This is a genomic window from Variovorax sp. GW821-FHT09B01 (assembly GCF_059418345.1).
This window is the reverse complement of sequence record NZ_JBWKPQ010000021.1, coordinates 1-109,509: the sequence shown is the minus strand read 5'-3', so window position 1 is coordinate 109,509 and position 109,509 is coordinate 1. Positions and strand designations below refer to the sequence as shown.

106 protein-coding genes, 1 tRNA gene and 1 pseudogene (1 of these 108 only partly in view) are annotated in these 109,509 nt (G+C 69.5%); 50 read left to right on the top strand and 58 right to left on the bottom strand.

Annotated elements, in window-relative coordinates; translation table 11 throughout:
- A protein-coding gene (locus tag AC07RV_RS36165) for a methyltransferase domain-containing protein (protein ID WP_296788237.1) crosses the window boundary here: on the bottom strand, positions 1-5 show its 5' end (the start). Its footprint begins 913 nt before the window's first position; the window shows 5 of its 918 coding nt (coding positions 1-5); the start codon lies at positions 3-5; its stop codon lies beyond the left edge, outside the window.
- A gap of 23 nt (positions 6-28) precedes the next feature.
- Between AC07RV_RS36165 and AC07RV_RS36160 the strand changes: the two genes are divergently transcribed.
- From AC07RV_RS36160 to AC07RV_RS36150, 3 genes are all read left to right on the top strand, one after another.
- Entirely contained in the window at positions 29-745 is a 717-nt protein-coding gene (locus tag AC07RV_RS36160) for a ComF family protein (protein WP_296788234.1), read from the top strand.
- 20 nt (positions 746-765) lie between these two features.
- Positions 766-1,227, top strand: coding sequence for a tRNA (uridine(34)/cytosine(34)/5-carboxymethylaminomethyluridine(34)-2'-O)-methyltransferase TrmL (gene trmL, locus AC07RV_RS36155; RefSeq protein WP_203202772.1), 462 nt, complete (start codon positions 766-768; stop codon positions 1,225-1,227).
- Positions 1,228-1,358: 131 nt separating this feature from the next.
- Positions 1,359-1,652 carry a DUF4148 domain-containing protein gene (locus tag AC07RV_RS36150; protein ID WP_296788231.1) on the top strand — a complete coding sequence of 98 codons (294 nt, stop codon included), beginning with the start codon at positions 1,359-1,361 and terminating at the stop codon, positions 1,650-1,652.
- Positions 1,653-1,673: 21 nt separating this feature from the next.
- On the opposite strand, the gene AC07RV_RS36145 is transcribed toward AC07RV_RS36150, so the two are convergent.
- Both AC07RV_RS36145 and AC07RV_RS36140 read right to left on the bottom strand, forming a co-directional pair.
- Positions 1,674-2,135, bottom strand: coding sequence for a MaoC family dehydratase (locus AC07RV_RS36145; RefSeq protein WP_208512965.1), 462 nt, complete (start codon positions 2,133-2,135; stop codon positions 1,674-1,676).
- 94 nt (positions 2,136-2,229) lie between these two features.
- Positions 2,230-2,850, bottom strand: a complete 621-nt coding sequence (locus tag AC07RV_RS36140) for a nucleotide-binding protein (protein ID WP_296788228.1) — start codon at positions 2,848-2,850, stop codon at positions 2,230-2,232.
- A 79-nt stretch (positions 2,851-2,929) separates the two neighbouring features.
- Here AC07RV_RS36140 and kefF point away from each other — a divergent pair, with 79 nt between their 5' ends.
- Positions 2,930-3,646 carry a glutathione-regulated potassium-efflux system oxidoreductase KefF gene (gene kefF, locus AC07RV_RS36135; RefSeq protein WP_296788225.1) on the top strand — a complete coding sequence of 239 codons (717 nt, stop codon included), beginning with the start codon at positions 2,930-2,932 and terminating at the stop codon, positions 3,644-3,646.
- Entirely contained in the window at positions 3,647-5,497 is a 1,851-nt protein-coding gene (gene kefC / locus AC07RV_RS36130; RefSeq protein WP_296788220.1) for a glutathione-regulated potassium-efflux system protein KefC, read from the top strand.
- Here the strand turns inward: kefC and AC07RV_RS36125 are convergent.
- Both AC07RV_RS36125 and AC07RV_RS36120 read right to left on the bottom strand, forming a co-directional pair.
- Positions 5,494-6,444: a M14 family metallopeptidase gene (locus tag AC07RV_RS36125; protein WP_296788218.1), complete on the bottom strand. Its 951-nt coding sequence runs from the start codon at positions 6,442-6,444 to the stop codon at positions 5,494-5,496. The genes kefC and AC07RV_RS36125 overlap by 4 nt on opposite strands.
- Positions 6,441-7,436 (bottom strand): Bug family tripartite tricarboxylate transporter substrate binding protein, encoded by a 996-nt coding sequence (locus AC07RV_RS36120; RefSeq protein ID WP_296788217.1) that lies wholly within the window; start codon positions 7,434-7,436, stop codon positions 6,441-6,443. The genes AC07RV_RS36125 and AC07RV_RS36120 overlap by 4 nt, the downstream gene beginning before the upstream one ends.
- Before the next feature lie 134 nt (positions 7,437-7,570).
- Here AC07RV_RS36120 and AC07RV_RS36115 point away from each other — a divergent pair, with 134 nt between their 5' ends.
- Positions 7,571-8,458, top strand: a complete 888-nt coding sequence (locus AC07RV_RS36115; RefSeq protein WP_296788214.1) for a MurR/RpiR family transcriptional regulator — start codon at positions 7,571-7,573, stop codon at positions 8,456-8,458.
- On the opposite strand, the gene AC07RV_RS36110 is transcribed toward AC07RV_RS36115, so the two are convergent.
- Positions 8,459-9,337 carry an amidohydrolase family protein gene (locus AC07RV_RS36110; RefSeq protein ID WP_296788211.1) on the bottom strand — a complete coding sequence of 293 codons (879 nt, stop codon included), beginning with the start codon at positions 9,335-9,337 and terminating at the stop codon, positions 8,459-8,461.
- A 103-nt stretch (positions 9,338-9,440) separates the two neighbouring features.
- On the opposite strand from AC07RV_RS36110, the gene AC07RV_RS36105 reads away from it, so the two are divergent.
- The 5 genes from AC07RV_RS36105 to AC07RV_RS36085 all read left to right on the top strand — a co-directional run bounded on the left by AC07RV_RS36105 (position 9,441) and on the right by AC07RV_RS36085 (position 14,515).
- A complete protein-coding gene (locus AC07RV_RS36105) occupies positions 9,441-10,214 on the top strand; it encodes a crotonase/enoyl-CoA hydratase family protein (protein WP_296788208.1) in 774 nt (257 codons plus the stop codon).
- Positions 10,215-10,260: 46 nt separating this feature from the next.
- Positions 10,261-12,120, top strand: a complete 1,860-nt coding sequence (locus AC07RV_RS36100) for a feruloyl-CoA synthase (protein WP_296788205.1) — start codon at positions 10,261-10,263, stop codon at positions 12,118-12,120.
- A gap of 31 nt (positions 12,121-12,151) precedes the next feature.
- On the top strand, positions 12,152-12,916 hold the full coding sequence (locus AC07RV_RS36095; RefSeq protein ID WP_093347475.1) for an SDR family NAD(P)-dependent oxidoreductase: 765 nt from the start codon (positions 12,152-12,154) through the stop codon (positions 12,914-12,916).
- 29 nt (positions 12,917-12,945) lie between these two features.
- Positions 12,946-13,941, top strand: a complete 996-nt coding sequence (locus AC07RV_RS36090) for a Bug family tripartite tricarboxylate transporter substrate binding protein (RefSeq protein WP_093347478.1) — start codon at positions 12,946-12,948, stop codon at positions 13,939-13,941.
- A gap of 73 nt (positions 13,942-14,014) precedes the next feature.
- Positions 14,015-14,515 carry a MarR family winged helix-turn-helix transcriptional regulator gene (locus tag AC07RV_RS36085; protein WP_296788197.1) on the top strand — a complete coding sequence of 167 codons (501 nt, stop codon included), beginning with the start codon at positions 14,015-14,017 and terminating at the stop codon, positions 14,513-14,515.
- Positions 14,516-14,540: 25 nt separating this feature from the next.
- On the opposite strand, the gene AC07RV_RS36080 is transcribed toward AC07RV_RS36085, so the two are convergent.
- Positions 14,541-15,206, bottom strand: coding sequence for a TetR/AcrR family transcriptional regulator (locus AC07RV_RS36080; RefSeq protein ID WP_296788195.1), 666 nt, complete (start codon positions 15,204-15,206; stop codon positions 14,541-14,543).
- A gap of 160 nt (positions 15,207-15,366) precedes the next feature.
- Between AC07RV_RS36080 and AC07RV_RS36075 the strand changes: the two genes are divergently transcribed.
- From AC07RV_RS36075 to AC07RV_RS36055, 5 genes are all read left to right on the top strand, one after another.
- Complete coding sequence (locus tag AC07RV_RS36075) at positions 15,367-15,792, top strand: VOC family protein (protein WP_093347485.1); 426 nt, start codon at positions 15,367-15,369, stop codon at positions 15,790-15,792.
- A gap of 58 nt (positions 15,793-15,850) precedes the next feature.
- Positions 15,851-16,387 (top strand): SRPBCC family protein, encoded by a 537-nt coding sequence (locus AC07RV_RS36070; protein ID WP_093347488.1) that lies wholly within the window; start codon positions 15,851-15,853, stop codon positions 16,385-16,387.
- 48 nt (positions 16,388-16,435) lie between these two features.
- On the top strand, positions 16,436-16,855 hold the full coding sequence (locus AC07RV_RS36065) for a VOC family protein (protein ID WP_296788191.1): 420 nt from the start codon (positions 16,436-16,438) through the stop codon (positions 16,853-16,855).
- Between the two features lie 61 nt (positions 16,856-16,916).
- Positions 16,917-18,392, top strand: coding sequence for a DHA2 family efflux MFS transporter permease subunit (locus AC07RV_RS36060; protein ID WP_296788188.1), 1,476 nt, complete (start codon positions 16,917-16,919; stop codon positions 18,390-18,392).
- Between the two features lie 64 nt (positions 18,393-18,456).
- On the top strand, positions 18,457-18,816 hold the full coding sequence (locus tag AC07RV_RS36055; protein ID WP_093347496.1) for a DUF1428 domain-containing protein: 360 nt from the start codon (positions 18,457-18,459) through the stop codon (positions 18,814-18,816).
- An 18-nt stretch (positions 18,817-18,834) separates the two neighbouring features.
- On the opposite strand, the gene AC07RV_RS36050 is transcribed toward AC07RV_RS36055, so the two are convergent.
- From AC07RV_RS36050 to AC07RV_RS36040, 3 genes are all read right to left on the bottom strand, one after another.
- Complete coding sequence (locus AC07RV_RS36050; RefSeq protein WP_296788184.1) at positions 18,835-19,596, bottom strand: sulfite exporter TauE/SafE family protein; 762 nt, start codon at positions 19,594-19,596, stop codon at positions 18,835-18,837.
- Positions 19,597-19,696: 100 nt separating this feature from the next.
- Positions 19,697-20,302 carry a nuclear transport factor 2 family protein gene (locus AC07RV_RS36045; protein WP_203202791.1) on the bottom strand — a complete coding sequence of 202 codons (606 nt, stop codon included), beginning with the start codon at positions 20,300-20,302 and terminating at the stop codon, positions 19,697-19,699.
- Positions 20,303-20,342: 40 nt separating this feature from the next.
- On the bottom strand, positions 20,343-21,218 hold the full coding sequence (locus AC07RV_RS36040; protein ID WP_296788180.1) for an intradiol ring-cleavage dioxygenase: 876 nt from the start codon (positions 21,216-21,218) through the stop codon (positions 20,343-20,345).
- Positions 21,219-21,384: 166 nt separating this feature from the next.
- Between AC07RV_RS36040 and AC07RV_RS36035 the strand changes: the two genes are divergently transcribed.
- Both AC07RV_RS36035 and AC07RV_RS36030 read left to right on the top strand, forming a co-directional pair.
- A complete protein-coding gene (locus AC07RV_RS36035) occupies positions 21,385-22,317 on the top strand; it encodes a LysR family transcriptional regulator (protein WP_093347507.1) in 933 nt (310 codons plus the stop codon).
- Positions 22,318-22,462: 145 nt separating this feature from the next.
- Positions 22,463-22,933, top strand: a complete 471-nt coding sequence (locus AC07RV_RS36030) for a DoxX family protein (RefSeq protein ID WP_093347510.1) — start codon at positions 22,463-22,465, stop codon at positions 22,931-22,933.
- Positions 22,934-22,945: 12 nt separating this feature from the next.
- Here the strand turns inward: AC07RV_RS36030 and AC07RV_RS36025 are convergent, their stop codons facing one another.
- A complete protein-coding gene (locus AC07RV_RS36025) occupies positions 22,946-23,692 on the bottom strand; it encodes a Crp/Fnr family transcriptional regulator (protein ID WP_296788176.1) in 747 nt (248 codons plus the stop codon).
- Positions 23,693-23,745: 53 nt separating this feature from the next.
- Here AC07RV_RS36025 and AC07RV_RS36020 point away from each other — a divergent pair, with 53 nt between their 5' ends.
- Together AC07RV_RS36020 and AC07RV_RS36015 are read left to right on the top strand one after the other, a co-directional pair.
- The gene (locus AC07RV_RS36020) at positions 23,746-25,389 is read left to right on the top strand and encodes an adenylate/guanylate cyclase domain-containing protein (protein WP_296788173.1); all 1,644 of its coding nucleotides are present in this window, start codon (positions 23,746-23,748) and stop codon (positions 25,387-25,389) included.
- Positions 25,390-25,557: 168 nt separating this feature from the next.
- Positions 25,558-26,016 carry a hypothetical protein gene (locus AC07RV_RS36015; RefSeq protein ID WP_296788170.1) on the top strand — a complete coding sequence of 153 codons (459 nt, stop codon included), beginning with the start codon at positions 25,558-25,560 and terminating at the stop codon, positions 26,014-26,016.
- Between the two features lie 100 nt (positions 26,017-26,116).
- Here the strand turns inward: AC07RV_RS36015 and AC07RV_RS36010 are convergent, their stop codons facing one another.
- The 6 genes from AC07RV_RS36010 to AC07RV_RS35985 form a co-directional block, all read right to left on the bottom strand.
- Entirely contained in the window at positions 26,117-27,178 is a 1,062-nt protein-coding gene (locus AC07RV_RS36010) for a maleylacetate reductase (protein ID WP_296788167.1), read from the bottom strand.
- Positions 27,179-27,276: 98 nt separating this feature from the next.
- Positions 27,277-27,687: a DoxX family protein gene (locus AC07RV_RS36005; RefSeq protein ID WP_296788165.1), complete on the bottom strand. Its 411-nt coding sequence runs from the start codon at positions 27,685-27,687 to the stop codon at positions 27,277-27,279.
- On the bottom strand, positions 27,684-29,105 hold the full coding sequence (locus AC07RV_RS36000) for an MFS transporter (RefSeq protein WP_296788163.1): 1,422 nt from the start codon (positions 29,103-29,105) through the stop codon (positions 27,684-27,686). The genes AC07RV_RS36005 and AC07RV_RS36000 overlap by 4 nt, the downstream gene beginning before the upstream one ends.
- A complete protein-coding gene (locus AC07RV_RS35995) occupies positions 29,102-30,322 on the bottom strand; it encodes a 3-hydroxybenzoate 6-monooxygenase (protein ID WP_296788160.1) in 1,221 nt (406 codons plus the stop codon). Before AC07RV_RS35995 ends, AC07RV_RS36000 begins: the two co-directional genes overlap by 4 nt.
- Before the next feature lies 1 nt (position 30,323).
- A complete protein-coding gene (locus AC07RV_RS35990) occupies positions 30,324-31,295 on the bottom strand; it encodes an amidohydrolase family protein (RefSeq protein ID WP_261213441.1) in 972 nt (323 codons plus the stop codon).
- A gap of 7 nt (positions 31,296-31,302) precedes the next feature.
- Positions 31,303-32,289, bottom strand: coding sequence for a Bug family tripartite tricarboxylate transporter substrate binding protein (locus AC07RV_RS35985; protein ID WP_296788156.1), 987 nt, complete (start codon positions 32,287-32,289; stop codon positions 31,303-31,305).
- A 73-nt stretch (positions 32,290-32,362) separates the two neighbouring features.
- Here AC07RV_RS35985 and AC07RV_RS35980 point away from each other — a divergent pair, with 73 nt between their 5' ends.
- Positions 32,363-32,812, top strand: a complete 450-nt coding sequence (locus AC07RV_RS35980) for a MarR family winged helix-turn-helix transcriptional regulator (RefSeq protein ID WP_093347531.1) — start codon at positions 32,363-32,365, stop codon at positions 32,810-32,812.
- Positions 32,813-32,821: 9 nt separating this feature from the next.
- Here the strand turns inward: AC07RV_RS35980 and rtcA are convergent, their stop codons facing one another.
- The 7 genes from rtcA to AC07RV_RS35945 form a co-directional block, all read right to left on the bottom strand.
- The gene (gene rtcA, locus AC07RV_RS35975; RefSeq protein ID WP_296788152.1) at positions 32,822-33,910 is read right to left on the bottom strand and encodes an RNA 3'-terminal phosphate cyclase; all 1,089 of its coding nucleotides are present in this window, start codon (positions 33,908-33,910) and stop codon (positions 32,822-32,824) included.
- A 66-nt stretch (positions 33,911-33,976) separates the two neighbouring features.
- Positions 33,977-34,855 (bottom strand): nucleotidyltransferase domain-containing protein, encoded by an 879-nt coding sequence (locus AC07RV_RS35970; protein WP_296788150.1) that lies wholly within the window; start codon positions 34,853-34,855, stop codon positions 33,977-33,979.
- Positions 34,856-34,882: 27 nt separating this feature from the next.
- Positions 34,883-35,560 (bottom strand): hypothetical protein, encoded by a 678-nt coding sequence (locus AC07RV_RS35965; protein WP_296788148.1) that lies wholly within the window; start codon positions 35,558-35,560, stop codon positions 34,883-34,885.
- On the bottom strand, positions 35,557-36,474 hold the full coding sequence (locus AC07RV_RS35960) for a zinc-ribbon domain-containing protein (protein WP_296788145.1): 918 nt from the start codon (positions 36,472-36,474) through the stop codon (positions 35,557-35,559). The genes AC07RV_RS35965 and AC07RV_RS35960 overlap by 4 nt, the downstream gene beginning before the upstream one ends.
- A gap of 60 nt (positions 36,475-36,534) precedes the next feature.
- Positions 36,535-37,761, bottom strand: a complete 1,227-nt coding sequence (locus AC07RV_RS35955) for an RtcB family protein (RefSeq protein WP_296788143.1) — start codon at positions 37,759-37,761, stop codon at positions 36,535-36,537.
- A 267-nt stretch (positions 37,762-38,028) separates the two neighbouring features.
- Positions 38,029-38,140: transfer RNA gene (locus tag AC07RV_RS35950), tRNA-Lys, on the bottom strand.
- 192 nt (positions 38,141-38,332) lie between these two features.
- Positions 38,333-39,886, bottom strand: coding sequence for a vWA domain-containing protein (locus tag AC07RV_RS35945; RefSeq protein ID WP_296788140.1), 1,554 nt, complete (start codon positions 39,884-39,886; stop codon positions 38,333-38,335).
- A 218-nt stretch (positions 39,887-40,104) separates the two neighbouring features.
- Between AC07RV_RS35945 and rtcR the strand changes: the two genes are divergently transcribed.
- The 5 genes from rtcR to AC07RV_RS35920 all read left to right on the top strand — a co-directional run bounded on the left by rtcR (position 40,105) and on the right by AC07RV_RS35920 (position 44,566).
- Positions 40,105-41,718, top strand: a complete 1,614-nt coding sequence (rtcR, locus tag AC07RV_RS35940; RefSeq protein WP_296788137.1) for an RNA repair transcriptional activator RtcR — start codon at positions 40,105-40,107, stop codon at positions 41,716-41,718.
- A gap of 16 nt (positions 41,719-41,734) precedes the next feature.
- Positions 41,735-42,298: a 3'-5' exonuclease family protein gene (locus AC07RV_RS35935; RefSeq protein ID WP_296788134.1), complete on the top strand. Its 564-nt coding sequence runs from the start codon at positions 41,735-41,737 to the stop codon at positions 42,296-42,298.
- Positions 42,295-43,179: an alpha/beta hydrolase gene (locus AC07RV_RS35930; protein WP_296788131.1), complete on the top strand. Its 885-nt coding sequence runs from the start codon at positions 42,295-42,297 to the stop codon at positions 43,177-43,179. The genes AC07RV_RS35935 and AC07RV_RS35930 overlap by 4 nt, the downstream gene beginning before the upstream one ends.
- Positions 43,176-44,147 (top strand): bifunctional Delta(1)-pyrroline-2-carboxylate/Delta(1)-piperideine-2-carboxylate reductase, encoded by a 972-nt coding sequence (gene lhpI, locus AC07RV_RS35925; RefSeq protein WP_296788128.1) that lies wholly within the window; start codon positions 43,176-43,178, stop codon positions 44,145-44,147. The genes AC07RV_RS35930 and lhpI overlap by 4 nt, the downstream gene beginning before the upstream one ends.
- Before the next feature lie 134 nt (positions 44,148-44,281).
- A complete protein-coding gene (locus AC07RV_RS35920; RefSeq protein ID WP_296788126.1) occupies positions 44,282-44,566 on the top strand; it encodes a hypothetical protein in 285 nt (94 codons plus the stop codon).
- 38 nt (positions 44,567-44,604) lie between these two features.
- On the opposite strand, the gene AC07RV_RS35915 is transcribed toward AC07RV_RS35920, so the two are convergent.
- Positions 44,605-45,033 (bottom strand): hypothetical protein, encoded by a 429-nt coding sequence (locus AC07RV_RS35915; protein WP_296788123.1) that lies wholly within the window; start codon positions 45,031-45,033, stop codon positions 44,605-44,607.
- A gap of 233 nt (positions 45,034-45,266) precedes the next feature.
- On the opposite strand from AC07RV_RS35915, the gene AC07RV_RS35910 reads away from it, so the two are divergent.
- Positions 45,267-46,010, top strand: a complete 744-nt coding sequence (locus tag AC07RV_RS35910; protein WP_296788121.1) for a hypothetical protein — start codon at positions 45,267-45,269, stop codon at positions 46,008-46,010.
- 55 nt (positions 46,011-46,065) lie between these two features.
- On the opposite strand, the gene AC07RV_RS35905 is transcribed toward AC07RV_RS35910, so the two are convergent.
- From AC07RV_RS35905 to AC07RV_RS35885, 5 genes are all read right to left on the bottom strand, one after another.
- The gene (locus AC07RV_RS35905) at positions 46,066-47,139 is read right to left on the bottom strand and encodes a hypothetical protein (protein WP_296788118.1); all 1,074 of its coding nucleotides are present in this window, start codon (positions 47,137-47,139) and stop codon (positions 46,066-46,068) included.
- Between the two features lie 142 nt (positions 47,140-47,281).
- On the bottom strand, positions 47,282-47,518 hold the full coding sequence (locus AC07RV_RS35900; protein ID WP_296788116.1) for a hypothetical protein: 237 nt from the start codon (positions 47,516-47,518) through the stop codon (positions 47,282-47,284).
- 191 nt (positions 47,519-47,709) lie between these two features.
- Positions 47,710-48,486: a Crp/Fnr family transcriptional regulator gene (locus AC07RV_RS35895; RefSeq protein WP_444852598.1), complete on the bottom strand. Its 777-nt coding sequence runs from the start codon at positions 48,484-48,486 to the stop codon at positions 47,710-47,712.
- A gap of 150 nt (positions 48,487-48,636) precedes the next feature.
- Entirely contained in the window at positions 48,637-49,008 is a 372-nt protein-coding gene (locus tag AC07RV_RS35890) for a hypothetical protein (protein WP_296788113.1), read from the bottom strand.
- On the bottom strand, positions 49,005-50,474 hold the full coding sequence (locus AC07RV_RS35885) for an EAL domain-containing protein (RefSeq protein WP_492715566.1): 1,470 nt from the start codon (positions 50,472-50,474) through the stop codon (positions 49,005-49,007). The genes AC07RV_RS35890 and AC07RV_RS35885 overlap by 4 nt, the downstream gene beginning before the upstream one ends.
- 394 nt (positions 50,475-50,868) lie before the next feature.
- Between AC07RV_RS35885 and AC07RV_RS35880 the strand changes: the two genes are divergently transcribed.
- From AC07RV_RS35880 to AC07RV_RS35865, 4 genes are read left to right on the top strand one after another with little or no spacing between them, the layout of a single operon-like run.
- Positions 50,869-53,160, top strand: a complete 2,292-nt coding sequence (locus AC07RV_RS35880; RefSeq protein ID WP_296788107.1) for a xanthine dehydrogenase family protein molybdopterin-binding subunit — start codon at positions 50,869-50,871, stop codon at positions 53,158-53,160.
- A gap of 32 nt (positions 53,161-53,192) precedes the next feature.
- Entirely contained in the window at positions 53,193-53,654 is a 462-nt protein-coding gene (locus tag AC07RV_RS35875) for a (2Fe-2S)-binding protein (RefSeq protein WP_093347584.1), read from the top strand.
- Entirely contained in the window at positions 53,651-54,676 is a 1,026-nt protein-coding gene (locus tag AC07RV_RS35870; RefSeq protein ID WP_296788101.1) for an AraC family transcriptional regulator, read from the top strand. Before AC07RV_RS35875 ends, AC07RV_RS35870 begins: the two co-directional genes overlap by 4 nt.
- A gap of 12 nt (positions 54,677-54,688) precedes the next feature.
- A complete protein-coding gene (locus AC07RV_RS35865) occupies positions 54,689-55,417 on the top strand; it encodes a hypothetical protein (protein WP_296788098.1) in 729 nt (242 codons plus the stop codon).
- A 22-nt stretch (positions 55,418-55,439) separates the two neighbouring features.
- Here AC07RV_RS35865 and AC07RV_RS35860 read toward each other — a convergent pair whose 3' ends face one another.
- From AC07RV_RS35860 to AC07RV_RS35820, 9 genes are all read right to left on the bottom strand, one after another.
- Positions 55,440-55,667 carry a hypothetical protein gene (locus tag AC07RV_RS35860; protein WP_296788096.1) on the bottom strand — a complete coding sequence of 76 codons (228 nt, stop codon included), beginning with the start codon at positions 55,665-55,667 and terminating at the stop codon, positions 55,440-55,442.
- A gap of 70 nt (positions 55,668-55,737) precedes the next feature.
- Positions 55,738-56,316: a poly-beta-1,6-N-acetyl-D-glucosamine biosynthesis protein PgaD gene (gene pgaD / locus AC07RV_RS35855; RefSeq protein WP_296788093.1), complete on the bottom strand. Its 579-nt coding sequence runs from the start codon at positions 56,314-56,316 to the stop codon at positions 55,738-55,740.
- On the bottom strand, positions 56,309-57,616 hold the full coding sequence (gene pgaC, locus AC07RV_RS35850; protein ID WP_296788091.1) for a poly-beta-1,6-N-acetyl-D-glucosamine synthase: 1,308 nt from the start codon (positions 57,614-57,616) through the stop codon (positions 56,309-56,311). Before pgaC ends, pgaD begins: the two co-directional genes overlap by 8 nt.
- Entirely contained in the window at positions 57,613-59,724 is a 2,112-nt protein-coding gene (gene pgaB / locus AC07RV_RS35845; protein ID WP_296788086.1) for a poly-beta-1,6-N-acetyl-D-glucosamine N-deacetylase PgaB, read from the bottom strand. Before pgaB ends, pgaC begins: the two co-directional genes overlap by 4 nt.
- Before the next feature lie 11 nt (positions 59,725-59,735).
- Entirely contained in the window at positions 59,736-62,066 is a 2,331-nt protein-coding gene (pgaA, locus tag AC07RV_RS35840; protein ID WP_296788084.1) for a poly-beta-1,6 N-acetyl-D-glucosamine export porin PgaA, read from the bottom strand.
- Positions 62,067-62,368: 302 nt separating this feature from the next.
- Positions 62,369-63,370 carry a Bug family tripartite tricarboxylate transporter substrate binding protein gene (locus tag AC07RV_RS35835; RefSeq protein ID WP_093347611.1) on the bottom strand — a complete coding sequence of 334 codons (1,002 nt, stop codon included), beginning with the start codon at positions 63,368-63,370 and terminating at the stop codon, positions 62,369-62,371.
- 146 nt (positions 63,371-63,516) lie between these two features.
- Complete coding sequence (pcaF, locus tag AC07RV_RS35830; protein WP_093347612.1) at positions 63,517-64,722, bottom strand: 3-oxoadipyl-CoA thiolase; 1,206 nt, start codon at positions 64,720-64,722, stop codon at positions 63,517-63,519.
- Between the two features lie 44 nt (positions 64,723-64,766).
- On the bottom strand, positions 64,767-65,408 hold the full coding sequence (locus AC07RV_RS35825; RefSeq protein ID WP_296788078.1) for a 3-oxoacid CoA-transferase subunit B: 642 nt from the start codon (positions 65,406-65,408) through the stop codon (positions 64,767-64,769).
- 2 nt (positions 65,409-65,410) lie between these two features.
- Positions 65,411-66,112, bottom strand: a complete 702-nt coding sequence (locus AC07RV_RS35820; protein ID WP_093347614.1) for a 3-oxoacid CoA-transferase subunit A — start codon at positions 66,110-66,112, stop codon at positions 65,411-65,413.
- 129 nt (positions 66,113-66,241) lie between these two features.
- Here AC07RV_RS35820 and AC07RV_RS35815 point away from each other — a divergent pair, with 129 nt between their 5' ends.
- Positions 66,242-67,030 (top strand): IclR family transcriptional regulator domain-containing protein, encoded by a 789-nt coding sequence (locus AC07RV_RS35815; RefSeq protein ID WP_093347615.1) that lies wholly within the window; start codon positions 66,242-66,244, stop codon positions 67,028-67,030.
- Positions 67,031-67,118: 88 nt separating this feature from the next.
- Complete coding sequence (locus AC07RV_RS35810) at positions 67,119-68,573, top strand: esterase-like activity of phytase family protein (protein WP_296788074.1); 1,455 nt, start codon at positions 67,119-67,121, stop codon at positions 68,571-68,573.
- Between the two features lie 19 nt (positions 68,574-68,592).
- On the opposite strand, the gene AC07RV_RS35805 is transcribed toward AC07RV_RS35810, so the two are convergent.
- The 12 genes from AC07RV_RS35805 to AC07RV_RS35750 form a co-directional block, all read right to left on the bottom strand.
- A complete protein-coding gene (locus AC07RV_RS35805; RefSeq protein ID WP_296788073.1) occupies positions 68,593-69,516 on the bottom strand; it encodes an SDR family oxidoreductase in 924 nt (307 codons plus the stop codon).
- 46 nt (positions 69,517-69,562) lie between these two features.
- Positions 69,563-70,450: a helix-turn-helix transcriptional regulator gene (locus AC07RV_RS35800; RefSeq protein WP_296788071.1), complete on the bottom strand. Its 888-nt coding sequence runs from the start codon at positions 70,448-70,450 to the stop codon at positions 69,563-69,565.
- Between the two features lie 47 nt (positions 70,451-70,497).
- Complete coding sequence (locus tag AC07RV_RS35795; protein ID WP_296788070.1) at positions 70,498-71,505, bottom strand: Bug family tripartite tricarboxylate transporter substrate binding protein; 1,008 nt, start codon at positions 71,503-71,505, stop codon at positions 70,498-70,500.
- A 78-nt stretch (positions 71,506-71,583) separates the two neighbouring features.
- Positions 71,584-72,597: a branched-chain amino acid ABC transporter permease gene (locus AC07RV_RS35790; protein ID WP_296788069.1), complete on the bottom strand. Its 1,014-nt coding sequence runs from the start codon at positions 72,595-72,597 to the stop codon at positions 71,584-71,586.
- A gap of 5 nt (positions 72,598-72,602) precedes the next feature.
- The gene (locus AC07RV_RS35785; protein WP_296788067.1) at positions 72,603-73,466 is read right to left on the bottom strand and encodes a branched-chain amino acid ABC transporter permease; all 864 of its coding nucleotides are present in this window, start codon (positions 73,464-73,466) and stop codon (positions 72,603-72,605) included.
- Positions 73,459-74,175 (bottom strand): ABC transporter ATP-binding protein, encoded by a 717-nt coding sequence (locus AC07RV_RS35780; protein ID WP_296788065.1) that lies wholly within the window; start codon positions 74,173-74,175, stop codon positions 73,459-73,461. Before AC07RV_RS35780 ends, AC07RV_RS35785 begins: the two co-directional genes overlap by 8 nt.
- Positions 74,176-74,299: 124 nt before the next feature.
- The gene (locus tag AC07RV_RS35775) at positions 74,300-75,019 is read right to left on the bottom strand and encodes an ABC transporter ATP-binding protein (protein WP_296788063.1); all 720 of its coding nucleotides are present in this window, start codon (positions 75,017-75,019) and stop codon (positions 74,300-74,302) included.
- 5 nt (positions 75,020-75,024) lie between these two features.
- Positions 75,025-76,278 (bottom strand): ABC transporter substrate-binding protein, encoded by a 1,254-nt coding sequence (locus AC07RV_RS35770; RefSeq protein ID WP_296788061.1) that lies wholly within the window; start codon positions 76,276-76,278, stop codon positions 75,025-75,027.
- Between the two features lie 45 nt (positions 76,279-76,323).
- Positions 76,324-77,787: an aldehyde dehydrogenase family protein gene (locus AC07RV_RS35765; protein WP_296788325.1), complete on the bottom strand. Its 1,464-nt coding sequence runs from the start codon at positions 77,785-77,787 to the stop codon at positions 76,324-76,326.
- Between the two features lie 79 nt (positions 77,788-77,866).
- A complete protein-coding gene (locus AC07RV_RS35760; RefSeq protein ID WP_296788059.1) occupies positions 77,867-78,874 on the bottom strand; it encodes a hydroxyquinol 1,2-dioxygenase in 1,008 nt (335 codons plus the stop codon).
- A 25-nt stretch (positions 78,875-78,899) separates the two neighbouring features.
- Positions 78,900-79,430 carry a cupin domain-containing protein gene (locus AC07RV_RS35755; RefSeq protein ID WP_296788057.1) on the bottom strand — a complete coding sequence of 177 codons (531 nt, stop codon included), beginning with the start codon at positions 79,428-79,430 and terminating at the stop codon, positions 78,900-78,902.
- A 130-nt stretch (positions 79,431-79,560) separates the two neighbouring features.
- Positions 79,561-80,505 carry a LysR family transcriptional regulator gene (locus tag AC07RV_RS35750; RefSeq protein WP_093347648.1) on the bottom strand — a complete coding sequence of 315 codons (945 nt, stop codon included), beginning with the start codon at positions 80,503-80,505 and terminating at the stop codon, positions 79,561-79,563.
- Positions 80,506-80,642: 137 nt separating this feature from the next.
- Here AC07RV_RS35750 and AC07RV_RS35745 point away from each other — a divergent pair, with 137 nt between their 5' ends.
- The 17 genes from AC07RV_RS35745 (at position 80,643) to AC07RV_RS35665 (ending at position 99,250) form a co-directional block, all read left to right on the top strand.
- Positions 80,643-82,190 carry an amino acid permease gene (locus tag AC07RV_RS35745; RefSeq protein ID WP_296788056.1) on the top strand — a complete coding sequence of 516 codons (1,548 nt, stop codon included), beginning with the start codon at positions 80,643-80,645 and terminating at the stop codon, positions 82,188-82,190.
- 158 nt (positions 82,191-82,348) lie between these two features.
- Positions 82,349-83,488 carry a nuclear transport factor 2 family protein gene (locus AC07RV_RS35740; protein ID WP_296788055.1) on the top strand — a complete coding sequence of 380 codons (1,140 nt, stop codon included), beginning with the start codon at positions 82,349-82,351 and terminating at the stop codon, positions 83,486-83,488.
- Positions 83,489-83,589: 101 nt separating this feature from the next.
- Entirely contained in the window at positions 83,590-85,026 is a 1,437-nt protein-coding gene (locus AC07RV_RS35735; RefSeq protein WP_296788054.1) for a L,D-transpeptidase family protein, read from the top strand.
- Positions 85,027-85,438: 412 nt separating this feature from the next.
- Positions 85,439-85,639, top strand: coding sequence for a Flp family type IVb pilin (locus AC07RV_RS35730; RefSeq protein ID WP_296788053.1), 201 nt, complete (start codon positions 85,439-85,441; stop codon positions 85,637-85,639).
- Entirely contained in the window at positions 85,636-86,142 is a 507-nt protein-coding gene (locus AC07RV_RS35725; protein WP_296788052.1) for an A24 family peptidase, read from the top strand. The genes AC07RV_RS35730 and AC07RV_RS35725 overlap by 4 nt, the downstream gene beginning before the upstream one ends.
- 66 nt (positions 86,143-86,208) lie before the next feature.
- Complete coding sequence (cpaB, locus tag AC07RV_RS35720; RefSeq protein ID WP_296788051.1) at positions 86,209-87,189, top strand: Flp pilus assembly protein CpaB; 981 nt, start codon at positions 86,209-86,211, stop codon at positions 87,187-87,189.
- 48 nt (positions 87,190-87,237) lie between these two features.
- Entirely contained in the window at positions 87,238-88,602 is a 1,365-nt protein-coding gene (locus tag AC07RV_RS35715) for a type II and III secretion system protein family protein (RefSeq protein WP_296788050.1), read from the top strand.
- A 35-nt stretch (positions 88,603-88,637) separates the two neighbouring features.
- The gene (locus tag AC07RV_RS35710) at positions 88,638-89,921 is read left to right on the top strand and encodes a CpaE/TadZ family protein (protein WP_296788049.1); all 1,284 of its coding nucleotides are present in this window, start codon (positions 88,638-88,640) and stop codon (positions 89,919-89,921) included.
- Positions 89,922-89,928: 7 nt separating this feature from the next.
- Complete coding sequence (locus tag AC07RV_RS35705) at positions 89,929-91,245, top strand: TadA family conjugal transfer-associated ATPase (protein WP_296788048.1); 1,317 nt, start codon at positions 89,929-89,931, stop codon at positions 91,243-91,245.
- Positions 91,238-92,245, top strand: a complete 1,008-nt coding sequence (locus tag AC07RV_RS35700) for a type II secretion system F family protein (protein WP_296788045.1) — start codon at positions 91,238-91,240, stop codon at positions 92,243-92,245. The genes AC07RV_RS35705 and AC07RV_RS35700 overlap by 8 nt, the downstream gene beginning before the upstream one ends.
- On the top strand, positions 92,242-93,201 hold the full coding sequence (locus AC07RV_RS35695; RefSeq protein WP_296788043.1) for a type II secretion system F family protein: 960 nt from the start codon (positions 92,242-92,244) through the stop codon (positions 93,199-93,201). The genes AC07RV_RS35700 and AC07RV_RS35695 overlap by 4 nt, the downstream gene beginning before the upstream one ends.
- Complete coding sequence (locus AC07RV_RS35690) at positions 93,198-94,166, top strand: tetratricopeptide repeat protein (protein WP_296788040.1); 969 nt, start codon at positions 93,198-93,200, stop codon at positions 94,164-94,166. Before AC07RV_RS35695 ends, AC07RV_RS35690 begins: the two co-directional genes overlap by 4 nt.
- Positions 94,163-94,624, top strand: a complete 462-nt coding sequence (locus AC07RV_RS35685) for a DUF3613 domain-containing protein (protein ID WP_296788037.1) — start codon at positions 94,163-94,165, stop codon at positions 94,622-94,624. The genes AC07RV_RS35690 and AC07RV_RS35685 overlap by 4 nt, the downstream gene beginning before the upstream one ends.
- 32 nt (positions 94,625-94,656) lie before the next feature.
- Entirely contained in the window at positions 94,657-95,133 is a 477-nt protein-coding gene (locus tag AC07RV_RS35680) for a TadE/TadG family type IV pilus assembly protein (protein ID WP_296788035.1), read from the top strand.
- Entirely contained in the window at positions 95,130-95,615 is a 486-nt protein-coding gene (locus AC07RV_RS35675; protein WP_296788032.1) for a TadE/TadG family type IV pilus assembly protein, read from the top strand. Before AC07RV_RS35680 ends, AC07RV_RS35675 begins: the two co-directional genes overlap by 4 nt.
- 7 nt (positions 95,616-95,622) lie before the next feature.
- The gene (locus tag AC07RV_RS35670; protein ID WP_296788029.1) at positions 95,623-97,740 is read left to right on the top strand and encodes a TadG family pilus assembly protein; all 2,118 of its coding nucleotides are present in this window, start codon (positions 95,623-95,625) and stop codon (positions 97,738-97,740) included.
- A gap of 70 nt (positions 97,741-97,810) precedes the next feature.
- On the top strand, positions 97,811-99,250 hold the full coding sequence (locus AC07RV_RS35665) for a sigma 54-interacting transcriptional regulator (RefSeq protein WP_296788026.1): 1,440 nt from the start codon (positions 97,811-97,813) through the stop codon (positions 99,248-99,250).
- Between the two features lie 55 nt (positions 99,251-99,305).
- On the opposite strand, the gene AC07RV_RS35660 is transcribed toward AC07RV_RS35665, so the two are convergent.
- The 7 genes and pseudogenes from AC07RV_RS35660 to AC07RV_RS35630 all read right to left on the bottom strand — a co-directional run.
- On the bottom strand, positions 99,306-100,874 hold the full coding sequence (locus AC07RV_RS35660) for a TolC family protein (RefSeq protein ID WP_208511240.1): 1,569 nt from the start codon (positions 100,872-100,874) through the stop codon (positions 99,306-99,308).
- Positions 100,871-102,187 carry an HlyD family type I secretion periplasmic adaptor subunit gene (locus tag AC07RV_RS35655; protein ID WP_093347724.1) on the bottom strand — a complete coding sequence of 439 codons (1,317 nt, stop codon included), beginning with the start codon at positions 102,185-102,187 and terminating at the stop codon, positions 100,871-100,873. Before AC07RV_RS35655 ends, AC07RV_RS35660 begins: the two co-directional genes overlap by 4 nt.
- Before the next feature lie 81 nt (positions 102,188-102,268).
- The gene (locus tag AC07RV_RS35650) at positions 102,269-104,086 is read right to left on the bottom strand and encodes a peptidase domain-containing ABC transporter (protein WP_208511239.1); all 1,818 of its coding nucleotides are present in this window, start codon (positions 104,084-104,086) and stop codon (positions 102,269-102,271) included.
- A gap of 83 nt (positions 104,087-104,169) precedes the next feature.
- On the bottom strand, positions 104,170-104,472 hold the full coding sequence (locus AC07RV_RS35645) for a hypothetical protein (protein WP_143129249.1): 303 nt from the start codon (positions 104,470-104,472) through the stop codon (positions 104,170-104,172).
- On the bottom strand, positions 104,469-107,579 hold the full coding sequence (locus AC07RV_RS35640; RefSeq protein ID WP_296788017.1) for a glutamate ligase domain-containing protein: 3,111 nt from the start codon (positions 107,577-107,579) through the stop codon (positions 104,469-104,471). The genes AC07RV_RS35645 and AC07RV_RS35640 overlap by 4 nt, the downstream gene beginning before the upstream one ends.
- A 105-nt stretch (positions 107,580-107,684) precedes the next feature.
- Positions 107,685-108,191: a peptidoglycan-associated lipoprotein Pal gene (pal, locus tag AC07RV_RS35635; protein ID WP_093347731.1), complete on the bottom strand. Its 507-nt coding sequence runs from the start codon at positions 108,189-108,191 to the stop codon at positions 107,685-107,687.
- An 85-nt stretch (positions 108,192-108,276) separates the two neighbouring features.
- A pseudogene (locus AC07RV_RS35630) lies at positions 108,277-109,509 on the bottom strand (hypothetical protein); the annotation flags it as partial.

Here is a 109,509-nt window from a genome sequence, read left to right as displayed (position 1 = left end):
GCCATGGGGGCGTGAGTATATTGAGCCCATGCTCAGCCGTTGGACCGCGCGCCCTTTGACCTCGCTGTTGGCACGGCTGCCCAGCCAGTGCGCGCTGTGCCGCGACTGGCCGTCGCGCCCGTTGTGCGAGGCCTGCGCCGCGCGCTTCGCCGCCAGCGCGCCGCGCTGCCAGACCTGCGCGCTGCCGCTGCCCGCGGGCGTGGCGCGCTGCGGCGACTGCATCGTGCATGCGCCGCCGCTCGATGCCTGCCTCGCGGCCTGCGACTACGCCTGGCCGTGGCCGGACTGCGTCGCGGACTTCAAGTTCCACGGCGACACCGGCTGGGCCGGCCCGCTGGCGCAGCTGCTGCGCGCCATCCCCTCGGCGGCGGCGCTGCTCGATGCCTGCGACTGCGTGCTGCCGATGCCGCTCGCGCCGGGCCGTTTGCGCGAGCGCGGCTTCAACCAGGCGCTGGAGCTGGCGCGCCGGCTCGCGCCCGCCAAGACCGATGCCGCGCTGCTGCTGCGCACGCGCGAGACACCGGCCCAGCGCGGCCTCTCGCGCGCCGAGCGCATGCGCAACCTCCAGGGTGCCTTCGCGGTCGAGCCGCTGCGCGCCGATGCACTGGCCGCGCGGCGCGTGATGCTGGTCGACGACGTGATGACCACCGGCGCCTCGCTGTTCAGCGCGGCCCAGGTGCTGCGGCGCGCGGGCGCGGCGCATGTCGCGGGCATCGTGCTGGCGCGCACCGACAAGCCGCACTGAGCGTGGCGACAATCGGGGCCATGTTTCATATCGTCCTGGTCCACCCCGAGATTCCGCCGAACACCGGCAACGTGATCCGCCTGGCCGCCAACACCGGCTGCACCCTGCACCTGGTGGAGCCGCTGGGCTTCTCGATGGACGACAAGCTGCTGCGCCGCGCCGGCCTCGACTACCACGAGTACGCCGAGGTGCGCCGCCATGCGAGCTGGCAGGCGCTGCTCGACAGCGAGCGGCCGGCGCCCGATCGCCTGTTCGCGCTGACCACGCGCGGCACCCGCGCCGTGCACGACATCCGCTTCGCGCCCGGCGACTGGCTGGTGTTCGGCTCCGAGACCAGCGGCCTGCCGCCCGCGATCCGCGAGAGCTTCGATCCCGCGCAGTGGCTGCGGCTGCCGATGCGCGAGGGCCAGCGCAGCCTGAACCTGTCGAACGCGGTGGCGGTGACGGTGTTCGAGGCCTGGCGGCAAAACGGATTCAAATGAGGCATCGCGACCCCTCGCGCGATGGGGTCGCATCCGAACGGCGGAATCCCCCGTATGGAAAGCATGCCGGCTCGATGCATTCCGGCATGCCGATCCACCCACGCCCCACACGGGGCACGAGGAGTTCCACCATGCAAGCCAAGTCCATCGCCTTCGCCGCCCTCGCCACCCTGGTCCTGAGCCACGGCGCCCAGGCCTTCCAGGGCGAACAGAATCCGCTGCCCGCGGCACCGTTCCAGTCGACGCTGTCGCGCGCCGAGGTGCAGGCCCAGGCCCGTCAGCCGCTGCGCATCACCAATGGCGGCACCGGCGTGGCCCGCCCCACCGACGGCATGACCGACCGCGCCGCGGTGCGCGCCAGCGCGGTGGGCATCACGCGCCAGGGCGCGGCCGCCTATGGCGAGATCAGCGACCGCCGCATGTAAGAAAGCAAGGGGCCGCCCGCCTCAGCGGTAGCGGCGCACCACCGACTCGGCCACGCAGGCGGGCTTGGCCGCGCCTTCGAGCTCGATGGTGGTTTCCCAGGTCATCTGGATGCCGTCGTCGGCAATGGGTTCGGAGGTCAGCAGCTTCATGCGCGCACGCAGCCGCTTGCCCACCGGCACGGGCGACATGAAGCGCACCCGGTTCAGGCCGTAGTTCACGCCCATGCGCGACTCCGTCACGTCGAACGCGGTTTCGTAGAAGCGCGGCAGCAGCGACAGCGTGAGGAAGCCGTGGGCGATCGGCCCGCCGAACGGACCGGCCTTTGCGCGCTCGATGTCGACGTGAATCCACTGGTGGTCGCCGGTCGCCTCGGCGAACTGGTTGACCTGCTCCTGGGTGATGGTGATCCAGTCGCTCACCGCGACTTCCTGGCCGACGCAGGCGGCCAGATCCTGAAGGGTCTGGAAGGTCTTCTTGGTCATGCGCCGCACTCTAGCGGCAAGGCCGCGGCCGCGGGTGTCGGCACGGCGACAAGCGGGCTCAGGGAATACCTGGGGCGCAGCGGCATGCGGCGGCTCAGTTCTCGAGCCATTCGCAGATCGGCTGCCACTGCTCGAGGTCGCGCTGCACCCGGCCCGGCGCGATGTCGAACAGGGTGAGCCCGCGCGCCGCGAGCTGCACGTAGTTCTGCGTGTCGCGCAGCTCGCCGACCACCGGCACGCCCAGCCCCGCGATGAATTCGTTGAGCCGGTCGGCCGCCAGGGTGCGGGCGTTGACGCGCATGCCGACCAGGCCGATCTGCGTCTTCTCGGCGCGGCGCTGCTCGAGCAGCCGGTCGATGAATTCGCGCGTGGCGTAGATGTCGAAGATGCTCGGCTGCAGCGGCACGATGAGCTTGTCAGCCAGCCCGATCACGTCCTTGAAGCGCCAGCCGTGCAGGCCAGCCGGGGTGTCGAGCACCGCATGGGTGGTGCCGCGCGGCGGGCGCACCACGCTGTTGTCGCCGGTGGCGTCCCAGGTCGAAATCGGCCGCGCCTGCGGCGGACGCAACCCGAGCCAGAGCCGGGAGGACTGCTGGCGATCCACGTCGCCGAGCATCACGGCATGGCCGCGGCTCGCAAAGTAGCCCGCGATGTTCGTCGCGAGCGTCGACTTGCCAACGCCACCCTTGGGATTGGCGACCAGAACCACCGGCATGGAAATCTCCTCCAGAAGGGACAGTCCGCCATGGTAGTGGCTGGCGCCCAAAATCCCGGGACTGCGCTATGTTCGCAGGATGACGACAACAACATCCACGGGAACCCCTCAGGGCGGAGGCACCTACGTGCTCGCCGCCCATCCGCACTGGCGCGATTCGCGCGTGAACCGCCGGCTGCTGGCCGCGGCGCGCGCGGTGCCGGGCGTCGATGTCAACGACCTCTACGGCACCTACCCCGACTACGCGATCGACGTCGAGGCCGAGCAGCGGCGCCTCGAGCGCGCCCAGTTGGTGGTGCTGCTGCACCCGATCCAGTGGTATTCGATGCCGGCGCTGCAGAAGCTCTGGGTCGACGAGGTGCTGGCCTACGGCTGGGCCTATGGCCCCGAGGGCATCGCGCTGCAGGGCAAGGACCTGTGGCTGGTCGCCACCACCGGCAGCCCCGAGAGCAGCTACCACCCGCAGGGCTACCACCGCTATTTCTTCGACGCCTTCCTGCCGCCCTACGAGCAGACCGCCGCGCTGTGCGGCATGCGCTTCCTGCCGCCGCTGATCTTCCACGGCGCGCGCAGCGCCCCCGAGGCCGAAGTGGCCGCGCACGTCGAGGTCTTCGCCCAGCGCCTGGGCAGCTACCCCGACTGGCCCGAGATGGACGAACTCGACGCCTGCGTGGCCTGCCCGGTGCCCGAGAGCGACCGGCCGGCCGAATCGGACGACATCGGCAAGGTGGTCGAGCGGGTGTTCCAGACCACCATGAGCCGCCGGCTGGCCGCCACGACCGACGGGAGCGCCTGAATGGAGCACGCGCCCGCCTGGCTGACCAACAGCCTGATCTACCTGAGCGCCGCCGTGCTGGTGGTGCCGCTGTCCAAGGCCCTGGGCCTCGGTTCCATCATCGGCTACCTGGTGGCCGGCATCGCCATCGGCCCCTGGGGCCTGGGGCTGGTGTCGCGCGTCGAGGACGTGCTGCACTTCGCCGAATTCGGGGTGGTGCTGATGCTGTTCCTGGTCGGCCTCGAGCTCGAGCCCAAGCGGCTGTGGAACCTGCGCCGGCCGATCTTCGGCTGGGGCACGGCCCAGGTGCTCAGCTGCGCCGCCGTGCTGTTCGCGATCGGCTGCGCGGTCGGCGCGCCCTGGCGCGTGTCGCTGGTGGCGGCGCTGGGCCTGGCGCTGTCCTCGACCGCGATCGCGCTGCAGGTGTTCGGCGAACGCAACCTGCTGCGCACGCCGAGCGGCCAGGCCGGCTTCTCGATCCTGCTGTTCCAGGACGTGGCGGCGATCCCGATCCTCGCCATCCTGCCGCTGCTGGCCGGCGCCACCGCGGCCGAGCAGTCGATGAGCGGCCTCGACCGCCTGCTCGAGGGCCTGAAGATCTTCGGCGTGATCGGCGGCATCGTGCTCGGCGGCCGGCTCGCGCTGCGGCCGGTGCTGCGCTGGATCGCGCGCAGCGACACGCCCGAGATCTTCACCGCCGCCGCGCTGCTGCTGGTGGTGGCGATCGCGGCGCTGATGCAGTTCGTGGGCCTGTCGATGGCGCTGGGCGCCTTCCTCGCGGGCGTGCTGCTGGCCGAGAGCGAATACCGGCGCGAGCTCGAGACCGACATCGAGCCCTTCAAGGGCCTCTTGCTCGGCCTGTTCTTCATCGCCGTGGGCATGACGATCGATTTCGGCGTGCTGCTCGCGAGCCCCTGGATCATGGCGATGCTGGTGGTCGGCTTCATGGCCATCAAGCTGGTGGTGATCTATGCGCTGGCCAAGGCGATGGGGCTGGCCTACCAGGAGCGCCCGGTGTTCACGCTGCTGCTGGCGCAGGGCGGCGAGTTCGCCTTCGTGGTGTTCCAGTCGGCCGGGCCCGACGTGCTGCCGCCGCAGGTCACCTCGCTGTTGATCGGCGCGGTCGCGCTGTCGATGCTGCTGTCGCCGCTGCTGCTGGTGCTGATCGACCGCTACCTGCTGCCGCGCTACAGCCGCATCGGCGGGCCGCAGCTCGAGGAGATCTCGGAGCAGCAGGACGCCAAGGTGCTGATCTGCGGCTTCGGCCGCTACGGCCAGATCGTGGGCCGCATGCTGATGTCGCAGGGGCTGCGCGTGACGGTGCTCGACCACGATGCCGACAACGTCGAGGGCCTGCGCGAATTCGGCTTCCGGGTGTTCTATGGCGATGCCACGCGCCTCGACCTGCTGCGCACCGCCGGTGCCGGCACGGCCAAGGCGGTGGTGGTGGCGGTCGACGACATCGAGCAGTCGCTCGAGATCGTCGACCTGTTCCGCGAGAACTTCCCGCAGGCGCAGATCATCGCGCGGGCGCGCAACGTGAGCCACCTGTTCCAGCTGCGCGACCGCGGCGTGACGCTGGTCGAGCGCGAGGTCTTCGAGTCGTCGCTGCGCAGCGCGCGCTCGGTGCTCGAGGTGCTCGGCTGGCCCGCGCACGAGGCGCGCGAATCGAGCATGCGCTTCCGCGAGCGCAACCTGAAGCTCACCGACGACATCTACCCGCACTACAAGGACCGCGCCAAGCTGATCGCGGTCAACAAGGCGGGCCGCCAGCAATTCGAGGAACAGATGGCGCGCGAGCGCGAGGAGCGCAAGCGGCGCGCCGGGCGCGACTGGGACCGGCAGGAGGACGACGAGGCGCCGAAGCCCTAGACCGGCACCGTCAGGTACACGCCCTCGCGGCCCACCAGCGCCGCGCGCGTGGGCATGAACACGGTGCAGCCGTCGCAGGGTGAACGGATCTCCTGCCCCGCGTCGACCGCGATCAGCTCGCCGCGGTCGAAGGTCTCGAAGCCCAGCAGCGGCCGCACGAAGGCGAAGCTCTCGGTCTTCACCATGTGCACCTCGAGCAGGCGGAAGCGGCGCGCGGGCGCGGCGGGCGCCTGCGGGGCAACAGGATCGACCAGCCCGAGATGCGCGAGAAAACGCTGCGTCACGTCGACCGCGAGCTCGGCCGCCGACCGGCTGAAGTGCTGGCCGCACTCCACCACGACGGCTGCGCCCTTTCCCTCGACTTCACCGTGGCGGCCGTAGCCGATCACGCCGGTGCCCGGCGCCGCGCCCGCGGGCATCACCAGGTGCACCGGCGGCACGCCCACGGCCAGCGCCAGCCGCGCATTGCGCTCGAGCTCCGGATAGACCCAGAAGGGCTGCACCGGCGCGCGCGTCGAATGGATGTCGAGCACGTGATCGGCCGCGTCGAGCACCGGCCGCAGTTCGCGCGCGCGGCGCAGCTCGGGGCTTTGCTCGTTGCCGTCGAGCAGCGCCGGCGTCCAGATGCGGTTAAGGTTGTGCACCAGCTGGCGGTTCTCGTAGGGCCGCTCGATGTCGAAGGCCTCGTAGGCCTCGACGTTCGCGAAGCTCACGGTCAGCGTGCCGATCTTCGGGCGCACGCCGCGGTCGAGCAGGTCGGTGGCTGCCACCATGCCGCAGATCTCGTTGCCGTGCGTCAGCGCATTGACCAGCACATGCGGCCCGGGCCGGCCCGATTCGAAACGATGGACGTAGTCGATGCCGGTGTTGCCCGCGCGGTAGGCCGAGAGGTCGCGCGGCAGCACCTCGAGCGGCGCGGTGTCGGGAGTGAACGAGGAGGTGGTCATTCGCCGCGGATCCCCGCGCGCTTCACCATCTCGCCGTACAGCGCGAGGCGCTCCGACATCATGGCCGTGAACTGCGCGGGCGACTGCTGCTCGGGCGTGAGCGAACCGCGCGACTCCAGCGCCTCGACCATGGAAGGCTGGTCGGCCACCGAGCGCACGGCCTTGTGCAAGGTGGCGATCACGTCTCCCGGCGTCTTCGCGGGCGCGGCCAGGCCGATCCACGACGTGGTGTTGAGCACCGGATAGCCGAGCTCCGCGAAGGTCGGCACGTCGGGCAGCGCCGCGACGCGCGCCGGCGCGGCCACCGCGAGCGCGCGCAGCTTGCCGGCCTGGATGTGCGGCAGGAAGGGCGCGAGGTTGTCGAGGCCGAACTGCACCTCGTTCGAGATCAGCGCCGTGACCAGCGGCCCGCCGCCGCGGTAGGGCACGTGCGTGGCATTGAGCTGCAGCTGCGACTTCATCAGCTCGACGTTGAGCTGGCCCATGCTGCCCGGTCCGGCGCTGCAGAAGTTGAGCTCGCCCGGGCGCGCCTTCACGAGCGCGACGAATTCCTTGAAGTTCTTCGCGGGCACGGCCGGGTTCACCAGCAGCACGTTGATCGAGCGCGCGAGCTGGCTGATGGAGGCGAAGTCCTTGATCGGGTCGTAGCCGGGGTTGGCCTGCGTGAGCGGATTCGCGAGGTGCGAGCTCTGCGACGAGACCACCAGCGTGTAGCCGTCGGGCTTGGCGCGCGCCACCTGCGCGCTGGCGATCGAGCCGCCCGCGCCGCCGCGGTTGTCGATCACCACCGGCGCGCCCAGCGCCTTCGCGAGCGGGTCGGCATAGAGCCGCGCGATCAGGTCCACCGAGCCGCCGGCCGGGAACGGCACCACCAGCGTGACAGGCCGCGACGGATAGGCCTGCGCATGCGCCGCCAGCGGCAGCGCGGCCGCGAAGCCCGCGCCCAGGAAGGTGCGGCGGCGTAGCGCGGAGGCGGAAAGGGGGAAGGTCATGGAAGCGTCCTGGAATCGGGAAGGGATGGGGCCTGAATGTGCGCGCATTCTTGCAAGGTCGTCACAGTTTTGCAATAACCATTGCAAAATCGAAGCCCATCGCGACCCCTGCGCGGGCAGAATGCCCGGCGACCATGAACCTCAACCAACGCATCTCGGGCTACGGCCGCAAGCTCACGCGCAGCGAGCAGCGCCTGATCGAGGAACTGCAGACGCGCTATCCCCAGGGCCTGCTCGAATCTGCAACGAGCCTTGCAAAGAAGGTGGGCACCAGCGCCTCGACCGTGGTGCGGCTGCTCGCCAAGCTCGGCTATCCCAGCTATGCGGAAGCGCAGCTCGAGGCCCGCTCCGAGGTCACGGCGCGGCTGGCCTCGCCCGCCACGCGCGCCGATGCCGTGATCGTCGACGACGCCTCGGTGCGCACCTGCCTGGCCAATGCGCTGCTGCACGACCAGCACAACCTGAGCTCGACCTTCGCGGCCATCGATCCCGTGGCCTTCGAGGCCGCCGTGCGGCTGCTGGTGCAGCGCAAGGCGCGCGTGCATGTGCTGGGCCACCGGCATGCGGCCGCCATCGCGGGCCATCTGGCGCTGCACCTGAACCTGTGCCTGCCCGAGGTGCGGCCGCTGGCGGGCACGGCCGCGCTGCCGCTCGAGGACCAGCTGCTGTGGATCGGCGAGAACGACGTGCTGCTGGCCGTCACCTTCAGGCGCCACTCGCTGGCCACCGCGCGCGCGGCGGCCTACTTCCGCGAACGGGGCGCGAAAGTGATCGTGATCACCGACAGCCCCTCGGCGGCCGCGGCCGCCTCGGCCGACCACCTGATGCTGGTGCGCACCTCGAGCGCCTCGCCCTTTGATTCCTACACGGCCGCCTTCTCGCTGTGCAATGCGCTGGTCACCGCGGTCGTGCAGCGGCGCAGGAAGGAGCTGGGCGCCGCGCTCGAACGCGGCGACGCCCTCTGGGAACAGCACTGGAACGACGCCGCCGCGCCGGCGGGCCGTACGCGCAAGGCGGACTGATCAGGCCGCGGCAGCGGTCTCGAGTCGCAGCAACCGCACCGCGTTGCCCTTCAGGATGCCGGGCATCACCTCGGGCTTGAAGCCCGCGACCTCGAAGTCCTTCATCCAGCGCTCGGGCGTGATCAGCGGGTAGTCGCTGCCGAACAGCACGCGGTCCTTCAGCAGCGTGTTGGCGTACTGCACCAGCTGCTTCGGAAAGTACTTGGGGCTCCAGCCCGACAGGTCGATCCAGACGTTGGGCTTGTGCGTGGCCACGCTCAGCGCCTCGTCCTGCCAGGGGAAGCTGGGGTGGGCCATCACGATCTGCATGTCGGGGAAGGCTATCGCCACGTCGTCCAGGTGCATCGGGTTGCTGTACTCGAGCCGCAGGCCGCCGCCGCAGCGCATGCCCGAGCCGATGCCGCTGTGGCCGGTGTGGAAGATCGCGGGCATGCCGTACTCGGCCACCACCTCGTAGATCGGCCAGGCCATGCGGTCGTAGGGATGGAAGGCCTGCACCGTCGGGTGGAACTTGAAGCCCTTGACGCCGTGCTCCTCGATCAGCCGCCGCGCCTCGCGCGCGCCCATCTTTCCCTTGTGCGGATCGATGCTCGCGAAGGCGATCATCATGTCGGCGTTCTTCTGCGCGGCCTCGGCGATCTCCTCGTTCGGGATGCGCCGCCGGCCCATGTTCGACTCGGCGTCGACCATGAACATCACCAGCCCCAGCTTGCGCTCGCGGTAATAGGCCACCGTCTCCTCGATCGTCGGGCGGCGGTTCGAGCCGAAGTACTTGTCGGCCGCGCGGTCGTACTCCTCGCCGTAGTTGTCGAACGGGTTCCAGCAGCTCACCTCGGCATGGGTGTGGATATCGATCGCGATCAGGTTCTGGTGGTCCACTTCATCGTCTCCTTTACGGGAAAGTCCCTAGTCCGCGGCATCGTCGAATGCCTTGAATTGATTATTTCACATAACCATAATCCGCTTCAACATCGAACGCAACATGACCTCTTCCGACCTCCACATCGAACTCCGCGACGACGTCGCCATCATTCGCCTGACGCGCGGCGCCAAGCGCAACGCGCTGTCGGACGGCCTGATCCTCGCGCTGCGCGATGCCTTCCAGAACCTGCCCGCCAGCGTGGGCGCGGCCGTGATCGATGGCGAGGGCCCGCACTTCTGCGCCGGCCTCGACCTGAGCGAACTCAAGGAGCGCGACGCGGGCCAGGGCCTCGCCCATTCGCGCCTGTGGCATGCGGCGCTGGACTGCATCGAGAAGGGCCCGGTGCCGGTGATCGCAGCGCTGCACGGCGCGGTAGTCGGCGGCGGGCTCGAACTCGCGAGCGCCTGCCACATCCGCGTGGCCGACCGCAGCACCTTCTATGCGCTGCCCGAGGGCTCGCGCGGCATCTTCGTGGGCGGTGGCGGCTCGGTGCGCATCCCCAAGCTGATCGGCGTGGCGCGCATGACCGACATGATGATGACCGGCCGCGTCTACAACGCCGAGGAAGGCGAGCGCGCCAACTTCGCGCAGTACCTGGTCGACGAGGGCACGGCCTTCGACAAGGCCTTTGAGCTCGCCAAGCGCGTGGCCACCAACGCGCCGCTCACGAACTACGCGCTGATGCACGCGCTGCCGCGCATCGCCGAGCAGCCGGCCGACCACGGCTTCTTCACCGAGGCGCTGATGTCCGGCATCGTGCAGGCCGCGCCCGAGGCCAAGCAACGCGTGCGCGACTTCCTCGAAGGCCGCGGCGCCAAGGTCAGCAAGGGCTGAGGCCCTCTTCGTTCATTCACTCCTCCACTCACGCACGGGCGCCCCGATGACGGCCATCAAATACCGACCGCTCGCCTTCGGCGTCACGCGCGCGCTGCTGCGCGACGGCGCGCCCGGCACGCAGTACCTGCGCGCGGAAACGCCGCTTCGCCCCTACCGCGAACGCATGACCGACCGGCTGCACCACTGGGCCGAGGCCACGCCCGAGCGCACCTTCATCGCGCGCCGCGCGCGGCTGGCCGACGGCGGCACCGGCGACTGGCTGCGCGTGAGTTACGCCGAGGCCTTGCAGAAGGCACGCGCGATCGGCCAGGCGCTGCTCGCACGCGGCCTGAACGCCGAGCGCCCGGTGGCGATCCTCAGCGAGAACGGCATCGAGCACGCGCTGCTCGCGCTCGGCTGCCTCTACGCGGGCGTGCCCTACTGCCCGGTCTCGCCGCCCTACTCGCTCGTGAGCCAGGACTTCGACAAGCTGCGCCACGTGCTGGCCACGCTCACGCCGGGCCTGGTGTTCGCGGCCGACGCCGCGCGCTATGCCCGCGCGATCGAGGCCACGCTGCCGACCGACACGGACGTCGAGATCGTGCTGGCCGAAGGCGAACTGCCCGGCCGCGCCACCACCTCGTTCGATGCGCTGGCGGCGACGGTGCCCACGCCCGCCATCGACGCCGCGATGCACGCCACCGGCCCCGACACCATCACCAAGTTCCTGTTCACCTCGGGCTCGACCAAGATGCCCAAGGCGGTGGTCAACACGCACCGCATGTGGTGCGCCAACCAGCAGCAGCTGCGCCAGTCGATCCCGGCGCTGGGCGACGAGCCGCCGGTGCTGGTCGACTGGCTGCCGTGGAACCACACCTTCGGCGGCAACCACAACGTGGGCATCGTGCTCGACAACGGCGGCACGCTCTACATCGACGAGGGCAAGCCCACGGCCACCGGCATGGCCGAGACGCTGCGCAACCTGCGCGAGATCGCGCCCACCATCTACTTCAACGTGCCGACCGGCTTCGAGGCGATCGCGCACGCGATGGAGACCGACCCGGTGCTGCGGCGCAACCTGCTGTCGCGCGTGAAGATGTTCTTCTACTCGGGCGCGGCGCTGTCGCAGCCGGTCTGGGACAGTCTGCACCGCACGCAGGAGGCCGAGGTCGGCGAGCGCATCGTGATGGGCACCGGCCTGGGCATGACCGAATCGGGCCCGTTCGCGCTCTACGTGACCGGCCCCGACGTGAAGTCGGGCGACGTCGGCCTGCCCGCCGCGGGCATCGAGCTCAAGCTGATCGAGGTCGACGGCAAGACCGAGGTGCGCTATCGCGGCCCCAACATCACGCCCGGCTACTGGCGCGCGCCCGATGCCACGGCCGAGGCCTTCGACGAGGAAGGCTTTTTCTCGACCGGCGACGCGGTCAAGTGGATCGACGACGCCGACATCCACCGCGGCCTGCGCTTCGACGGCCGCATCGCCGAGGACTTCAAGCTCGCCACCGGCACCTTCGTGAGCGCGGGCCCGCTGCGCGCGAAGATCGCCACGGCCGGCTCGCCCTACGTGCAGGACGCGGTGCTGACCGGCATCAACCTCAAGGAGGTCGGCGCGCTGGTCTTCACTACGCAGAAGGTGCGCCAGCTCGCGGGCCTCGACGCCGGCGCGAGCATGCGGCAGGTGCTCGAGAGCGCGCCGGTGCAGGCGCACTTCCAGCAGGTGCTGGACCAGCTCGCGGCCGCGAGCACCGGCAGCGCCAACCGCATCGCGCGGCTGCACCTGATGAGCGAGCCGCCCTCGATCGACAAGGGCGAGGTCACCGACAAGGGCTCGATCAACCAGCGCGCCGTGCTCAAGCACCGCGCCGCGCTGGTCGAGGCGCTGCACGACGGCACGCTGCCCTTCACCCTGCGGCCTCGCTGACGCCTTTTTTCCCCTCTTTGGAGACGAACCCATGAAGATCGAAGGACAGGCCGCACTCGTGACCGGCGGCGCATCGGGCCTCGGCGAGGCCACCGCGCGCGAACTCGCGCGCCTGGGCGCGAAGGTGGCGCTGCTCGACCGCAATGCCGAGCTGGCCGCCAAGGTCGCCGCCGAGATCGGCGGCATCGCCTGCGGCTGCGACATCACCGATGCCGCGAGCGTGAGCGCCGCGCTCGACCGGGCCGAGGCCGCGCACGGCCCGGCGCGCATCCTGATGAACGTGGCCGGCATCGGCAGCGCCAAGCGCATCGTCGGCAAGGACGGCAACCCGGCGCCGCTCGAGGACTTCGTGCGCGTGGTCAACGTCAACCTGATCGGCAGCTACAACATGGCGCGCCTGTTCGCCGCGCGCTGCGCGAAGCTAGCGGCGCTCGCCAACGGCGAGAAGGGCGTGATGCTGTTCACCGCCTCGGTCGCGGCCTTCGACGGCCAGGTGGGCCAGCAGGCCTACAGCGCCTCGAAGGGCGGCCTGGTCGGCATGACCCTGCCGATGGCGCGCGACCTCGCGCAGCACGCGATCCGCGTCTGCACCGTCGCGCCCGGTCTGTTCGCCACGCCGCTGCTGCTCGAGCTGCCCGAGCCGGTGCAGCAGTCGCTCGCGGCCTCGATCCCGTTCCCGCCGCGGCTGGGCCAGCCCTCGGAATTCGCCGAGCTGGCCTGCCACGTCGTGACCAACGGCCACCTCAACGGCGAGGTGATCCGCCTCGACGGCGCGCTGCGCATGGCGCCGCGATAGATTCAGCACCACCAACCGGAGACAAGACCATGACCAACCGACGTCAGTTCGTGACGGCGCTCGGCGGCGCAGCCGCGCTCGGCGCCCTGCAGCATCCCCTGGCCGCGCTGGCCGAGATCGTCGCCCAGCAGGTGAAGATCTACTACGGCTTCCCGGCCGGCAGCGCAGGCGACAGCGTGGCGCGCCGCGTGGCCGACAAGCTCGGCGGCACCGACTTCACCAAGCTCAATCCCGTGGTCGAGAACAAGCCCGGCGCGGGCGGGCGCATCGCGCTCGACTCGCTCAAGAGCGCGCCGGCCGACGGCTCGGTGCTCGCGCTCTCGCAGGCCTCGGCGCTGTCGACCTATCCCTACATCTACAGCAAGCTGAGCTATGGCCTGGCCGACTTCGCGCCGGTCTCGATCGGCGCGGTGATGACGCACGGCCTGGCGGTCGGCCCGATGGTGCCGGCCAGCGTGAAGACGCTGAAGGACTACGTGGCCTGGGCCAAGGCCAACCCGGGCCAGGCCAGCTACGGCTCGCCGGGCGCGGGCTCCACGCCGCACTTCCTGGGCGCGCTGCTGGGCCTCAACAGCGGCGCCGACCTGCGCCACGTGCCCTACCGCGGCTCGCTGCCGGCGGTCAACGACGTGGTGGGCGGCCAGATCGCCTCGAGCCTCACGCCCAGCGGCGACTACCTGCCCTTCGTCAAGGCCAACAAGCTGCGCGTGCTCGCCACCTCGGGCGCCCAGCGCGCCGCCTACCTGCCCGAGGTGCCGACCTTCGCCGAGCAGGGCTTCCCCGAGCTGGTAGCCGACGAATGGTTCGGCTTCTTCGCGCCTGCGAAGACGCCCGCGCCGGTGATCGCCGCCGCGAGCGGCGCGATCCAGGCCGCGCTCAAGGACAAGGCCGTGGCCGACGGCCTGCTGTCGGTGGGCCTGATCGCGCAGGGCTCCACGCCGGAGGAGATGCGCCGGTCGCTGCAGTCGGAGTACGAGCGCTGGGGCCCGCTGGTGAAGAAGATCGGCTTCACCGCGGAGTCCTGAGCCCGCGCCAGGCTGTCGCCAAGTCGCCACCGGCCCGGCGCTTCGGGGCCCCGCTCGCGGTTACGCTTGCGCCATGCCCACCTCCCCGAAATCCGCCGCTCCGAAGAGCGCGAAGAGCGACATGGCCGCCGCGCCGCTCGGCCGGACGGACCGCCTCGACGCGCGCGTGCTCGAGACCCTGGTCGGCTACAACGCGCGCCGCGCCTGGCTGGTGGTGAGCGCGCTGTTCGCCAAGCGCATGGCGGCCTTCAAGCTCAAGCAGATCGACTTCTCGGTGCTCTCGCTGCTGGCGCACAACCCGGGCGCCACCTCGCGCCAGATCTGCAGCACGCTCGACATCCTGCCGCCCAACCTCGTGAGCCTGGTGGCCGAGCTCGACGCGCGCGCGCTGATCGAGCGCAAGCCGCATCCGCACGACGGCCGCGCGGTCGGCCTGCATCTCACGCCGGCCGGCGAGGCGCTGGTGCGCGAGGCCGAGCAGGCCGTGATCCAGCTCGAGCTCGATGCCAGCGCGCGGCTCAGCGCGCGCGAGCGCGAGACGCTGATCAAGCTGCTGCAGAAGGTCTATCTCTAGGGCAGCGGGCGCGTGAGCGCCGCGCCTATTGCAGGCCCAGCTCCACCATCTCCAGCAGCCGCAGGGTCAGCGGCTCCAGCACCGACGGGTCGGCCTCCTTGAGCGGGCCCTCGATGATCAGCAGCGCGAGCCCGTGCACGGCCGACCAGGCCAGGTACTCGGCATTCGGGCGCCGTGCCGGATCGAGCGCGCCGGCCTCCACCAGCCGGTCCAGGCCCGAGCCCAGCAGCTGGAACGGGTCCATGCCGCTCGCGCCCGCGCTCGAGGGACCGACGGTGCCGCGCGCCTCGTCGGAAGAGATCACGAAGGCGGTGCGGAACAGCCCTGGCTGGTCCTGCGCGAAACGCAGGTAGCCCGAGCCGATCGCCCGCACCCAGGCGCGCGCGTAGTCGGCCGGCGGCTGGTCGTGCGAGATCGCGCCAAGTTCCTTCTCCATCGAGCGCGCCGCGGCCGACAGCGCCGCGCCGCGCACCGCCAGCAGCAGCTCGTGCCGGCTCGCGAAGTGGCGGTAGGCCGCGTTGGGCACCACGCCCACGCGGCGCGTGGCCTCGCGCAGCACCACGGCGTCGGGACCGCCGTCGCGCGCCAGCTCGATGCCCGCGTCCAGCAAGGCCCGGCGCAGGTCGCCATGGCGGTAGGTGGAGCGCGAGGGCGGCGCGGATTCGGCGGCGATGGCGGCGTTGCGGACCATTTCCTTCTTTCTCGGACTACGATTTTTCGATGTGGACAGTGTCCATTATCTTTGCTATTCTTTGTGGACGGTGTACACAAAGTAGTGCCATCGTATTCGCCCCGGGCTCTGCTGCCCAGCGGCGCCCCCGGAATAACCGCTCTTGCAAAGAGGAATTGCCATGAAAGTCCAGTCCTATCTCTCGTTCGAAGGCCGCTGCGACGAGGCCATCGCGTTCTACGGGAAGGCGCTCGGCGCCGAAGTCGTGCAGCTCATGCGCTACAGCGACGCCCCCGCCGACATGCCGCCCGACGCGGACGGCTGCGCCGGCGCCATGCCCGGTCCCGACAAGGTCATGCATGCAGTGCTGCGCATCGGCGAGACCGAGCTCATGGCCTCCGACGGCCGCTGCTCGGGCCAGGCCGAGTTCAAGGGAATCATGCTGGCGATCACCGCGCCCACCGAGGCCGACGCGCGCAAGTGGTTCGACGCGCTGGCCGACGGCGGCCAGGTGATGCAGCCGCTGATCCCCACCTTCTTCTCGCCGGGCTTCGGCATGGTCGGCGACCGCTTCGGCGTGGGCTGGATGGTGGTGGTCGGCGACTGAAGCCGCGCCGCGCGAAGCCCCCTTTTCCCCTTTTCCATTCGTCGTTCCAGAGCGCTCCATGTTCAAGAAAATCGCCCTCCTCCTCGTCGTGCTGATCGCCGGCGTCCTGCTGTTCGCGGCCACCCGCCCCGACAGCTTCCGCGTCGAGCGCAGCGCGCGCATCCAGGCCCCGCCCGCGCGGATCGCGCCGCTGGTCGCCGACTTCCACCGCTGGAGCGAATGGTCGCCCTACGAGAAGCTCGATCCGGCCATGAAGCGCAGCTTCGGCGGCGCCGCCAGCGGCCCGGGCGCGACCTACGCCTGGGAGGGCAACGACAAGGCCGGCGCCGGCCGCATGGAGATCCTCGAGGCCTCGCCCACGAAGGTCTCGATCAAGCTCGACTTCCTCCAGCCCTTCGAGGCCCACAACACCGCCGACTTCAGCTTCCAGCCGCAGGGCGACGCGACCCAGGTCACCTGGGCCATGCACGGCCCGGCGCCCTACGTCTCCAAGCTCATGGGCCTGTTCTTCGACATGGACACCCTGATCGGCAAGGACTTCGAAGCCGGCCTCGCCAACCTCAAGACCGCGGCCGAGAAGCCGGCGGGATCCTGAGCCTGTCCCCTCCGTTATCCCATCCACCCACTCACTGAAGGAACTCCCATGTCGCTCCTCAATGCCTATCTCACCTTCGACGGCAACGCGGCCGAGGCCATGCGCTTCTACGAGAAGACGCTCGGCGGAAAAATGGAAATGCTCATGACCGTGGGCGAAAGCCCCGAAGCCGCCAACATGCCGCCCGAGGCCGCCAACCGCCTGATGCACGCCAGCCTCGTGGTCGGCGACAGCACGCTCATGGCCTCCGACAGCATGCCGGGCATGCCGTACGAGGGCATGAAGGGCTTCGGCGTCGCGCTCAACTACCCGACGGTCGCCGAAGCGAAGCGCGTGTTCGACGCCCTCGCCGACGGCGGCCAGGTCGGCATGCCGTTCGAGAAGACCTTCTGGGTCGAAGGCTTCGGCATGGTGACCGACCGCTACGGCACGCCCTGGCTGATCAACGGCGGCGCCTCCCTGGTCTGACGAAGAACGCCACAACCATCCCCCGGGCGGCGCGCCGCCCGGCCCCTGAGGAATCCTTTCCATGACCGAATCCCTCGACAACCGCAAGCGCTGGCTCGCCCTGATGGTGCTGTGCCTGGGCGTGCTGATGATCGTGCTCGACACCACCATCGTGAACGTCGCGCTGCCGTCGATCCGCACCGACCTCGGCTTCACCGAGACCTCGCTGGTGTGGGTCGTCAACGCCTACATGCTGACCTTCGGCGGCTTCCTGCTGCTGGGCGGGCGGCTTGGCGACCTCTACGGCCACCGCCGCGTCTTCCTCGCCGGGCTGGTGCTGTTCACGCTGGCTTCGCTGGCCTGCGGCATCTCGACCACGCAGGGCCTGCTGATCGCCGCGCGCGCGGTGCAGGGCCTGGGCGGCGCGATCGTGTCGGCCGTCTCGCTGTCGCTGATCATGAACCTCTTCACCGAGCCGGCCGACCGCGCCAAGGCGATGGGCGTCTACGGCTTCGTCTGCGCCGGCGGCGGCAGCATCGGCGTGCTGCTCGGCGGCCTGCTCACCAGCTCGCTGAGCTGGCACTGGATCTTCCTGGTCAACCTGCCGATCGGCGTGGCCGTGTATGCGCTGTGCATCGCGCTGCTGCCGAGCGCGCGCGGCCAGGCCCATGGCGAGAAGCTCGACGTGGCCGGCGCGGTCACGGTCACGCTCTCGCTGATGCTCGCGGTCTACGGCGTGGTCAACGGCAACGAGGCCGGCTGGCGCTCGGCGCAGACGCTGGGCCTGCTCGGCACCGCGGTCGCGCTGCTCGCGATCTTCATCGCCATCGAGGCCAGGGTGAAGCATCCGCTGATGCCGCTGGGCCTGTTCCGGCTGCGCAGCGTCTCGGTCTCGAACGTGGTGGGCGTGCTGTGGGCCGCGGCGATGTTCGCCTGGTTCTTCATCTCGGCGCTCTACATGCAGCTGGTGCTCGCCTACACGCCGATGCAGATCGGCCTGGCCTTCCTGCCGGCCAACGTCATCATGGCCGTGTTCTCGCTCGGGCTGTCGGCCAGGATCGTGATGCGCTTCGGCATCCGCCGTCCGCTCGCGGCGGGCCTGTGGCTCGCGGCCATCGGGCTGGCGCTGTTCGCGCGCGCCCCGGTCGACGGCCGCTTCGCGATCGACGTGCTGCCCGGCATGCTGCTGCTGGGCCTGGGCGCCGGCATGGCCTTCAACCCGCTGCTGCTGGCCGCGATGAGCGAGGTGAGCCCGAGTGAATCGGGCCTGGCCTCGGGCGTGGTCAACACCGCCTTCATGATGGGCGGCGCGCTGGGCCTCGCGGTGCTCGCGAGCATCGCGGCCGCGCAGACCGGCTCGATGCTCGCGGCCGGCGCGAGCACGCCGCTCGCGCTCACCGGCGGCTACCAGATGGCATTTCTCGTCGGCGCCGTGTTCGCGGCGGTGGCGGGTTTGTTGGGCGCCCTGCTGCTTCGCTCCGCCATGCCGGGGCAGATGCACAACAACGAGGAAGCGGCGGGCCCCGGGAGCGCGGCGAATGGCGCGGCAACGTCCTGACGGGCTGCTGCTGGGCCGGCCGCCGTTTCTGTTTCTCTTTCCCTTCTTTTCAAGGAGTGTTCCCATGGCTCGCTATGTCGACGGTTTCATCGTGCCGATTCCCGCCAAGAACGTGGAGGCCTACCGCAAGGTGGCGCGCAAGGCCGGCAAGGTCTGGATGGAGTACGGCGCGCTCGAATACGTGGAGTGCGTCGCGGACGACGTCAAGCCCGGCAAGCTGACCTCGTTCCCGCAGAGCGTGAAGCTCAAGGCCGACGAGGTGGTCGCGTTCTCGTGGATCGTCTACAAGTCGCGCAAGCACCGCGACACGGTCAACGCCAAGGTGATGGCCGACCCGCGCATCGCGGCGATGGACCCGAAGACCATGCCCTTCGACGCCAAGCGCATGATCTTCGGCGGCTTCAAGTCGATCGTCGAATTCTGAGCGCCGCGGCGGCGGGACTCAGGCCGCCACGAAGCCGTCGTAGACGAGCTTGAGTCCCGTCAGCAGCATGCCCAGGTAGACGAAGCGGTAGAACCAGGTGGCGTCGATGCGCCGCGCGATGCGGATGCCGACCCACACGCCCAGCGGCGCGAAGGGCATCAGCGCCAGCGAGGTGGCCAGCGTGCGCAGGTCGATCAGGCCCAGCCATGCGTAGGGGATCCACTTGCTGAGGTTCACCACGAAGAAGAAGTAGGCCATGGTGGCCGTGAACACCACCGGCGAGAGCCGCAGCGGGATCACGTAGGCATTGATCGGCGGCCCGCCCGCATGCGCGATGAAGCTCGTGAAGCCCGACACCGTGGTCAGCGCCGCGCCGATGCCGCGCGAGGGCAGCGGATCGTCGGGCTTGGGCGGGAACAGCACGCGCTGCGCCAGGAACAGCAGCGTGAACACGCCCACGATGCCCGCCACCGTGTGCGCCGACAGCGCACGGAACAGCAGCGTGCCGATCAACGTGCCCAGCAGGCCGAAGGGGATCAGGAACTTCAGCAGCGAACGGTCGAAGTCGCGCCGGAAAGCCGCGAGCCCCAGCAGGTCCATCAACAGCAGCAACGGCATCAGGATCGCCGCGGCCTGCGGCACCGTGACCGCCAGCGCCATCAGCGGCACCGCGAGCGAGCCGAAGCCCGCGCCGAAGCCGCTCTTGCTGATGCCGAGCAGCAGCACGGCGGGAATGGCGACCGCGTAGAAGTGCGGGTCGGTGATGAGGGGGAAGACCATGGGCAGGGACGGCGCGCGAAAAAAAGCCCGTCGTCGCGGCGGGCCCCGGCGAGCGTAGCAGGAAGGCGCGCGGGCCGCTGCGGCCCCGATTCGATCCGGCTCAGCGCTCGAGCGCGCCGCCCGCGAGCCAGCGCGCGCCGCGCTGGTAGAGCGCCTCGACCGCCGGCCCCTTGAGCATCGGCATGTCGAGCTTCACCGTGTAGCCGATGCGCTGCTGGATGTAGGCCAGGTGGCGGTAGCCCTCGGGCAGCTCGGCCAGCTTGGCGGCATCGAGCGTCACGGTGGCGGCCGGATCGATCGGGTCGATGCGGTCCTTCTCGTAGATCGGCTGGCGGTGCAGCAGCTTCCACTGCCCCTCGTGCAGCACCACGAAGTCGTAGAAGCGGCCGGTGCACACCACGTCGCAGGGCACGCCCTCGACCGGGCCGCGCTGCGAGATCGTCATCTTGGTCTGCACGATGGCGCGCTCGCCCGCCAGCTCGATCGCCGAGCCGCCGAGGAAGTGCAGGATGCTCACGCCCTTGGCCCAGCCCTCCTGCGTGACGCGGATGAACTCGGCGAACGGTCCCTGGAACCAGGTCGCCATCATCACGCCCTCGGGATGCCACACGGTGGCGAAACGCTCCCAGTCGCCGGCATCGCGCCAGACGGCCCAGCGTTCGATCATGCGGCGGATCAAAAGCTCCTGCTGCAGCGTGTCGTTCATTCCTCTGCCTCCTGGTTCCGGTGTGTGTCGTCGTCGGTGTTCAGGCCGGCTGTGCCGCGGCCTGCGATGCGGATCGCGCCGGCGCCGCCGCGAGCGGGTTCAGCACGAAGTCGAAATCGAGCCGCCAGCGGCCGTCGGCCTGCCGCGTCCAGGGCGCCACCAGCGATTCGCGCACCGCGAACACCGCATCGGAATCGAGCCACTGGTCGCCCTCGCGGAACACGTGGGTGATGAGCCGCTCGTAGCCCGGCGCCTGGATCATGAAGTGCAGGTGCGCGGGCCGCCACGGATGGCGCCTGGTGGCATCGAGCAGCTGGCCCACCGGGCCGTCGGTTGGGATCGGGTAGGCCTCGGCCAGCACGCTGCGGAAATGCAGCGCGCCGTCGGGCCCGGTGTGCAGGCGGCCGCGGTTCTCGGCATGGCCGAGCTCGGGATGCTGCACGTCGTAGTGCCCGCCCGCGTCGGCCTGCCACACGTCGACCACGGCACCGGCCACCGGCGCGCCGTCGAGGCCGCGCACCGTCACGCTGACGTCGCAGGGCTCGCCGGCCGCGCCGTTGGCCACGTCGTCGCCATGCGCGTACTCGGGCGCGCCCTCGACATAGAAGGGCCCGAACACCGTCGCCTCGGTGCAGCCCGCGGGCTTGTCGTTGTTCATCGCGATCGTGAGCATCGACAGCCCCAGCACGTCCGACAGCAGGATGAATTCCTGGCGCGTGTCGTCGCACATCTGGCCCGTGGCCGTCAGGTAGTCGATGCCCTGCTTCCACTCCGCCTCGGTCAGCTTCACCTCGCGCGCGAAGGCGTGCAGGTGCTGCACCAGGCTGGTCACGATCTCGTGCAGCCGCGGGTTCGGGGTGTCGGCGAAGCGCGCGAGCACGGCCTGGGTGATGTTGTCCTGGTTGAGATTGCGCATGGCGGCTGTCTCCATTCGTTCGAGGGGTTCGCCCGACTCTAGGCGTCGGACCGGTGGGCGCAAAGCACCTCGGCGCAAATGATTTTTCCGCCCAGCGGAACGGTCGACCCACCCCCTGGGACAAAATCGCCCAGCCCGAAAAAGACGCTCGCCGGAGACACGCCCCATGGACCGCTGGACCGAAATCGCCCTGCTCGTGCAGATTGCCGACGCCGGCAGCCTGAGCCGCGCCGCCGAGGCGCTGGGGCTGTCGAACGCGGCCGCGAGCCGCCACCTGAGCGCGCTCGAGGCGCGGCTGGGCGCCCGGCTGGTCGAGCGCAACACGCGCCGGCTCTACCTGACCGACACCGGCCGCGAGTTCTGCGGCCGCGCGCGCACCATCCTGTCGGACCTCGACGATGCCGAGACGGCCGTCAACGCCACCGCGTTGCAGCCCACGGGCACGCTGCGCATCACGGCCTCGCTGTCGTTCTCGATCCACCACATCGCGCCGCTGCTGCGCGAGTACACCCAGCGCTACCCCGGCGTGAAGGTGCACGTGGAGGCGGCCAACCGCTATTTCGACCTGATCGACAACAACATCGACGTGGCGATCCGCACGCGCGAGTACGAGCCCGATTCCAACGTGACGATCCGCCGCCTCGGCGAGACGCGGCGCATCCTCGCGGCCTCGCCGCGCTACTTCGCGCAGCACGGTTTCCCGAAGACGCTGGAGGAGCTGCAGCAGCACAAGCTCTTGATCTACACCTACGCCAACAACCCCAACGAGCTGCGCTTCACCGGCCGCGACGGCGAGGTCCGCACGGTGTCGGTGCAGGGGCTGCTCGAATCGAACGACGGCCAGGTGCTGCGCGCCGCGGCGCTCGACGGCATGGGGATCCTGGTGCAGCCCACCTACATCGTCTACGACGACATCGTGGCCGGCCGGCTGGTGCCCACGCTCGACGACTGGGACCTGCCGCACCTGCGCATCAACCTCGCCTACCCGAGCCGCAAGCACCTGTCGGCCAAGGTGCGCAGCTTCATCGACTTCATGGCGGCGCACTTCCACAAGATGGACTACGAGCGCAAGTGGACCGGGCATTTCCTGGGCCGCTGATCCACCCGCCCGAGCGGCTTTCGCGAAAAAAGGTGCGTAAACGCACCGACCGGCCCGCCGCCTCCTGCGCACACTGGAAACGGACCTGCCCGCATCCCGCGGGCGGGCACTGTCTTTTTCCATCCTGACCGCTCGAGGAACCGCCATGAACACCCAGGCCGCCACCGCCGCCACCCCGCGTGCGCCGATCGCTTCGTCGTTCGCCGCCCCCGCCCTTGCCAACGACGACGCCGGCAAGCTGCTGCTGCGCGTCGCCATCGGCGTGCTCGTGCTGCTGCACGGCATCTTCAAGCTCTCGGCCGGCGTCGGCTTCATCGGCGGCATGCTGGCCAAGGCCGGCCTGCCCGGTGGCCTGGCCTACCTGGTCTACGTCGGCGAGATCGTCGCGCCGCTGCTGCTGATCGCCGGCTTCTGGACCCGCGCCGCGGCCGCCGTGATCGTGGTCAACATGCTGTTCGCCTTCGGCCTGGTGCACATGGGCGACTTCTTCGCGCTGACCAAGCAGGGCGGCTGGGCGCTCGAACTGCAGGGCCTGTACCTGTTCGGCGCGCTCGCCGTGGTGCTGCTGGGCGCGGGCCGCTTCAGCGTGGGCGGCACGAGCGGCCGCTGGAATTGAGCGCGCGGTGGTTCAGGACGCGTCGCCGCGCACCTGGGCCACCATGCGTTCGAGCCGGCCGGCATCTTCCAGCACCAGCGCGCGGCCGTCCTTGCGCAGCACGCCGCTGCGCACCAGCGCATTGAGCTCGCGCGTGACCTGCTCGCGGTTGGTGCTGATCTGGCTGGCCAGGGCCGCATGGCGCGGCGCGGGTTCGAGCCGCGCCTGGTTGCCGTCGAAGCCGGCGCCGCGCGCCAGCCGCAGCAGCTCGGCATGCAGCCGGTTCTGCACGCCCAGGGTGCTGAGGTCGATCACGCGTTCGCTGAGCTGACGCACCAGCGCGGCCAGCCGCTGCATCACGCGCTCGGCCACCAGCGGCTCGTCGCGCAGCAGGGCCAGGAAGGCGGTGCGGTCGAGGCTGGCGACCACGCAGGGTTCGAGCGTGACCACGTCGGCCGAGCGCGGCCCGCCGTCGATGGCGGCGATGTCGCCGAAATGCTCGCCGGCCTCGGAGTCGCGGAAGGTCACCTGGCGGCCGTTGGCCGAATAGGTGGTCACGCGCACGCGGCCCGAGATCAGCAGGAACACCTCGCCCTGCTGCTCGGCGCGCAGCAGCAGCGGCTTGCCCGCGGCCACGCTGTGCCACAGACACTGCTGCGCGAGCTGGTCCAGCCGCTGGTCGGACAGCCCCGCGAGCAGCGCGATCTGGCGCAGCGCGAGGCTGGAGCGCGGGACGGCCGAAGCCGGGGAGGAAGGCGAGGAAGGTGTGATGGAGGCCATGCCGGGTCGATGGGCGCCGCGCATTATGCTCGGGTGCCCTTCCGACCCGCCGCATGCACAGACGTTCCCCATCCGCCCTGAGAACGCCCACGCGGCGCAACCTGCGCTGGGCCAGCGGGATCGTGCTGATGGCCTACGTCACGCTGCACCTGCTCAACCATGCGCTGGGCATCGCCTCCTTCGCCCGGGCCGAGGCGCTGCTCGACCAGTTGCGCGCCTTCTGGCACAGCCTGCCCGGCACCCTGCTGCTGTATGGCGCCGCGCTGGCGCACCTGGCGCTGGCCGTGGTCGCGCTGTGGGAGCGGCGCACGCTGCGCATGCCGCCACTCGAGGGCCTGCGCGTGCTGCTGGGCTTCTCGCTGCCGCTGCTGCTGGCCACGCACCTGACGGCGATGCGCGGCGCCTACACCGTCTACGGCATCGAGGGCTCGTATGCGCGCGTGGTCTGGGGCCTGTGGGACCTGCCGGGCGCGAGCGCGCAGTTCGCGCTGATGCTCGCGGCCTGGGTGCACGGCTGCCTGGGCCTGCACTTCGCGCTGCGCGTGCAGCCCTGGTATCGCCGCTTTTCGCACCTGCTGCTGGCCATCGCCGTCGTGCTGCCGCTGATGGCCGCCGTGGGCTTCGTCTCGATGGGGCGCGAGTTCCAGTGGACCGGCGTGCCGCCGACGGCCGTGCCCACGGCCGAGCAGTCACGCGCGCTCGGCGCGATCGAGCGCAACATCAAGCTCTTCTATGCGCTGGCGCTGGCCGCGCTGCTGCTCGCGCGCTGGGGCCGCACGGCCTTCTACCGCTGGTCGGGACGGCCCTCGATCGCGCTGCGCTACCCCGAGCGCACGGTGCACGTGCCGCGCGGCTGGAGCGTGCTCGAGGCCAGCCGCTCGCACGGCATCGCCCACCTGTCGGCCTGCGGCGGCCGCGCCCGCTGCTCGACCTGCCGCGTGCGCGTGAGCGGGTCGGCCGGCCACGTCGGGGCACCGGGCCGCGACGAGCAGCGCACCCTCGAACGCGTGCGCGCGCCGTCCGACGTGCGCCTGGCCTGCCAGCTGCGCCCGCGCGGCGACATCGAGGTCACGCCGCTGTTCGCGCCGCGCCCCAACGAGGGCCGGCCCGCGCCCGTGGGCAGCTTCGGCCACGAGCGCGACGTGGCGATCCTGTTCGTCGACCTGCGGCGCTGGTCGGGGCTGTCGGAGCGGCAGTGGCCCTTCGACCTCGCCTACGTGCTCGACCGCTACTTCGCCACCGTCGGCGCCGCCGTGCGCGAAGCCGGCGGCGTGCCCAACCAGTTCATCGGCGACAGCGTGATGGCGATCTTCGGCCTCGAGACCGACCTCGCCACCGCCTGCCGCCAGGCGCTGCGCGCCACCGCGCTGATCGGCGAGCGCATGGACGCCTGGAGCGAGGGCTTCGAGGCCCAGTTCGGCCAGCGGCTGGACTTCGGCATGGGCCTGCATGCGGGCCGCGCCGCGGTCGGCGAGGTCGGCTACCTCGAGACCACCACCTTCACCGCGATCGGCGAGGTGGTCAACACCGCGAGCCGGCTGCAGGACCATTCGAAGAAGGCTTCGGCGCGGCTGGTGCTCTCGCTGTTCGCGGCGCAGCAGGCCGGCGCGGCCGACACGCTCGGCGAGCCCGAGATGCTCGCGGTGCGCGGGCGCACCGAGCCGCTGGCGGTGCTGTACGCGGTGCGAACGGCCTGAGCCTTCGTCCCCGTTTCTCCCCACTGCCAGTGGGGTTCACGGCCCGCGCGCGATCGATCGAAAGCAGTGCGCAAACGCACAGCGCGAACCACGATGCGGTTTCACACTGCATCCCGTGGCAACGACGAATGTCCGCCGCCCACACAGACATCCGAAGGGACTCCCATCATGAACACCAAGCAACTCATCGCCCTCTCCGCTTTCGCGCTCGCAGCCGGCGCCGCCTCGGCCCAGACCGTGCCGGCCGAAGCCTGGGTGGGCGCGCCGATCGCCACCACCGGCAGCGCGCTGAGCCGCACCGACGTGCGCGCCGACCTGGACCGTTCGAAGACCGTGGCCCAGGCACCGCAGGAAGCATGGGTCGGCAGCGAAGCCGGCGAGAACGTGGCCGCGGGCGCGCTGAGCCGCGCCGAAGTCAAGGCCGACCTCGCGCTGTGGACCCGCGCCGGCCTCAATCAATACGCGCGCATCGACGGCATCGACAGCACCAACCCCGATTTCCGCCAACGCACGGCCGCCTACGAGCGCCTGCGCAACAGCCCGGCCTACCTGGCCGAAGTGAAGCAGCTGCAGGGCGTGCCCTCGGTGGCCAGCACGCAGCCCGCGGGCGGCGAAGTGGCCAACTGATAGCAGCACCCGGACCTCGCGCGAAGGGCGCGAAGGTCCCGCCAGCACGGCGGGCCCTTCGCGCCCTTCTTCTTTTTCAGTCGAGGAGAAAAGCGGCCGCTCAGGGCCGCGCGCCTTCCCAGGCGTTCTGCAACAGCGCGCGGATCGCATCGCGCTCCAGCGGGCGCGGATTCGGATACTGGTTCTGCAACGCCTGCGCGCAGGCCACGTCGAGGTCGGCTTCCTTCATGCCGATGTCGCGCAGCGCCACCGGCGCGCCGTTGTCGCGCGCGAGCTCGTACACGGCCTGCGCCGCGCTGCGGCCGCCGAGCGCGCCGGCGATGCGTTCCATGGCGCGCGGCGCCGCCGCGGCGTTGTAGGCCAGCGCATGCGGCAGCACGATGGTGTGGGTCTCGGCATGCGGCAGGTTGAAGCTGCCGCCGAGCGTGTGGCAGAGCTTGTGGTGCAGCGCCATGCCGACGTTGCCGAGCACGGTGCCGCACAGCCATGCGCCGTACAGCGCGTCGCCGCGCGCCGCCACGTCCTGGGCCGAGGCACGCAGCACGGGCAGCGCACGGCCCAGCGCGGCGATGCCCTCCACCGCCATCAGGTCCATGATCGGATTGGCATCGACCGCGTACAGGCCTTCGGCCGCGTGCGCGATCGCGTTGATGCCGCTGGTCACGCTCATCGCCACCGGCAGGCTCAGCGTGAGCTCGGGGTCGTAGATCACGGTGCGCGGCAGCACGCGCGCGTCCTTGCCGGTCTTCTTGAGGCCGGCCTCGGTGATGCCGTAGATCGGCGTCATCTCGGAGCCCGCGTAGGTGGTGGGAATGGCGAGGATCGGCAGTCCCGAATCGAGCGCGATCGCCTTGCCCAGGCCGGTGGTCGAGCCGCCGCCGATGGCCACGGCGCAATCGGCATCGAGCTGCCGCGCCACCTCGCGTGCCTCGCGCGCCGTTTCGATCGGCACGTGCATCACGGCGCGGTCGAACACGCCGGCCGCATGGTCGCCGAGCAGGGCGGCGATGCGCTCGGCCTGCGGCCGCTGCTCGGGCGTGGACAGCACCAGCGCGCGGCGCGCGCCTAGCGCCTCGATCTCGCGCGCCAGATGCTGCAGCGTGCCGGCACCGAAGACCACGCGCTGGGGCGCGCTGTTGTAGACGAAGGAAGAAATGGTCATGGGTCGGGCTTTCTTTTTTCAGGGCGCGAGGCGCCCGCCGCGAGTCTCTCGCGCGCTCGCGCGTGTTTCCATGCCGCGAACGGAAAGCAGTTTTCCGCTCAGCGCACAGTGTCGCTGACGCGGGCCTGCACGATCAGCAGCAGGAAGCCGCCCACCATCGCCACGTTCTTGAGGAAGTTGTTGAGCTGCGCATTGAACTGCGCCGCGTCGGCCGACCAGAAGGCATGGGCCGCGAAGGCGGTGGCGATGGTGAAGAGCGCGAGCGCGCTCGCCACCCACTTCACGCGCCAGCCGGCCACGAGCAGCAGGCCGCCGCCGATCTCGAGCGCGATGGTCAGCGGCAGCACCACGTCGGGCAGCGGGATGCCGAGCTTGGCGAAATAGCCGAGCGTGGCGCCATAGGTCATGAGCTTGCGCGTGCCCGCGATCAGGAAGATCGCGGCCATCAGCACGCGGGCCGCCACCACCGCCGCGCCGCCCTCGCGCGCGCCCACCGTTGCCGTCGTCATGTCTTCTCTCCTTCGCGCGTCGCCGCGCCGTTGTTGCCGTTGTTGCCGTCTTTGTGGCCTTTGCCGAATCCCGTGCGCCCCATGCAGAACACCATCGCGCACGACAGCAGCGCGGGCAGCGCCGCCGCCACGAACAGCGCGCCGTTCGACCAGTGCAGCCCGATCAGCCAGCCCGCCACCAGCGGCCCCGCGATCGAGCCCGCGCGACCGATGCCGAGGCTCCAGCCCATGCCGGTGGCGCGCACCGTGGTCGGGTAGACGCTCGAGGCCAGCGCGATCAGCGCCGGCTGCGCGCCGACGATGCAGAAGCCGCTGACCACCACCGCCGCCAGCATGGCCGCGAGCGGCAGCGCGGGCTGGCCGATCAGCGCGATGGTCAGCACCGCGAGCGCGAACACCGGCACCAGCACGCGGTAGAAGCCCACGCGGTCGATCAGCGGCCCCATCGCCACCGTGCCCACCACGCCGCCCACCTGCAGCAGCGTGCCGGCGGCCACCGCCACGTTCGCGCTGTAGCCCGCGTCCACCGCCAGCGTGGGCAGCCAGTTGGCGAGGAAGAACAGGTTCAGCAGGTTGAGGAAGTTGATGCCCCACAGCAGCAGCGTGGCGCGCGCGCGGCCGCCGCGGAACAGCTCGGCCACCGGCGCGCCGTCCTGCTTCGCCTCGTGCACCACGTAGCGGCTGGCGGCATCCACCGGCACGCCGGGCGCGATGTGGCGCAGCCACTGCTGCACCCGGTCGAGCCGGCGCCCGCGCAGCACCAGGAACTGCATCGACTCGGGCATGTAGCGCAGCATCAGCGCGGCGATCACCAGCGGCACCACGCCGCCGAACACGAACACCGCGCGCCAGCCGCCCAGCGGCAGCAGCAGCGCGCTGATCGCGCCGCCTAGCACCGCGCCGCCGGTGAAGCCGCACGAGACCCACATCATCAGCGTCACGCGCCGCCGGTGCGGGCTGTACTCGCTGGCCAGCGCGCTGGCGTTGGCCATGATGCCGCCCAGCCCGATGCCGGTGACGAAGCGCATCGCGAGCAGCTGGCCCAGCGTGTGGACCCCGGTGGTCGCGAGCATGCACAGCGCGAAGAACACCGTGGCCGCGATCAGCACCGGCCGGCGGCCGAAGCGGTCGGCGCAGATGCTCAGCACCAGCGAGCCGACCAGCATGCCCAGCAGGCCGGCGCCGAACACCGGGCCCAGCGCGGCCTTCTCGATGCCCCATTCGTGCACGATCGCGGGCGCCACGAAGCCCATCGCCTGCACGTCGAAGCCGTCCATCACCACCGCGCAGCCCACCAGCACCAGGATCCAGCGCTGGAAGCTGCTGACCGGATGGCTGTCGATCAGCGCGGGGATGTCGATCGGCGCGCGCACTTCGGCGGCACCGCCCGTGCCCGCGGATTCGGCGATGGCTCTCACGCCACGGCCTCGTCGAGATCCAGGCAGTGCTCGGCGCTCCAGCCGTAGAGCCATTCGAGCGCGTCGTAGAAGCGCTCCTGCGGCCGGCCCTTCCACATGCTGTTGCGCACCTGCCGCTCCACGCCCCTGGCGTGATAGATGCGCCCCATCTCGCGCGCCGACAGCACCACGCGCGCGGTGCGCGCCACGCGCGAACGCTCGTACAGCGCGAGCGCGCGCGGCCAGTCGCCCTGCGTGCGGCGCAGCGCGAGGCCGAGCGTGACGGCGTCCTCGCAGGCCGTGCAGGCGCCCTGCGCGAGGTACTGCACCATCGGATGCGCGGCATCGCCCAGCAGGGTGGCGCGGCCGAAGGTCCATTGCTCGATCGGGTTGCGGTCGGCGGTCGAGTAGCGCTTCCAGGCCTGGGGCACGCGCAGGATCTGCTGCACCCGCTCGCAGGTGCCGGCGAAGAAGCGCAGCAGCTCGGCCGGGTCGCCATCCATCGAGCCCCATTCCTCGGGCTGGTCGCTGTGGAAGGTGGCGGCCAGGTTGAACTTGTCGCCGCCCTTGAGCGGGTAGTGCACCAGGTGGCAGTTGGGGCCGACCCAGATGCATGGCGCGGTGAAGCGCAGCGCCTCGGGAAACTCGACCGTGTCGACCACCGCGCGGAACACCACATGGCCCGACACGCGGATGCCGTCGCCCACGTACTGCTGGCGCACCACCGAGCGCACGCCGTCGCAGCCGATCAGCGCCTGGCCTTCGTGGCGCCCGCCCTGCGCGTCGATCAAGGTCACGCCCTCGGCGTCCTGTTCGATCTTCACGCCCCTGGTCGAGGTCAGGAACTCGATTTGGCCGTCGCGCGCCGACTGCACGCCGTCGAGCAGCGCGCCATGGATGTCGGCGCGGTGGATCACCGCATAGGGATTGCCGAAGCGTTCGCGGAAGGCATCGGCCAGCGAGATGCCCGCCACGCGCCGCGCATCGAGTGCGTCGAACATCACCATCTCGTCGGTGTAGACCGCCTTGGCGCGCAGCTGCGCGCCCACCCCGAGGGCATCGCAGGCCGCGAAGGCGTTCGGGCTCAGCTGGATGCCGGCACCGATCTCGCCGATCCGGCCCGCCTGCTCGATCACCTTGACGCGGTAACCCTCGCGCACCAGCGCGAGCGCCGCCGCCAGCCCGCCGATGCCGCCGCCGGCCACCAGCACCGGCCGCATGTCTCTTGCCGCGCCCATTTCAGTTGAGCCCGAACAGCCGGCGCGCGTTGTCGCGGCCGATCTTGCGCCGGTCGTTCTCGCTGATCTCGCAGCGGTCGAACCAGCGCGCCGCGTCCTCGTGCTTCTCGAACGGATAGTCGACCGAATACATGATGCGGTCCGATCCCACCTCGAGCATCGTCGACAGCAGCGTGGGCGTGCGGAAGTTGCCGCTGGTCGTGATGTGCACGTTGCTGCGCAGGTAATCGCCGATCTCCTTGTCGCAGGGCATGCCGCGGCGGCCCTTGCGCAGGATGTGGTCGACGCGCCAGATGTTGAACGGGATGCCCTCGCCGAAGTGGCCGAGGATCATCTGCAGCTCGGGATGGCGGTCGAACAGGCCGCTCGACAGCAGGCGCAGCGCATGGATGCCGGTCTCCACCGCGAAGGCCCAGGTCGGACCGGTGAGCCAGTGCGCGCCTTCGTAGATCGGCTCGCGCGGCAGTAGCGGGTCGCGCGGATGCATGTAGAAGGGCTTGCCCAGCGCCGCGGCGGCACGCCAGAAATCGGCGAAGCGCGGGTCGTCGTAGTAGACGACCGTCTGCTCGTCGCCCACCTGCGAGAAGCCGTTGACCAGGAAGCCGTGGAAGCCCAGTTCCTTCACGCAGCGCTCGAGTTCGCGCGCCGCGGCCTCGGGGTCCTGCAGCGGCAACGCCGCGAAGCCGCCGAAGCGCGCGGGATGGCGGCGCACCTGCTCGGCCAGCACGTCGTTGGCGCGCTTCGCGACTTCCACCGCGCGCTTCGCGTCGGGAATGCCCTGCACCGCGGGCGAGTTCAGCGAGAGGATCGAGAAGGCCGTGCCCCACTGGTCCATCTGCTCGAGGCGCTGCTGCTCGAAGTCGAGCAGGTTGCTCCTGAGCGTCTGCCACACCTCGGGCCGTGCATAGACCTGGGAGTCGGCGATCGTCAGGTCGATCGCGAAATGCTCTTCGAGCGCAATCTTGTCTTTCATGGGGTGTTCACTCCGGTTTGATGTTCAGCTTGTCGAGCACGTCCTGCCAGGTCTTGCGGTCCTCGGCGATGTAGCGCGCCAGTTGTTCGGGCGTGCCGGGGCGCGGATAGGTGCCGAGCTCGCGCGACTTCGCGACCACCTCGGGCAGCAGCAGCGCCTCGTTCATGTCCTTGTTGAGCTTCGCGAGCACCTGCGCGTCGACGCCCTTCTTCGCGATCACCGCGAACCAGCCGTGCGCCACCGCGCCGGGCACGGTCTTGCTCGCGAGCGGGAAGGCCTCGAGGCCGGGCTCCACGCGGTCACCCATGCTGGCCAGGATGCGCATGCGGCCGCCCTGCACGTTGCCCGCGACCACGTTGTAGGTCTCGACCATCATCTGGGTCTGGCCGCCGAGCGTGGCCTGCATCGCCTGCGCGCCGCCCGGGTAGTGCACCTCGAGGAACTGCGCGCCCGACTGCAGCCCGAGCAGCGCCGAGGCCAGGTGGGGCGCCGTGCCGCGGCCGTTGTCGGCCACCTCGACGCCCTGCGGCCTGGCGCGCGCGGCCGCGATGAAGTCGGCCAGCGTCTTGTGCGGCGAGTTGCCGGGCACCGCGAGCATGAAGGGCGCGACCGCCGCGAGCGTGACCGGCACGAAATCGCGGTTGAAGTCGTAGCTCACGCCCTTGATCGTGCTCGGCGCCACCGAGATCGCCGAGCCCTGCACGAAGCCGAAGCTGTAGCCGTCGGCGGGCGCGGCGAGGATGCCGTTCATGCCGATCACGCCGCTGCCGCCGGGCCGGTTGTCGACGATCACGCCCTGGCCCCACTTCTCGCCGAGCTTCGCGCCCACGAGGCGGATCAGCACGTCGGGCGCCGAGCCGGCCGGGAACGGCACGATGAAGCGCACGGCCTGGGTCGGCCATTTCGCGGCCGTCTGCGCCTGCGCCGCCGGCAGCGCCGAAACGAGGGCCAGCAGGGCCGCGACGGCGTGCCTGCGAGAGTGTCCGAGGCTCATCTTGTTGTCTCCATTTACTTGATTATTCAAATAAGTGGGCGGACTATATACTTGAACAATCAAGCATGTCTAGATGAAAACCCCAACGTCAGAACACGACCTCGAAAAGGCCATTCCCTTCCTGCTGGCACGCGCCGGCGCGCGCATGGGCAATGCCTTCGCCAAGGCCCTCAAGCCCTATGGGCTGAGCCTCAGCGAGTGGCGTGTGTGCGCCTCGCTGCAGCACACGCCGCGCCAGACGCTCTCGGAGCTCGCGACGCACGCCTCGACCGACCTGTCGGCGCTGTCGCGCATCGTCGACCGGCTGGCGGCCAACGAGCTGGTGATGCGGGAGAAGTGCGACACCGACAAGCGCGCGGTGCGCATCGCGCTGACCGAGCGCGGGCTCGCGCTCACGCTCGAGCTGATCCCGCTCGCACAGCACTACGAGGCGGTCGCGATCTCCGACTTCAGCCCGGCCGAGGTCAAGACCCTGCGCGCGATGCTGCTGCGGCTGTACGCGAACGCGACGCCGCTGGCCTGAGGGGTTGGCTCAGGCCGGTTCGACGCGCACCGTCGAGGCCGCGCGCGCCTGCGCGATCGCGAAGCGCACCGGCAGGAAGCGCTCGATCACCGCGCAGTTGGTGCGCGTGTGCTCGGTCACCTCGCTGCAGGTGAACGCCGCGCCGCGGCCGCTCTGCCAGGTGGCCAGCGCCAGCAGCAGCGCGAGCTGGTCGGCCAGATGCGGCCCGACCGCCGCCTCGCTCTTGAGGAAGTCGCGCAGCTCCTTCACCAGCGCATGCGCCACCTGCTCGGCGCTCAGCGTCTTCTCGCCGAAGGCCGTGAACACCTCGGTCACCTCCGCATGCACCAGCGTCGCGATCAGCGCATTGCCCGGGCCCTCGTTCTGCCGCGTGGCGCCGTAGCGCAGCTGCTCGCCGGTCCAGCCCATCGCCGCGCCCAGGGTCTCGAGCTCGCGCGTCATCACATGGCGCGCGATGCCCGGCGCCAGGCACTCGGCATGGCGCTCCAGCGCCTCGCCGCGCGAGAGCAGGTCGAAGGGCTGCAGCGCGCCGGCCGCCGGCACGATGTCCGCCTCGACCTCGCCGCCGCCGGCCGGATAGAAGCCGTGACGGCGCAGCTGCAGTCGCAGGTCGGCGCCGAGCCGGCGCACCAGCGGCGCGAAGGCGCGCTCGAGGAAATGGAACGGCGGCGCCATCGGGTTGTGCGTGCCGCCGCTCAGGTGCAGCCGGCTCGCAGCACCCGCCAGCAGCAGCGGCGGCAGCACGGTCTGCAGCACCAGCATGCAGCTGCCCGCGCCCGAGATCGCGAAGCGGTACTCGCCCGCGCGCACCGGGCCTGGCGCGAAACGCAGCGACTGCGAACCGAGCTCGACGCCCTCGACGGCCGCGCCGCTGATCGCGGCGGCCGCGTTCACGCACGCGAGGTGCTGGCGCATCAGGCCCGGCTTGGCACGGCCGGCGCGAATCTTCTCGATGGCCATGGGCCGGCCCGTGACCATCGACAGCGCGAGGCTGGTGCGCAGGATCTGGCCGCCGCCCTCGCCTTGGGAGCCGTCGAGCACGACGGCCTGCAACGGCGCCGCATGCGCCTGTTCTCGTTGGATTTCTTCTTCTTTCATGGCTGTTCTTCTCGTAGTGGGCGCGGTCCTCGCGCGCCCCTGTTCCTCGTTGTCCTTGCTGCGTCCTCAGCCGCAACCTTGCGACTCGTGGCGCACCGCGCCCTTCGCATCGCCGCCCCCGAAACGCAGCACCGTGTCGCTCAGGAAGGCATCGAGCCCCGACGCATCGGCCGGCGGCAGCGCCGTCACGGGCTCGGCCGCATGCGCGGCCAGCTCCGCCTCGATGAAGGCATGGATGCCCGGCCAGCGCGGGCTGGTCGCGGCCTCGCCGGCGCGCATCTTCACCTCGAGCAGCGCGTTGATCTCGTCGATCAGCGCGGCGTCGCGCACCGCATCGAGCGTGTGCTGCGCGAGATCGGCGAAACGCATCGGCGGCACGCCAGGCCGCATGCGGATCCAGCGCGCGGCCAGCAGCGGGCGCAGCACGTAGAGGTACTTCTTGTAGCGCACCGTCTCGGCCTGCAGGTGCTCGCGGAAGTTCTTCTTCGCCATCGAGGCGTAGTGGTGCCAGCCGCGCGCGTTGGAGAACACCGCCTCCGACAGCGCGCGGAAACGCGGCATCGCCTGCGCGTCCTCGCGGTAGACGATCGGCGAGCGCAGCCACTCGAGCAGCGTCGGGTTCGATTCGCGCATCAGTCCCAGCGCCTTGCGGAGGTCCCAGCCGTTGATGTCCAGCTCGCCGCTGATCGGCAGCTCGATCACGTCGCGACGCGGCGTCACCGTGAGGTACCACGGCAGGCGGTTCACGTAGATGAAGCGCACGTCGTAGTCGCTGTCGGGCGAGGCAAAGCCCCAGCCACGACTGCCCGATTCGCAGGCGAACAGCACCGTGACCTCGTGCCGCGCCTCGATGGCGGCGAGTTCCTCCATGATCTGCGCGCGCATGGCGGGCTCGACCGGATGGGCCGAGCGGATGCGTTCTTCTTCATGTCGTTGCGGTTTCATCGTTGTCCTTTCCCTGTCGTTCGTCATTCAATCCGTCGTGCTCGCCATCACCGCGGCCAGCGTGCCACGCCGCGGATTCCATACGGTGAAGCACCAGATGCCCCACCACTCCTTGCCGTCCTCGAAATACGCGCTCCACAGGCTGCGCTCGGGCTCGCGCTCCGGATCGCCGACCCAGTCGAGCAGCACGAGGCCTTCGTCCGGCAGCAGCCCGATGGCCTCGCAGAAGCGCGGGAACAGCGAGGCCCGCTCGGTCTCGTCGGCCACGACCAATGGATAGGGCGGATCGCCAAAGGCCTGGCAGAGCCACTCGAACCAGTCCACCTCGTCGAGGTCGCGCGTGTGCGCGATGCGATGGTTCGGTGGATAGCTGTCGGCCGCGACCACCGCCGCCGCGTCGAGCCGCGTCGCGCGCGCGCTCGCCACGTCGAAGGCCCGTTGCGCATCGAAGCTGGCCGGCTGCAGGGACGGGTTCTTTTCCATGGCCTCGCGCCAGTGGCGTTCGGCCCGCGCCATCGTTTCCTCGCCCAGCCGCCGCAGCACCTCGCGGTGATGCGCTTCACCCACGGCCGGTGACTCGCCGGCCACGCGGCAGACACTGAACTCGAACACCACGCCCACGCGCTGCAGCGTGGCGCGCAGCGCGTCGTGCGCGGCCGCCTCCTTCGATGCCATCGGCACGACCTCGTCCTTCGATGCGCTCATTCCGGCTTTCTCCCGAATCGTTGGGCCCACTGGCGGACCTCCTTGTCCGCATGGGCGTTCAATGCCGCGACCTGCGCCGGCCCGGGCGCGAGACCCAGGCAATGCGCCATCGCCAGCCATCGCAACAGCCGATGATGCCCTTCACCGCGCCGCGCGAACTCCGCCTCGCCGCATGCCGCGAGGCGCGCCGATGGAATGGCGGCCAGGAAGGCACGCCAGTTCCAAGGGCTCGCATGGCCGCGCAGGCAGGCTTCGAGCGCCCAGTCCTCGTCGGCCGGATGGCGCAGCTTCGCAGCCAAGGCCTCGGCCGCCACCTGCGCGCCCTGCCGCTCCCAGCTGTTCCATGACGGTTGCCAGGCATCGACCAGCGCGCGCAGGCGCGCGAGATCGGCCGCCGAACCCCAATGGCCCAGTGCCTCGACCGCCAGCGTGCGCAGGCCCCACCACTTGCTTTCGAGCGCGGCATCGACCTCGGCGCGCGCCGCGGGCGTTGCGGGTGCGTCGGCGAACGCACGCAGCCGTTGCGACATCTCGCCGAGCAGGTTCGCGCCCTCGCCTTCGCGCGAGGCGGACCGCGCCGCGCGCAGCGCCCGCCGGCATGGCAGGCAGCGCACCGCGCGGCTGTCGATATTGCCGTGCATCGTCTCGTACCACCACTTCTGCTGCTTCGCCGTCCACACCTGCTCGGCACCGCAGTCGCGGCAGGTGAAAGCGCGATCGAGGTAGTAGGTGGGCAGCGCGCCATAGGTGTTGTTGTGGCGTGCCAGCACCTCCACGTCGGCGGGCTCCAGGCCCGGCGCGCGCCGCGACAGCAGGTGCCGCTGGTCGGGCAGGCGCAGTTGCGCCTCGATGCGCGCCGCGCGCTCGAGGCGGCGGCCGCGGATCTCGGCGCGGCGTTGCTTGTTGCTCTTCATCTCGTCGTCCTCGTCCGGTCTCTCTGAAAAAGGGAGGCCGATCGGGACGACCTCCTTGCACTAACCCTTCACGCACACCACCTGCTTGAGCGTGTAGACCACCTCCACCAGGTCCTTCTGCGCCTCCATCACCGCGTCGATGTCCTTGTAGGCCATCGGGATCTCGTCGATCACGTCGGCGTCCTTGCGGCATTCCACACCCTCGGTCGCGGCGATCTGGTCGGCGATCGTGAACAGCTTCTTCGCCTTGGTACGGCTCATCTTTCGACCGGCGCCGTGGCTGCAGCTCATGAAGCTCTCGGGGTTGCCCTTGCCGCGCACGATGTAGCTCTTGGCGCCCATGCTGCCGGGAATGATCCCGAGCTCGCCGGCCTTCGCGCTCACCGCGCCCTTGCGGGTCACGAGCACGTCCTCGCCGAAGTGCGTTTCGCGGCTCACGTAGTTGTGGTGGCAGTTCACCGCTTCCACATGCGCCTCGAAGGGCTTGGCGATCACCTTGCGCGCGGCCGCGACCACGCGCTGCATCATCACCTCGCGGTTCGCACGCGCGAACTTCTGGGCCCAGCCCACCGCGCGCACGTAGTCGCCGAAGTACCGGGCGCCTTCCTCGAAGTACGCCAGGTCCTGGTCGGGCAGGTTGCGCTGGTGCAGCTGCGCGTCCTTCTTCGCGAGTTCGATGAAGTGCGTGCCGATCGCGTTGCCCACGCCGCGCGAACCCGAGTGCAGCATGAACCACACGGCGCCCGCCTCATCGAGGCAGACCTCGATGAAGTGGTTGCCGGTCCCCAGCGTTCCCAGGTGCTTGTGGTTGTTCGTGTTCTTGATGCGCGGGTAGTCCTCGCAGATCGCATCGAACTCATCCACCAGCTTGGCCCAGGCAGCGTCGGTTTCGTCGGGCGGCGTTTCCCACGAACCCTTGTCGCGGCCCATGCGCTTGGGGTTCGAGCCGTGCGGCACGGCCTTCTCGATCGCCGAGCGCAGCGGGCCCAGGTTGTCGGGCAGGTCGTTGGCATGCAGCGTGGTCTTGCACGCCATCATTCCGCAGCCGATGTCCACGCCTACCGCGGCCGGGATGATGGCCTTGAAGGTCGGGATCACCGAACCCACGGTCGCGCCGATGCCGTAGTGCACGTCGGGCATGGCCGCGATGTGCTTGAACACGATCGGCAGACGAGCCGCGTTCTCGAGTTGCTTCTGCGCCTCGTCTTCCACGGGCACGCCGCGGGTCCACATCTTCACGGGCACGCCGTTGGTCACTTCGTGCAGGTTGTAGTTCTGTTCTTTCATTTTTTTCTCTCTGAGTCTCTGTCTATTTTTCAACGATTCTTCGACGGGCACTCATGGCGCGCGTCGTCAAAAAAAAGAGGTGACGAGGAGCGGCAGGTCGTTGACTGAGCTATCTGCCGAAACAGACCGGGAGTCGGACCCGGGACCTTCATGGCCAAGACCATGACGCTCTTACCTGTAGACCTGCCTGCATTCACCTCAAAACAAAAAGCAGCGACAAAGGAATCGACGAAACGGCGTGCTCTGACCACTGAGCTACGGTCTTGCGACCGGCGGGATTCGAACCCGCGACCACGAGATTAAGAGTCTGTAGTTCCGTCAGCATTCGCTGCAAAAAAAGAGTGCGACGAGGATGGCAAGACATGCCCACCAGTGAACTGGTGTCGGGGCTCGACCCCCGGGCGTCCAGATGTAGTCCTGCCTGCATTCGCACTTCAACTCCATGTCCCCGTCCGGCGACCAACGATCGATGTGAGGGGGTTGGATGTACTCACATCTGCATTCGTCGGACGACGACATTCATCCATGACTCGGGGGTGCCGCGAGCCGCGCCCGCGTCACCTCCACGTCTTCAGATCGAAGTCTCTTCGATCACACCCACCCAGTGGTCGGCGCCCAGGCCACCCGCGGCATACACCGCCAGCAGCTTGAACACCTCGTCGCTGAAGCCGCCGATGTTCAGCACATCGTCGCGCTCCTGCGCCTGGGTGGTCGCATAAGGCTGGATGTCGATGCACACCAGCCGCGCCTTCGGGTTGCGCTGCTTGAACGCCTCCCACTCCTGCATCGTCGCGGTGCCACGGCCCCGCGCACGGTCGGCCCACGATTCGTTGTCCGACACCAGCACCACCAGATCGGCCTGCGCCTTCTCGCGGTTCAGCCACGCCAGCGGCGCGCTGCACGAGGTACCGCCACCGCCCACCGCCGCCAGCTTGGCCGCGTTGGTCATCACCGAATCGCGCGGATTCAGCTGCAGCGAAACCACCTTCGTCTCGAAGGGCAGCACACGTGCATCCGCATTGCGGCGCAGCACGGCGGCAGCCACCAGCGCGGCCACGTCGATGCAGCGCACCGCCGAGGTCGCCGAACCGCGGTAACCCGTCACCGCCGAGCTCATCGAGCCCGACACGTCGGGGCACACCACCACGCGGCCCTCGAACTGCGGCACGTTGGCCAGCGCGAGTTCCATCGCGTCCTGCAGCGCGTCCTTCACCACGTGCGGCACCTCGGCACCGGTTGCGGTGTAGGCCGCCATCAGTTGGTACGGCAGCACACGCGCCTTGGCCACCGCCTGCGGGTCACGCAGCTTGGCGGCCACCGCTTCCGCGAGGCCCGGCAACGCAAACACGCCATGGCGGGCGAAGGTGTTCAGGTTCTGACGCACCATCTGCCACGAACCACGCTCGGCGATGCGAGCCCAGGCCTGCGCGTCCAGCTCCAGCGCGGTCAGCATCTGGAACGGCACGTCGGGCACGTCCTGCGTACGGTCGCGCTTGAAGCGTTCGAAGGCCTGCGTGGCCGCAGGCAGTGCCTCCAGCGCATACGGACGATCGATCAGCCATGCGAACCATGCCGCACGCCAGGCCTCGGTGGGCTTCGGATGCACCATCTTCACCACGTCGGCCAGCGAAGGCGCGTTGCCCACCGCGGCATTCAGCAGTTGCGCCTCGGTCGCCGACAGCAGCCATTGCTGCACCAGCTTCTTCGGACGCGTACCGAGCGACTTGCGGCCCACCGCGCCCGAACGCAGCATCTGCACGAAGTTGCGCAGCATCTTGCCGTTGTCGACCACCTGCGGGAACACCTTGGCCAGCAGCGACACGTCGCGCACCGCCAGCGTCGCGGCCAGCAGCGCCGGCATGTCCTTCATGTGGCCGGCACGGCGCGCGTATACCGCCGTCTTGGCCACGAACACCGGGTCGACCTGCGAGGCCAGCGCCAGCACCGCATCGAGCTGGTCCTGCGCCTGGGCGTAGAAGGTGTTGTTCAGGCAACCGGTGGCCGCCAGCTGCGCCAGCCGATGCTTGGGCGACAGCTCGTAGGCGGCACCGCCCGCTTCGTTTCGGGCCGTGGCCTGCGGCAGCAGCGCGCCGCGCAGCGTTTGAAAGAGTTGAAGGTTGGCCATGCTGACTTCTCCTTGTGTTCGTTGTCTTCTGGATCGTTTGTCTTCTTGAGTGAGCTTCTTATTGCAACGCGTGTGCCAGCCTTGCCTGTGCGTACTCGATGAAGTTTCAACTCGTTGATTTCATTGGATATTTTTTCTTTTTGGCTTGATTTAAGCCTACGAGCACATGACAGATCTCTGCGGTTTCTTATAATTTTGGCTAGCCATTTATCCAAAAAATGAAGAAACCCATCGTCGTCATCGGCTTCCTCGGCACGCAGCTCGACGCCGGCCAGGGCGCCGGCCGCTGGAGCAAGTGGCGCCCCACCGTCTCGCTCGCGCAGCACGAGGACATGGTGGTGGCGCGCATGGAGCTGCTCTACACGCTCAAGCACAAGACGCTGGCCGAGCTCGTCAAGGCCGACATCGCGGCCGTCTCGCCCGAGACCACGGTCAACCTGGTGCCGATGGACCTGGCCGACCCGTGGGATTTCGGCGAGGTCTACTCGCGCCTGTACGACTGGGCACGCGCCTACCCCTTCGACACCGAGCGCGAGCAGTACTGGTCGCACATCACCACCGGCACCCACGTCGCTCAGATCTGCATGTTCCTGCTGTCCGAGTCGCGCACCATCCCCGGCGTGCTGGCGCAGACCTCGCCGCCGCGGCGCCAGCGCGAGGGCGAGGCCGGCAAGTGCGTGCTGATCGACCTCGACCTCTCGCGCTACGACGTCATCGCGCGCCGCTTCGACGCCGAGCAGCGCGACGCGGTGGCCTTCCTCAAGAGCGGCATCGCCACGCGCAATGCGCGCTTCAACGCACTCATCGACGAGATCGAGCGCGTGGCGGTGCGCTCGCGCGCGCCGATCCTGCTGGTGGGGCCGACGGGCGCGGGCAAGTCCTTCCTCGCACGACGCATGTTCGAGCTCAAGCAGTCGCGCCACCAGGCCACGGGCGCCTTCGTCGAGGTCAACTGCGCCACCCTGCGCGGCGACGGCGCCGCCTCCACCCTGTTCGGCCACAAGAAGGGCTCGTTCACCGGCGCCGCGAGCGAGCGCGCCGGCCTGCTGCGCACGGCGCACCAGGGCGTGCTCTTCCTCGACGAGATCGGCGAGCTGGGCCTCGACGAGCAGGCCATGCTGCTCAAGGCGATCGAGGAGAAGCGCTTCTTCCCCGTCGGCGCCGACAAGGAGGTCGAGAGCGACTTCCAGCTCATCGCCGGCACCAACCGCGACCTGCGCAGCGACGTGGCCGAGGGGCGCTTCCGCGAAGACCTGTTCGCGCGCATCAACCTCTGGACCTACGACCTGCCGGGCCTCGCGCAACGCCCCGAGGACATCGAGCCCAACGTCGACCACCTGCTGGCGCTGCATGCCACCGAGAACCACCGCGTGGTGCGCTTCAACGCCGAGGCGCGCGCCGCCTACCTGCGCTTCGCCCAGAGCCCCGAGGCGCTGTGGAGCGGCAACTTCCGCGACCTCTCGGCCAGCGTCACGCGACTGGCCACGCTGGCCGATGGCGGACGCATCCCGGTCGCGCTGGTCGAGGCCGAGATCGCGCGGCTGCGCTGGCTGTGGAAGCGCGCGCAACCGGCGCTGTTCGCGGGCGAATCGCAGGTCGCCGACCTCGATGCGCTGCTCGGCGACGAGCGCGCCGCCTCGCTCGACCTGTTCGACCGGCTGCAGCTCGAGGCCGTGCTGCGCGTGTGCCGGAAGTCGCGCAGCCTGTCGGAGGCCGGAAGGCAGCTGTTCCAGGCCTCGCGGGCGCAGCGCAGCGTGGTGAACGATGCGGATCGGTTGCGCAAGTACCTCGCGAAGTTCGGGCTGGATTGGGGCACCATGACGAGCGCATGAACGAAGCATCGAACCCATGACAGAGATCTACATCAGCACCGACGTCGAATCCGACGGCCCCATCCCCGGCCCGCATTCGATGCTGAGCTTCGGCTCGGCCGCCTACACGGCCGACAAGAAGCTGGTGTCGACCTTCAGCGCCAACCTGCACACCCTGCCCGGCGCCGAGGCCGACCCGAAGACCGCCGCGTGGTGGCGGACGCAGCCCGAAGCCTGGGCCGCCTGCCGCAGCGACCTGCAGGAGCCCGCGCACGCGATGAAGAACTACGTGGCCTGGCTCAAGGGCCTCAAGGCGCGCCCCGTCTTCGTGGCCTACCCGGCGGGCTTCGACTTCCTGTTCGTCTACTGGTACCTGACGCGCTTCGCGGGCGAGAGCCCGTTCAGCCATTCGGCGCTCGACGTCAAGTCCTTCGCCATGGCGCTGCTGAAGACCGACTACCGCGACAGCACCAAGCGCGCGATGCCGCGGCGCTGGTTCGACCCCGGCCTGCCGCACACCCACGTGGCGCTCGACGATGCGATCGAGCAGGGCGCGCTGTTCTGCAACATGCTGGCGGAAAGCCGCGCCGCCGCGTCATGAGCGTTCCACGCCGTCTCGCGCGCCTGGCCGGCCGCGCGCTGCTCGCGCTGCCGCTGCTGCTGCTCGGCGGTTGCGTCGAGTCGATGTTCTATTACCCCGACCGCGTGCGCTACGAAACGCCCGACGCGCTGGGCCTGCGCTACGAACGCGTACGCTTCCAGAGCACCGACGGCACCGCGCTCAGCGGCTGGTTCATTCCGGCCGCGGGCCGCGCCGATCCGCGCGAGGCCAAGGGCACGGTGATCCATTTCCACGGCAATGCGCAGAACATGTCCTCGCACTGGCGCTTCGTCGCCTGGCTGCCGAAGCAGGACTTCAACGTGTTCGTGTTCGACTACCGCGGCTACGGCGACTCCGAAGGCAAGCCCGAGCCCCGCGGCGTGTTCGAGGACTCGGGCAGCGCCATCGACCACGTGCGCTCGCGCGTCGACGTCGATCCCGCGCGCTTGCTGGTGTTCGGCCAGAGCCTCGGCGGCACCAATGCGATCGCGGCCGTGGGCGTGGGCAACCGCGTCGGCGTGCGCGCGGTGGCGATCGAATCGACCTTCTATTCGTACTCGTCGATCGCCAACGACAAGGTCTCGGGTGCCGGCCTGCTCGTGGGCGACGGCTACGCCGCCTCGAAGTACGTGGCCGCCCTCTCGCCGATCCCGCTGCTGCTGATCCACGGCACGGCCGATGCCGTGATCCCCGTCGACCACTCGCGGCGCCTGCTGGCCGATGCGCGCGAGCCCAAGCGGCTGATCGAGGTGCCAGGCGCCGGCCATCTCGAGCCGATGAGCGAGGCCCGCTTCGGCACCACCTACCAGCGCGCGCTCGCCGGGTTCTTCGAAGCCGCGCTGGCGACCGCCCCCATCGCACCCACCCCGCCCGCCCGATGAAGCACTTCGACGCCACCGCCACCCGCGCCCCGCTGGGCTTCGAGCGCCTCGTACCCGCGCTGCGCGCCGCCTTCGCGGCCGAGGCCCAGGTGCCGCAGCGCCACGTGCACGCCATCGACAACGCGAGCGGCGACAAGGGCACCGTGCTGATCATGCCGGCCTGGAGCGAGGCCGGCTTTCTCGGCATCAAGACCATCAACATCTTCCCGGGCAACGGCGCGCGCGGCCTGCCCGGCCTGCATGCCACCTACGTGCTGTACGACGCGCGCACCGGCGTGCCGCTCGCGCTGATGGACGGCGACGAGCTCACGGCCCACCGCACGGCCGCCGCCTCTGCCCTCGGCGCCTCCTTCCTCGCGCGCGGCGATGCGCGGCGGCTGCTGGTGCTGGGCACCGGCCGCATCGCGCGCATGCTGCCCGCGGCCCATGCGAGCGTGCGGCCCATCGAGGAGGTGACGGTGTGGAACCACCGCCCCGAGGGCGCCGAGGCGCTGGCCGCGCAATGGCGCGCGCAGGGCTGGGCAGGCGCACGCGCAGCGGCGCCGGGCCCCGAGGGCCTCGAGGCCGCCGTGCGGCAGGCCGACATCGTCAGTTGCGCCACGCTGGCCACCGCGCCGCTGGTGCGCGGCGAATGGCTCGCACCGGGCTCGCACCTCGACCTGATCGGCAGCTTCACGCCCGCCATGCGCGAGGCCGATGCGCAGTGCTTCGCGCACGCGCGCACCTTCATCGACACGCCCGAGGCGCTGACGAAGGCCGGCGACCTGCTCGACGCGATCGCGGCCGGCTCCCTGCGCGCCGAGGCGGTGCAGGGCACGCTGGCCGCGCTGTGCCGCGGCGAATGCGGCGGCCGCACACGGCCCGACAGCGACGAGCGCACGGTCTTCAAGGCCGTCGGCAGCGCGCTCGAGGACCTGACCGCCGCCACGCTGGTGTGGCAGTCGTCATTGGCCGAAGCCTCGCTGTAGACCTATGACTGCATGGCACGCCTAGTGCTTATGGCCAGTCGGCGCCTCGCGATGGCGCGCGCATACGTCAAGCGACGGATGGCGCGCCGCGCGAACGGCCGTTAATCTGGCATTGCACACAGGGAGACCCACGCATGCTCACCATCGTTCAGAAAGCCGCCATCCTCGGCAAGGCCGGCATCGACGTGCCCGCGCGCCCCGAGGACGACCTGTCGACGCACGTCGTCACGGGCTCGCCGGTGAAGGCCGAGGGGGTTTCGCAGAAGGCCCACGACTGGGGCCGCGCCATCGAGACGCTGTACGTGAGCTATGTCGCGGCGCGCGCCGCCAAGAGCCTGCGCGACGCCGAGGAGGCGCGGCAGAACGCCATGCTGCGGCGCATGGCCTCGGGCATGCCGCCGCGCACCTCCTTCGCCTGAGGAAACACCGGGCTCTCGGCCCAGTCGTCCCCCGTTTCTTACTTGCCCTGCGCCGCGGTCAGCGCCGGGTTCTGCATCGTCGAGATCACCTTGCTGTTCACGCGCGAACCGCTCACCACGTTCTGGTCGGGCGCCGAGGCGGCCGCCACGGCTTCGTTGTAGACCTTCGCGGGATCGGCCATCGGCTTCACCGTTTCCGGGCCGCGCGAGCCACGGGTCACGTTCTGGTCGGCCGCGTGGGCGGTGGCCACGGCCTGCTGGTACATCGCATCGGCGTCGGCCATCGGCTTCACCGTTTCGGGGCCGCGCGAGCCGCGGGTCACGTTCTGGTCGGGCGCGTGGGCCGTGGCAATGGCTTCGGCTTCGACGGCTTCGCGGCTGCGGCCGCCCGTGGTCTGGGCCTGGACGGAGGCCACGGCCATCACGGCAAAAGCGGCCGCGAGGGCGAGTTGGTAAGAGGTCTTCATGTCGGTTGGATGTCAGAGGAGTTGTTTGGACAGGGTTTTCTTCTAGGGGAAACCCTGAATCACGGTAGTCCTCCTGTAAGGCGAACCGATGACATCCCCCGGGCGCGCGCAGGTTGCCGGGGAGCGCGCCAGCCGAGTTGGGCAGGTTCTGCTAGTCAGGGCATCGGCGCGGCGACGGGAGCGGAGAATCGGCCGCGCCCCGCATCGGGGGCCTCTTCTCCCTTTCCTGGTCCATGAAGCCATCCACCCGCCGCACGCAAGACACCACCCTTGCCCGCCACCCGTGGGCACGCCTGTGCCTCGCCGCCTGCCTGCTCGTTCTTGCCGGCCAGGGCCGCGCGCAACTCTCGGTGCTGTCGCCTGCCCGGGCGCCGTCGACCACCGATCGCAACCTGGCCAGCCTCGCGCGCACGAAAAACATCGGGGACCTGCCCGCGCCGTCATCGCCGATCGCGCTCACGCTGGGCAAGACGACCCGGCAGGAAGCCGAACTCGCCTGGATCGCGCAAGGCAGCAGGATCGTCCGATCGGGAACCATGGGCGTCGGCGGCAGCGGTCTGGCCGACTATCACGTGCGCCGCAGCGTGCCCGGGATCGTGCTGGTCGACGTGGCGGGCGTCGACTTCGAGGGCTTCACCGTGGCGCGTTATGCGTTCATCGAAGACCTGCTCTACGCCGTCGAGACCCCGCTGCATGCCAGGACGCCTCGCAGCGAGACCCCGTTCAAGGCACTCGATGCAACGCAGTTGCAGGAACTGGCCAGGACGCTGGAGACACGCCATGGTCCACCCACGCGAAGGACCTTCAGCCGACGCGCCGGCAATGAACCCGATGTGCTGACCTGGGACACGGAGCAAGGAACGCTGGAGCTGGTGACCAACGACTTTCTCGCGCACCTGGGTCAGTGGGATCCCGCACTGGAAAGGAAGGCGAAGGCCTTGCGGCGGGCGGCTTGCGATCAGGCCCCGGCCTGCTGACGGCACAGGCTCGGGAAGATGGCAACGGGCGTCTCGCGGGACGCCCGTTGCCGCTTCAGCAGAGAAGGCCCTTGCAGTCGTACGAGGTGGTGAAGATCATGTAGTAGCGATTGTTTTCCTGGTACTGCTGGAAAGGCCTGCTGCCCAGCGCGCCCTCGCGATTCAGGATCTTCACGAAATCGCCTGCCTGCTCGATGCTGCCCGGTTCCGCCGTCGATGTGTATTCCGTGGCGTAGTACTTGAACGTCGATTTCTGGGCGTCGTCTCGTACGAACAGGACTTTGGGTGTGCCGTCGATGCCGAGGGCGGCACTGAACTTGCCGCCGTTCGCGCCCTTCTCATTCCCCTGCGCGATGAAACCGGCATAGGTGGGCGTCGTGGGAAGGATCTCGAAGGAGCACCGCGCGGTGGTCGGTTTCTCGCGGCCGAGCAACATCGTGATCGACACCTGGTTGCCGTTGCGGGTGATCGTGGCACTGGTGGCGCAGTATCCCTGCTGCCCGAACTTGTTCAGGGACTCGAGGAAGCTTGCCGCTTCCGCGCTCGTCTGCGGCAGCGCGCCCGCATCGACGTATTCGTACCGGATGTCCTTGCTGGTGTCCTTGCTGAAGATGGTCATGAACGATCCCGCATCCACCGCCAAGGAACTGGCGATGACCCGATAGCCGTCCGCCCCCTGTGACTGAAGAGTGGCCAGGCTGGTTGCATCCTGCGCCGACACCCCACGATGCAGATACGCGGGGGCATTCTCCTGGCCTCGATAGATGGCGCGGCCTTCGGGGGATGGCGTTGCCCTGATCGGTATCGTGAGATCGGAAAGGCGGCCGGCCATCTCGGGACTTTGGAGTTCGGCCAAGAGTGCCTTGAAGTCCAGGGCGTTCGCACTCCCGAGCTTGAAGGAATAGGGCGTCGTCACCATCGGACGCTCCGGCGGATTCGTTTCGGGATCGGTCGGACCCGGCCCCGGATCCGAAGGCGCCGGTGCCGGCGCGGGTCCGGCGGCGCTCGGCGGAGGCGCCGCGGGGAGCATCGGGAAGCCACCGCCCCCACCCCCTCCTCCACCACCACACGCCGTGAGCATCACCAACGCGCCGAGCATGATCGGCGACAGCCTGCGAACTTCCTTCATGAGACTCTCCTCGCTCCATTTGAATTTGTAGTCCAAATCTTACAAGGGAGACGATCGAAGCTCGGGAGATGCGCCTACCAGGCTGCGGTGATTTCTCGATGACCGTTGCACCCGCTCCACGCCTCATTCCACGGAAGGATGGTCAGGCGCGCGGTGCTGTAGTAGACGGTGTCGCGTCACGGCCGCCCTTCCCGTAGGTCACCCGGCTCCCATACGCCGCCTTCGCCCGATCCACCTCCTTCTGCGGCAACAACTGCAATTTCTTGCAGTTCGCGCACTGGTACAGCCGCATCCAGGGAAAGAACCGCATCCAGCCCGAACGCTGGACGCGGCCGAGGTAGTGGATGCTGCAGTTGCAAGCGGAGAAGATGGAACTCATGAAAGCCTCGAGAGGTGCGCAATCCGTGATCGCGGCGAGGGCTCGAATCGCACGGATCGCCGCATGGTTTCGATGCTAGGAATCGAGCCCTCGCGACGCACGCGCGATCGCATCGCAACTGTGTGGCGGTTCACAGCTCGCCCCAAACAGGCGGGCGGAAAACAACGGCCATGCACGGTGCGTGCATCGCCTCACTTCGCACCCGGTCCGCGCTCGCCCGCGGTCCGCAGCAGATCGAGTTCGTCGGGCGCGATGAAAGGCGTGTCGCCCTCGCGTTCGTCGGCCGCCGAGTGCGGCTCGAGCGACTCGAAACTGCCATGGTCGGTCGATGCGAAATCGGCCACCACGTGGATGCCGTGCTCGTCCTTCCACAGCAGGCCGCGATTCTCCATCTCGCGCATGGTCTTGTTGACGACCTCGCGCGACAGCCCCGCATACGACGCGATCACGGCTTGCGAGATGCGCTTGTCGAAGCCGCCGGTGTCGGCCGGCGCGAGTTGGGTCAGTTCGTAGAGCACGCGCGCGACCAAAGTCTCGGAGGTCAGCGAGGAGATGCGGCGCAGCTGGCTGCGGATGATGGTCATGCGCTTGACGGTGAGCTCGAGCAGCTCGAGCGCCACCGACGGATGCCGGGCGCAGATGTCGTGCAGGGCCGCGGCGGGAATGAGGTAGACCGAACTCGGCAGCGCGGCCACGAGGTTGGCCATCGACTGGTAGCGCGCCTCGTCGAGCGTGGGACTCAGGAACAGGTCGCGCGGGCGCACGAAGTCGGTGGTGACGGCCGCGCTGCCGCCGTTGCCGCCGACCACCACGCGCAGCAGTCCCGAGGCGACGAAGTAGACCTTGTCGGTCCACTCGTCCATCCGCAGCACGGTCTCGTTGCGTCGGAAGGATCGCAATTCGCTGCGCGCGACCAGCGCCACGCGCTCCGCCGCCGGGACGTTTCGAAAAAGGGAATGCAGATACATGGTCGGAAACAGGCTCCATCCGATTCGCTTCCCCGGGGCGGGACATGCAGGGTGGCCCGAGCGGGAGGCAGGGGGAATGGCGCGGCCGGGATGGCGGCCGTGTGCGCGGGCGACGGAAGGGGCGCACCGCGCCACGGACGGATGCCGGCGCTAGGCGAAGGAGTCCGGCACGCCACGAGGTCGCGCGCGGTCGGCGTCATCCGAGTCATCGGAGCCCTCCGCGTCCTCCGTGCTTCTAGCGCCATCGGGCAGCGCGCCATCGGCCTGCGCCCGCGCACCCGTCGCGCACGCCGCGCACACCGAACGCACGGCGCGCAGCGCGGGCGAATCGCGCAGCTCCTGCTCGCGGATCGCGGCCTCGAGCGCCAGGTACTGGTCGCGCGCCAGCAGCTTCTCGCGCGCGCGCTCGCCCTGCAGCAGGACGCCGTGGCGCATGACCTCCTGCAGCGTGTGCTGCAAAACGTCGATCTGTGCGCCCAGCCGCGCGAGCTGCAGATGGAAGTCGGGCGAGGGAGGATTCACGCGCGCCCCCCGGGGCCGCGCGCGAGCGTGCCTTCGTGCAACGGCGCGCCGGCGGGAATGCCGCAGCCCTGCAGCCACTCGGCGCCGGCGTCGAGCGCCATGCGGATGTCCTCCTCGCGCTCGATGCCGTCGACCACGATCGAGGGCGCGAAGCTGCCGCACAGCGCGAGCATTTCCTCGAGCAGCTCGCGGCCGAAGCGGTCCTCGCGCGCGCGCCGGATGAAGACCGGGTCGAGCTTGATGATGTCGGGCCGACAGACCTTGGCCGCGGCGAGGTTGCCGGAGTCGCCGCCGAAATGCTTGATGGCGACGCGGCAGCCGCAGAGCTGGAGCTGCAGGCAGAAGTCGCGCACCGATTCGAGATCGGGCAGCGTGGGCTCGCCGGCGATCTCGACCACGAGGCGCGCCGCCAGCTCGGGCTCGCGCCGCAGCAGCACCATCAGCGAGGCCCACCAGTGGTCGCGCCGCGCGCTCTGCGCCGAGATGCTCAGGCCCAGGCGCACGGTGCCGCCCAGGCGCAGCTGCCGCACCACGCGGCCGGCCGCGAGGTGGTCGAAGGTGCGCACCAGGCCCAGCCGCTGCAGGCAGGGCATGAAGAGTTCGGAGCGCAGCGCGGCGGCGGCATGCGGCTCGCCCTCGATGTGGAAGCGTGCCTCGTGATAGAGCGGCGCCGCGAAGGCGGCGGCCTGTGCCGGCGCCCCCACCACGGGATGCCATTCGATCGCGAGGCGCCGCGCATGCAGCGCGTCGCTGACCTGCAGCGCGACTTCCATGTCTTCGCGGTAGAGCCGCTGCCAGCCCTCGGTCTGCGCGAGCTGGAAGTCGGGCGCCGGCTGCGCGGCCCACAGCCGCAGCTCGACCTCGGCCTGGCTCATGCGCCCCGGGCTGGGCGCGTCGCTCCAGCCCACGTGCAGCTGCACCAGCGCGCGCGTGTCGCGCAGCTGCACCGGCATGCCGCCGAGGCCCGTGAGCAGGCTCTCGAGCCGGGCCGAGGCGCCCTGCCGCGCCTGCGCGTCCTCGACCGGAAACGCCGAGTTGCTCCACAGCAGGAAGCAGTCGTGCCGCAGCATGGCGAGGTCGGCGTCGGCCACGCTCACGAAGCTCGTCAGCAGGCGGTACTTGATCTCGATGCTGGCGTGCAGCGCGAACTCGGCGCCGTAGACCTCCATGAGCTGCGGCAGGTTCGCGATGAAGACGAAGGCGCAGGCCCGCACCGGCGCGCCGGTGCCGGACGGCAGGGGCGCCGATGGAGCGGGGAACTGCGCCACGGGCCCTTCGCGCGGCCCGCCACGCGGCGCGAACGGCGGCGCATGGCGCGGCGCGGCCAGGTTCGGGCGCCGGATCCCGTCGAAGCCCGCCCGCAGGCGAGCGACCATGGGCGCGACGATGGACCGCACGACATGACCGGGCCTTGGCGTCGGCAAGGCAAGCGCCACGGGGCTGGTGACGCGATCACGTACGGCCATCTGGTTTCCTCCGCTAGGTAAGTTCGCCGAACCGCAACACGCTGGGGTGGTTCCACTGCCGACGCGAGGTCGGCCGTTGCACGTTCGAAAACGGGCCGTTATGCGGATTGCGCATGAGATGCTTAAACCGAAATGAATACTACGGATCCCGGTAGCAACCCGCATTAACTTTCTGGTGACAAATGTGTCCTAGCTCACAGGCGCCGCGGAGCCGGGGCTCAAAAAAACCGCCGGCCGGCCGAAAACACCGGGTCGACGCACGGACCCGGCCCGGCCGGGCCCGCCGGCTGGCGCGATCCGCCGTTCGATTGGCGCCATCGGATTGGCAAGGCCGCGGTGCGCCGCGCACACTCCCGCCCATCGCGGCCGCTCGAAGCCGCACGGAGTCCGCCCCATGCCCGCCCTCAAACGCCGCCATTTCCTGCTCGGCACGGCCGCCACCCTCGGTGCGCTGGTCGTCGGCTGGTCCGCCTCGCCCACGCGCCAGCGGCTGACCACCGCCGAGCCGCTGCCTGCCATGGCCAGTGGCCAGGTGGCTCTGAACGGCTGGGTCAAGGTCTCGCCCGACGACACGGTCACGCTGATGATGGCCGCGGCCGAGATGGGCCAGGGCATCCACACCGGGCTGGCGATGCTGCTGGCCGAGGAGATGGATGCCGACCTCGCCCAGCTGCGGCTCGAGCAGGCCGGCTACGACCCGATCTACAACAACCAGGCGGCACTGCTCGACAACCTGCCGATGTTCAAGCCCGACGACGACGGCGCGCTCAAGCGCGGCACCCGCCACGTGGTCAGCAAGCTGCTGCGCGAGGTGCCCGGGCTCTGGGGCAGCGGCGGATCGTCGGGCATCGTCGACCAGTGGACGCCGCTGCGCGAGGCCGGCGCCTCGGCACGCGCGATGCTGGTGGGCGCCGCGGCGGCGGCCTGGGGCGTGCCGGCGGCCGAATGCGAGGTGGCGGCCGGCCGGGTGTCGCACCCGGCCTCGCAACGCAGCGCGCGCTTCGGCGAACTGGCGGCGCGCGCGGCGACGCTGCCATTGCCCGCGCAGCCGACGCTCAAGGATCCCTCGCGCTACACGCTGATCGGCCGGCCGGTGCACCGCCTCGACAGCGCACCCAAGCTCGACGGCTCGGCGCGCTACGGGCTCGATGCGCTGCCGCCCGACGGCTTGCTCTACGCCACGCTCGCGATGTGCCCCACGCTGGGCGGCCGGGTGGCGCGCTTCGACGACACGGCCGCGCGCGCGATGCCCGGCGTGCGCAAGGTGGTGGCGCTCGCGCCGGTGGGCGGCGGCCTGGGCTCGGGCGGCATGACCTCGGGCGCGGTGGCGGTGATCGCCGACACGCCCTGGCATGCGATGCGCGCGCTCGACAAGGTCGCGATCGACTGGGACCACGGCGCGGCCGCCAGCCTGTCGAGCCGCGCGCTGATCGACCAGCTCGCGCAGAGCCTCGATGCGCCGGACCAGGCCGACGTGCACCTCGAGACCGGCGACGCCGACGCCGCGATGAAGAGCGCCGAGCGCACCATCGAGGCCGAGTACCGCGTGCCCTTCATCGCGCACGCCACCATGGAGCCGATGAACTGCACCGTGCAGTTCAAGGACGGCGCGGCCACCGTCTGGGTCGGCGTGCAGGGGCCGGGCATGCTGCGCGGCGGCATCGCCAAGGTGCTGGGCATCGAGGCCGCGAAGGTCGACATCCGGCTGGCCTACCTCGGCGGCGGCTTCGGGCGCCGCTACCTCGGCGACTTCGTGATGCAGGCAGCGGCGCTGGCGCGCGAGACGGACGGCATGCCGGTGCAGCTGATGTGGTCGCGCGAGCAGGACATGGCGCACGACTACTACCGCCCGGCCTACGTGGCGCGCAGCAAGGCCGGCTTCGATGCGCAGGGCCGGCTGGTGGCCTGGCGCGTCGACACCGCGGGCTCGAGCCTGGGCTCGCCGGCCTTCCTGAGCGCGGCGGCCGAGGGCACGGCCACCACCGCCTACCGCTTCGCCAATGCGCGCGTGGCGCACCGCACGATGGAGTCGGCGGTCACGGTCGGCATCTGGCGCTCGGTCAACCATTCGCAGAACGGCTTCTTCACCGAGAGCTTCATCGACGAATGCGCGCATGCCGCGGGCCAGGACCCGGTGGCGTTTCGCCGCGCGCTGCTGGCGGGCAGCCCGGCCGAGGCGCGGCACCTGGGGGTGCTGCAACGGGTGGCGGCGATGTCGGGCTGGGGCACGCCGCTGGCGCCCGAGGCCGACGGCACGCGCCGCGCGCGCGGCCTCGCACTGCACCGCAGCTTCGGCAGCGTGGTGGCGCAGGTGGCCGAGGTCTCGCTGACGCCCGAGCGGCAGATCCGCGTGCGGCGCATGTACTGCGCGGTCGACTGCGGGCTGGCCGTGAACCCGAACCTGGTGCGCCAGCAGATGGAGAGCGCGATCGTGTTCGGCCTCTCGGCCGCGCTGCACGGCGAGATCACCATCGAGCGCGGCCAGGTGCAGCAGAGCAACTTCCACGACTACGCGCCGCTGCGCATGAACGAATGCCCGCAGATCGAGATCGCGATCGTGCCGAGCAGCGCGCCGCCCACGGGCGTGGGCGAGCCGGGCACGCCGCCGGTGGCGCCGGCCGTGGCCAACGCGGTGTTCGCGCTCACCGGCCAGCGGCTGCGTTCGCTGCCGCTGCGCCTGGCCTGAACGCACGGCACGATAGAAAAGGAAGGAACCCCATGACCACCACGCTCCAGATCAACGGCCGCCCCGTCGCGGTGACGGCCGAGGACGACACGCCCCTCCTGTGGGTGCTGCGCGGCGAGCTGCACATGAACGGCACCAAGTTCGGCTGCGGCAAGGCGCTGTGCGGCGCCTGCACCGTGATGCTCGACGGCGAGGCGGTGCGCTCGTGCGCCACGCCGCTGTCGGCCGTGCAGGGCCGCGCGGTGTCGACCATCGAGGGCGTGAAGGGCCCCGAGATCGACGCGCTGCGCCGCGCCTGGACCGAACTCGACGTGGTGCAGTGCGGCTACTGCCAGAGCGGCCAGCTGATGTCGGCCTGCGCGCTGCTGCGCCACACGCCGAAGCCCAGCGATGCCGACATCGACGCCGCGATGAGCGGCAACATCTGCCGCTGCGGCACCTATCCGCGCATCCGCGCGGCGATCCACCTCGCGGCGGGCGACGACCGGCGATGACCCAGCGCCCGCCCGACCTGATCGTCGTGCCCGCCGTGATGCAGCAGCGGCTGCGGCTGCTGGGCTTCGACACGCAGTCGATGCTGCGCCGCGCGGGCCTGCCGGCCGACCTGTTCGCGAGCGGCAAGGCGCGCATCACGACGCGGCAGATGTTCGCCGTGTGGGACGCGCTGGCCGCGATGAACCCCAATCCCGCGCTGGGCCTGCGCATCGGCGCCGAGGGCGCGACCGAGCACTACGACATCGCCTCGATCGCGGCGCTGCACTCGCCGAACTTCGGCGAGGCGCTGCAGCGGCTGTCGCGCTTCAAGCGGCTGACCTGCCCCGAGGTGATCCGCATCGAGCGCAGCGACGGCGAGGTCCGCGTGCGCTTCCACTGGTTCCTGGTCGAGGGCCATTCGCCGCAGCTGCTGACCGACGGCACCTTCGCCTCGGTGCTCGAGCTCGCGCGGCGCGGCACCGGCACCCGCGTGGTGCCGCGCCGGGTCGAGCTGGTGCGCGCGCACACGAGCGCGCAGGCCGCGATGCTGGGCGCGCATTTCGGCTGCGCGCCGCGCTTCGGCGCCGCGGCCGACCTCATCGTGTTCGACGAGGCGCTGCTCGCGCAGCCCTTCGTCACCCACAACCAGGACCTGCTCGCGGTGCTGCTGCCCGGCCTGGAGGCCGCGCTGGCCGCGCAGACCCCGGCCGGCTCGCTGGTCGACCAGGCGCGCGCCGTGCTGGGCCGCACCCTGCGCGGCGAGCGCCCGAGCATCCAGACCGTGGCGGCCGAACTCTGCGTGAGCACGCGCACGCTGCAGCGCCGGCTCGAGGAGGCCGGCACCAGCTACCAGCGGCTGCTCGACGAGGTGCGCCACCAGGCCGCGCGGCAACTGCTCGAGGACACGCAGCTCGAAGCCGGCGAGATCGCCTTCGTGCTGGGCTTCGAGGAGCTGAATTCGTTCACGCGCGCGTTCCGCGGCTGGGAAGGAACCACGCCCGCGCGGTGGCGTACGGCGCAGGCGGTGCCGGCGCGCCCCTAAACTCCGCGCACCATGACATCGACCCTGCACTCCTTCAAAGCCTGGCTCGCCCTGCTGGCCATCACGGTCCTCGCCGGTTGCGCCCATCCGATCGCCGTCGTTCCCGATCAGGCGCGCCTCGCGCGCGGCGCGGACGCGCCCGCGCCGATGCCGCTGCGTGTGGGCTATCACATCCCCACGGCCCTCGCCGACATGGAAGTCACGACACCGGGCGGCGGCGGGGACAACATCCGGTACTTCCCCTACCGCGACATCGATGCGGGCTTCGAGAAGATGCTCTCGAACGTGTTCTCGGACATCGTGAAGCTGCCGTCCATTGCCAACCCCGCGGAAACGGCGAGCAGCGGCGTCCACTACGTCATCGTGCCCACGATCGTCACGACCTCGGGCGGCTCCGGCCTGTTCACCTGGCCGCCCACGAGCTTCTCCGTCGACCTGACGAGCCAGATCCGCGATCCCGCGGGCACGCTGGTCGCCAGTCCCCGCGTGGTGGGCTTCGGCAGCGCCGAGACCTCCGAACGGCTCTTCGACCACGGCTTCGCCGGCCGACGCGCCATGGAGGATGCGCTGCTGCGCATGCAGGCTGCGTTGCGCGAAACTTCCTTCACTGGAGCGCCCGCGCAACGGCAGCGGGGCACGACCTCCGAGCGGCTCGATCAGCTCAAGGCGCTGCGGGAGCGCAAGGACATCACCGAGGAGGAGTACGAGAAGAAGCGCAAGGAAATCCTCGACGCCCTGTAGACCCGGTGTCCCGGACGGCCGCTCAGAGCAGCCGTCCGCCCTCTCCGGGCGGCGTCACCACATCCCGCCGCAGGCTCCAGATGCAGGCCGCCAGCTTGAGCAGCCGCTCGACCTTGCTGTCGTAGAGCTCGTCCGCCGGGTCCTCCTGCGCGATCAATTCGGCGATCTGCTCGATCGCGAGCGCCGGCGCGAAGCCCAGCCCCTTTCTCGCCATCTCCATCGCCGTCGCCATCACTTCTGTCTTTTTCATGGGCATGCGTACGCAGCGGCCGGGTGGCCGGATTCGAAATGTCCGTGTCCCGGGGTGGATCGATGCGGCATCAGGCGCGGCGCTTTCGCACCGCCGTGCCCGAAGGCGTGAGCATCGCGGGTTCGGTGTCGAGGTCGGCCGCGTCGGTCACCCGGCCGTCGCGGTCGTGCTGCACCAGCAGGCGCCGCGCGCGCTGCCACAGCGTGAGGCGCTGCGGCGCCAGCGAAGTGTATTCGGCCAGCTGGGCCACGGTGCTGTCGGGCGAGCGGCCGCGCGTCTCCTCGTCGGCGATGGCGCGCCGGCGCACCGGTGCGAGCAGCAGCATCAGCGCGAAGATGCCGAGCACCGACAGGGCGTAGAGCGTGAGCAGGTTCGCGCCCTCCACCGGCCGCCAGACCTGGAAGAAGTGGCGCCAGGCGTAGAACACCACGCCGACCCAGAACGCGGCCAGCAGCAGCGGCCGCGCGATGCGCAGCCACACGAACATGATCAGCGCGCCCTGCGGCGTCTTGTGCCGCATGAAGGCGCTCAGCGGCATGCGCGCGGCATCGAGCACGGGCACCTCGCCCTGCGGCTCGGCCCATTCGCGCTCGCGCGGCGGCGCCTTGCCGTTGGGCCGGGGCGGGGCGGGGCCCAAGTCTTCATTCATGCTCGATGGCACGGACGGATGCAGTCGATCGTTCATTCGCTATCACTCCTCTGTCGGGGCTGGTCCACCGGGCGCGCTTGCCCTTGCGCCGCAGGATCGTGGCCGGCAAGGCCACGACCGTGGTGAACATGTTGATCATCCAGAAGGCAAGCGGATACCAGATGGTCCAGACCAGGTAGCGCAGGATGTCGCGGTCGTAGTGGCGGTCGATCCACAGGCTCACGCCCATCTGCAGCATGCAGGTGATGCCCAGCAGCATCCCGTGCCACTCGGGCCAGAAGCCCACGTACTGCCACTCGGGCGGCAGGAAGCGCCGCACCAGCGCGAGCACCAGCACCGCGAACATGGCGTAGGCCCAGACCACGCTGGCCAGGTACTCGAGGAACACCGGCCACATCATGAAGTTGCGCGGCTTGATCACCTGGCCCGTGTAGCGCAGCAGGGTCTGGATGCCGCCGGTGGCCCAGCGCTGGCGCTGGCGGTAGAGGCCGCGCACGGTCTCGGGCATCAGGATCCAGCACAGCGCGCGCGGCTCGTAGCGCACGCGCCAGTCCTTGAGCTGCAGCTTCCAGCTGATGTCGATGTCCTCGGTCATGACGTCGGGACTCCAGAAGTCGACGTCGAGCAGCGCGTTGCGGCGGAACATCGAGAGCACGCCCGAGACCGTGAACAGCCGACCGGCCAGCTGCTGGGTGCGCTTGATGAGGCCGATGTTGGAGGAGAACTCGCCCACCTGCATGCGCCCAAGCAGGGTGGTGCGGCCGCGGATGCGCGGGTTGCCGGTGACGGCGCCCACGCGCTCCGAATGCAGCATGTGGGTCAGCATCCAGGCGATGGCATCGGGGTCGACCAGCGCATCGCCGTCCACGCCGAGGATGTACTCGCCGTTGGCCAGCACCGCCGCGGTGTTGAGCGCCACCGCCTTGCCCTGGTTGGTGGCGTGGTGCACCACGCGCAGCTGGCCGTAGCGCGTGGCCAGCGCATCGAGGATGGCACCGGTGTCGTCGCTGCTGCCGTCGTTGACGGCGATGACCTCGTAGTTCGGGTAGTGGCTGCGCATCAGCTGCTCGATCACCTCCTGCACGCGCTCGCCTTCGTTGAAGCAGGGCACGATCACGCTGACCAGCGGCTGCTCGGGCAGCAGCGGCAGCGGATCGATCTTCCGGTGGCGGCCGCGCTCGAACACCAGCGCATGCGCGAGGCCGCCGGCCATCCAGACATAGGCCGCGAGGAAGGGGTAGTAGAAGACGTAGTTGAGCAGGGCCCGCACCACGTCGGAACCGAAGAATTCGGGGTTCATCGCGCGGCTCCCGGTGCGGTCGGCGCGGAGGCCGGGGCCGGCTTGGCGGGCGCGAGCGCCGGCGGCGTCTCGAGGCCGTCGACCTTGCCGCCCGCGAGGTTGGCGCGCACCGAGAGGATGTCGCGCACCGTCACCAGCGGCGGCTCGCCCGCGAGGAAGTCGTCGGGATAGAGCGCGACATGGCGCGCGCCCAGCCGGTGCAGCAGGGTCCACTGCGCGGCCAGCGTGTCCTTGTCGACCATGCGGCCGCTGCGCCAGTCGCGCGCCTGCAGCTCGAACACGGTGCGCGCCAGGCCCTGCGGCTGCGCCGCCACCTGGCGGAACAGCGCCGCCAGCCAGGCCTGCGGATCGGCCGCCTGCTCCATGAAGGGCATCGCCATCACGGCGGTGTAGTCGTAGGCCTGCAGCGACTGCGCGAGGTCCTGCGCGAACCACTCCTGCGCGGCCGGCTCGAGCACCGGGCGCGCATAGAGGTTGCGCGCGGTGAGCAGGCGCGGCTGCCAGTCACGGGCGCGCTGCGCGAGCTCGAGCGTGAAGTCGGTGAGCTGGCGCGTCTTCCACGCGGTCCAGCGCGCGCGCAGCGCGGGATCGGCGCGCACCGCGGCGAGGTCGGCCGGCAGGCCCTGCGCGGCAAGTTCGCGCAATGCCGCGGGGCTGGCGTCCTCGTCGTCGCTGTAGGTGGCGTCGTCGTGGAACAGCAGGCCCGCGATCGGCGTGTTCTTCGCGAGGTCCTCGTAGATGTCGCCGATCAGGGCGCGCACGCGCGCATCGGCCGGCGAGAGCCGGTGGTAGCGCGTCTGGTCGCGCGCCGCGGCCGACGTGGGTGCGAGGTGCGTCACGCGCACATCGTCCAGCGGGTGGTTCGCGGGCAGCTGGAACGCGAGCACCGGCATCCAGGCATAGACCTCGACCCCGGTGCGCGTGCGCAGCTGCCAGGCGACGCGGTTGAACAGGTCGGCGCGCATCGGCAGGTGCCGGTTCGGGAAGTACAGCGCATCGGCCGCGCCGTCGCCGTCGGGATCGGCGAAGGCCTGCAGGTAGACGGCCGAGGGGCCGACGGCCTGCACCCGGTCGAGCAGGCGCGAGAGGTTGGCCTCCTGCTGCGCCGGATCGGGGTCGTAGATGTGATCGAGGTCGATGTGCATGGCGCGGTGCAGCGCGCGCGGATCGGGCCGCGCGGGGGCGCGCAGCAGGCTGAAGTCGGGCACGGACATGTCGTAGGTGGCTAGGCCGCGGCGGATGGTCTGCAGCGGCACCTCGGGCGTGTTCGCGCCCTCGTCGAGCGTCAGGGTGATCGGCATGCCGGCGCGGTCGGCCGCGCGCAGCGTCTGCTTGTTGTAGGCGCCGTAGGGCCACACCATGGCGCGCACGCGGGTGCCGGTCTGCGCCTCGATCAGGCCGCGGCTGCGGCGCAGATCGGCCTCGACGCGCGCGACCCAGGCCGCATCGTCCTCGTAGCGGCCGGTGGCGCTGTCGTAGCGGTGCGTGACGGCCGCGGGCTGCAGGTTGCCCTGCGGATTGCCGGGCACGCCGGTGTGGATCGCGTCGCCATGGCTCGCGAACTCGACCAGGCCCGAGGCGCCCATCTCGCGCGCCTGGCTCCAGGTGATGAAGGCCTCGCGCTTCAACGGGTTGCGCGCGCCGTAGCCGCTGACCACCTGGCCCGGCGGCACCTCGAGCCAGCCCGTGACGAGTGCCATCACGGCCGGATAACCGAACTGCTTCAGCAGCGGATAGACCTTGGTATAGAAGCTCTCGTAGCCGTCGTCGAAGGTCAGCAGCACGGCCTTCGAGGGCAGCGGCCGGCCGCCGGCGCGCGCATCGACGATCTGCTGCAGGCTCACAGGATGGTGGCCCGAGCTGCGCAGCCAGGCGAAGAAGTCGGCCACGGTGCGCTCGTCGAGCGCGGTGGGTTCGGGCTCGTCGACGAAGCTCTCGCGCACGTTGTGGCGCACGTCGTGCAGCGCGATGGCGCGGAAACTCTTGCCGTCGTCGGCATCGGGCGCCGGCAGCGCGGTGGCGCGCGGCAGGCCCTGGGCCAGCGCGGCGCCGGCGAGCAGCGTGGCGAACAGCAGCGCGGCCAGCCGCGGGACCAGGCTGGTCGTCATGAACATCTTCTTCATTGGAACGGCACCGACAGATTGAGATAGACGAAGCGGCGGCGCTCGCGCACGCCGTCGTAGGGATGGCTCGCGATGCCCAGGCCGTAGGCCAGGGTGGCCGAGCGGCCGAACACCCATTCGTGGCCGTAGCGCAGCGACCACAGCGCGCCGCCGCCGAAGCCCTGCTGGCGGTAGCTGCCGGCCTCGAGGCCGAACACATGCGAGAAGCGGCGGTCGTCGCGCTTCCAGCCCAGGTACTTGCCGGTCAGGCCGACCTGCAGCGCGCTCTCGCTGCGCGGCGCGAAGTAGTCGACGTCCTGGCGGTCGTAGCGCCCGGTCTCGCCGGAGAGCGTGCCTTCGAGCTGGAAACGCGGGCCGCTCACAAGGCGCTCGCGCCAGCGCAGGCCGAAGCCGTCGCGCGCGTTGCCGTCGCTGAAGTCCATGCGCTGGTAGCGGGCCTCGAAGGCGCGCGACTCGTTGACCACGTAGGTGGCGCCGAGCTCGGCCGAGCGCGCGCCGACATTCGCCAGCCGCGCCTTCCACGGCGTGTCGAGGCTGTTCGAGTCGAAGCGCGCCGAGAAGCGCCAGCTGTCGCTGGCACGCCAGTCCACGCCGAGCGCGAGGCCGGTGCGGTAGCGGCCCTTGTCGGCCTGGTGCAGCTCGGCGCTGGCGCGCCAGCGGCCCTGCAGGTATTCCACGCCGACGCCGGTGCGCGACAGGTCGATGTTGCCCAGCGAGGTGTCGCCGCGCGCGAACACCTGGCGGAAGAACAGGCGCCAGCGGTCGTCCCACAGCGGCGACGAGAGCTTCGAATCCACGCGCCAGTCGCGGTCGGCCAGCACGCTGCTGCCGTGGCCCTGGCCGTAGTCGGCATCGATATCGAGCCGCGCCGCGTAGAGCGTGTCGCGCTGCGTGACGGCATTGCGCACGGCGATCGATTCGGGGGCCTCGGCCTGCAGGCTCTCGGTCAGTTCGCGGCCGGCACGCATCTCGCCGGCATCGAACAGCGCGCCCGCGTAGCCGGCACGCGCGGCCACGTCCCACGGATGGTCGACCAGCGTCTCGCGATAGCGGCCCAGTGCCTCGTCGGGCTTGTCGCGCAGCTTCATGGTCTCGGCCAGGCCCGAGCGGAAGCCCGCGTTGAGCGGCGCGAGCGAGGTGAGGCCGCGGAAGCTGGTCTCGGCCTGCCAGGGCCGCTCGGTGTAAAGCTGGTAGAGCGCGCGCAGGTTGCGCACCTCGGCGTACTCGGGATTGGGCCGGCCCTGTTCGGGCGTGAGCCGCAGCATCGGCGGCGTGGCCTGCTCGAGCTTCTGCAGCAGGGCCTCGGCGTCCTCGAAGCGCGCGGTGTCGAGGTAGGCATAGACCAGGCCGGTGTGGGTGTCGCTGGGCACGGGGATGGCGTCGCCGCCGCGGCGCAGCGCCTCCTCGTAGATCGGCACGGCGAGGTCGGAGCGGCGCTGCTGCTGGTAGGCGCCGGCCACGTCGGACAGCGCGTAGTAGGGCAGCGGCTGCTGCGAATGCTCGACCTGCCAGCGCTCGTAGGCCGCGGTCACTTCGGGGAAGCGGCCGCGCGCGGAGACGGCGAGCAGGTGGTCGGCATAGAGACGCAGGTACAGCGCCTTCCAGCGTTCGAGGTCATCGGCCTCGTTGGCCTGCGTGGCGCGCTGCACCGCATCGGAAGCGCCCTGCAGCTCGTTCGGATAGAGCGGCAGCAGCGCATCGATGGCCTCGAAGCGCTCGGGGCCCTCGCCGCCACGCTGGTCGCGCTCCGCGATGGCCCAGCGCAGCCGCTGGCCCAGTGCCTGCTGGCGCAGGCTCGCGAGCTCGAAGGCACTGAAGCTGCCGGGCGTGGCGCGTTCGGCGGCCTCGGCCTGCGCCAGGGCCTCGGTCAGCGAGCCCTGGTCCTCGAGCGCGAAGGCGTTCTCGCGCCGCACGATGCGCTGCGCCGGCTGCAACGCGGTGAGCTGCAGTTGCAGGATGCGGTCGTCGACGCGGCGCGCGGCGATGAACGCGGACTCGAAGGCGTAGTTCGCGAGCCGCTCCAGCGGCACGGCGCGCGCCCATCCCACGGATTCCCGTGGGTCGTCGGCCTGCAGCGCCCACACCACGCCGTCGGACGCGATGCGCTCGCGCTGGGCCGCGGTCGCGGCGCGCGGGAACCAGGCCTGCAGCGCATCGAGTGCTTCGCGCGGCGTCGCCTTGCCGGCGCGGATGCGTTCGACGAGCGCGTCGTGCGCGGCGGTGTCATAGCCGCCCGGTCTGTCGGCCCCGGAGAGGGCGGCCGGTGCCGCGGCACCGGGCCGCTCGACCTGCGCCCTGACCTGCGTGCTCGCACCCGCCCACGCCACGGCGACGAGAAGCGCCGCGGCGGAGAACCTGAAGGTGGAGGGGAAGAAGGTGGCGGGAGGGTTGGAGCGCGCGGGGTGTGTGACAGCGTGGTGGTGGTGGTTTTTTCTCAAGATCGAGGAAAAAGGAGCGATTGGTTATTGGCCGCAACCATATCGCCCGCCCCCGGAACCACGCTGTAGGACGCGCTCAGGAAATAGTCAAAAGACTTCGTTGTTCGGTAAGAGACCGTAAAGCCTTCATCCGGTGAATCCAATCGCTCCCACGCTGCGTACGCCAGGGGCGTACGCAGCGTCACGCAGGCTCAGTCGAGCGATACGTTCGCTTTCCGAATGACATCCGTGAAACGGGTGGTTTCGGCCGCGACGAAGCCATTGAACTGCTCGCGCGTGGTCGGGAAGGGCTCGTAGCCAAAGCTCTTGAACTTCTCGAGCACGTCGGGTTCGGCCAGGCCCTTCTCGATGTCGCGCTTGATCTTGTCGGTGACCGCGGCCGGCAGGCCCTTGGGCACGGCGATCGCGTTCCAGCCGATCACCTCGAAGCCCTTGGGGCCGCCCGACTCGCTCACGGTGGGCACGTCGGGGAAGGCCGCCACGCGCTGCGGCGCCGCGGCCGCCAGGAAGCGCAGCTTGCCGGCGCGCTGCAGCGGGCCGGCGGTGGCGCTGCTGCCCAGCGCGAAGGCCAGCTCGCCGGTGGCGACCGAGGTGTAGAGCTGGGTCGTTTCCTTGTAGATCACGTGCTCCATCTGCGTGCCGGTGGCCGACTCGAACAGCTCCGAGCCCAGATGCACCGGGTTGCCGACCGACCACGAGCCGTAGTCGAGCTTGCCCGGGTTGGCCTTGGCGTCGGCGATCAGGTCGCCCACGGTCTTGTACTTGCTGTTGGTGGCGACGGTGAAGAAGAAGTAGGTCTTGAACAGCGGCAGCAGCGCGTCGAAGTCCTTGGCCGTGTCGTAGGGCAGCTTCTTGAACAGCGCCGGGTAGGCGGCCAGGTGCACGTTGTCGAGCACGATGATGTCGTGGCCGTCCTTCGCGCCGCGCTTGAAGGCATCGATCGCGATGAAGCCATTGCCGCCGGGCCGGTTCTCGACCACCACCGGCTGGCCCCAGGCGCGCGACAGCTTGTCGGCCACCAGCCGCGCCACGCCGTCGGGACCGCCGCCGACCGGGAACGGCGTGATGATGCGCACCGGCTTGCTCGGGAAGGCCGCCTGCGCGGCGGCCAGGGACGGCAGCAGGCCGGCCGCGGCCAGCGCGAAGGCGGCCAGGCCGAGGGCGCGGCGCGCCTTGTTCGATGTGGAAACCATGATCCTCTTTCTCCTTTTTGGTTGAAAAAAATGCCATCGGGCCGCGGGTGCGGCAGCCGATGGCTTCAAGTCGATCGATCGCGCGGTTGTTGTTGTCGGGTGTGGCTGATCGATCGACGGGGGTACGGTTCAGGTGGGACGCGGACTCAGACGCGCTCGAGGATCAGCGCAATCCCTTGGCCCACGCCGATGCACATGGTGCACAGCGCATAGCGGCCGCCGCTCTTGTGCAGCTGGTTGACCGCGGTGGTCGCGAGGCGCGCGCCGCTGGCACCGAGCGGATGGCCCAGCGCGATCGCGCCGCCGTTGACGTTGACGCGCGCGTCGTCGTCCGAAAGGCCCAGCAGGCGCAGGACCGCGAGGCCCTGCGCGGCGAAGGCCTCGTTGAGCTCGATCACGTCGATCTGGTCGAGCCTGAGGCCGGTGAGCGCCAGCACCTTCTGCGTGGCGGGCGCCGGGCCGATGCCCATGATGCGCGGCGCGACGCCGGCGGTGGCCATGCCCACGATGCGCGCGCGCGGCGTGAGGCCGTGCTTGGCGGCGCTGGCCTCGTCGGCCAGCAGCAGCGCGCAGGCGCCGTCGTTCACGCCGCTGGCATTGCCGGCGGTGACGGTGCCGTCGGGACGCACCACGCCCTTGAGCTTGGCCAGCGCTTCGAGGCTGGTCTCGCGCGGATGCTCGTCCTTGTTCACGACGATCGCATCGCCCTTCTTCTGCGGCACGCTCACCGGCACGATCTCGGCGTCGAAGAAGCCGGCCTTCTGCGCGGCCACGGCGCGCAGCTGCGAGTTCAGCGCCATCCGGTCCTGCGCCTCGCGCTCGATCTTGTAGTCGGTGGCCACGTTCTCGGCCGTCTCGGGCATCGAGTCGACGCCGTACTGCGCCTTCATGAGCTTGTTGACGAAGCGCCAGCCGATGGTGGTGTCGTAGACCGCGTTGTTGCGGCTGAAGGCGCTCTCGGCCTTGGGCATCACGAAGGGCGCGCGGCTCATGCTCTCGACGCCGCCCGCGATCATCAGGCCGGCCTCGCCGGCGCGGATGGCGCGCGCCGCGCTGCCCACGGCATCGAGGCCCGAGCCGCACAGGCGGTTGATGGTGGCGCCCGGCACCTCGATCGGCAGGCCGGCCAGCAGCGAGGCCATGCGCGCGACGTTGCGGTTGTCCTCGCCGGCCTGGTTGGCGCAGCCGTACAGCACGTCGGTCACGGCCTGCCAGTCGACGTTCTTGTTGCGCTCGATCAGCGCCTTGAGCGGCACCGCGCCGAGGTCGTCGGTGCGCACGCTCGAGAGCGCGCCGCCGTAGCGGCCGAAGGGAGTGCGCACGGCGTCGCAGATGAAGGCTTGGTTGGTCATGGTGTTGTCTCTCGGAAAGTGAAGAACGGATGTGGCTGTCCGCGTCAGGCGGCGATCGGCAGGCCCACGAGCTTCTCGAGCTCCGCATGCGCGAGCCCGTCGACCTTGTCGACCAGCTTCAGGCCCTGCGGCGTGCATTCGAGCGTGGCGAGGTCGGAGTACACGCGCTTCACGCAGCCGATGCCGGTCAGCGGGTAGCTGCACTGCGCGACGATCTTGCTCTCGCCCTTCTTGGTCAGCAGGTCCATCATGACCCAGGTCTGCTTGGCGCCGATCGCGAGGTCCATCGCGCCGCCCACCGCGGGAATGGCGCCGGCCTCGCCGGTGCTCCAGTTCGCGAGGTCGCCGGTGGCCGAGACCTGGAAGGCGCCGAGCACGCAGATGTCGAGGTGGCCGCCGCGCATCATCGCAAAGCTGTCGGCATGGTGGAAGAAGGCGCCGCCGGGCAGCAGCGTCACCGGCTGCTTGCCGGCGTTGATCAGGTCGTAGTCCTCCTCGCCGGCCTCGGGCGCGGGGCCCATGCCGAGGATGCCGTTCTCGCTGTGCAGGATGACCTCGCGGCCGGCCGGCAGGTGGTTGGCCACCAGCGTGGGCTGGCCGATGCCGAGGTTGACGACGGCGCCGTCGAAGATGTCCTGCGCCACGCGGGCGGCCAGCTGGTCCTTGGTGCGACGGGTGTAGCTCATGGTCATGCCTCCTTCTTGAAGCCGCCGGCCTGCGTGGCGACGCGCTCGATGCGCACCACCTTGTGCACGAAGATGCCGGGGGTGACGATGGTTTCGGGGTCCATGGTGCCGAGCTCGGCGATGTCGTGCACCGTGGCGATGGTCTTCTTCGCGGCCATGGCCATCACCGGGCCGAAGTTGCGCGCGGCCTTGCGGTAGACCAGGTTGCCCCAGCGGTCGCCGCGCTCGGCCTTGATCAGCGCCACGTCGCCGTGGATCGGGTACTCGAGCACGTACTGCTTGCCATTGATCTCGCGGGTTTCGCGGTTGCCCGCGAGCTCGGTGCCGTAGCCCGTGGGGCAGAAGAAGGCGCCGATGCCGGCACCGGCCGCGCGGATGCGCTCGGCCAGGTTGCCCTGCGGCACCAGCTCGAGCTCGAGCTGGCCGCTGCGGTAGAGCGCGTCGAAGACGTGGCTGTCGGCCTGGCGCGGGAAGCTGCAGATGATCTTGCGCACGCGGCCGGCCTTGAGCAGCGCGGCGAGGCCGGTGTCGCCGTTGCCGGCGTTGTTGTTGACCACCGTCAGGTCGCGCGCGCCCTGTTCGATGAGGCCGTCGATGAGTTCGCCGGGAATGCCGGCGGTGCCGAAGCCGCCGATGAGAACGGTGGCCCCATCGGCCAGGCCCGCGAGGGCGTCGGCGATGGAGGGCGCGATCTTGTCGATCATGGATCTGTCTCCGAAGAAGGATGGTGGAGAGGCGGGAGGACGGGTTGTCGCTGCTCGTCCTGGGAAATCTATTTTGTTCGTATATCGAACATCTGTTCGTATAATGAATTCTAGAGAGGATCCACACCCATGGCAACCCGCCCCCTTGCGCCCACCGAGACGCCCGCCCCCGGCGACAGCTACGTGCAGTCCTTCGCGCGCGGCCTGCAGGTGATCCGCTCGTTCAGCGCGAGCGCGCCGCACCAGACGCTCAGCGAGGTGGCCGCCGCCAGCGGCCTCACGCGCGCGGGCGCGCGCCGCATCCTGCTCACGCTGCAGACGCTGGGCTACGTGGTCAGCGACGGCAAGCTGTTCACGCTCACGCCGCGCATCCTCGACCTGGGCTTCGCCTACCTGTCGTCGATGCCGATCTGGAACCGCGCCGAGCCCGTGATGGAAGCGCTGGTGCAGCAGGTGCAGGAGTCGTGCTCGGCCGCGGTGCTCGACGCCACCGACATCGTCTACGTGCTGCGCGTGCCGACGCAGAAGATCATGCGCATCAGCCTCGGCGTGGGCTCGCGGCTGCCGGCCTACTGCACCTCGCTGGGCCGGCTGCTGCTGGCCGACCTGCCCGACGAGGAGGTGCGCGCGCGGCTCGAGGCCTCGGCGATCGAGCCGCTGACCAAGCACACGGTGACCGACATCGACGCGCTGCTGGCCAAGGTGGCGCAGGCGCGGCGCCAGCAGTGGTGCCTGGTGAACCAGGAGCTCGAGGAGGGCCTGATCTCGGTGGCCGCGCCGATCGTCGACCGCGCGGGCCGCATGGTGGCCGCGCTCAACATCAGCGGCCAGGCCAACCGCACCAGCGCGAAGGTGATGCAGGACAGCATGCTGCCCGCGCTGCGCGAGGCGGCGCAGCGGATCTCGAGCCTGCTCTGAGCGAGCGCGCTTGCGGCGCGCAAGGCCTTCACCGGACTGTCATCGCCGCTCTCTAGATTCCCGCGGCACAACAACCGGGGGATCATCCATGTCCATCACGTCCGGCCGCTTCGCGCGGTCCGTCCTGTCGCGCCATCTCGCCGCGGCCCTGTCCACGATCGCTTTGCTCGCCGCCTGCGGTGGCGGCGATGGCGGCGGCATTGCCTTCCCGGTGCTGCCGCCCGCGCCGGCACCGGCCCCCGCGCCGCCGGCCCCGCCGCCCGCGGCCGAAGGCAAGGGCCTGCCGCACCAGCTCACGGGCTGGGCCTCGCTGTCCGACACGGCGCGCTGGAGCGGCCCGACCTCGGGCCAGTTCATCACCGCCGCGCTCGGCGTGGCGCCGCCCTTCGTCAACGGCCAGCCGATCCCGGGCTTCTCGGCACTGCTGAAGAACGACGACGGCAGCTGGACCGCCCTGCCCGACAACGGCTATGGCAGCAAGGGCAACTCGGCCGACTTCGTGATCGGCTTCTACAACGTGAGCATCGCGTTGCGCACCACGGCCGACGGCAGCAGCCGCCCGGGCGCGATCACGGTCAACCGCCACGTGGCCTTCAACGATGCCAAGGGCTTCCTCAAGGACGGCAAGGGCGTGGATCTGAAGATCACGGCCGACTTCGCCAACTACCAGACGCTGTCGGGCAACACCCTGGTCGACAGCGGCATCGCGGTCGATGCGCGCATCCGCAGCGGCCGGCTGCTCACGGGCTTCGACCTCGACGTGGAATCGATCGCGCGCGCACCCGACGGCAGCTACTTCGTCGGCGAGGAGTTCGGCCCCTACATCCTGCATTTCGACAAGGACGGCACGCTGATGGCCGACCCGGTGCCGCATCCCTTCCTGCGCAGCCCCTCGCACCCCGAGGTGATGGCCGGCACCGTCAGCGCCACCTCGCTGTCGAGCCGCGGCTTCGAGAGCCTGGCCTTCAACGCCGACCGCAGCCGGCTCTACGCCGTGCCCGAAGCCGCGCCCTCGCTGGCGTCGCTGCGCCCGGTGGCCGACGACGAGCGCTACCTGAACTTCTTCGAGTTCGATCCGGCCGCAATGCTCTACACCGGCAAGACCCTGGTCTACAAGAAGGACGGGCCGGCCAAGGACAACCAGATCGTGATCGGCGACATGACGAACGTCGGCGGCAGCCGCTTCGTGCTGATCGAGCGCGACAGCCTGTTCGGCACCAAGGCGGTGGTCAAGCGCCTCTACCTCGTGGATCTCAACGTGAAGGATGCCGACGGCGCGCTCAAGAAGACGCTGCTGGTCGACCTGCTCGACATCGCCGACCCGAAGGGCATCGGCGGCTCGCTGCCCAACGTGGCGGCCGGCCGCTTCAGCATGCCCTTCGACTCGATCGAGAGCGTGGAGGTGGTGGACGCGCACACGCTCGCGGTGGCGATCGATTCGAACTTCCCGACCGAGGACGGACGCCTGCCGGGCAATCCCGACGACACCGAGGTGATCACGATCCGCTTCGACCAGGCGCTGTTCGACCGCGCCGCGAAGTGAGCCGAGGGACGGCGGCGCCTCAGCTGCCGCCGTCCTCCATCTCGAAGGGCGCGACCTGCCGCCCGTCGATGTCGGTGAAGCCGTACTCGCGCGCGAGGTCGCCCACGCGCAACGCGCGGCCGGTCTTGTGCATCACGTTCGCGTCGCCGGCCAGCGCCACGATGGCGCGCCCGATGTAGCGCGGCGATTCGGTGCGCGCGAGCGCGGGCCGCTCGTGCCAGTGCGCCTCGTCGGTCTGGTGGCCGGCCAGCACGAACTCGGTGCGCATCCAGCCCGGCGACACCGCCACCGAGGCCACGCCATGCGCGCGCAGGTCCTGCGCCATGCCGAAGGCCAGCCGCGTCATCGCGGCCTTGGCGAGGTCGTAGAACAGGCTGCCGCGCAGGTAGCGGTCGCGATCCCAGAAGGTGGTCGTGGCGATCAGGCCATGGCCCTGGCGCACCAGCAGCGGCGCGGCGCAGCGGCTGGCCACGAGATGGTTGCGCACGCCGCGGTCGAACATGGCCTCCCAGTTCGACAGCGGATGCTCCCAGAACGGCGCCTCGAACACGCCGTTGAAGCTCTCGTGCCCGCCCCAGGCGTTGTTGACCAGCAGGTCGAGCCGGCCGGCCTCGCGCTCGACGCGCGCGAACAACTCGCGCACCTGCGCTTCGTCGGTGTGGTCGCAGCGCACCGCCACGCCCTGCCCGCCGAGGCGCGTGACCTCCTCGGCCGTGTCCTCGATGCTGCCGGGCACGCGCTGCAGGCCGGACAGCGCAAGGATCTGGCCATAGCTGTCCGCGGGCTGCGCGCGCGTGCTGCGGCCCGTGACGTAGACGGTGGCGCCGGCCGCGCCGAGTTCGAGCGCGATGCCGCGCCCCGCGCCACGGCTCGCGCCCGTGACCACGGCCACGCGGCCTTGCAGGGAGGGCAGTGCTTTCGCACCCGTGGGCTGGTCGGTCATCGGTCGGCTCGCTGAAAAGGAAAGAAGCGCCGAAGGTAGCGCCGCCTCAGGCCGGCGTCTTGGAAGAACCCGCAATCGCGCGGCCCAGGAACTCGGTGGGCGTGACGCCGCACAGCGCGCGGAACTCGTTGACCATGTGCGACTGGTCGTAGAAGCCGCTGTCGACCGCGACCTCGGCCCAGGCCGGCATCGGCGTGGCACGCAGCGCGCGCAGGCAGCCATGCATGCGCGCGAGCCGGCGCCAGGCGCGCGGCGAGAGGCCGACCTGCGCGTGGAACAGCTGCTGCAGCCGGCGCTCGCCCAGGCCCACCGCCTCGGCCACCTCGCGCAGCGAACGCCGGCCGGCCGAGGCCGCGATCAGCTGCGCGGCCTGCAGCGCACCCGGATGCAGGCCGAGCCTCGCCTGCGCGCGGCCGTCGGCCTCGGCGAGGCGGCGGCACAGCGCGGCATCGAGCAGCGCGACGCGCGCGGCGTCATCGGGAGCTTCGGTCATGCGCTCCAGCAGCTGCGCGCCGGCGCCGCGCCAGAGTTCGTCGAGGTGCAGCACGCGGCCCGCGAGCTCGCCCGCGGGCAAGCCGAGCAGCAGGGCCGCGGCACCGGGCCGCAGGGTGATCGACAGGCCTTCCATGCGCTTGCGCAGCCGCACCAGCACGGCCTCGGCCGAGGCGCCGATGGCCTCGACGGCCAGGCCCTCGGCGCCGTTGGCCGAAGGCGCGTCGCCGAGGTTGAAGACCAGCCGCGCGGCACCGTCGGGCAGCACGCGCTCGAGCACCTCCTCGCCCTCGGCGAAGCGCTCGCGGTACACGAGGATGTGGGCGACATGCGGGCGCAGCGGCGCGCTGGCGGTGAAGGAGCGCACCGTGCCGCCGGGCGCGTCCACGGGCGGCCCGAGCAGGGGGCCGTCGTCGAGGTGGAGGAAAAGGCGCTCGCTCATGCCGGGTCGGTCCGGGAAAGGACCGGCCAGCATGCCACAGGCGCGGCTCAACCCTCGGCGTGGATGCCCTTCATCAGGATCACGCCGCCCAGCCGCGCGGTGTCGGCGCGCATGCGGCGCGCCAGCGCGTCGGGCGAACCGGGCTGGGCCTGCCAGCCGGTCTTGAGCAGCGCCTCGCGCACCTCGTCCGTGCTGATCACCTCGACCAGCGCGGCATTGAGCCTGGCCAGCGCGGCCTTGTTCATGCCCGCGGGCGCGGCCAGCGCGGTCCAGATCTCGAGATCGGCGCCGCGCACGTCGGCATCGCGAATGGTGGGCAGCTCGGGCACCAGCGGGCTGCGCTCGGGCGAGGTCACGCCGATGGCCTTGAGCTTGCCCGAGCGCACGTGCGGCATCGCGAGCGCGGGCGGCAGCAGCGCGAGCTGGATCTCGCCCGCGAGCAGGCCCGCGATCACCTGCGGATTGCCGGTGTAGGGCTTGTGCTGCGCGGTGATGGCCGAGCGGCTCTTGAGCAGCTCCATGCCCAGGTGGCCCACCGTGCCCACGCCCGGCGTGCCGTACTTGCCGCCGCTGCCGAGGTTGCGCACCCACAGCAGGTGGTCGGCCGCGGTCTTGCCGGTGGCGTTGCCCGACACGGCCAGCACCAACGGCGCGGTGCCGACCATGCCGACCGGCGCGAAGTCCTTCTCGGGATCGAAGGGGAGCTTGGGGTTGAGCAGCTTCGCGATCGTGAGGTTGCCGTTGATCAGCGCGCCGATGGTGTGGTCGTCGGTGGCCTTGGCGACCTGGTCGGCCACGATGTTGCCGCTCTCGCCGGGCTTGTTCTCGACCAGCACCGGCTGGCGCAGCAGCTTCGAGAGCGGCTCGGCGATGGCGCGCGCCAGCAGGTCGGGCGAGGCGCCGGTCGGGAAGCCGACCAGCAGTTTCACGGGCTTGGTGGGCCAGGCGGCTTCGCCGGCGCGTGGCTTGTCCTGGGCCCAGGCACCTTGGGGAAGGAAGGAGGCGGCCAGCGCTGCGGCGCCGCCCTCGAGCAGGCGGCGTTTGGTGATCGTCACGGGAGGAACTCCGGATGTAAGCGGCGGAGCAACAATTGTAAACAGATCGTTACATGAATGCTGCGGCGCAACGCGAAATCACGGTTCCCTGGCGACCAGCCTGCGTTGCGTGGGAAACAGCGACCAGCCCCAGCGCTGCTGCGCGAAGCCCCACAGCCCCTGCTTGAAGAACAGCGTGGCCACGATCGCGAGCAGCCCGAGCCCCAGCAGGTACCAGGTGCCGTAGTCGCTGAGGAACTTGTTGAGCGCCCAGAAGACGAGCGCGCCGACCAGCGGCCCTTCGATGCGGCCGATGCCGCCGATCACCACCATGAAGATCGCGAACGCACTCCAGTTGACGCTGAAGGCCGCGTCGGGGCTGATGCGCAGGTTGCCGACGAAGTACAGCGCGCCCGCGAGCCCCGCGCCGAAGGCCGCGACCCCGTACACGGCGAGCTTCATGCGCGCCACCGGCACGCCCTGCGACTCGGCCGCCACCTCGTTGTCGCGGATCGCCAGCAGCGCGAGGCCGCGCTTGCTGCGCAGGAACAGGTAGACCAGCGCCACCGCCGCCACCACGCAGCCCAGCGCCATCCAGTAGGTGACGCTTTCGCGCGTGGCCTTGTCGATGCCGCGCAGCGCCGTCAGCGTGGTGCCCGAGCCGCCGCCCACCGCCGACACGTTGGCGAAGCTCAGGCGGAACACCTCGGCGATGACCCAGGTGCCGATCGCAAAGTAGCCGCCCGAGAGCCGGAACGCGATGAAGGACACCGGAATCGCGACCAGCCCCGCGGCCAGCGCGCCGAGCGGGATCGCAACGAAGGGATTGAGCCCCGCGAAGTTGCCGAGCACCAGCATCGCGTAGCCGCCGAAGCCGAAGAAGGCCTGCTGCCCGATGCTGACCATGCCGCCATAGCCCGCGAGCAGGTTCCACATCATCGCGAAGATGAAGTAGCAGGCGATCTCGACGAACTCGCGCATCCAGCTCGACTCGCCCCACAAGGGCAGGCTGGCGGCGACGAGCACCAGCGCGATGCCGACGACCAGGGCGCCGCGGCTCGCGGCGGTGGCGCGCTCGACCGCGACGAAGGAAGGGGTGGCGGGGGTCGTCATCGGCGTCATCCGCGTGTCTTGGGAAAAAGGCCCTGCGGCCGGAACACGAGCACCGCGAGGAACACGATGTGCCCGAACCAGATGCCCCAGCCCGGATCGAGGCGGAAGCCGACCTGCTGCGCGATGCCGAGGATCATGGCGCCGGCCAGCGTGCCCCAGAACGAGCCCATGCCGCCGATGATCACGGCCTCGAAGGCGAACAGCAGCAGCAGCGGGCCGTCCGAGGGCGACACCGTGGTGCGCATGCCCTGCAGCGCGCCCGCCACGGCGATCAGCACGAAGGCGATGGCGGTCGCGAAGGCATAGACCTTCTTCGCATCGAGCCCCATGAGCTCGGCGATCTCGCGGTCGTCCGACACGGCGCGGAACGACCGGCCCAGCGCGGTGTGCGCGAACAGCCATTGCAGCGCGCCGGTGGCCGCGAGCGCCACGGCCAGCACGATCAGCGGCAGCACGCCGAGCGACAGCGATTCGCCGAGCGCCAGGCCGCGCGTGCCGAGGCCGCCGGTCTCGATGGCGCGCGGGTCGGCCGAGAACAGCTCGAGCAGCAGGTTCTGGATCACGATCGACAGGCCGAAGGTGACGACCAGCGAAGGCAGCGGGTCCTTGCCCAGCGTGCCGTTGAGCACCCAGCGCTGCAGCGCGTAGCCGAAGCCGAAGGCCACGGGCAGCACCGCGAGCGCGACCAGCCACGGTGCCGCAGCGCCGGCCAGCGACACGCCCGCGATCACCGCGAAGGCGCCGAGGATGATGAAGTCGCCCTGCGCCGTGTTCGTGAGCCGCATGACGCCGAACATCAGCGACTGGCCGAGCGCGAACAGCGTGTAGAGGCCGCCGAGCAGCACGCCCTGGAGCAGGGTCTCAAGCATGGGCCGCCTCGATGCCGAAATAGGCCTGCGCGATCTGCTCACGCGTGAGATCGGCCGACAGGCCCTCGAGCGACACGCGGCCTTCCTGGAAGCAGTAGACGCGCCGCGAGACCTGGCGCGCCATCGTCACGTCCTGCTCGACGATCACCACCGTCATGCCCTCGGCCGTGATACCGGGCATGGCCGCGTAGATCTCGCGGATGACGACCGGCGCGAGGCCCAGCGAGAGTTCGTCGCACAGCAGCACGTCGGGATTGCTCATGAGCGCGCGGCCCAGCGCCACCATCTGCTGCTGGCCGCCCGACAGCGAGGTGCCGGGCTGGCGGCGCTTCTCGGCCAGGATGGGGAACAGCGCATAGAGCCGCTGCAGGTTCCACGGGCCCGGGCGCCGGGCGGTGGCGCCCATCAGCAGGTTCTCTTCCACGCTGAGGCTGGGAAACAGCCGGCGGCCCTCGGGCACCAGCGCGAGGCCGCGCCGCACGATCTCGCCGGGCGGCAGGCCGCCGATGGGCTCGCCCCTGAAACGGATCGCCTCGCGCGGCGCGCGCACCAGGCCCGTGAGGCTCTTGAGGAAGGTCGACTTGCCCGCGCCGTTGGCGCCGATGATCGCGACGAGTTCGCCGGCGGCGAGCGCGAAGTCGATGCCGAACAGGGCCTGGGCGTCGCCGTAGAAGGCCTGCAGGCCGTGGGTGGTGAGCAAGGCGGTCATGGTCTTTGCTCCCTCCCCCTCTGGGGGAGGGCCGGGGTGGGGGCAGGCGGCGTTGGAATGGTGGCGCCGTCGTGCCCCCATCCCAGCCTTCCCCCAGAGGGGGAAGGAGCCATGCGGTGCGCGCTCATGCTTCCATCCCCATGTACACGCGCCGCACCTCCGGATCGTTCATCACCGCGCGCGGCTCGCCCTCGGCCAGCTTCTGCCCGAAGTTGATGACGAACAGCCGGTCGGCCAGCGACAGCAGCGCATGCACCACGTGCTCGATCCAGATCATGGTCACGCCGCGCGCCTTGATGCGCCGCAGCTCGCCCACCAGCACCGCGGCCTCGGGCTCGGTGAGCCCGCCGGCGATCTCGTCGAGCAGCAGCAGCCGCGGCTTCGTCGCGAGCGCGCGCGCCAACTCGAGCCGCTTGCGGTCGAGCAGCCGCAGTCCGCCGGCCGGCGCGTTCGCCTGCGCCATCAGCCCGGTCTGCGCCAGCACCTCGTGCGCGGTGTGCCAGGCCTCGCGCTCGGTCTGCTGCCCGCCGAAGCAGGCCGCGGTCACGAGGTTCTCGAACACGCTCATGTTCCCGAAGGGCTGCGGCACCTGGTAGCTGCGGCCGATGCCGGCGCGGCAGCGCTGGTGCGGTCGCAGCCGCGTCACGTCGCGGCCCGCATAGTCGACCCGGCCCGCGTCGGCGCGCACGTCGCCCGAGATCAGGTTGAACAGCGTGGTCTTGCCCGCCCCATTGGGGCCGAGGATGCCCAGCGTCTCGCCCTCGGCCACCGCGAGCGTGATGCCGTCGGTGACCTTGAGCGCGCCGTAGGACTTGCTCACGCCATGCAATGCCAGCAGCGCCATGGCGGTCAGAGCGCGCGCAGCTTGCCGCCGGTGGGAATGGCCGGCGCGGCCTCGTTGTTCACGAGGGTGAGTTCCACCTTGTACTTCGTGCCCTTGCCCCACTGGCCGAGCACCAGCGGCGTCTTGCTGACGTTCCTGAACGGCCCCTGGCCGCCCCACTTGACCGGGCCGACCACCGACTGGATCGAGGTCGCGGCCACGGCATCGCGCACGTCGGCGGCCTTGAGCGACTTCGCGCGGCCCAGCGCGTTGGCCGCCACCTCGAACAGCGCATGCGCGAAGCCGATCGGCTGCGTCCACTGCTTCTTCGTGCCGGCCTCGTAGGCCTCGGCCAGCGCCTTCGCGCTCTGCTTCGTGAGGCTCGACGCGAAAGGATGCGAGGGGCTCCACCAGACCTCGGTCGAGAGGCCGTCGCCGAGTTCGCCCAGCGCCTCGATCGCGCCCGGGAACAGCAGCGCCTTGCCGAGCGTGATCACCTTCGGCCTGAAGCCCTGCTGCCGCGCCTGCGTGAGGAAGGTCTTGGCATCGGGCGGAATCACCACGCCGGTGACGATCTCCACGCCCTCCTTCTTGAAGGCCGCGATCTGCGCGCTGAAGTCCTGCGTGCCGTTCTGGAAACGGCCCGGGTCGGTGAGCGTGAAGCCCATCTGCGCGAGCGGCTTCGGAAAGCCCAGCTCCTTGTCGCCCCAGGCGTTGCCGTCGCCGTCGTTCGGGAACAGCCCGCCCACCTTCTTGTTGGTGGCCAGCGTCTTCCAGCCGCTGGTGAAGTTGGCGATGACGTCCTCGAGGCCCCAGAACAGGTGGTAGGTCCAGTCGAAGCCCTTGGCCGGATCGCCCTTGCGGCCGAAGAACCAGGGCTGCCACGGCACCACGCTCGAGATGCAGGGCACCTCGTTGAGCTCGCAGGCATCGCTGACCGGGTTCGCGGTCTCGGGCGTGCCGGCCGTGAGCACCAACGCCACCTTGTCCTTGAGGATCAGGTCGTTGGCGACCTCACCCGCGCGGTTCGGGTTCGACTGGCTGTCCTTGAGCACGATCTGCACCGCGTACTTGCGGCCGCCGACCGCGATGCCGTCCTTGAAGGCGGCCTTCATCTGGTCGATGACCCACTTGTCGGCCTCGCCGAAGGGCGCGAGCGGGCCGGTCTGCGGCGACACGTAGCCGATCTTGAGCGTATCGGCCGCGAACGCCAGCGGTGTCGCGCCCGCGGCGACGAGGGCCGCGGTGGCCTGGGTGAATTGCCTGCGATTGAATGTCATGCCTGTCTCCTGTTCTTGTGTCTGCGGATGCCGCTCTGTCGAAACTCAGCGCGCGAAGTGCGGCGGTATCCGCGCGTCGACGTTGACCCACACGCTCTTGACCTGCGTGTACTCGCGCATCGCGTCGAAGCCCATCTCGCGGCCGTAGCCGCTCTGGCCCACGCCGCCGAAGGGCGAGCCGGGGTTCACGCGCTTGTAGCTGTTGATCCAGACCATGCCGGCGTGCAGCTCGCGCGCCACCTTGTGGGCGCGCTGCAGGTCCTTCGTCCACAGGCCCGAGCCCAGCCCGTAGTCGGTGCCGTTGGCGATGCGCATCGCCTCCTCGTCGTCCTTGAAGGTCAGCACGGTGACGAAGGGGCCGAAGACCTCTTCCTGCGCGACCCGGTCGCGGTACGACTTCGCGCGCATCACGGTGGGCTCGACATAGCAGCCCTTCGCGAGATCGCCGCCCGGCGACCGGCCGCCCGCGAGCAGCTCGCCACCCTCGCCCTGCGCGACCTCGACGTAGCCCAGCACGCGCTCGCGGTGCTGGGCGCTGGTCAACGGGCCCATTTCGGTGTTCTCGTCGAGCGGATTGCCGAGGCGGATCGACTTGGCGAGCGGAACGAACTGCGCGAGGAATTCGTCGGCGATCCGCTCGTGCAGCATCAGCCGCGAGCCCGCGATGCAGGCCTGGCCCTGGTTGTGGAAGATGGCCCAGGCGCTGCCGTTGACGGCGGCCTGCAGGTTCGCGTCCTCGAACACGATGTTGGGCCCCTTGCCGCCGAGCTCGAGCTGCACCTTCTTGAGGTTGCCCGCGCTGGCCTGCACGATGCGCCGGCCCGTCGCCGTGCTGCCCGTGAAGGCGATCTTCGCGATCTCCGGATGCTCGGCGATGTACTGGCCCGCCACGCTGCCCAGGCCCGGCAGCATGTTGACCACGCCGGGCGGCAGGCCCGCCTCGGCCATCAGCTCGGCGATGCGCAGCGAACTCAGCGGCGTGATCTCGGCCGGCTTCATCACGATGCAGTTGCCGGCCGCGAGCGCGGGCGCCATCTTCCAGCTCGTGAACATCAGCGGGAAGTTCCACGGCACCACCTGGCCGACGATGCCCACGGGCTCGCGCAGCGTGTAGTTGAGGAAGCCTTCCTCGACGGGAATGGTCTCGCCCTGGAACTTGTCGGCCATGCCGCCGAAGTAGCGGAAGCACGCGGCCGTGCGCGGCACGTCGAGGCGGCGCGAGTCGCGGATCGGGTGGCCGGTGTCCAGCGATTCGAGGCGCGCGAGCTCCTCGGCGTTGGCCTCGATCAGGTCGGCGAGCCTGAGCAGGATGCGGCCGCGGTCGGCGGCGGCCATGCGGCTCCATGCCGGGAACGCGCGCTTCGCGGCGGCGACGGCCTTGTCGACGTCGGCCTTGCCCGCGAGCGCGACATCGACGATGGGCGTGTTGTCGTGCGGGTTCAGGGTGGCGAGGGTCTCGCCCGATTCGGCGTCGACGAAGCGGCCGTCGATGAAGAGTTGGTGGCGGATGGACGAAGCAGGCATGCGTTTCCTCTCCCTCCCCCGCAGGGGAGAGTTGGATGGGGCGTTGGGAAGGAAGGGAACCCGGTCAGAACTGGACCGGGATCTCCGGGCTCTCGCCCTTCTGGATCTCGTACACCAGGCTCGGCGAGCCGTTCTCCCACACCAGCAGCATCGAGCGCTTGGGGCTGAAGCCCTGGTGGCGGCAGTAGGCGGGCATGGCGGCCATGTCGCCGGCCTTCATGATCACGCGGGCCATGGGCTTGCCGGTGTTCTTGTCGCCGCAGTCCCAGTGGATCTCGTCGGTCATCTGGAAGAACCACTCGACGCGGTCGTTGCCGTGGATGATCGGCAGGATGTGCTCCTCGGTCGTCGGGCACATGTAGCTGTGCTTCACCACCGAGGTGAAGCTCGGGTTCCAGGTCACCTGCGAGCGGCTCAGGAAGCCGAAGAGATTGAAGGCATGCACCTCGTTCTCGAAGCCGGGCTCGGGATGCAGCTCGGGCTGGTCCTGCGGCACGTCGGCGAAGGCGCGGTTGACCGGCGCGCCGCGCTCGTCGCTGCGCAGGTCGAGGTCGCCCTGGAGGCCCACGCAGCGCGTGGCGAGTTCGCGTGCCCGCGTGATCTTGGCCGTGTTGTTGCCGTTCTTGCGGCCGTAGGGCGAGCCGGTCTCCTGCGGCGCGGCGAAGGGATCGAAGCTCGCGTTGGTCCAGTCGTCGAGCATGGCCTCGAAGGTGGCGCGGATCTGGGCACTCGGGAAGTTCTCGAGCAGGTCGATGCCCGCGTCCTTCATGGTGCCGTTGAAGCTGCCGGCATAGAGGTCGACCGAGTCGTAGTGGTTGACGGTGCCGAACACGCTGTCGAAGTTGACCCAGCCGTAGAAGAAGCCCCAGGCCACGTCGCGCATCAGCGCGCGCAGGTAGTTGCCCGCATCCATGGTGTGGCTCATCGGGCGGCCGTCGCGGGTCTGCCAGCCGATGTGGACGAAATACTCGTCGCGGCGGAAGCGGAAGCTGCCGAGCGAGAAGTCCTTGTAGCCGAGCGCGGCGTCGGGTTGCGAGGCGATGACTCGGGCGAGTTCTGCGGGTGCGTTCATGGCGGGTGCTCCTCTTTCGATGCGATCAATGCGATTGGCAGATCTCGGCCCACTTCTCGACCGACAGCTCGCCCTTGCAGGTCTGCAGCACGATCACGCCGGGGCGCGCGCTGCGGAACTGGTAGGCGGTGTTCTTCGGCAGCAGGCCCTGGTGGCCGCGCGAGAGCTTCATCCAGCCCATCTTCTTGCCGCGCGGCTCGCCCTCGACCTGCACGGCGCCGTTCTTCTCGGGGTCGGCCACCTTCTGGGCCGCGTCGAGCTGCACCAGGTGCACCTCGACCTCGCCGTCCATCACCAGCGCGAACTCGTCGTGCGCGCAGGTGAACCAGGGCGAGTGGCCCTCGGCGCGCAGGGTCTCGAGCACGTAGATCTGGTTCTGGCCGAACACCACCTTCTCGTAGGGCCGGCTGTTGTTCGCGATCTCGAAGCAATTGGAGAAGGCGTAGTGGCGCACGTCGTCGGCGATCGGCTCGACGTGGCCTTTCTCGTAGTGGGCGAGCGAACCGAAGCGGGTGCGGTAGGCGGGCCCTTCGTGGGCCGTGGGGGTCTGGGTCATGGCGGTCTCCTTGGTTCTGGCTTGGACCGAACTCTAGGAAACAACCGGGGCCGCCGGTAGGGACCAGATTGGAAGAGGATTATTCGCAGACTCCGAATAATCGCTGGGGTTTACCCGGGAAGGCGCGCGCTCACTCGATGAGTTCGGCCGGGATCATCCCGCGCTCGATCAGCGTGGCGTCCCAGGGCGGCACGCGCGTGAAGCGGGTCGCGATGTGCTCGATGAACAGCCGCAGCTTGAGCGCGTTGCGCGAGGTGCCCGCATAGACCGCGCTCAGCGAGAACGACGAGAGCTGGTGCTCGGGCAGCACCACGCGCAGCTCGCCGCGCGCGATCGCGTCGCCCGCCACCAGCGTGGGCAGGCAGACGATGCCCGCGTGCTCGAGCGCGTACTCGCGCAGCAGGTGCACGCTGTTGGTCAGCAGCGCGGCCGCGAGATAGATGGTGGTCTGCTCGCCCTGGTGGTGGAAGGTCCAGCGGTCGCGCGTGGGATAGCCCGAGTACAGGCCCAGCTTGTGGCGGTGCAGCTCGCGCGGGGTCGCGGGCGTGCCGTGGCGCTCGAGGTACTCGGGCGTGGCGCACAGCAGCCGGCGCACCGGGAACAGCGGGCGCGACACCAGCTCCTCGGAGGCGGCCGGGAAGATCTGCAGCGCGCAGTCGACGCCGGCCTTGACGGGGTCGACCACCGCGTCGCTCACGATCAGCTCGAGGTGGATGTCGGGATAGGTGGTGTGGAACTCGCGCAGCAGCGAGGCGAAGCGCCCGAGCACCATGCCCGTGAGCGCATGCACGCGCAGCACGCCCGAGGGGGTACCGCGCGCATCGCGCATCTGGTCGACGATGTCGTTGGCGCGGCCCACGAGTTCCACGCAGTCGCGCAGGAAGGCCTGGCCCACGTCGCTGAGCCGCACCACGCGCGTGCTGCGGTGGAACAGCGGCGCGCCGAGGAACTCCTCGAGCTGCTTGACGCGCGTGGTGACCACCGAGTTCGCCACCCGGAGCTGGCGCGCCGCCTCCGCAAAACTCTGCGTCTGCGCGACGCGCACGAAGGCTTCGATGCTCTGGAGGCGGTCCATGGCGGGACTGTACTGTGCGGGCCCCGCGGCCGTACCCCGGGGCGACGCGGGGGTGCGCGCAGGGCCGCACTTATGATCGCCGCCACCTCGCGCGGGCCTCACGGTCCGCGCGGGCTCATACGGGAGAACACAACGACATGGCAACGGAGTCCACCGCGCCCACCCTCGCCTCGCGCACCGGCGCCGAGGAACCCACGCTGCGCCGCGCGCTCGGCACGCGCCACCTGACGATGATCGCCATCGGCGGCTCGATCGGCACCGGCCTGTTCGTGGCCTCGGGCGCCACCGTGTCGCAGGCCGGCCCGGGCGGCGCGCTCGCGGCCTACCTGCTGATCGGCGCGATGGTCTATTTCCTCATGACCAGCCTCGGCGAGCTCGCGGCCTGCATGCCGGTGTCGGGCTCGTTCGCGACCTATGGCGCGCTCTACGTCGACGAGGGCTTCGGCTTCGCGCTCGGCTGGAACTATTGGTACAACTGGGCCGTGACCATCGCGGTCGAGCTCGCGGCCGCGCAGCTGGTGATGCAGTACTGGTTCCCGGGCACGCCGGCCATGCTGTGGAGTGCGCTGTTCCTCGGGCTGATGTTCCTGCTCAACGCGATCTCGGTGCGCGGCTTCGGCGAGGCCGAGTTCTGGTTCGCGCTGGTCAAGGTGGTGACGGTGATCGCCTTCGTGGTGGTCGGCGTGCTGATGATCTTCGGCATCCTGCGCGGCGACCGGCCCGCGGGCTTCGGCAACCTCACGCTCGGCGACGCGCCCTTCGTGGGCGGCCTGCCCGCGATGATCGGCGTGGCGATGATCGCGGGCTTCTCGTTCCAGGGCACCGAGCTGATCGGCGTGGCGGCCGGCGAATCGGCCAACCCCGCGAAGAACATCCCGCGCGCCGTGCGCCAGGTGTTCTGGCGCATCCTGCTGTTCTACGTGCTGGCGATCGGCGTGATCGGCGTGCTGATTCCCTACACCGACCCGAACCTGATCAAGACCGACCTCCACGCCATCGGCGTGAGCCCGTTCACGCTGGTGTTCCGCCACGCCGGGCTGGCCTTCGCGGCCAGCGTGATGAACGCGGTGATCCTCACGGCCGTGCTGTCGGCCGGCAACTCGGGCATGTATGCCTCGACCCGGATGCTGTTCAACCTCGCGAAGGACGGCCGCGCGCCGCGCTGCTTCGCGCGGCTCACGCGCGCGGGCGTGCCGCTCAATGCGCTGCTCGCGACCACCGCAGTCGGCGCGCTGTGCTTCCTGACCTCGCTGTCGGAAAGCCAGGGCGTGTACCTATGGCTGCTGAACCTCTCGGGCATGACCGGCTTCGTGGCCTGGCTCGGCATCGCGGTGAGCCACTACCGCTTCCGCAAGGGAATGATGGCGCAGGGGCTGGACCTGTCGCTGCTGCCCTACCGCTCGCCCTTCTTCCCCTACGGGCCGCTGTTCGCCTTCGGCCTGTGCCTGGTGGTCACGCTGGGCCAGAACTACGCCGCCTTCACGGGCGGGCGCATCGACTGGATCGGCGTGTTCTCGACCTACATCGGGCTGGTGCTGTTCGTGGCGGTCTGGTGGGGCTACCGGCTGGCGCGCGGCAGCCGATTCGTGGCCTATCGCGACATGCACTTCCCGGCCCTGCTGCGGCCGGCGCCGGGCCATGGGCTGGCGCCGGCGGACAGCGGGCAGGAACGCGGCGCAGCGTGAAAGGCCCGGCACCACGGTTTTCGGTGGTCGATGCCGCGGGGAATGAAACGGCGTTGCAGGCACGCCGCAGCGGCGCCCTCGGTGTGTCTGAAGGTTAACCGCCCCACTTACAATCCCGGGCGCATCCCCTTTCCTCTCCCTCACGAGGCCTCGCCGCCATGCCCAAGAGCTCCCTGCGCACTCCTTTCAGCCTGACGCCCGTCGTGCGCGCCCTGTTCCTGGCCGCCGCGGTCGGTGCCACGGCCCTGCCCGCGCTGGCGGCGCCCGAGCACGAGGAAGTCGACCGCCTGATGCAGGCCGGCAAGCTCGAGGAAGCCTCGACCAAGGCCGACGCCTTCCTGAAGGACAAGCCGCGCGACCCGCAGATGCGCTTCCTCAAGGGCGTGATCCAACTCGACACCGGCAAGCGCGCCGAGGCGATCGCGGCCTTCACCCAGCTCACGCAGGACGCCCCCGAGCTGCCCGAGCCCTACAACAACCTCGCGGTCATCTACGCGAGCCAGAATCAGTTCGACAAGGCGCGCAACGCCCTCGAGAGCGCGATCCGCACCAATCCGAGCTACGCCACCGCCCAGGAAAACCTCGGCGATCTCTATGCGCGGCTCGCGAGCCAGGCCTACAGCAAGGCGCTGCAGCTCGACCAGAACAACACCGCGGTCGCGCCCAAGCTGGCGGTGATCCGCACGCTGTTCGTGCCGGCCGTGCCCGGCGCCAAGCCGACCGTGCTGGCGGCGGCGGCGCCCGAGGCACCGCGCCCGGCACCGGCGGCCCCGGCCCCCGCCCCGGTCGCGAAGGCGCCCGCCCCCGCTCCGGCGCCCGTCGCGGCCCCCGTGCCGGCGCCGGCGCCCGCACCGGTGGCCAAGGCACCGGCGCCCGCTCCCGCACCGGCCGTGGTCGCCAAGGCACCCGAGGCTTCGCCCCCCGCCGCCGCACCGGCCGCGCCCGCCGCTTCGTCGAGTGCCAATGCGGAGGTCGAATCGGCCGTGCGCGGCTGGGCGGCCGCCTGGGCCGGCCAGGACATGGACCGCTACCTCGCCGCCTACGGTAGCGACTTCACGCCCGGCGGCGGCCAGAGCCGCAAGAACTGGGAAGAGGAACGCCGCGCGCGCATCGTCGGCAAGTCCAGCATCAGCGTGAACCTCGAGAACCTCGTGATCCAGGTCAACGGCCAGTCGGCCACCGCCAAGTTCCGCCAGGTCTACCGTGCCGACAACCTCAACATCTCCAGCCGCAAGACGCTGGAACTGCAACGCTCCGGCGGTCAGTGGCACATCCGCAAGGAAAGCGTCGGCGGCTAGTGGCAGACATCGTCCGGCGGGGCCGGCCTCAGATCCCAGAACTCCGGCGCGGCGGGAGCCTCCTTGCCGCGCTGATGGCCGCGTCGGCCCTCGTGCTCGCCATGCCTGCCGGCGCCGCCGGCAGCACGGGCAAGACTGCGCATGCCAAGACGGCCGGCGCCAAGTCCGGCAAGAGCGCTGCCGGCAGCAGCCGCTCGGCGCAGAAGGAAAAGGCCGGCGCCAAGGAAGCGCGCGGCACCCGCGAATCGCGCAGCGTGCGCGAAGTTCGGGAGGCACGCGAAGCCCGTGACGCCAAGGGCGGCAAGGCCCAGGCCCGCCTGAAGAAGGGTGCCGTGGCGACCGCGGCCGCCGCGGCGGCCGGCACCGCCGCCGCGTCTTCCGAAGCCCGCAGCGCGCGCAAGACGCCGCCCGCGGGCGCGATCCAGGAAGCCGGCAACGCCGAGGCGCGACTGATCGCGATCTACGAACTCTTCGGCCGCGGCCAGCCGCGGCCCGCACTGGCCAAGGCGCGCGAACTGGTGCGCGACTACCCGAATTTCCAGCTCGCTCAGCTCGTGTACGGCGACCTGCTCGCCTCGCAGGTGCCCGCCGTGCACAGCCTCTCGGACGCCGCCAGCGTGGCGCGCCTGAAGGGCAATCCGGCCATGGCCGAGCTGCAGGAAGAATCGCGCCGCCGCCTGCAGGCGCTGCGCGAACGGCCGCCGCCGAACACCGTGCCTTCGCAGTTCCTCGAACTGTCCACGCGCAGCCGCTATGCGATCGCCATCGATGCCTCGCGCTCGCGCCTGTACCTGCTCGAGAACGGCGACAAGGGCCTGAAGCTCGTGGCCGACTACTACATCTCGGTCGGCAAGTCGGGCATCGACAAGGCGATCGAGGGCGATGCGCGCACCCCGCTGGGCGTGTACTTCATCACCAGCAGCCTCGACCCGAAGTCGCTCAAGGACTTCTACGGCGCCGGCGCGCTGCCGATCAACTACCCCAACGCCTACGACCAGCGCCGCGGCAAGACCGGCGGCGGCATCTGGCTGCACGGCACGCCCTCGCAGCAGTACGCGCGCGCGCCGCTGGCCAGCGACGGCTGCGTGGTCATGGCCAATCCCGACCTGCGCCAGCTGCTGCGCAAGGTGCAGATCGGCGCCACGCCGGTCGTCACCGCGCGCAGCCTGCAATGGATTTCCCAGCCCCAGGCCGAAAAGGACGCCCAATCCTTTACCAGCGCGATCAATGCCTGGAAAGACGCCCGGACCCAGGGAAATGAAGCGCAATTGAAAAAATTCTATTTGCCCGATTTTCAGCGCCAAGCGAAAAAATCGGCCGACGGAATTTCAATTGTCCGCGACGAAATGGAATACGCCCAGGGCCGGCGTATTCAGTTAAAAGATGTTTCCTACCTCCATTGGCGCGACAGCGACGACACCATGGTCGCCACTTTCGGCGAGGTGTTCGAGGGGGAACGCAGCGGTCGGATGCGCCGCCAGTACTGGCTGCGCCAAGGCGGCGAGTGGAAGCTCTTCCACGAGGAAATCCTGGGCTGATCCCCCTTCGCAGGCAGGGTTGAGGCCCTGAACCTGTGATTTTTTGCGCACGGTCCAACCCTTTCTGGACTGTTACATCTGACCGTTTTCGGGTCGTGTCACGTAACACGTAACACGCATGTACCCGTAACGCGCCGCTCTCGCGCACCCCTGTTCCGTAACACTCCCTCCCGTCTTCATGGGATGTCGGTGCACGCCTACAGAGGGAAAAATCGTTTCCGAACTGTTACTCAGCGTCTCTGACCGACCGGTCAACCGATGTCCGTGGGAGTTGGCAACCATCGTGCTAGCAATCCTTGACTAGCACAGCGGAACTCCCTTCCATCGGGTTTGCCTTGTTGATACACAGAGTTACGCCGGATAACATTCGCACCGCCAGCCCTTGTTAACGACTTTTTCTGAAAGGTTAATCATGCTCAACGCTATTACTCGTTTTATTCGCGACGAAGAAGGTGCCACCGCCATCGAATACGGAATCATTGCCGGGATGATGGCAATTCTTCTGGCCTTCATCTTCAACGACTCCACCGGCACTTTGGCCGTCGCACTGAAAGGTGTTTTCTCGCGCATTTCGACTTCGCTCGGCGGCGCAGCAGGAGGCTCCGGCACTTGAGATTTGAAGCCCCATTTCTTTTGTGGCTTCTTTTTGCAGTCGTCTATGACTTCCGCCAACGCCGCATCCCCAACTGGCTCGTGCTCGCGGGCGCCCTCGGGGCGCTCATCGCACTGGCCTTCGGGGCTGCGCCGTTCGGACACGGCTGGACGTCGGCACTTCTTGGCGCAGCGGTGGGCTTCGGCTTCCTGCTCGTCTTCCATCTTCTGGGGCTCATGGGAGCAGGCGACGTGAAATACGCCGGCGCTCTCGGACTGTGGGTGGGCCTGGCGGCACTGGCGCCAATCTGGATCATCAGCAGCGTACTTGCAGCCGCGCACGGACTTCTCTGGCTTGCACTCCAGCGCTGGCCTCTTTCGCCCAGGCTTGCGCTCTTTCTTTTCGGTCAGCCCATCTCCCGGGACGGTCAGACGCCCACGAGACGGACTCGTTTCATCCCTTATGCGGCCTACCTCTCCGTGGCTGCAGCGATATGGATGGTTTGGGGCCGACAGAGTTTGTAGTCACTCTGCCGCGAGCTTTTCATCGACGGTTCCCGATTGCCCGCCCATCCTCTCCGAATGCCGCCCATGATCAATCTCACCAAAATCATCGCCGCCGTCCTCGTCCTGCTGGCTCTTGCACTCGGCGGCTATGCGTGGATGCTCAGCCGCCAGGCCCCCGTGGCACCGCCGCCAGTGGCCGCCGCATCCGGCGGCGCGCCCGCGAAGGCGGCACAGGCTCAGACCTTCCCCGTGGTCGTGGCCACCAAACCGCTGCCGGCCGGCCTGGCGATTCCGGCCGACGCGCTGCGCGTCGAGCAACTCACGATCAACCCCGCGGGCGCCTTCCAGGAAGTGGCGCCACTCGCGGGTCGCGTACCCGTGATCGATCTGGGCGAAGGCACGCCACTGCTCGAAGGCCAACTGGTCTCGGGGCTTGCGCTGCGCGTGGCCGAAGGCGAACGTGCTGTCGCAGTGAAAGCCGACGAGGTCATGGGCGTGGGCAACAAGGTGCAACCAGGCGACTTCGTCGACGTATTCCTGATGCTCAAGTCCGACAACAAGGAAATCGATCGGAGCCAGGCTCGTTTGCTGCTGTCGCGCAAGCGCGTGCTGGCCTTCGGCAGCGCATCGGTCGACGGTCTTCCGTCGAAGACGGACAAGAACGCCGCCGCGCAGGCACAACGCGCGGAAATCGCGCGCACCGCAGTGCTCGCCGTGCCCGTCGAGGAGATCAACCGTCTCACCCTGGGAGAGAACAGCGGTCGACTGCTGCTGGCGCTGCGCAATCCCACCGATATGTCGGTCCCCGATCCCAAGCTGTTCGCCGAACTGCCCGTGGTGCTCCAGCCAGTTCCGGCCAAGCCCGGCGAGCCTCGCCGTCCGCCGCTCGAAGGGCTCGATCGCGCCCAGGCCGGGGTGACCATCGTCGATTTCGTGAACGGCGGCAAGCCAGGCGCTCAACCCGCCGCCATTGCACGGGCACCTGCAGCCCGTACTGGCGGTGATCGCGGCGGACTTCAGGTCGAAGTCATCCGCGGCGACCGCAGCGAAACCATCCGTTACTGAATGCGAGACCAGCGCCAGCACATGCAATCCCTGCAGGAAAAAAACACCATGACGCTCCTTCTCCGTGCGAGACAGACCGGCCCCGCCTTCAACCTGCGCCCGACGCTCGTCGCGTTGTGCCTGATGGCGCCAGGTGCATCGTCGCTGGCTTCCGCAGCCGACGCACCGCAGGCCGTCGCCCAGATCGCGCCGACACCCGTTCGTCTCGAGGCCGGCACGCAGCGCGAACTGCTGATCCCCAAGGGGATCGATCGCATGGCGATCGCCGACGAAACGGTGGCAGGTGTTGCCTTGACCCGGCAGACGCCTAACTCGCCGGCCGCGCGATTGATCGTGACGGGCAAATCGGCTGGCCGCACCACGCTCATGGTCTGGGAAAAGGGCCGCAGCGCGGCCACGGTCTATGCACTCGAAATCCGTCGCCGCGGGGCCACCCTGACCGGCTCGCTCGACAGCATGACCGCCCACCAGGAAGCACGCGACGCGGCCATGGCCTCGGGCGGCGAGAAAACTGTCCTGACCGACCGCTCAGTGGTCAACGTGCGCAGCAACACGGTTCAGGTCGAGGTCAAGGTCGTCGAGTTCAATCGCAGCGTGCTCAAGCAGGCCGGCCTCAACATCTTCAGTACGCGCGCCAATTCCAACGGCTTCAGCTTCGGCGTGTTCACGCCCTCGTCGCTCAAGTCCGCGACCTTCGCGTCGAACGGCGCCATCAACAGTGATCAAAACAATCCGCTGGCGCAGGCCTTCAGTCTGCTCTTCAACTTCAGCAAGGCCGGCATCGGCCTGAACGTCGGCTTTCTCGAAGGCAACGGCATGGCGCGCGTGCTCGCCGAACCGACGCTTGTAGCGCTTTCGGGTCAGAGCGCGAGCTTCCTGGCCGGCGGCGAACTGCCGGTGCCCGCACCGCAAGGACTGGGCACCACCAGCATCGAATACAAGCCTTTCGGCATCGGCCTCACGCTCACGCCCACCGTGCTGTCGAACGAACGCATCGTTCTCAAGGTGGCACCCGAGGCCAGCGATCTCGATTACACCAACTCGCTGAGCATCGGCGGCGTGGCCGTGCCGGCCATCAGCACACGCCGCGCCGACACCACGGTCGAACTCGGCGATGGCGAGAGCTTCATCATCGGCGGCCTCGTGAGCCGCACCACGACCTCGAACGCGGACAAGGTGCCGCTGCTTGGCGACATTCCGGTGCTCGGTACCTTCTTCAAGCAGAACAAGTACCAGATGAACGAGAAGGAGCTGGTGATCCTCGTGACGCCGCACCTCGTGAAGCCCATCGCCCGCGACACCGACCTCACCCCCTACCTGCCCGGCGGCGCCGAGCAGCGCGACGGCCCCGTGTGGCGCTCGCACCTGCTAGGGCCGGCGTCCGGCACGACGGTGCCGGGCTTCTCGCGTTGATGGAAACCAGTCACGCACGCCCTGTGGCAGACGCCATGAACGCCCCCCGCGACAGCCTCCCCGAGACCGGCGCAGAGACCTATCTCTTCGCCTCGCCGAACATCGGCCACATCACGTGGCTGACCGACGCACTCGGCAAGCTGGGCACGGTGGTGGTGCTGTCGACCGACATCAAGTCGATCGACGAACGCATCGCCCTGCTCGGCCCGGTGGCCGTCTTTCTCGACTTCTCCGGCGACCACGCACAGGCCGCGAGCGAACTGCACCAGCGCCTGAAGCGCGACTGGCAGGCATTGCCGGTGCTGGCCACGGGCGTGTCGGCGGAACCGGCCTCGATGCTGGCCGCGCTGCGCGCCGGCGTGGACGATTTCGTCGACATGGCCGCGCCGCCCGCCGATGCAGTCAACACGCTGCGCAAGCTTCTCGACCGCCGCAGCAGCCTGCAAAGCGGTACGCGCGGCTGCACGCTCGCCTTGCTCGGCGCGCGGCCGGGCATCGGCGTGACCACGCTCGCGACCAGCCTGTCGCTGATGCTCAACGACCTGCTGGCACAGGCACCTGTCAAGGCGCCGGGGCGCAGCGCGCGACATGGTGTCGCCCTGCTCGACCTCGGCCTGCCCGCGCGCGACGGCCTGCTCTACCTCGACACGCAAAGCGGATTCAGCTTCGTGGAAGGCGTGCGCAACCTGCGCCGCCTCGACCAGACCCTGCTGCACACCGCGCTCGCCCATCACACCAGCGGCGTGGCGGTACTGCCGCTGCCCGCGAACCTCGCGCAGATGCGCGAGGTTTCGCATGCCGACTCGGTCGCGCTGATCAAGCGGCTCGGCGACTTCTTCGATTTCCAGATCGCCGACCTCGGCGGTTTCTCGACCATCGACTTCGTGGCGCAGACCGCGAAGGAAGCGCAGCGCTGCTGGGTCGTCTGCGACCAGAGCATCGGCGCCATCGTCTCCACCGCGAACATGCTCAAGGAACTGCGCACGCGCGGCATAGAGACCGACCAGATGTCGCTGGTGGTCAACAAGTTCGACAGCCACGTCGGCCTCGCGGCCAAGGACATCGCGGAGCGGCTCGAACTGCCGCTGCGTCACGTGCTGCCCGCGCGCAGCACGCAGCTGCTGGCGGCCTCGAGCCACGGCGAAATGCTGGTGCGCACCGCACGCAACGACGCTTACTCGCAGGCCATCGCCGGTCTCGCGCGTGGCCTGCATCAGGAATACACCTCTGGCTCTCCCCAGCAACCGGCGAAGGATCCGCGCTGGACGGCGCTGATGTCGAAGGTCACCGGCTTCCGGAAGAGCCCTACCCAAGGTTGAACAGCCCATGTCCACCGATATCGAATTCGCAGACGACGACCAGGCGTTCGTCGGCTCCCAGCAGTTCCAGGACATCAAGAGCTGGACGCACGATCACCTGCTCAGCCGCATCGAGGAGCTGGGCGCGGAGTTCGGCCGCTGGTCGCGCGCCTCGATCCAGCAGTTCGTCGAGCTCGAGGTCGACAGCTTCGTGCGCCTGCGCCGCGTGCCGATCAACGACCGCGAGATGCAGCTCATCTCGGATGCGCTCACCAAGGAACTCGCGGGCTTCGGCCCGCTGGAAGACCTGCTCAACGATCCCGCGGTCGAAGACATCCTGATCAACGGCTACCAGAACGTCTACGTCTCGCGCCACGGCATGCTGGAGCGCGAGACCCTGCGCTTCGCCGACTCCGAGCACGTGATGCGCATCGTGCGCCGCATCCTCGCACCGCTGGGACGCCGGCTCGACGAAGCCAACCCGATGGTCGACGCGCGCCTGCCCGATGGCGGGCGCATCAACGTGATCATCGAGCCGCTCGCGATCGACGGCCTGTCGGTCTCGATCCGCAAGTTCCGCAAGGAGCCGCTCACGCCAGCCGACCTGGTCAAGCTCGGCACCTTCGATGCAGGCATGGCGCAACTGCTCGAGATCGCGGTGCGCGCGCGCTGCAACGTGCTCGTGAGCGGCGGCACCAGCTCGGGCAAGACGTCTCTGCTCAATGCGCTGGCGAGCTTCATTCCGGCCCGCGAGCGCGTGATCACCATCGAGGACACGGCCGAGCTCTCGCTGAGCACCAGCCACGTGGTGCGGCTCGAGAGCCGCCCGGGCGGCTTCGACGGCCAGGGCGTGGTGTCGATCCGCGACCTGCTGCGCAACAGCCTGCGCATGCGGCCCGACCGCATCATCGTGGGCGAAGTGCGCGGCGCCGAAGTGATCGAGATGCTGCAGGCGATGAACACCGGCCACGAAGGCTCGATGGGCACGATCCACGCGAGCTCGCCGCGCGAATGCCTCTACCGGCTCGAGATGCTCGCGGGCTTCGCGGGCTACCAGGGCAGCGAGGTGAGCCTGCGCAGGCAGATCGCGAGCGCCATCGACTTCATCGTGCAGATCGGCCGGATGTCGAACGGGCAGCGCCGCATCATCTCGCTGAGCGAGGTGACGGGCGTGAACGACAACGTGGTGGCGATGCAGGAGCTGTATCGCTACGAGCCGGTCGTCACGCCCGACGGCGAGGAGAAGGACCGCTGGGTGTCGCTGGGCATCGCGCCGCACTCGCCGAAGATCACACGATTCAGGCAGGCGTTCACGCGGGGCGCCCAGGGAGATCATCGTGCGTGAAGTCATTCTGCTCGGCGCGGCCGTCGTGGCATTGCTGATGGCAGCTGGCGGACTCTTGCTCTGGCAGTGGGCAAGAACACGGCAATCGCGGCAGACGGTCGGCCGGCACCTGGACCTGCAGATTCAGGCGAGCAACGCTCCTGCGGTGCCAGGATCGTCGGCTTCGGCAACGAGCCGAAGCGGCGCACCGGTCGACAATCTCACATCCGGACTCATGACCGATCCGTGGCTTCAGACCGAGGCGACGGCGGCGGCCACGCAGCACAAGGGCTGGCTGGATACGGCGATGCCCGGCTGGTTGCTGGGCGTGATCGAACCGAGAACCCTCGCGCTCATCGTCGTCGTAATCGTCGTTGGATCGATCGTGGTTGGCCTGTTCGGGGGCTGGGTCGCCGCGCTGGCCGCGCTGGCCTTGCTGCTGCTGGGTTCCTCGTTTGCCATCTGGCTTCGCATCCAGAAGATGCGGCGCACCCTGGTGAGCCAGTTGCCTGGATACATCGATGCGATGGTGCGCCTGATCACGATCGGCAATTCGACCCAGGCCTCCTTCCAGCTCGCGATCGGCAGCACGCAGGACCCGCTACGCGGTCACCTCGAACGCTCGGCCTCCCTGGTTCGTGCGGGCGTGGACCTCGATCGCGCACTGCATCAGACGGCGACCAACGTTCGGATCGAAGAGATGTACCTGCTGGCCTCGATCCTCGGATTGGGTGTTCGCTACGGTGGACGTGCCGACCTGCTGCTCGAGCGGGTCAGCAACTTCATGCGCGACCGTGAGCAGGCCGAACACGAACTGGCCGCCATGTCGGCCGAGACCCGCTTGTCGGCGTGGATTCTCGGTTTGTTGCCGGTGGGCGTGGGTGCCTTCCTGATCTCGAACAACCCGAACTATTTCCTTGGCATGTGGAACGATGGCTCGGGCCGCATGATGGTCCTCCTGGCGGTCGGCCTCCAACTGCTGGGAGGCGCCCTGCTCTATCGGCTGGCGAGGCTCACATGACGATGACATCTGCCGCACTGACAACCTTGAGTCTCGCGCTGCTGGCACTCGGCCTTTTGATCGCCGCGGGTGCTCTGATCGCGACAGAGCTGCGGCGTGCGCGCAGCGGCCAGGCGATCGAACGCGCGATCCACCAGGGCACGGTCGTGCTGCCCACCGGTGTTGCCCAGGCGGAGCCGGACCTGGGGTTTCAGGACAAGCCCGACGTGGAGTTGCCGTTTCACTGGCTCAACTCGCGCATCGGCCGGGCCTTGGTTGCCAACGAGGACCGGGACCTCATCGATCAATGCGGCCTGCCGTCGCAGCGCGCGCAACTCATCTTTCTGGTCACCCGCCTGACGCTTGCGGTATTGCTGCCGGTTTCGGCCATGCTGTTCTGGGTCGAGGGTTATTCGCGGTCGACCGTCGCGATGATCATGGCCGCACTGTTCGTTGTCGGGTTCATGGGGCCGAAGTGGGTACTGGGCCGGTTTGCTGCTCAACGGCGCGAACGGGTGGCGCGCGAACTGCCCCTGTTCGTCGACCTGCTCAAGCTGCTCCAGGGGGTGGGCCTGAGCCTGGACCAGAGCCTGCAAATCATGGCGTCCGACTTCTCGCATGTGTTGCACGTGCTGGGTTACGAACTGGCGATTGCGAATCGCCAATACTCGCAGGGCCGCACCCGCGAGCATTCCTTGCAGCGCCTGGCCACGCTGCACAAGAACGAGAACCTGCGTGGCCTGGTCGCACTGCTGGTGCAGGTGGACCGCCACGGCGGCGCGGTGCAGGAGCCGATGCGCGTCTTCAGCGAGCGCCTGCGCGAGCACCGCCGCTCCGAAATGAAGGAACGGATCGGAAAGATCACCGTCAAGATGACCGGGATCATGGTCACCACGCTCCTGCCCGCACTCGTGATCGTGACGGCGGGCCCGGGCTTCATCGCCATCTTCCGTTCACTGGGGAGCATCGGCAAATGAAATCCTTCGCCCGTATCCACTGGCATGCACCCGTCGCGCGCATGGCGATGGCGTCCGCAACGGCGGGGCTGGTCCTCGTGCTCGCCGGCTGCGCCGCCACCAAGGACCACTACGCAGCCGCCGAAGAGGCCCAGCAGCGGCAGGCCTTCGAGACGGCGAGCGAAACCAAGGCAGGCGCCAACATCGACACTCAGGCGACCTACCTGCAGCTCGTGAGCCAGATGCAGCAGCAGGGCTTGTGGTTCGCCTCCCTGGCCCACATCGATGCGCTCGAACAGCGCTGGGGTGTCACGCCGGACTCGACGCGGGTGCGTGCGGATGCCCTGCGCCAGACCGGTCAGGCCGCCCCAGCGGAAACGGCCTACAAGCGCCTGATGGGCACGCCGCTCGAAAGCGCCGGTTACCGCGGCCTGGGCCTGATTGCCGGAGAGCGTGGCAACTTCGCCGAGTCGGCCCAGTTGCTGCGTCAGGCACAACGCCGCACGCCCACCGACGGTCTGCTGCTGAGCGACCTCGGCTACGCGAGCCTGCGTGCAGGCCAGTACGAGGAAGCGCGGCTGCCCCTGATGCAGGCGTTGCAGTTGCGCCCCGACAGCACGCAGGCCCAGGCCAATCTTGCGCTCTACCTCGAACTGACGAACCAGCGCGATCAGGCGCTCGCGTTGATGGACGCGAACCGCATGCCCGAAGCCACGCGCCAGGCTGTGCGTACAGCCGCGATGCAGATGCGCGGCCAGGCGGCCCCCGCGGCTGCCGTCTCGGCGACCACGACGGTCTCCGCAGAGATGCCCACCGAAGTCTCGCCGGTGGCGATCCGCGACGAAGCGATCACCGCACCGCTCGCGCTCAAGGCGTCTCGCTGGGCGGGCATGGGCGGCGCACGGACCGCCAACCAGCTCAATCCCACCGCCGGGGCCGCGGAAGCTGCGGCCTCCTCGAACACGACTTCACGAGGTACCCCATGAACTACAGATCCATCGGCGAGGTCACCGCCCTGTCCGCCTGCGCTTTGGCCGCAATGCTGCTTCTTGCGCCACTGACCGCATCGGCACAGCCGGACGCGGCCAAACCGGACGAAGCGAAGCCCAAGTCCGTCACCACCGTGACCGTTCCGGACGCCCCGACGGCCAAGGCCGCCGAGCCAGCCCCTACGGCAGCGGCCGCTCAGGAAGCGCAGTTGGCCAAGCCCGAGGAAGAGGACGAGTACGTCCCGCCGCTGCAAGTAGGCGATGCGACTCTCAATCTGCTGGCTTGGCAGCGTAGCGGCGAAATCGCCTCGCGCACGCCAAGGCCGATTACCGGCAGCGTGGCGGGTCGTAGCTACGAGCGCTATCTCAAGAGCTTCGAGTTTCCGATCCCCGAGCGGCTCAACTCGACCGTGAGCGAGAAGGGCGGCAGTTCCTCCTCCGGCGGCTCCCGCTGAGCCCCGGATCGATTACCGGCAAGGGAGCAACGATGACATCCGCGCGCAGACAGTCGGCTCGCGCATGCGCGCAGCGGGGTGCGTACGCGGTGGAGTTCGCCTTCGTGTTCCTGCTCGCATTCGCGCTGCTCTATGGCGCCCTCTGCTATGGAATGCTGTTCGCATTCCGTCTCGGCCTTCAAAATGCCGCAGAAGATGGCGCCCGCGCCGCACTGCGCTATCAGCCCGACTTCGAGACCCGACGCCAACAGGCAGTGAACGTGGCGACCGCCCGGGTCAGCTGGATGCCAGGCAACAAGACACCGAGTGTCAGCGCCCAGATTTGCGCGGCGGATACGGGCTCCTGCGATGTGTCGAACTGCGGACTCACGTGGAGCCAGCGTTGCCGCGTGACCGTCACCATCCAGACTCGCGATCTCGGGCTGGTATTGCCACCGATGCCCAATTTCGCACTGCCGAGCGTCCTGATCGGGCAAGCCAGCATACTGCTGGATGCGAGGACGCCATGACGGCTCGCCGCATCGCTCGGCTCCAATGCGTCTCGCGCCGTTGCCAGCACGGCCTGGCAGCGATCGAGTTCGCACTGACCTTCACTTTTCTCTTTCTCATCCTGTACGGCCTCGCGACCTTCGGGGCGCTGTTCTATACCCAGCAGGTCGTCGCGCGATCCGCGGAGGAAGGTATCCGCGCCGCCACGTCCTTCCGTTCCTCGAACCCCGCCGTGTTCGAGTCGACCATCCGCACCGCCGTGGTGGACTCGTTGGAGCAATCGCTGGTCGTGCCGCTGACCGCCACCAATCGGCGCACCTGGATCACCCAGAAGGTCACCATCGCCATCACCGGCACCAGCACATCGGCCCAGGTCGCTGTCACGGTCACCTATCCCTATACGGGCGACAGCAGGCTGCTTCCAACGGTGTCGATCCTGGACACCAGATGGATGCCGCAGCAACTGCGAAGCAGCGCGACAGGCGCGCTTTTGAGATTGTGAGGACGCCATGAACCCAACCCAGCCCTGCCACAGGCCCTCCCGTCTTCCAAGACCGGTGCGCCCCCGGGCGCACGTACGCGGCTCCATCGTCGTCAATCTCGCGATCGCCCTCAGCCTGATCGTCATCACGCTGATCGGCAGCGAACTCGGCTATCTCTTCTTCGTCAAGCGCGAACTCCAGAAGACGGCGGACCTCGCCGCCCTGGCGGGTGCGCAGGCATTGGGGCCCAGCGACTGCGCCTCGGCGCAACGCGCCGCTGCCACCAACGCCAATGTCAACATCCTGCCGGGTCTGCCTCGGGTGGCCGAAACGGAAGTGTCGTGTGGTCACTTCGATCCGGCACGCACCACACCGCGGCATTTCGGCGCACCCAATGCAGGACAGAAACTCAACGCCGTCTTGGTCACCCTGACGCGCACACCGTCCCTGCTGCTGCCGCTGCTGCCAGGCAATGCGCAACGCGCGATCACCGTCGAGGCGCTTGCCGCGCAACAACAACCGCTGGCGTCGCTGACGGTGCGCAACACGCTGGTCAGCGTCAATGACGCCAAATCCCCATTGCTCAATGCCGTGGTTGGCGGCTTGCTCGGCGGCAGCCTCAACATCGATGCGGTCGGCTGGAACGGCCTGCTCAACACCGACATCAAGCTGCTGGATTTTCTCGACCAGCTCAAGATCTCGCTCAAGATCACAGCTGGCGGCTACGACCAGGTTCTCAACACCGAGGTCGAAGTGGGCACGCTGCTGGATGCAATGATTACCGCGCTGAAGAAAAGCGGCCAGACGCTGGATGTAGTGCTGAAGGCCCTGGACAAGCTGCACGTGGCGGCCACGGGACCCGGCGCAAAGCCGCTCATCAAGCTCGCCGACCTCCTCAACATCGAAACCGGCACCGAGGCCGGCGGCCTGAAATCCGACCTGCAGCTCTTCCAACTCGTCAACGGCGTCGTGCAACTGGCGAGCGGCAAGAGCGCCGCATCGGTTGATCTCAACATTCCGTCGCTTGCCGGTATCACTGCCAGCGTGAAGATACGGATTGTCGAGCCGCCGCAAGTTTCAGCAATCGGCAATCCAAACCTCATCAAGCCAGGCACGGGTCCTGGCACCGGCGCCGCCGATCCCTACGGGATCTACGTGAGAACCTCGCAGATCCGCACGCTGATCTCATTGAACCTGACCAGCCTCACCAACGTCGTGAGCCAGATCGCGTCGGCCGTGCTCGCCGCGCTGTCGCCGATCATCAACTTCATCAATACGGTGGCCTCCCTCAACCTCGGCAACATCGTGGGCCAGCTGGTTGGCGGCATCATCTGCGGCGGCAACAGCTGTCCTGTCTCGAAGGTGCTCTATGCCGATGCACTGCCCGCGCCGATCGACGTCGCGATCAGCTCGGGCAACGGCGAGGCGTATGTGACGGGCCACACCTGCACCACCGACACGAGCAAGGAACTCGACGTGCAGGCCAATACGAGCATTGCACAGGTCAACGTCGGCAAGGTTTCGGACACGGTCTTCTCCTCCTCCGCCCCCGTTACCGCGGCACCGGTTCCCGTGGTCGAGATCGGCTATCAGGAGGCGCGCTACGACTCCTGCCTGCTGAGCATCCTCGGTCCCCTTCTCTGCTCGGGCGAGAAGTGGAAGAACGCGGCCGGCAACTTCGTGGACGGTAAAGCCAATGGCAAGAAGACCGTGGTCTCGGGCCTGGGCCTGACGATCAATTCCCCCGTGGGGGGCACCGGCACCGCCAATCCACTGGTCTATCGTGCGCCGGCTCCGGAAAACCTGCCGGAGATCGACGCTCCGCCCTTCGACGGTACGGTCGATCCGTCGTACAAGGCCATCACTTCGCAATCGGTCGTGAGCAGCCTCGCGGCGACTCTGGGTGGTATCCAGATCCGTCCGTACTCGAGTGACAACAGCGGCCTGCTCGGCTCCCTGCTCGGTGGCACGCTGAACCTCATCAGCGGCTTGCTCACAACGCTGCAAAACCTGGTGAAAAATGCGCTGGGCCCGTTGTTGGACCCCGCGGCCAACTACCTGCTCGAAATGCTCGGAATCGACCTGTCGAAAACCGAAGTCTCAGGCCGCCTTTCGTGCAACCGAGGTGCTGTACTCGTCTACTGATGTCTCTCTCCTCCCCACGACGAACCTTCCAAGCGAGCTTGTTCCTTGATTCAGCGCTTCATCCAATAGCATGAGTTCTGCCCCCAATTTCGACGAACTCGACCTCTTTGTCTGGGAAGGAAAGGCCGACATCCTCGACCGCATCGCCCGCTGCATGGCGAGCTTCGATGTCGAGGTGATCCGGGCCGACGGCATGCCCCCGCCTTCGCAGGACCGCACGGCGGCGATGCGGCCGTCGGTGGCGATCATCAGCGTCACGGTCATCGATGGCGGCGGGCTGCCGCAGGCGACCGAGCTGCTGCAGGGCATGCCGGTGATCTGGGTCGCGGCGGCTTCGCGCGAGCGCGACTCGCGCACCTATCCGCCCGAGTACCTGCACGTGCTGCCCTACGACTTCACCTGCGCCGAACTGCGCACGATGGTCGCGAAGCTGGTGCGGCAACTGCGCGCGCGCGACGTGGCGCCGCAGCCGCTCGACGAGCTGGTGGCGCACTCCGAAGCGATGAAGTCGCTGCTGGCCGAGGTCAATGCCTTCGCCGATTGCGACCACAGCGTGCTGGTGCGCGGCGAGACCGGCGTGGGCAAGGAACGCATCGCGCAGCAGCTGCACCTGGGCCACCAGAACTACAGCAAGGGCGCGTTCGTGGCGGTGAACTGCGGCGCGATTCCCGACGGGCTGTTCGAGTCGCTGTTCTTCGGCCATGCCAAGGGCTCGTTCACGGGCGCGGTGCATGCGCACCGCGGCTACTTCGAGCAGGCCACGGGCGGCACGCTGTTCCTCGACGAGATCGGCGATCTGCCGAAGTACCAGCAGGTGAAGCTGCTGCGCGTGCTCGAGGACGGCGCGGTCACGCGGCTCGGCGCAACCTCGCCGATCCGGGTCGACTTCCGGCTGGTGGCGGCGACCAACCGCAACTTGCGCGAGATGGTGGCCAGCGGCGAATTCCGCGCCGACCTGTTCTACCGCCTCGCGGTGATCGAGCTGCACGTGCCCAGCCTCGAGGAGCGCGGCGAGATCGACAAGATCGCGATCTTCAAGGCGCTGCTGGCCAACGTGCTGGGCGACCAGCTCGAGGTGCTCGGCGAAACGCCGCACTGGCTCAGCGACGCGGTGGCCGAGACCTACTTCCCCGGCAACGTGCGCCAGCTGCGCAACCTCGCGGAACGCGTGGGCGTGATCGCGCGGCAGCTGCACAGCTGGGACCAGCACCTGATCCAGCGCGCGATCGCGCTGACCCGCGGCACGCCCGCGGCCACCGGGCCGGGCGGCGGCATGGGCCTGGGCGCGAACGCGGTGGGCACGAGCAGTGCCTTCGATGCCGCCGGCGGCGATCAGCGCAAGGGCTGGAACGGCAGCGAACGCAACCGCATCATCGCGGCGCTCGAGATCAACGACTGGAAGCGCCAGGACACGGCGCAGCACCTGGGCATCAGCCGCAAGGTGCTGTGGGAGAAGATGCGCAAGTACCAGATCCTCGACGGCGAACCGGGCATTCCGGAAGACGCCTGAGCGGCCACGCGGCCGCGCGCTGATGCGCCGGCCGCCCGCCCGCCTTTTCTCTTCGTCAGTTGGTGGTCGGCAGGCGCTCGGCGCGCCGCAGGGTCACGGGCTGCGCGTTCTGCGAGCGATCCACCGACGCTTCGGTCGCGCAGGTCGAATTGCTCGCCAGGCACGGGCCGCTCAGCAGGCCGTCCTCGGTCAGCACGGTGCGGCTCGGCGCGCCGAAGACGCGGTCGACCCATTCGTTGCTGCCCTCGGCATCGATGCGCAGCTCGCCGGTGGTGCGCGCCAGGCGCAGCTCGTTGACGCGCAGGTCGAACACGGCATCGACGTAGTCGAACAGCAGGTTGTAGTACTCGAGCTGGGCATCGAGCACCTGCGGCAGGGTGTCGCGGCCGAACTCGAGCAGGCGGCGACGGCCGCGGAAGGCCTGGCCCGAGGTGCTCACGGCCTCCATCAGTTGGCGCTCGCGCTCGCGGCCCGAGACGGTGCGCGACCACGAGGCGCTGGTGAGCTCGAACAGGTTGAGCTTCACGCCCTCGAGCTTGGCTTCCTGGTTCTCGACCTCGGCCATGGCGGTGCGCACGCGCAGCTGCCGGTCGAAGCCGCTGCCGAAATTCCAGCTCAGCTCGAGCGCGGTGCGCGTGGGATCCTGCGGCGACACGCCGCGCGGGTCCTTGCTCTTCACGATCACGGCATCGACGGTGGGCCAGATGCTGGCCTCCTGCTGCTCGACCAGCGCCTTGGCCTTGTTGATGCGGCCCTGGGCCTCGGCGATCTCGGTGCTGCGTTCCTCGGCGCGGCGCAGCGCTTCGGCCTGCGAATCGATGCGCCACTGCGGCGGCGCGGCCAGCACCGGCAGGTTGCGCGTGATGGGCGTGAACTTGAAGTAGCTGCGGAACTTGGCGATGGCCTCGTCGCGCTGGGCCTCGAAGTCGGCCTCGCGCGCGGCCACGCTGGCGCGGCGCGCGCTGGCCATGTTGAGGTCGTTCTCGCCGGTGGCGCCGAGCGCGACGCGGCGCGCCTCGGCCTTCGAGAGCTCGGCCACGATCTCGGTGGAGCGGTGCGCGATCTCCTTCTTGAGGTCGAAGCGCTGCACCTGCAGGTAGGCGGTCAGGGCATCGAGCACCACCTTCTGCGAGGTGGTGGTGACGGCCTGGCCGTCGGCCTCGTTGCCGGCCTCGGCGGCACGGATCGAGGCGCTGATCGCGCCGCCGTCGAGCAGGCTCATGCGCGCCTCGGCGGTGATCACGTTGTAGCTCTGGGTCTGCGCGTTGGCGGCGCCGCTGTTGTAGTTGCCCGAGGAGGTGCCGACCTTGAAGCGCGGATAGCGCGCCTTCTTGGCCTGGTCGATCTGGAAGCCGCTGGTGTTGGCGGCCGCCTGCGCGGTCTGCACCTCGGGGTATTCCTGTGACAGCACGACCAGCGCCTGCTTCACGCGCTGCACGTAGCCGGCGGTGCCGATCGAGGGCGCCGTCAGGCGCCGCGCGAGCATCAGCGAGGGCGGCGGATCCTGGGGCCCCTGCGTTTCTTGAGCCATCGCGGTGGGCGGCAGCGCGAAGCTGGCGCACAGCGCCGCGCACAGCACGCCGGTGCCCGCCGGGCGCCGGCCGTTGGTCGTGCGGCGCTTCATGGTTCGCGGAAGGCTTCGCGCCGCAGCTTGAGCACCGGACGAAGGATGTACCAGATGAAGGGATCGGTGCCGACCTTGAGGTCGACCTCGGACTCCATGCCGACGGTGATGCGGTTTTCCTTGTGGCCGACGAAGGACTTGTCGGTGCTGATCAGGAGCCGGTAGTACGGTGCGCCGTTGGCGATCGCGGGATCGCGGTCGGCATCGGCCGCCACCAGCGTGACCTTGCCCTCGACGGCGCCGTAGCGCAGGTAGTCGTAGGCGGTGATCTTGACCGTGGACTGCTGGCCGACCTCGACGAAACCGCGGTCGTTCGGATTGAGCCGCGCCTCGATCATGATCTCGTCCTTGTCGGGCACCACCTCGAGGATGGCCTCGCCGGGCTTCACCACCCAGCCGGGGCTGCCGCTGCGCAGGCCCTTGACGATGCCGTCCGACGGCGCCTTGACCTCGGTGCGCGAACGCTGCGTGCGGGCGCGCGCGAGGTCCTCGCTCAGGCTCGCGAACTGGCGCTCGACGGTGGCGAGCTCGTCGGAGGCGCGGCGCCGGAAGCGCCCCTCGGCCTCGGCCATCTTGGCCTGCGCCTCGGTGATCGCGGCGTTGGCCGAGATCACGCCCTGGCGCGCCACCGCGAGTTCGCTGCGCGCGGCCTCGGCCTGGCGGCGCTTCTCGAGCACCTCGACCTGGCCGACCAGCTTCTCCTTGAGCAGTTGCTCGGACACCTCGAGCTCCTTCTGCATCAGGTCGAGCCGGTCGCTCAGGCCCTTGACCTTGGCCTGCTGCTCGAGCTGCCGGCTGCGCGCGGCCTCGAGGCCGGAGATGGCGCCGGCCATCACGCCGCGCTGCTCGAGCGCGCGCGCGTCGTAGGCACCGGTCTCGCCGGCGTACACGCCTTCGTCGATGTCCTTGGCGAAGGTGTCGCGCTTGAGCGGCTGGCCGCGGCTCTCGGCCAGCAGGCGCACGCGCGTGGCCTGGGTGGCGGCATAGCGCGCGGTCAGTTCCTCGAGGTTGAGGCCGCTGCCGCCGAGGTCGATCTCGACCAGCGACTGGCCCTGCTTGACGTGGTCGCCTTCCTTCACGAGCACGGCGCTGACGATGCCGCCTTCCAAATGCTGGATCGACTTCACGCGGTCGGAGGGAATCACGCGCCCGGGCGCGACCACGACGGTCTCCATCGGGAAGCCCAGGCCGACCACCGCGAACACGCCAATCAGGCCGCCGAGCAGCCACTGGCGCCGGCGGCCCTCGGGCGTGATCTGGGCGGCGCGCTTCTGGTCTTCGGTCTGCAGGACCTGCGGCAGATCGGCTTTCAAGATCTCGTCTCCCCTGCGGGCACTCGGTCGTCGCACTCGGTCATCGGTCGATCGGTCCAATCCATAAACAAATTCAGCGCATCAGGCGATCGAGCGGGCGGCGGATTCGCCATCCTCGCCACCGCCTTCGGGCAGCGCCACCAGCGCCTTCTTCACGCCGAACAGCTTCGGCACCATCACCGCGGCCGTGCCCTGTTCGACCGAGCCTTCGCCGGTCACGTGGTAGACATGGCTGGCGGCCGAGACGATGCGCAGCGAGTGCGTGACCACCACCACGGTGCGCACCTTGGCCACCGCCAGCAGCGTGGCCAGCAGCGCGCGCTCGCTCTGGAAGTCGAGGTCGTTGCTGGGCTCGTCGAGCACCAGCACCGAGGGCTTGCGCAGGAAGCTCATGGCCAGCGCGAGCTTGCGGCGTTCGCCCACCGACAGGCCGGTGCCGCCCTCGCCCACCATCGAGCGGTAGCCGTCGGGCAGCCGCGAGATGAAGTCGTGCGCGCCCGAGAGCTTGCAGGCCGCGACGATCTGCTCGTCGCTCTGGCCCGGCGCGGTGCGGCGCATGACGTCGATCAGCGAACCGCCGAACCAGTAGACCTCCTGCGAGAGGTAGCTGATCCAGCGCGACAGCTCCTCGCGGCCGAACTGCGAGAGGTCGTACTCGCCGATGCTGACGACGCCGTGCGTGGGCGTGTACAGGCCCGAGAGCAGCTTGACCAGCGTGGACTTGCCCGCGCCGTTGCGCCCGACGATGACGTGCAGGCCGCCCGGGCCGATGTCGAGGTCGAGGTTCTCGATGACCGCCTTCTGCGCGTTCTCGGTGAAGCTGAAGCTCACGTCCTTGAGCGTGATGCGGCCCAGCGGCTGCGGCAGGGCCATGCCCACCGGCGGCTTCTCCACCGGCTCGCCGAGCACGGTCTCGAGGCGCTTGGCGGCTTCCTTGGCGGTGGCCAGCGAGCGCCAGTTCGAGACCAGGCCGGCGATCGGCTGCAGCGCGCGCAGCGCAAGCATGTTGGAGGCCACGAGGCCGCCGACCGTCATCCACTGCTCCATCACCGAGATCGCGCCCACCGTGACCACGATCACCGAGAACACCGTCAGCAGCACCGTGGTGCCGTCGCGCGCGGTCTCGATCTGGCCGTTCTTGGTGAAGCTCTCGGTGAGCCAGTCGTTGTAGGTCTTCTGCCACATCTCGATGATGGGGCCGTCGTTGGCCTGCGACTTGAGCGTCTCGCGCGCATGGCAGATCTCGGCCGTCATGCGGTCGAGGCCGCGGCCGCGCTGCACTTCCTCGACGCGGCCGGCGCGCACCTCGTCGGCCCACCACCAGGCGAGGAACGAGAGGATCGCGAGGAAGGCCACCACCACCGGCAGCACCGGCAGCGCGACGATGCCGATCACCACCAGCCCGAACACCGCCATCGGCAGGTCGAAGATCGATTGCGCGAGGCCGCCGGTGACGGTGCCGCGCACCGAGCCGACGTCGCGGAAGTACAGGTGCCACACCGAGGCCGGCCGCGCCTCGAGCGCGCGCAGCGGACGGCCGAGCATGGAGCCCATCAACGCACCCGAGACGCCGTGGTCGATGATCGCGCCCGCGTTGCGCAGCAGGCGCGAACGGCGCGTGCGCAGCCAGAACTCGATGCACAGGAAGAACAGGATGCCGCTGACCAGCGCCGCCAGCGTCGAGACGCCGCTGCGCGAGAGCACGCGGTCGTAGACCTGCAGCAGGAAGATCGAGGGCAGCAGCCCGAACAGGCTGATCGGAATGGAGCGCCAGGCCGCGCTCTTGATCAGCGGGTAGGCATCACGAAACGCGGTGTGGAGGGCGCCCGCATAGGGACTGGCACCGGGCTCCACGGGCCGCTCGGCGACCAGTTGAGTGGGCAGGAGAAACTTGATCATGGGCGAAAGCCGATCCCGTCAGGCGATGACGCAACGGCTTCATTATCAACTGTTACCCGACTGTTACAAGGCAATATTTCACTCTAGAAAGCAGTGCAATTCGAGGCTTTGGTCAGGGGTCGGTCAGACCCTGTCGCGGCTCGATGCGAGACGATTTCGGTGGGCAGGACGACGGTGCTGCAAGCGACCGTCTTCCGAGTATTCGCGGCCTGCGCGGGTTCGTCGTCTCCGGGCAAACCCCGGTCCAGCAGGATCGCGACATTGACGCACAGCAGCATGCAGACGACCCACGCGCACAGCAGTTGGGCCCAGCGGGTCCACCAGCGGCGCGCCGGGGCGGCCTCCTGCTGCGCGGGCAGATGAAGGAGTGCATCCAGTCTGGTCATGGCAGTGCTTTCAAAACCCGGGCCAGCCGGGACAGACCCACGCCCGCGGAGCTTTTCGCGAGCACCCAGTCGCCCGGCTGCAGCAGGCTGCCCAGCGCGGTCGACAAATCGGAGACGTCGACGAACCAGTGCGAACGCACCTTCGAGCTGATGCGCGCATGCAGGGCCCGCATCAGCGGTCCGCACAGCAGCACGCGGTCGGCCTGCGTGGCCAGCAGCTCGGGCTCGAGATCGAGGTGATGGCGCTGGGCCGCCGGGCCCAGCTCCTGCATGTCGCCGAGGATCGCCACGCGGCGCGCGGGCTCGCACGGGGCCTGCGCCAGCAGCTCGAGCGCGGCGCGCATCGAGCTCGGGTTGGCGTCGTAGGTCTCGTCGATCAGCTTGAAGCTGCCGCCGCCGATGTGGATGGTGTGCAGCGCGCCGCGCCCGCCGGGCGGCTCGAACTGCGCGAAGGGTTCGACCGCCGCAGTCAGCGGCAGCCGCAGCGCGGTCAGCGCGGCCAGGCCGGCGACGGCACTCATGCCCATGTGGCGACCGGGCGCGTTCAGCCGCAGCTGCAGCGGCTCGCCGGCCACCATCGCCTTCACCTCGCCATGGTCGAAGGAGACCAGCCGCACGTCGGCCGCGCGGTGCTCGCCGTAGCTCACCACCTGCAGCTGGCGCTCGGCCGCGGCTTCGGCGAACACCGGGTACTCGACCATGTCGCGGTTCAGCACCACGCTGTCGCCAGCGGTCATGCCGAGGAAGATGCGCGCGTCCTGCCGCGCGGCGGCCTCGGCCGGACCGCGGTGCTTCTGTGCCGCGGCCGAAGGACCGGTGATCACCGCGAGCGTCGGGCGCACGAGCTGCGTCGACGCGGGCAGCTGCGACTGGCTCATGTCGAGCACCCAGTAGGCGGCGTGGCGCGGCAGGCAGGTGAGGTTCCAGGCGATGCCCGACGGCAGGCTGATGCTGCCTTCGGGCTGGCCGACCTCGCCCCACACGGTGAGCGCGCTGGCCATCATGGCCGCCACGGTCGCGCCGGCGACGCCCTGCCCCACCACGGCGCAGACGCCGCCGTTGAACTCGGCGCGCGCATGGGTGCCGAGCTGCAGCACGGCCTGCGGCAGGTCGGCCACCTTGAGCACCGGCACGCGCTTGTCGAGGTGTGGCTTGGGATCGACGCACAGCACGGCGGCCGCGGGCTGCAGCACGCCCTTGAGCGCCACGGCCGCCAGTGGGGCCTTGGCGTTGCGCGTCTGGTTCTCGAACACCACGCGGCCCTTGCGCAGGAAGGAGCGCTGCGCGACGCCGCTGGCGCGCCAGCCGTCCTCGGGCTTCACCACCCATTCGCCGCCGGTCACGCGCGCCATCTCGCTCGCGGTCCAGGTGCCGCCGTCGTCGCGCGGTCCGCCCTGTCCGACCGAGATGCCACCGCCGGCCACCGCGCCGGCGCCCGCGCCATGCAGCGTGCGACGCTCCACCAGGTAGCGGTGGAAGGCCACGAAGCCCGAGACGTACTGCTCGACGTCGTCGATGCGCACGCGGAACGCGTGGTGGCGGATGAAGAACGAGCCGACGATGGTCGAGGGACGACGGAAGTACATCGCCATCTCGGGCCAGAAGTAGCCGTTGAGCAGGTAGTGCGCGCGGTAGTCGAGCGCGCGGTAGAACTTCTCGACGTCGAGCTCGTCGAGCAGGTGCCGCATCGCGGGCATGCCCTCGAGCCGCTGCAGCATCTGCTGCGCGGCCAGCATCAGCTCGAGCAGCGTCGGGAAGGTGGTCTTGCGGTCGAGCACGAAGTCGAGGTAGCCCGCGACGTTCTGCAGCCCGAAGCGGAAGTAGCGCTCCTGCGGGCTCCAGCGCGCGAGCTCGTTGACGCAGCAGCTCAACCAGTGGTCGTGCGCCTGCCAGTGCTGGCTGGCGATGAAATGGTCGAAGGCCTTCTCCACCACGGCGAGCCACTGGGGATCGCGCGTGAGGCCGTAGAGGCGCAGCAGGCCGTAGGAGGCCTGGCCGTCGTAGTAGATGATCCGCGAGGCCTGCTTGAGCGTCAGGTCGTTCGCATGGATGACGTGGTTGAAGCGGCCGGTCGCCGGGTCCTGCAGCGAGGAGATGCCGAGCGCGAGCTTGTCGAGCAGCGGCAGCCAGCGCCGCGTGTCCATCGCTTCGCAGTACTTCACGAGCGCCAGCACGCAGGCCGCGTTGCCGCCCAGGCGGATCTCGCCGCCGGTGTCGACCAGGAACGAGATGTCGCGGCCGTCGGCGAGCTTGTAGTCGCGGATCAGGTGGTGCACCAGGCGATCGAGCGCGCGCTCGATGGCCGCGCGCAGCGTCTCGTCGCGCATGATCTCCCATGCCTCGATCATGGCGTAGAGCGCGCTCGCATGGCGCATCGCGTCGTAGGTCGGGATGCGCCGGTCGAAGCAGGGGAAGTAGCCGTAGACGAACAGGCCGTCGGCCTGCACCTGGCGCGCCAGGTACGAGGCGCCGCTGCGCACCAGGTCGAGCGTGGACTGCGGATTGAGCGCGGGCAGCTGGCGCCGGCCGGCATCGAGCCCCGTGCCCACGAGCTTGTGCACCACGCCGTCGGGCTGGCAGAACAGGCCCACGGTCGCCAGCAGGAACACCGGCTGGTCGCCCGGCAGGTCGAGCGAGAGCCGGCGGCCGAAGCGCGCATCGGCATAGAGCTCGAAGTTGCGCGGGTTCACCACCGCATGCGCGATGGTCGAGTCGCCGCTGAGCATCGCGTTCGCATTGAGCTCCTGCTCGGTGAACGCGAGCTCGAAGTCCTTGTCGAAGGCCAGGCCGAGGCGGAAGTAGTTGCGCTTGACCGACGCCAGCTGTCCCTTGAACTGGACCCAGTCGATCGGGCTCGCGCCCTCGACCCAGTCGATGCGCAGCCAGGGCGAGACGATGCCGTGCTCGTGCACCCAGCGCTCGACCTGCTCGGCGCCTTCGCGCCAGGCGGTCTCGAGCACGGCCGCGCGGGTGTGCACCACGTGCGCCCGCTGCGTGCCGTCGCTCACCGAGAAGAACAGCGTGAAGGCCGGGTATGGCGCCGGCAGCGCCGCGCACACCGAGACGAGTCGCTCGTGGCAGGCGTGGAGCTGATCGGAAAAGGACATCATTCGGCCCCGGTCGAAAACGGGCAACCGGCCCTCTTCGTCATGCGTTGCCGCGATGACTCGGAAGACCGGGAGCTGCCATCGAAGGCATCGCAGTTCCCTGGTTCAGCGGTAGCTGAATTCGGCGCGGCGATTGAGCTGGTAGCCCTCCTCGGTGTTGGCAAGCGATGCGGGTTTTTCCATGCCCCAGCTGATGGCTTCGAGCCGTTCGGCGGGCACGCCCAGCTGCGTCAGGGCGCGCTGCACGGCTTCGGCACGGCGCTGGCCCAGCGCGAGGTTGTATTCGCGGCCACCGCGCGAGTCGGTGTGGCCTTCGAGCACGACGCGGCTCGTCGGGCGGTTGCGCAGGAAGCTGGCGTGCGCCTCGACGATGTTGCGGTACTCGGGCTTGATGTCGTATTTGTCGAAGTCGAAGTACACGATCTTCGACACGCCGGCCGGGCCGTTCTGCACCGGCGGCGGGGGCGGCGGCTCGACCTTGGCGACCGCGCTCGCCCCCTTGTTGGAGTAGTAGTAGGTCGCGTCGTCGCGGCCCTGCTTGGGCCCGGTGCCGCAGGCGACCAGGCTGGCGCCCAGTGCCGCGATGGCCAGTATCCGGAAATTCGTCTTCATACCGTTCCTTTCAGAGGACGGACCGTTGCCGGTCCGTCCTTTCTTCTGCTCGTTCTCTTTTTTCCGTCCACTGTCCGTGACCGGATCAGCCCAGCAGGCCGTGCAGGATGTTGGCGACCGGGGTCACCACGTTGCCCACCGTGTGCTCGACCTGGCTGGTGATCGGGGTCACGACCTGGGTCAGGTTGGTACCCAGGGCGTGGTCCACGCCGTCCAGCACGTTGGCCACCGTGTCGACCACCGGCGCCGCGGCACCGGAGGCGCCCGCCAGGATGTCCGTCACCGGGGCCAGCGCGCCGGCGCTGGTGCCGGTCAGCGAATCGACCACCGGCGTCGCGCCACCCGTCAGGCCGCCGAGGATGTCGGTGACCGGCTGCAGGATGTTGGCCAACGGGCCGTCGCCGCCGAGCGAGCCGAGCAGGCTGCCGACGAGGCCGTCGTTGCCCAGCAGGCCGCCGACGAGGCCATCGTTGCCGAGCAGGCCACCGACCAGGCCGTCGTCGCCGAGGACGCCGCCGAGCAGGCCGCCTTCGCCGCCGAGCACGCCGCCCAACAGGCCGCCGTCGCCGCCGAGCACACCGCCCAGCAGGCCGTCGTTGCCGAGGACGCCACCGAGCAGGCCGCCTTCGCCACCGCCGAGCACGCCACCCAGCAGGCCGTCGTCGCCCAGCACACCGCCGAGCAGACCACCGTCGCCACCGAGGACGCCGCCCAGAAGGCCGTCGTCGCCGAGGACGCCGCCGAGCAAGCCGCCGTCACCGCCGAGCACGCCACCCGGCAGGCCGCCATCGCCCAGCACACCGCCCAGCAGGCCGTCGTCGCCCAGGATGCCGCCGAGCAGGCCGCCGTCACCGCCGAGCACGCCACCCAGCAGGCCGCCATCGCCCAGCACACCGCCGAGCAGGCCGCCGTCACCGCCGAGCACGCCGCCCAGCAGGCCGTCGTCGCCCAGGATGCCGCCGAGCAGGCCGCCGTCACCGCCGAGCACGCCACCCAGCAAGCCGCCATCGCCCAGCACACCGCCGAGCAGGCCGCCGTCACCGCCGAGCAGACCGCCCAGCAGGCCGTCGTCGCCCAGGACGCCGCCGAGCAGGCCGCCGTCACCGCCGAGGACACCGCCCAGAAGGCCGTCGTCGCCCAGGACGCCGCCGAGCAGGCCGCCGTCACCGCCAAGGACGCCGCCCAGAAGGCCGTCGTCGCCCAGGATGCCGCCGAGCAGGCCGCCGTCACCACCGAGCAGACCGCCCAGCAGACCGTCGTCGCCCAGGACACCACCCAGCAGGCCGCCGTCACCGCCGAGCAAGCCGCCCAGCAGACC

What these genes read in the sequence shown, in the direction of transcription:
- AC07RV_RS36020 (WP_296788173.1), top strand. Translation starts at nt 23,746, where the DNA reads ATGCACAGACGTTCCCCATCCGCCCTGAGAACGCCCACGCGGCGCAAC.
- AC07RV_RS35820 (WP_093347614.1), bottom strand. Translation starts at nt 66,112, where the DNA reads ATGATCGACAAGATCGCGCCCTCCATCGCCGACGCCCTCGCGGGCCTG.
- AC07RV_RS35650 (WP_208511239.1), bottom strand. Translation starts at nt 104,086, where the DNA reads ATGATCAAGTTTCTCCTGCCCACTCAACTGGTCGCCGAGCGGCCCGTG.
- AC07RV_RS36050 (WP_296788184.1), bottom strand. Translation starts at nt 19,596, where the DNA reads ATGGTCTTCCCCCTCATCACCGACCCGCACTTCTACGCGGTCGCCATT.
- AC07RV_RS35835 (WP_093347611.1), bottom strand. Translation starts at nt 63,370, where the DNA reads ATGGTTTCCACATCGAACAAGGCGCGCCGCGCCCTCGGCCTGGCCGCC.
- pgaC (WP_296788091.1), bottom strand. Translation starts at nt 57,616, where the DNA reads ATGAACCCCGAATTCTTCGGTTCCGACGTGGTGCGGGCCCTGCTCAAC.
- AC07RV_RS35900 (WP_296788116.1), bottom strand. Translation starts at nt 47,518, where the DNA reads ATGAGTTCCATCTTCTCCGCTTGCAACTGCAGCATCCACTACCTCGGC.
- AC07RV_RS35675 (WP_296788032.1), top strand. Translation starts at nt 95,130, where the DNA reads ATGACGGCTCGCCGCATCGCTCGGCTCCAATGCGTCTCGCGCCGTTGC.
- AC07RV_RS35880 (WP_296788107.1), top strand. Translation starts at nt 50,869, where the DNA reads ATGCCCGCCCTCAAACGCCGCCATTTCCTGCTCGGCACGGCCGCCACC.
- AC07RV_RS35980 (WP_093347531.1), top strand. Translation starts at nt 32,363, where the DNA reads ATGAAAACCCCAACGTCAGAACACGACCTCGAAAAGGCCATTCCCTTC.
- AC07RV_RS35695 (WP_296788043.1), top strand. Translation starts at nt 92,242, where the DNA reads ATGACGATGACATCTGCCGCACTGACAACCTTGAGTCTCGCGCTGCTG.
- AC07RV_RS36105 (WP_296788208.1), top strand. Translation starts at nt 9,441, where the DNA reads ATGACCTCTTCCGACCTCCACATCGAACTCCGCGACGACGTCGCCATC.
- AC07RV_RS35760 (WP_296788059.1), bottom strand. Translation starts at nt 78,874, where the DNA reads ATGAACGCACCCGCAGAACTCGCCCGAGTCATCGCCTCGCAACCCGAC.
- AC07RV_RS35910 (WP_296788121.1), top strand. Translation starts at nt 45,267, where the DNA reads ATGAAGCCATCCACCCGCCGCACGCAAGACACCACCCTTGCCCGCCAC.
- AC07RV_RS35935 (WP_296788134.1), top strand. Translation starts at nt 41,735, where the DNA reads ATGACAGAGATCTACATCAGCACCGACGTCGAATCCGACGGCCCCATC.
- AC07RV_RS35895 (WP_444852598.1), bottom strand. Translation starts at nt 48,486, where the DNA reads ATGTATCTGCATTCCCTTTTTCGAAACGTCCCGGCGGCGGAGCGCGTG.
- AC07RV_RS35960 (WP_296788145.1), bottom strand. Translation starts at nt 36,474, where the DNA reads ATGAAGAGCAACAAGCAACGCCGCGCCGAGATCCGCGGCCGCCGCCTC.
- AC07RV_RS35670 (WP_296788029.1), top strand. Translation starts at nt 95,623, where the DNA reads ATGAACCCAACCCAGCCCTGCCACAGGCCCTCCCGTCTTCCAAGACCG.
- AC07RV_RS35780 (WP_296788065.1), bottom strand. Translation starts at nt 74,175, where the DNA reads ATGACCGCCTTGCTCACCACCCACGGCCTGCAGGCCTTCTACGGCGAC.
- pcaF (WP_093347612.1), bottom strand. Translation starts at nt 64,722, where the DNA reads ATGACCAACCAAGCCTTCATCTGCGACGCCGTGCGCACTCCCTTCGGC.
- AC07RV_RS35745 (WP_296788056.1), top strand. Translation starts at nt 80,643, where the DNA reads ATGGCAACGGAGTCCACCGCGCCCACCCTCGCCTCGCGCACCGGCGCC.
- AC07RV_RS35970 (WP_296788150.1), bottom strand. Translation starts at nt 34,855, where the DNA reads ATGAAACCGCAACGACATGAAGAAGAACGCATCCGCTCGGCCCATCCG.
- AC07RV_RS35800 (WP_296788071.1), bottom strand. Translation starts at nt 70,450, where the DNA reads ATGAGCGAGCGCCTTTTCCTCCACCTCGACGACGGCCCCCTGCTCGGG.
- kefC (WP_296788220.1), top strand. Translation starts at nt 3,647, where the DNA reads ATGGAGCACGCGCCCGCCTGGCTGACCAACAGCCTGATCTACCTGAGC.
- AC07RV_RS36055 (WP_093347496.1), top strand. Translation starts at nt 18,457, where the DNA reads ATGGCTCGCTATGTCGACGGTTTCATCGTGCCGATTCCCGCCAAGAAC.
- cpaB (WP_296788051.1), top strand. Translation starts at nt 86,209, where the DNA reads ATGATCAATCTCACCAAAATCATCGCCGCCGTCCTCGTCCTGCTGGCT.
- AC07RV_RS36085 (WP_296788197.1), top strand. Translation starts at nt 14,015, where the DNA reads ATGCCCACCTCCCCGAAATCCGCCGCTCCGAAGAGCGCGAAGAGCGAC.
- lhpI (WP_296788128.1), top strand. Translation starts at nt 43,176, where the DNA reads ATGAAGCACTTCGACGCCACCGCCACCCGCGCCCCGCTGGGCTTCGAG.
- AC07RV_RS36140 (WP_296788228.1), bottom strand. Translation starts at nt 2,850, where the DNA reads ATGCCGGTGGTTCTGGTCGCCAATCCCAAGGGTGGCGTTGGCAAGTCG.
- AC07RV_RS36010 (WP_296788167.1), bottom strand. Translation starts at nt 27,178, where the DNA reads ATGACCATTTCTTCCTTCGTCTACAACAGCGCGCCCCAGCGCGTGGTC.
- rtcR (WP_296788137.1), top strand. Translation starts at nt 40,105, where the DNA reads ATGAAGAAACCCATCGTCGTCATCGGCTTCCTCGGCACGCAGCTCGAC.
- AC07RV_RS35660 (WP_208511240.1), bottom strand. Translation starts at nt 100,874, where the DNA reads ATGAAGCGCCGCACGACCAACGGCCGGCGCCCGGCGGGCACCGGCGTG.
- AC07RV_RS35685 (WP_296788037.1), top strand. Translation starts at nt 94,163, where the DNA reads ATGAACTACAGATCCATCGGCGAGGTCACCGCCCTGTCCGCCTGCGCT.
- AC07RV_RS36080 (WP_296788195.1), bottom strand. Translation starts at nt 15,206, where the DNA reads ATGGTCCGCAACGCCGCCATCGCCGCCGAATCCGCGCCGCCCTCGCGC.
- AC07RV_RS35955 (WP_296788143.1), bottom strand. Translation starts at nt 37,761, where the DNA reads ATGAAAGAACAGAACTACAACCTGCACGAAGTGACCAACGGCGTGCCC.
- AC07RV_RS35815 (WP_093347615.1), top strand. Translation starts at nt 66,242, where the DNA reads ATGGCAACCCGCCCCCTTGCGCCCACCGAGACGCCCGCCCCCGGCGAC.
- AC07RV_RS36025 (WP_296788176.1), bottom strand. Translation starts at nt 23,692, where the DNA reads ATGGCCTCCATCACACCTTCCTCGCCTTCCTCCCCGGCTTCGGCCGTC.
- AC07RV_RS35740 (WP_296788055.1), top strand. Translation starts at nt 82,349, where the DNA reads ATGCCCAAGAGCTCCCTGCGCACTCCTTTCAGCCTGACGCCCGTCGTG.
- AC07RV_RS35875 (WP_093347584.1), top strand. Translation starts at nt 53,193, where the DNA reads ATGACCACCACGCTCCAGATCAACGGCCGCCCCGTCGCGGTGACGGCC.
- AC07RV_RS35805 (WP_296788073.1), bottom strand. Translation starts at nt 69,516, where the DNA reads ATGACCGACCAGCCCACGGGTGCGAAAGCACTGCCCTCCCTGCAAGGC.
- AC07RV_RS35995 (WP_296788160.1), bottom strand. Translation starts at nt 30,322, where the DNA reads ATGGGCGCGGCAAGAGACATGCGGCCGGTGCTGGTGGCCGGCGGCGGC.
- AC07RV_RS35755 (WP_296788057.1), bottom strand. Translation starts at nt 79,430, where the DNA reads ATGACCCAGACCCCCACGGCCCACGAAGGGCCCGCCTACCGCACCCGC.
- AC07RV_RS35985 (WP_296788156.1), bottom strand. Translation starts at nt 32,289, where the DNA reads ATGAGCCTCGGACACTCTCGCAGGCACGCCGTCGCGGCCCTGCTGGCC.
- AC07RV_RS36060 (WP_296788188.1), top strand. Translation starts at nt 16,917, where the DNA reads ATGACCGAATCCCTCGACAACCGCAAGCGCTGGCTCGCCCTGATGGTG.
- AC07RV_RS36100 (WP_296788205.1), top strand. Translation starts at nt 10,261, where the DNA reads ATGACGGCCATCAAATACCGACCGCTCGCCTTCGGCGTCACGCGCGCG.
- AC07RV_RS35945 (WP_296788140.1), bottom strand. Translation starts at nt 39,886, where the DNA reads ATGGCCAACCTTCAACTCTTTCAAACGCTGCGCGGCGCGCTGCTGCCG.
- AC07RV_RS35915 (WP_296788123.1), bottom strand. Translation starts at nt 45,033, where the DNA reads ATGAAGACCTCTTACCAACTCGCCCTCGCGGCCGCTTTTGCCGTGATG.
- AC07RV_RS35705 (WP_296788048.1), top strand. Translation starts at nt 89,929, where the DNA reads ATGTCCACCGATATCGAATTCGCAGACGACGACCAGGCGTTCGTCGGC.
- AC07RV_RS35715 (WP_296788050.1), top strand. Translation starts at nt 87,238, where the DNA reads ATGACGCTCCTTCTCCGTGCGAGACAGACCGGCCCCGCCTTCAACCTG.
- AC07RV_RS36040 (WP_296788180.1), bottom strand. Translation starts at nt 21,218, where the DNA reads ATGCGCAATCTCAACCAGGACAACATCACCCAGGCCGTGCTCGCGCGC.
- AC07RV_RS35790 (WP_296788069.1), bottom strand. Translation starts at nt 72,597, where the DNA reads ATGACGACCCCCGCCACCCCTTCCTTCGTCGCGGTCGAGCGCGCCACC.
- AC07RV_RS35665 (WP_296788026.1), top strand. Translation starts at nt 97,811, where the DNA reads ATGAGTTCTGCCCCCAATTTCGACGAACTCGACCTCTTTGTCTGGGAA.
- AC07RV_RS36005 (WP_296788165.1), bottom strand. Translation starts at nt 27,687, where the DNA reads ATGACGACGGCAACGGTGGGCGCGCGCGAGGGCGGCGCGGCGGTGGTG.
- pgaB (WP_296788086.1), bottom strand. Translation starts at nt 59,724, where the DNA reads ATGACGACCAGCCTGGTCCCGCGGCTGGCCGCGCTGCTGTTCGCCACG.
- AC07RV_RS36120 (WP_296788217.1), bottom strand. Translation starts at nt 7,436, where the DNA reads ATGACCTTCCCCCTTTCCGCCTCCGCGCTACGCCGCCGCACCTTCCTG.
- AC07RV_RS35785 (WP_296788067.1), bottom strand. Translation starts at nt 73,466, where the DNA reads ATGCTTGAGACCCTGCTCCAGGGCGTGCTGCTCGGCGGCCTCTACACG.
- AC07RV_RS35825 (WP_296788078.1), bottom strand. Translation starts at nt 65,408, where the DNA reads ATGAGCTACACCCGTCGCACCAAGGACCAGCTGGCCGCCCGCGTGGCG.
- AC07RV_RS36065 (WP_296788191.1), top strand. Translation starts at nt 16,436, where the DNA reads ATGTCGCTCCTCAATGCCTATCTCACCTTCGACGGCAACGCGGCCGAG.
- AC07RV_RS36145 (WP_208512965.1), bottom strand. Translation starts at nt 2,135, where the DNA reads ATGACCAAGAAGACCTTCCAGACCCTTCAGGATCTGGCCGCCTGCGTC.
- AC07RV_RS35680 (WP_296788035.1), top strand. Translation starts at nt 94,657, where the DNA reads ATGACATCCGCGCGCAGACAGTCGGCTCGCGCATGCGCGCAGCGGGGT.
- AC07RV_RS36115 (WP_296788214.1), top strand. Translation starts at nt 7,571, where the DNA reads ATGAACCTCAACCAACGCATCTCGGGCTACGGCCGCAAGCTCACGCGC.
- pal (WP_093347731.1), bottom strand. Translation starts at nt 108,191, where the DNA reads ATGAAGACGAATTTCCGGATACTGGCCATCGCGGCACTGGGCGCCAGC.
- AC07RV_RS36160 (WP_296788234.1), top strand. Translation starts at nt 29, where the DNA reads ATGCTCAGCCGTTGGACCGCGCGCCCTTTGACCTCGCTGTTGGCACGG.
- pgaD (WP_296788093.1), bottom strand. Translation starts at nt 56,316, where the DNA reads ATGAATGAAGACTTGGGCCCCGCCCCGCCCCGGCCCAACGGCAAGGCG.
- AC07RV_RS35710 (WP_296788049.1), top strand. Translation starts at nt 88,638, where the DNA reads ATGAACGCCCCCCGCGACAGCCTCCCCGAGACCGGCGCAGAGACCTAT.
- AC07RV_RS35810 (WP_296788074.1), top strand. Translation starts at nt 67,119, where the DNA reads ATGTCCATCACGTCCGGCCGCTTCGCGCGGTCCGTCCTGTCGCGCCAT.
- AC07RV_RS35770 (WP_296788061.1), bottom strand. Translation starts at nt 76,278, where the DNA reads ATGACATTCAATCGCAGGCAATTCACCCAGGCCACCGCGGCCCTCGTC.
- AC07RV_RS35965 (WP_296788148.1), bottom strand. Translation starts at nt 35,560, where the DNA reads ATGAGCGCATCGAAGGACGAGGTCGTGCCGATGGCATCGAAGGAGGCG.
- AC07RV_RS35730 (WP_296788053.1), top strand. Translation starts at nt 85,439, where the DNA reads ATGCTCAACGCTATTACTCGTTTTATTCGCGACGAAGAAGGTGCCACC.
- AC07RV_RS36045 (WP_203202791.1), bottom strand. Translation starts at nt 20,302, where the DNA reads ATGAACGACACGCTGCAGCAGGAGCTTTTGATCCGCCGCATGATCGAA.
- AC07RV_RS36035 (WP_093347507.1), top strand. Translation starts at nt 21,385, where the DNA reads ATGGACCGCTGGACCGAAATCGCCCTGCTCGTGCAGATTGCCGACGCC.
- AC07RV_RS36150 (WP_296788231.1), top strand. Translation starts at nt 1,359, where the DNA reads ATGCAAGCCAAGTCCATCGCCTTCGCCGCCCTCGCCACCCTGGTCCTG.
- AC07RV_RS36070 (WP_093347488.1), top strand. Translation starts at nt 15,851, where the DNA reads ATGTTCAAGAAAATCGCCCTCCTCCTCGTCGTGCTGATCGCCGGCGTC.
- AC07RV_RS36095 (WP_093347475.1), top strand. Translation starts at nt 12,152, where the DNA reads ATGAAGATCGAAGGACAGGCCGCACTCGTGACCGGCGGCGCATCGGGC.
- AC07RV_RS35885 (WP_492715566.1), bottom strand. Translation starts at nt 50,474, where the DNA reads ATGGCCGTACGTGATCGCGTCACCAGCCCCGTGGCGCTTGCCTTGCCG.
- AC07RV_RS35775 (WP_296788063.1), bottom strand. Translation starts at nt 75,019, where the DNA reads ATGGCGCTGCTGGCATTGCATGGCGTGAGCAAGTCCTACGGCGCGCTC.
- AC07RV_RS35865 (WP_296788098.1), top strand. Translation starts at nt 54,689, where the DNA reads ATGACATCGACCCTGCACTCCTTCAAAGCCTGGCTCGCCCTGCTGGCC.
- AC07RV_RS36030 (WP_093347510.1), top strand. Translation starts at nt 22,463, where the DNA reads ATGAACACCCAGGCCGCCACCGCCGCCACCCCGCGTGCGCCGATCGCT.
- AC07RV_RS35645 (WP_143129249.1), bottom strand. Translation starts at nt 104,472, where the DNA reads ATGACCAGACTGGATGCACTCCTTCATCTGCCCGCGCAGCAGGAGGCC.
- AC07RV_RS35905 (WP_296788118.1), bottom strand. Translation starts at nt 47,139, where the DNA reads ATGAAGGAAGTTCGCAGGCTGTCGCCGATCATGCTCGGCGCGTTGGTG.
- trmL (WP_203202772.1), top strand. Translation starts at nt 766, where the DNA reads ATGTTTCATATCGTCCTGGTCCACCCCGAGATTCCGCCGAACACCGGC.
- AC07RV_RS35990 (WP_261213441.1), bottom strand. Translation starts at nt 31,295, where the DNA reads ATGAAAGACAAGATTGCGCTCGAAGAGCATTTCGCGATCGACCTGACG.
- AC07RV_RS35920 (WP_296788126.1), top strand. Translation starts at nt 44,282, where the DNA reads ATGCTCACCATCGTTCAGAAAGCCGCCATCCTCGGCAAGGCCGGCATC.
- AC07RV_RS35640 (WP_296788017.1), bottom strand. Translation starts at nt 107,579, where the DNA reads ATGTCCTTTTCCGATCAGCTCCACGCCTGCCACGAGCGACTCGTCTCG.
- AC07RV_RS36125 (WP_296788218.1), bottom strand. Translation starts at nt 6,444, where the DNA reads ATGACCACCTCCTCGTTCACTCCCGACACCGCGCCGCTCGAGGTGCTG.
- AC07RV_RS35870 (WP_296788101.1), top strand. Translation starts at nt 53,651, where the DNA reads ATGACCCAGCGCCCGCCCGACCTGATCGTCGTGCCCGCCGTGATGCAG.
- AC07RV_RS36090 (WP_093347478.1), top strand. Translation starts at nt 12,946, where the DNA reads ATGACCAACCGACGTCAGTTCGTGACGGCGCTCGGCGGCGCAGCCGCG.
- AC07RV_RS35735 (WP_296788054.1), top strand. Translation starts at nt 83,590, where the DNA reads ATGCCTGCCGGCGCCGCCGGCAGCACGGGCAAGACTGCGCATGCCAAG.
- rtcA (WP_296788152.1), bottom strand. Translation starts at nt 33,910, where the DNA reads ATGAAAGAAGAAGAAATCCAACGAGAACAGGCGCATGCGGCGCCGTTG.
- AC07RV_RS35690 (WP_296788040.1), top strand. Translation starts at nt 93,198, where the DNA reads ATGAAATCCTTCGCCCGTATCCACTGGCATGCACCCGTCGCGCGCATG.
- AC07RV_RS36075 (WP_093347485.1), top strand. Translation starts at nt 15,367, where the DNA reads ATGAAAGTCCAGTCCTATCTCTCGTTCGAAGGCCGCTGCGACGAGGCC.
- AC07RV_RS35750 (WP_093347648.1), bottom strand. Translation starts at nt 80,505, where the DNA reads ATGGACCGCCTCCAGAGCATCGAAGCCTTCGTGCGCGTCGCGCAGACG.
- kefF (WP_296788225.1), top strand. Translation starts at nt 2,930, where the DNA reads ATGACGACAACAACATCCACGGGAACCCCTCAGGGCGGAGGCACCTAC.
- AC07RV_RS35860 (WP_296788096.1), bottom strand. Translation starts at nt 55,667, where the DNA reads ATGAAAAAGACAGAAGTGATGGCGACGGCGATGGAGATGGCGAGAAAG.
- AC07RV_RS36015 (WP_296788170.1), top strand. Translation starts at nt 25,558, where the DNA reads ATGAACACCAAGCAACTCATCGCCCTCTCCGCTTTCGCGCTCGCAGCC.
- AC07RV_RS35930 (WP_296788131.1), top strand. Translation starts at nt 42,295, where the DNA reads ATGAGCGTTCCACGCCGTCTCGCGCGCCTGGCCGGCCGCGCGCTGCTC.